The 108,251-nt window shown below is 63.1% G+C and carries 118 protein-coding genes (2 of these 118 only partly in view); 69 read left to right on the top strand and 49 right to left on the bottom strand.

Annotation, left to right across the window (positions count from 1 at the left end; genetic code table 11):
- On the bottom strand, positions 1-395 hold the beginning of the coding sequence (locus tag ACGYK4_RS03025; RefSeq protein WP_394442742.1) for a DMT family transporter. The gene continues 586 nt to the left of window position 1, outside the view; 395 of the gene's 981 nt are visible here — the first part of the coding sequence; the start codon lies at positions 393-395; its stop codon lies beyond the left edge, outside the window.
- 103 nt (positions 396-498) lie between these two features.
- Here ACGYK4_RS03025 and ACGYK4_RS03020 point away from each other — a divergent pair, with 103 nt between their 5' ends.
- From ACGYK4_RS03020 to ACGYK4_RS02975, 10 genes are all read left to right on the top strand, one after another.
- Positions 499-1,020, top strand: coding sequence for a CoxG family protein (locus ACGYK4_RS03020; RefSeq protein WP_394455037.1), 522 nt, complete (start codon positions 499-501; stop codon positions 1,018-1,020).
- A gap of 63 nt (positions 1,021-1,083) precedes the next feature.
- Positions 1,084-2,013 carry an ABC transporter ATP-binding protein gene (locus ACGYK4_RS03015; RefSeq protein WP_394455035.1) on the top strand — a complete coding sequence of 310 codons (930 nt, stop codon included), beginning with the start codon at positions 1,084-1,086 and terminating at the stop codon, positions 2,011-2,013.
- Entirely contained in the window at positions 2,010-2,771 is a 762-nt protein-coding gene (locus tag ACGYK4_RS03010) for an ABC transporter permease (RefSeq protein ID WP_067265544.1), read from the top strand. Before ACGYK4_RS03015 ends, ACGYK4_RS03010 begins: the two co-directional genes overlap by 4 nt.
- Before the next feature lie 59 nt (positions 2,772-2,830).
- A complete protein-coding gene (locus ACGYK4_RS03005) occupies positions 2,831-3,628 on the top strand; it encodes a S49 family peptidase (RefSeq protein WP_394455112.1) in 798 nt (265 codons plus the stop codon).
- Positions 3,629-3,795: 167 nt separating this feature from the next.
- Positions 3,796-4,755: a calcium/sodium antiporter gene (locus ACGYK4_RS03000; RefSeq protein ID WP_394455034.1), complete on the top strand. Its 960-nt coding sequence runs from the start codon at positions 3,796-3,798 to the stop codon at positions 4,753-4,755.
- 12 nt (positions 4,756-4,767) lie between these two features.
- Positions 4,768-5,547 carry an SDR family oxidoreductase gene (locus ACGYK4_RS02995; protein ID WP_394455032.1) on the top strand — a complete coding sequence of 260 codons (780 nt, stop codon included), beginning with the start codon at positions 4,768-4,770 and terminating at the stop codon, positions 5,545-5,547.
- Between the two features lie 285 nt (positions 5,548-5,832).
- Positions 5,833-7,701, top strand: coding sequence for an excinuclease ABC subunit UvrC (gene uvrC / locus ACGYK4_RS02990; RefSeq protein ID WP_394455031.1), 1,869 nt, complete (start codon positions 5,833-5,835; stop codon positions 7,699-7,701).
- An 84-nt stretch (positions 7,702-7,785) separates the two neighbouring features.
- A complete protein-coding gene (gene pgsA / locus ACGYK4_RS02985; RefSeq protein ID WP_067265553.1) occupies positions 7,786-8,451 on the top strand; it encodes a CDP-diacylglycerol--glycerol-3-phosphate 3-phosphatidyltransferase in 666 nt (221 codons plus the stop codon).
- A complete protein-coding gene (moaD, locus tag ACGYK4_RS02980) occupies positions 8,451-8,696 on the top strand; it encodes a molybdopterin converting factor subunit 1 (RefSeq protein ID WP_209218317.1) in 246 nt (81 codons plus the stop codon). Before pgsA ends, moaD begins: the two co-directional genes overlap by 1 nt.
- A 3-nt stretch (positions 8,697-8,699) precedes the next feature.
- Positions 8,700-9,143, top strand: a complete 444-nt coding sequence (locus ACGYK4_RS02975; protein WP_394416986.1) for a molybdenum cofactor biosynthesis protein MoaE — start codon at positions 8,700-8,702, stop codon at positions 9,141-9,143.
- Between the two features lie 9 nt (positions 9,144-9,152).
- Here the strand turns inward: ACGYK4_RS02975 and ACGYK4_RS02970 are convergent, their stop codons facing one another.
- The 4 genes from ACGYK4_RS02970 to ubiA are packed head-to-tail and all read right to left on the bottom strand — an operon-like array spanning position 9,153 to position 12,841.
- On the bottom strand, positions 9,153-9,548 hold the full coding sequence (locus ACGYK4_RS02970; protein WP_394455030.1) for a VOC family protein: 396 nt from the start codon (positions 9,546-9,548) through the stop codon (positions 9,153-9,155).
- A gap of 23 nt (positions 9,549-9,571) precedes the next feature.
- Positions 9,572-9,895: a hypothetical protein gene (locus ACGYK4_RS02965; RefSeq protein WP_007118939.1), complete on the bottom strand. Its 324-nt coding sequence runs from the start codon at positions 9,893-9,895 to the stop codon at positions 9,572-9,574.
- A complete protein-coding gene (locus ACGYK4_RS02960; protein WP_394455029.1) occupies positions 9,882-11,807 on the bottom strand; it encodes an OmpA family protein in 1,926 nt (641 codons plus the stop codon). The genes ACGYK4_RS02965 and ACGYK4_RS02960 overlap by 14 nt, the downstream gene beginning before the upstream one ends.
- 59 nt (positions 11,808-11,866) lie before the next feature.
- Positions 11,867-12,841 carry a 4-hydroxybenzoate octaprenyltransferase gene (gene ubiA, locus ACGYK4_RS02955; protein ID WP_394455028.1) on the bottom strand — a complete coding sequence of 325 codons (975 nt, stop codon included), beginning with the start codon at positions 12,839-12,841 and terminating at the stop codon, positions 11,867-11,869.
- Between the two features lie 12 nt (positions 12,842-12,853).
- On the opposite strand from ubiA, the gene ACGYK4_RS02950 reads away from it, so the two are divergent.
- The 3 genes from ACGYK4_RS02950 (at position 12,854) to ACGYK4_RS02940 (ending at position 15,587) form a co-directional block, all read left to right on the top strand.
- The gene (locus ACGYK4_RS02950; RefSeq protein WP_394455027.1) at positions 12,854-13,573 is read left to right on the top strand and encodes a 16S rRNA (uracil(1498)-N(3))-methyltransferase; all 720 of its coding nucleotides are present in this window, start codon (positions 12,854-12,856) and stop codon (positions 13,571-13,573) included.
- 16 nt (positions 13,574-13,589) lie between these two features.
- Complete coding sequence (locus ACGYK4_RS02945; protein WP_067265571.1) at positions 13,590-14,120, top strand: hypothetical protein; 531 nt, start codon at positions 13,590-13,592, stop codon at positions 14,118-14,120.
- A 96-nt stretch (positions 14,121-14,216) separates the two neighbouring features.
- A complete protein-coding gene (locus tag ACGYK4_RS02940; RefSeq protein WP_394455026.1) occupies positions 14,217-15,587 on the top strand; it encodes a glutamate--cysteine ligase in 1,371 nt (456 codons plus the stop codon).
- A gap of 34 nt (positions 15,588-15,621) precedes the next feature.
- Here ACGYK4_RS02940 and plsY read toward each other — a convergent pair whose 3' ends face one another.
- From plsY to ACGYK4_RS02920, 4 genes are all read right to left on the bottom strand, one after another.
- The gene (plsY, locus tag ACGYK4_RS02935; protein WP_394455024.1) at positions 15,622-16,230 is read right to left on the bottom strand and encodes a glycerol-3-phosphate 1-O-acyltransferase PlsY; all 609 of its coding nucleotides are present in this window, start codon (positions 16,228-16,230) and stop codon (positions 15,622-15,624) included.
- Entirely contained in the window at positions 16,230-17,510 is a 1,281-nt protein-coding gene (gene pyrC / locus ACGYK4_RS02930) for a dihydroorotase (RefSeq protein ID WP_394455022.1), read from the bottom strand. The genes plsY and pyrC overlap by 1 nt, the downstream gene beginning before the upstream one ends.
- Before the next feature lie 252 nt (positions 17,511-17,762).
- Positions 17,763-18,296, bottom strand: coding sequence for a hypothetical protein (locus ACGYK4_RS02925; protein ID WP_394455020.1), 534 nt, complete (start codon positions 18,294-18,296; stop codon positions 17,763-17,765).
- 56 nt (positions 18,297-18,352) lie between these two features.
- Positions 18,353-19,300 carry an aspartate carbamoyltransferase catalytic subunit gene (locus ACGYK4_RS02920; RefSeq protein ID WP_067265620.1) on the bottom strand — a complete coding sequence of 316 codons (948 nt, stop codon included), beginning with the start codon at positions 19,298-19,300 and terminating at the stop codon, positions 18,353-18,355.
- 109 nt (positions 19,301-19,409) lie between these two features.
- Here ACGYK4_RS02920 and ACGYK4_RS02915 point away from each other — a divergent pair, with 109 nt between their 5' ends.
- The 3 genes from ACGYK4_RS02915 to moaB are packed head-to-tail and all read left to right on the top strand — an operon-like array spanning position 19,410 to position 21,320.
- Positions 19,410-20,174 carry a uracil-DNA glycosylase family protein gene (locus ACGYK4_RS02915; RefSeq protein WP_394455019.1) on the top strand — a complete coding sequence of 255 codons (765 nt, stop codon included), beginning with the start codon at positions 19,410-19,412 and terminating at the stop codon, positions 20,172-20,174.
- On the top strand, positions 20,167-20,781 hold the full coding sequence (locus ACGYK4_RS02910; protein WP_394455017.1) for a LysE family translocator: 615 nt from the start codon (positions 20,167-20,169) through the stop codon (positions 20,779-20,781). The genes ACGYK4_RS02915 and ACGYK4_RS02910 overlap by 8 nt, the downstream gene beginning before the upstream one ends.
- Positions 20,778-21,320 (top strand): molybdenum cofactor biosynthesis protein B, encoded by a 543-nt coding sequence (moaB, locus tag ACGYK4_RS02905; RefSeq protein WP_394455016.1) that lies wholly within the window; start codon positions 20,778-20,780, stop codon positions 21,318-21,320. Before ACGYK4_RS02910 ends, moaB begins: the two co-directional genes overlap by 4 nt.
- 9 nt (positions 21,321-21,329) lie before the next feature.
- Here moaB and ACGYK4_RS02900 read toward each other — a convergent pair whose 3' ends face one another.
- Complete coding sequence (locus ACGYK4_RS02900) at positions 21,330-22,142, bottom strand: protein-disulfide reductase DsbD domain-containing protein (protein ID WP_394455014.1); 813 nt, start codon at positions 22,140-22,142, stop codon at positions 21,330-21,332.
- Between the two features lie 164 nt (positions 22,143-22,306).
- On the opposite strand from ACGYK4_RS02900, the gene ACGYK4_RS02895 reads away from it, so the two are divergent.
- The gene (locus ACGYK4_RS02895; RefSeq protein ID WP_067265595.1) at positions 22,307-22,861 is read left to right on the top strand and encodes a YqgE/AlgH family protein; all 555 of its coding nucleotides are present in this window, start codon (positions 22,307-22,309) and stop codon (positions 22,859-22,861) included.
- Here ACGYK4_RS02895 and ACGYK4_RS02890 read toward each other — a convergent pair.
- Positions 22,858-23,799 (bottom strand): L-threonylcarbamoyladenylate synthase, encoded by a 942-nt coding sequence (locus tag ACGYK4_RS02890; protein ID WP_394455012.1) that lies wholly within the window; start codon positions 23,797-23,799, stop codon positions 22,858-22,860. The genes ACGYK4_RS02895 and ACGYK4_RS02890 overlap by 4 nt on opposite strands.
- A gap of 158 nt (positions 23,800-23,957) precedes the next feature.
- Here ACGYK4_RS02890 and ACGYK4_RS02885 point away from each other — a divergent pair, with 158 nt between their 5' ends.
- The 5 genes from ACGYK4_RS02885 (at position 23,958) to ACGYK4_RS02865 (ending at position 28,156) form a co-directional block, all read left to right on the top strand.
- On the top strand, positions 23,958-25,685 hold the full coding sequence (locus ACGYK4_RS02885) for an acyl-CoA dehydrogenase (RefSeq protein ID WP_394455010.1): 1,728 nt from the start codon (positions 23,958-23,960) through the stop codon (positions 25,683-25,685).
- Entirely contained in the window at positions 25,685-26,761 is a 1,077-nt protein-coding gene (locus ACGYK4_RS02880) for an MBL fold metallo-hydrolase (RefSeq protein WP_394455009.1), read from the top strand. The genes ACGYK4_RS02885 and ACGYK4_RS02880 overlap by 1 nt, the downstream gene beginning before the upstream one ends.
- Positions 26,762-26,764: 3 nt before the next feature.
- Complete coding sequence (locus ACGYK4_RS02875) at positions 26,765-27,229, top strand: DUF6173 family protein (RefSeq protein WP_394455007.1); 465 nt, start codon at positions 26,765-26,767, stop codon at positions 27,227-27,229.
- 150 nt (positions 27,230-27,379) lie between these two features.
- The gene (locus ACGYK4_RS02870; RefSeq protein WP_067265607.1) at positions 27,380-27,514 is read left to right on the top strand and encodes an aa3-type cytochrome c oxidase subunit IV; all 135 of its coding nucleotides are present in this window, start codon (positions 27,380-27,382) and stop codon (positions 27,512-27,514) included.
- Positions 27,515-27,547: 33 nt separating this feature from the next.
- Positions 27,548-28,156, top strand: coding sequence for a hypothetical protein (locus ACGYK4_RS02865; RefSeq protein ID WP_394455006.1), 609 nt, complete (start codon positions 27,548-27,550; stop codon positions 28,154-28,156).
- Positions 28,157-28,165: 9 nt separating this feature from the next.
- On the opposite strand, the gene ACGYK4_RS02860 is transcribed toward ACGYK4_RS02865, so the two are convergent.
- On the bottom strand, positions 28,166-28,492 hold the full coding sequence (locus ACGYK4_RS02860) for an AzlD domain-containing protein (protein ID WP_067265610.1): 327 nt from the start codon (positions 28,490-28,492) through the stop codon (positions 28,166-28,168).
- Positions 28,489-29,214 (bottom strand): AzlC family ABC transporter permease, encoded by a 726-nt coding sequence (locus tag ACGYK4_RS02855; RefSeq protein ID WP_394432421.1) that lies wholly within the window; start codon positions 29,212-29,214, stop codon positions 28,489-28,491. Before ACGYK4_RS02855 ends, ACGYK4_RS02860 begins: the two co-directional genes overlap by 4 nt.
- A 49-nt stretch (positions 29,215-29,263) precedes the next feature.
- On the opposite strand from ACGYK4_RS02855, the gene ACGYK4_RS02850 reads away from it, so the two are divergent.
- Genes ACGYK4_RS02850 through ACGYK4_RS02840 form a run of 3 tightly spaced genes read left to right on the top strand, consistent with a single transcriptional unit; the run spans position 29,264 to position 32,521 of the window.
- Positions 29,264-30,154 carry a formate dehydrogenase accessory sulfurtransferase FdhD gene (locus tag ACGYK4_RS02850; protein ID WP_394401943.1) on the top strand — a complete coding sequence of 297 codons (891 nt, stop codon included), beginning with the start codon at positions 29,264-29,266 and terminating at the stop codon, positions 30,152-30,154.
- 4 nt (positions 30,155-30,158) lie between these two features.
- Positions 30,159-30,761, top strand: a complete 603-nt coding sequence (gene mobA / locus ACGYK4_RS02845; protein WP_394455005.1) for a molybdenum cofactor guanylyltransferase MobA — start codon at positions 30,159-30,161, stop codon at positions 30,759-30,761.
- Positions 30,758-32,521: a bifunctional molybdopterin-guanine dinucleotide biosynthesis adaptor protein MobB/molybdopterin molybdotransferase MoeA gene (locus ACGYK4_RS02840; protein ID WP_394455003.1), complete on the top strand. Its 1,764-nt coding sequence runs from the start codon at positions 30,758-30,760 to the stop codon at positions 32,519-32,521. The genes mobA and ACGYK4_RS02840 overlap by 4 nt, the downstream gene beginning before the upstream one ends.
- A 9-nt stretch (positions 32,522-32,530) precedes the next feature.
- On the opposite strand, the gene ACGYK4_RS02835 is transcribed toward ACGYK4_RS02840, so the two are convergent.
- Positions 32,531-33,598, bottom strand: a complete 1,068-nt coding sequence (locus tag ACGYK4_RS02835; protein WP_394455001.1) for a hypothetical protein — start codon at positions 33,596-33,598, stop codon at positions 32,531-32,533.
- Positions 33,599-33,612: 14 nt separating this feature from the next.
- Entirely contained in the window at positions 33,613-34,083 is a 471-nt protein-coding gene (gene greA, locus ACGYK4_RS02830; protein ID WP_067268537.1) for a transcription elongation factor GreA, read from the bottom strand.
- Positions 34,084-34,448: 365 nt separating this feature from the next.
- On the opposite strand from greA, the gene ACGYK4_RS02825 reads away from it, so the two are divergent.
- The 3 genes from ACGYK4_RS02825 to ACGYK4_RS02815 all read left to right on the top strand — a co-directional run bounded on the left by ACGYK4_RS02825 (position 34,449) and on the right by ACGYK4_RS02815 (position 38,842).
- Positions 34,449-36,101 (top strand): 4Fe-4S dicluster domain-containing protein, encoded by a 1,653-nt coding sequence (locus tag ACGYK4_RS02825; protein ID WP_394454999.1) that lies wholly within the window; start codon positions 34,449-34,451, stop codon positions 36,099-36,101.
- 162 nt (positions 36,102-36,263) lie between these two features.
- A complete protein-coding gene (locus tag ACGYK4_RS02820) occupies positions 36,264-37,973 on the top strand; it encodes a tetratricopeptide repeat protein (RefSeq protein ID WP_394454997.1) in 1,710 nt (569 codons plus the stop codon).
- On the top strand, positions 37,970-38,842 hold the full coding sequence (locus tag ACGYK4_RS02815) for a 4-(cytidine 5'-diphospho)-2-C-methyl-D-erythritol kinase (RefSeq protein WP_394454996.1): 873 nt from the start codon (positions 37,970-37,972) through the stop codon (positions 38,840-38,842). Before ACGYK4_RS02820 ends, ACGYK4_RS02815 begins: the two co-directional genes overlap by 4 nt.
- Here ACGYK4_RS02815 and ACGYK4_RS02810 read toward each other — a convergent pair.
- Positions 38,839-39,837, bottom strand: coding sequence for a polyprenyl synthetase family protein (locus ACGYK4_RS02810; protein ID WP_394454995.1), 999 nt, complete (start codon positions 39,835-39,837; stop codon positions 38,839-38,841). The genes ACGYK4_RS02815 and ACGYK4_RS02810 overlap by 4 nt on opposite strands.
- Positions 39,838-39,892: 55 nt before the next feature.
- Between ACGYK4_RS02810 and ACGYK4_RS02805 the strand changes: the two genes are divergently transcribed.
- The 3 genes from ACGYK4_RS02805 (at position 39,893) to ACGYK4_RS02795 (ending at position 41,137) form a co-directional block, all read left to right on the top strand.
- Positions 39,893-40,108, top strand: a complete 216-nt coding sequence (locus ACGYK4_RS02805; protein WP_394455110.1) for a DUF2007 domain-containing protein — start codon at positions 39,893-39,895, stop codon at positions 40,106-40,108.
- The gene (locus ACGYK4_RS02800; protein ID WP_394454993.1) at positions 40,105-40,872 is read left to right on the top strand and encodes a tRNA1(Val) (adenine(37)-N6)-methyltransferase; all 768 of its coding nucleotides are present in this window, start codon (positions 40,105-40,107) and stop codon (positions 40,870-40,872) included. The genes ACGYK4_RS02805 and ACGYK4_RS02800 overlap by 4 nt, the downstream gene beginning before the upstream one ends.
- Positions 40,873-40,972: 100 nt before the next feature.
- Positions 40,973-41,137 carry a YdcH family protein gene (locus ACGYK4_RS02795; protein ID WP_082852182.1) on the top strand — a complete coding sequence of 55 codons (165 nt, stop codon included), beginning with the start codon at positions 40,973-40,975 and terminating at the stop codon, positions 41,135-41,137.
- A gap of 160 nt (positions 41,138-41,297) precedes the next feature.
- On the opposite strand, the gene phbB is transcribed toward ACGYK4_RS02795, so the two are convergent.
- The 3 genes from phbB to ACGYK4_RS02780 form a co-directional block, all read right to left on the bottom strand.
- On the bottom strand, positions 41,298-42,020 hold the full coding sequence (gene phbB, locus ACGYK4_RS02790) for an acetoacetyl-CoA reductase (RefSeq protein WP_209218289.1): 723 nt from the start codon (positions 42,018-42,020) through the stop codon (positions 41,298-41,300).
- A gap of 75 nt (positions 42,021-42,095) precedes the next feature.
- The gene (locus tag ACGYK4_RS02785; RefSeq protein ID WP_394454992.1) at positions 42,096-43,271 is read right to left on the bottom strand and encodes an acetyl-CoA C-acetyltransferase; all 1,176 of its coding nucleotides are present in this window, start codon (positions 43,269-43,271) and stop codon (positions 42,096-42,098) included.
- Between the two features lie 163 nt (positions 43,272-43,434).
- A complete protein-coding gene (locus tag ACGYK4_RS02780; RefSeq protein WP_394454990.1) occupies positions 43,435-44,277 on the bottom strand; it encodes an EAL domain-containing protein in 843 nt (280 codons plus the stop codon).
- A gap of 105 nt (positions 44,278-44,382) precedes the next feature.
- Here ACGYK4_RS02780 and ACGYK4_RS02775 point away from each other — a divergent pair, with 105 nt between their 5' ends.
- The 5 genes from ACGYK4_RS02775 to ACGYK4_RS02755 all read left to right on the top strand — a co-directional run bounded on the left by ACGYK4_RS02775 (position 44,383) and on the right by ACGYK4_RS02755 (position 48,718).
- Positions 44,383-44,952 carry a DNA-3-methyladenine glycosylase I gene (locus ACGYK4_RS02775; protein WP_394454988.1) on the top strand — a complete coding sequence of 190 codons (570 nt, stop codon included), beginning with the start codon at positions 44,383-44,385 and terminating at the stop codon, positions 44,950-44,952.
- 169 nt (positions 44,953-45,121) lie between these two features.
- Positions 45,122-45,742: a 30S ribosomal protein S4 gene (rpsD, locus tag ACGYK4_RS02770; RefSeq protein ID WP_271693051.1), complete on the top strand. Its 621-nt coding sequence runs from the start codon at positions 45,122-45,124 to the stop codon at positions 45,740-45,742.
- A gap of 182 nt (positions 45,743-45,924) precedes the next feature.
- The gene (gene hisC, locus ACGYK4_RS02765; RefSeq protein ID WP_394454986.1) at positions 45,925-47,007 is read left to right on the top strand and encodes a histidinol-phosphate transaminase; all 1,083 of its coding nucleotides are present in this window, start codon (positions 45,925-45,927) and stop codon (positions 47,005-47,007) included.
- A complete protein-coding gene (locus ACGYK4_RS02760) occupies positions 47,007-47,927 on the top strand; it encodes a prephenate/arogenate dehydrogenase family protein (protein ID WP_394454985.1) in 921 nt (306 codons plus the stop codon). The genes hisC and ACGYK4_RS02760 overlap by 1 nt, the downstream gene beginning before the upstream one ends.
- Positions 47,924-48,718, top strand: a complete 795-nt coding sequence (locus tag ACGYK4_RS02755) for an extensin family protein (protein ID WP_394454984.1) — start codon at positions 47,924-47,926, stop codon at positions 48,716-48,718. Before ACGYK4_RS02760 ends, ACGYK4_RS02755 begins: the two co-directional genes overlap by 4 nt.
- 7 nt (positions 48,719-48,725) lie before the next feature.
- On the opposite strand, the gene ACGYK4_RS02750 is transcribed toward ACGYK4_RS02755, so the two are convergent.
- Positions 48,726-49,733 carry a DUF2125 domain-containing protein gene (locus tag ACGYK4_RS02750; RefSeq protein ID WP_394454982.1) on the bottom strand — a complete coding sequence of 336 codons (1,008 nt, stop codon included), beginning with the start codon at positions 49,731-49,733 and terminating at the stop codon, positions 48,726-48,728.
- Positions 49,734-49,799: 66 nt separating this feature from the next.
- Between ACGYK4_RS02750 and ACGYK4_RS02745 the strand changes: the two genes are divergently transcribed.
- The 3 genes from ACGYK4_RS02745 to ACGYK4_RS02735 all read left to right on the top strand — a co-directional run bounded on the left by ACGYK4_RS02745 (position 49,800) and on the right by ACGYK4_RS02735 (position 53,538).
- Positions 49,800-50,330 carry a gamma-glutamylcyclotransferase gene (locus tag ACGYK4_RS02745; protein ID WP_394454980.1) on the top strand — a complete coding sequence of 177 codons (531 nt, stop codon included), beginning with the start codon at positions 49,800-49,802 and terminating at the stop codon, positions 50,328-50,330.
- A gap of 71 nt (positions 50,331-50,401) precedes the next feature.
- The gene (locus ACGYK4_RS02740) at positions 50,402-51,601 is read left to right on the top strand and encodes a biopolymer transporter ExbB (RefSeq protein WP_394432451.1); all 1,200 of its coding nucleotides are present in this window, start codon (positions 50,402-50,404) and stop codon (positions 51,599-51,601) included.
- Complete coding sequence (locus ACGYK4_RS02735; protein WP_394432453.1) at positions 51,601-53,538, top strand: peptidoglycan -binding protein; 1,938 nt, start codon at positions 51,601-51,603, stop codon at positions 53,536-53,538. The genes ACGYK4_RS02740 and ACGYK4_RS02735 overlap by 1 nt, the downstream gene beginning before the upstream one ends.
- A 15-nt stretch (positions 53,539-53,553) precedes the next feature.
- Here ACGYK4_RS02735 and ACGYK4_RS02730 read toward each other — a convergent pair whose 3' ends face one another.
- From ACGYK4_RS02730 to gloB, 3 genes are all read right to left on the bottom strand, one after another.
- Positions 53,554-54,507 (bottom strand): M23 family metallopeptidase, encoded by a 954-nt coding sequence (locus ACGYK4_RS02730; RefSeq protein WP_394432455.1) that lies wholly within the window; start codon positions 54,505-54,507, stop codon positions 53,554-53,556.
- The gene (clpA, locus tag ACGYK4_RS02725; protein WP_394432457.1) at positions 54,504-56,825 is read right to left on the bottom strand and encodes an ATP-dependent Clp protease ATP-binding subunit ClpA; all 2,322 of its coding nucleotides are present in this window, start codon (positions 56,823-56,825) and stop codon (positions 54,504-54,506) included. The genes ACGYK4_RS02730 and clpA overlap by 4 nt, the downstream gene beginning before the upstream one ends.
- A 175-nt stretch (positions 56,826-57,000) precedes the next feature.
- Positions 57,001-57,768 carry a hydroxyacylglutathione hydrolase gene (gene gloB / locus ACGYK4_RS02720; RefSeq protein WP_394454978.1) on the bottom strand — a complete coding sequence of 256 codons (768 nt, stop codon included), beginning with the start codon at positions 57,766-57,768 and terminating at the stop codon, positions 57,001-57,003.
- 63 nt (positions 57,769-57,831) lie between these two features.
- Between gloB and ACGYK4_RS02715 the strand changes: the two genes are divergently transcribed.
- From ACGYK4_RS02715 to ACGYK4_RS02685, 7 genes are all read left to right on the top strand, one after another.
- The gene (locus tag ACGYK4_RS02715) at positions 57,832-58,578 is read left to right on the top strand and encodes a class I SAM-dependent methyltransferase (RefSeq protein ID WP_067262215.1); all 747 of its coding nucleotides are present in this window, start codon (positions 57,832-57,834) and stop codon (positions 58,576-58,578) included.
- A gap of 294 nt (positions 58,579-58,872) precedes the next feature.
- A complete protein-coding gene (locus ACGYK4_RS02710; RefSeq protein ID WP_067262214.1) occupies positions 58,873-59,433 on the top strand; it encodes a F0F1 ATP synthase subunit delta in 561 nt (186 codons plus the stop codon).
- Positions 59,434-60,972: a F0F1 ATP synthase subunit alpha gene (gene atpA, locus ACGYK4_RS02705; RefSeq protein WP_209218275.1), complete on the top strand. Its 1,539-nt coding sequence runs from the start codon at positions 59,434-59,436 to the stop codon at positions 60,970-60,972.
- A 15-nt stretch (positions 60,973-60,987) separates the two neighbouring features.
- The gene (locus tag ACGYK4_RS02700; RefSeq protein WP_136720392.1) at positions 60,988-61,869 is read left to right on the top strand and encodes a F0F1 ATP synthase subunit gamma; all 882 of its coding nucleotides are present in this window, start codon (positions 60,988-60,990) and stop codon (positions 61,867-61,869) included.
- 18 nt (positions 61,870-61,887) lie between these two features.
- Complete coding sequence (gene atpD, locus ACGYK4_RS02695) at positions 61,888-63,312, top strand: F0F1 ATP synthase subunit beta (RefSeq protein ID WP_209218274.1); 1,425 nt, start codon at positions 61,888-61,890, stop codon at positions 63,310-63,312.
- 12 nt (positions 63,313-63,324) lie between these two features.
- Positions 63,325-63,765, top strand: a complete 441-nt coding sequence (locus tag ACGYK4_RS02690) for a F0F1 ATP synthase subunit epsilon (RefSeq protein WP_394410464.1) — start codon at positions 63,325-63,327, stop codon at positions 63,763-63,765.
- A 110-nt stretch (positions 63,766-63,875) separates the two neighbouring features.
- The gene (locus ACGYK4_RS02685; protein WP_394454976.1) at positions 63,876-64,226 is read left to right on the top strand and encodes an H-type lectin domain-containing protein; all 351 of its coding nucleotides are present in this window, start codon (positions 63,876-63,878) and stop codon (positions 64,224-64,226) included.
- Positions 64,227-64,302: 76 nt separating this feature from the next.
- Here ACGYK4_RS02685 and ACGYK4_RS02680 read toward each other — a convergent pair whose 3' ends face one another.
- A complete protein-coding gene (locus ACGYK4_RS02680; RefSeq protein ID WP_067262737.1) occupies positions 64,303-65,322 on the bottom strand; it encodes a ribose-phosphate pyrophosphokinase in 1,020 nt (339 codons plus the stop codon).
- A gap of 102 nt (positions 65,323-65,424) precedes the next feature.
- Between ACGYK4_RS02680 and ACGYK4_RS02675 the strand changes: the two genes are divergently transcribed.
- A complete protein-coding gene (locus ACGYK4_RS02675; RefSeq protein WP_394432468.1) occupies positions 65,425-66,021 on the top strand; it encodes a 2-hydroxychromene-2-carboxylate isomerase in 597 nt (198 codons plus the stop codon).
- Complete coding sequence (locus ACGYK4_RS02670) at positions 66,018-66,815, top strand: alpha/beta fold hydrolase (RefSeq protein WP_394454975.1); 798 nt, start codon at positions 66,018-66,020, stop codon at positions 66,813-66,815. The genes ACGYK4_RS02675 and ACGYK4_RS02670 overlap by 4 nt, the downstream gene beginning before the upstream one ends.
- A gap of 4 nt (positions 66,816-66,819) precedes the next feature.
- Here ACGYK4_RS02670 and ACGYK4_RS02665 read toward each other — a convergent pair whose 3' ends face one another.
- The 6 genes from ACGYK4_RS02665 to ACGYK4_RS02640 form a co-directional block, all read right to left on the bottom strand.
- Positions 66,820-67,854: a threonine aldolase family protein gene (locus ACGYK4_RS02665; RefSeq protein WP_394454973.1), complete on the bottom strand. Its 1,035-nt coding sequence runs from the start codon at positions 67,852-67,854 to the stop codon at positions 66,820-66,822.
- Complete coding sequence (locus tag ACGYK4_RS02660) at positions 67,854-68,324, bottom strand: YcgN family cysteine cluster protein (protein WP_394432474.1); 471 nt, start codon at positions 68,322-68,324, stop codon at positions 67,854-67,856. Before ACGYK4_RS02660 ends, ACGYK4_RS02665 begins: the two co-directional genes overlap by 1 nt.
- A complete protein-coding gene (locus ACGYK4_RS02655) occupies positions 68,321-69,253 on the bottom strand; it encodes a bifunctional riboflavin kinase/FAD synthetase (RefSeq protein WP_394454971.1) in 933 nt (310 codons plus the stop codon). Before ACGYK4_RS02655 ends, ACGYK4_RS02660 begins: the two co-directional genes overlap by 4 nt.
- Before the next feature lie 62 nt (positions 69,254-69,315).
- Positions 69,316-69,759, bottom strand: coding sequence for a MaoC family dehydratase (locus tag ACGYK4_RS02650; protein ID WP_067267345.1), 444 nt, complete (start codon positions 69,757-69,759; stop codon positions 69,316-69,318).
- Between the two features lie 89 nt (positions 69,760-69,848).
- The gene (locus ACGYK4_RS02645) at positions 69,849-70,721 is read right to left on the bottom strand and encodes a TIGR01459 family HAD-type hydrolase (RefSeq protein ID WP_394454970.1); all 873 of its coding nucleotides are present in this window, start codon (positions 70,719-70,721) and stop codon (positions 69,849-69,851) included.
- A 50-nt stretch (positions 70,722-70,771) separates the two neighbouring features.
- Positions 70,772-71,692 (bottom strand): manganese-dependent inorganic pyrophosphatase, encoded by a 921-nt coding sequence (locus ACGYK4_RS02640; RefSeq protein WP_394454969.1) that lies wholly within the window; start codon positions 71,690-71,692, stop codon positions 70,772-70,774.
- Positions 71,693-71,843: 151 nt separating this feature from the next.
- Between ACGYK4_RS02640 and ACGYK4_RS02635 the strand changes: the two genes are divergently transcribed.
- The 3 genes from ACGYK4_RS02635 to groL all read left to right on the top strand — a co-directional run bounded on the left by ACGYK4_RS02635 (position 71,844) and on the right by groL (position 74,686).
- On the top strand, positions 71,844-72,524 hold the full coding sequence (locus ACGYK4_RS02635) for a DUF2161 domain-containing phosphodiesterase (RefSeq protein WP_394454968.1): 681 nt from the start codon (positions 71,844-71,846) through the stop codon (positions 72,522-72,524).
- Between the two features lie 166 nt (positions 72,525-72,690).
- The gene (gene groES, locus ACGYK4_RS02630; RefSeq protein ID WP_067267338.1) at positions 72,691-72,978 is read left to right on the top strand and encodes a co-chaperone GroES; all 288 of its coding nucleotides are present in this window, start codon (positions 72,691-72,693) and stop codon (positions 72,976-72,978) included.
- 64 nt (positions 72,979-73,042) lie between these two features.
- Positions 73,043-74,686 carry a chaperonin GroEL gene (groL, locus tag ACGYK4_RS02625; RefSeq protein ID WP_067267336.1) on the top strand — a complete coding sequence of 548 codons (1,644 nt, stop codon included), beginning with the start codon at positions 73,043-73,045 and terminating at the stop codon, positions 74,684-74,686.
- 99 nt (positions 74,687-74,785) lie between these two features.
- Here the strand turns inward: groL and ACGYK4_RS02620 are convergent, their stop codons facing one another.
- Both ACGYK4_RS02620 and ACGYK4_RS02615 read right to left on the bottom strand, forming a co-directional pair.
- Complete coding sequence (locus ACGYK4_RS02620; RefSeq protein WP_067267334.1) at positions 74,786-75,214, bottom strand: response regulator; 429 nt, start codon at positions 75,212-75,214, stop codon at positions 74,786-74,788.
- 23 nt (positions 75,215-75,237) lie between these two features.
- Entirely contained in the window at positions 75,238-77,301 is a 2,064-nt protein-coding gene (locus tag ACGYK4_RS02615; RefSeq protein ID WP_394454966.1) for an ATP-binding protein, read from the bottom strand.
- Positions 77,302-77,327: 26 nt separating this feature from the next.
- Between ACGYK4_RS02615 and ACGYK4_RS02610 the strand changes: the two genes are divergently transcribed.
- The 3 genes from ACGYK4_RS02610 to ACGYK4_RS02600 all read left to right on the top strand — a co-directional run bounded on the left by ACGYK4_RS02610 (position 77,328) and on the right by ACGYK4_RS02600 (position 80,630).
- Positions 77,328-78,776 (top strand): ABC transporter substrate-binding protein, encoded by a 1,449-nt coding sequence (locus ACGYK4_RS02610; protein ID WP_394454964.1) that lies wholly within the window; start codon positions 77,328-77,330, stop codon positions 78,774-78,776.
- A gap of 70 nt (positions 78,777-78,846) precedes the next feature.
- Positions 78,847-79,596 carry an ATP-binding protein gene (locus tag ACGYK4_RS02605; protein ID WP_394432488.1) on the top strand — a complete coding sequence of 250 codons (750 nt, stop codon included), beginning with the start codon at positions 78,847-78,849 and terminating at the stop codon, positions 79,594-79,596.
- Between the two features lie 185 nt (positions 79,597-79,781).
- Positions 79,782-80,630: a DMT family transporter gene (locus ACGYK4_RS02600; RefSeq protein WP_394454962.1), complete on the top strand. Its 849-nt coding sequence runs from the start codon at positions 79,782-79,784 to the stop codon at positions 80,628-80,630.
- On the opposite strand, the gene ACGYK4_RS02595 is transcribed toward ACGYK4_RS02600, so the two are convergent.
- Positions 80,596-81,060 (bottom strand): NUDIX domain-containing protein, encoded by a 465-nt coding sequence (locus ACGYK4_RS02595; protein WP_271693074.1) that lies wholly within the window; start codon positions 81,058-81,060, stop codon positions 80,596-80,598. The genes ACGYK4_RS02600 and ACGYK4_RS02595 overlap by 35 nt on opposite strands.
- A 66-nt stretch (positions 81,061-81,126) precedes the next feature.
- On the opposite strand from ACGYK4_RS02595, the gene ACGYK4_RS02590 reads away from it, so the two are divergent.
- Together ACGYK4_RS02590 and ACGYK4_RS02585 are read left to right on the top strand one after the other, a co-directional pair.
- Positions 81,127-81,924: an esterase/lipase family protein gene (locus ACGYK4_RS02590; protein WP_394454961.1), complete on the top strand. Its 798-nt coding sequence runs from the start codon at positions 81,127-81,129 to the stop codon at positions 81,922-81,924.
- The gene (locus ACGYK4_RS02585; RefSeq protein ID WP_394454960.1) at positions 81,911-83,053 is read left to right on the top strand and encodes an alpha-D-ribose 1-methylphosphonate 5-triphosphate diphosphatase; all 1,143 of its coding nucleotides are present in this window, start codon (positions 81,911-81,913) and stop codon (positions 83,051-83,053) included. Before ACGYK4_RS02590 ends, ACGYK4_RS02585 begins: the two co-directional genes overlap by 14 nt.
- 2 nt (positions 83,054-83,055) lie before the next feature.
- Here the strand turns inward: ACGYK4_RS02585 and ACGYK4_RS02580 are convergent, their stop codons facing one another.
- The 3 genes from ACGYK4_RS02580 to ACGYK4_RS02570 form a co-directional block, all read right to left on the bottom strand.
- Entirely contained in the window at positions 83,056-84,126 is a 1,071-nt protein-coding gene (locus ACGYK4_RS02580; protein WP_394454958.1) for a 5-(carboxyamino)imidazole ribonucleotide synthase, read from the bottom strand.
- The gene (gene purE / locus ACGYK4_RS02575) at positions 84,119-84,604 is read right to left on the bottom strand and encodes a 5-(carboxyamino)imidazole ribonucleotide mutase (RefSeq protein WP_209218256.1); all 486 of its coding nucleotides are present in this window, start codon (positions 84,602-84,604) and stop codon (positions 84,119-84,121) included. The genes ACGYK4_RS02580 and purE overlap by 8 nt, the downstream gene beginning before the upstream one ends.
- A gap of 95 nt (positions 84,605-84,699) precedes the next feature.
- Complete coding sequence (locus ACGYK4_RS02570) at positions 84,700-84,924, bottom strand: YdcH family protein (RefSeq protein ID WP_067267347.1); 225 nt, start codon at positions 84,922-84,924, stop codon at positions 84,700-84,702.
- Positions 84,925-85,087: 163 nt separating this feature from the next.
- Between ACGYK4_RS02570 and ACGYK4_RS02565 the strand changes: the two genes are divergently transcribed.
- The 3 genes from ACGYK4_RS02565 to ACGYK4_RS02555 all read left to right on the top strand — a co-directional run bounded on the left by ACGYK4_RS02565 (position 85,088) and on the right by ACGYK4_RS02555 (position 86,681).
- Positions 85,088-85,501, top strand: a complete 414-nt coding sequence (locus ACGYK4_RS02565) for an Hsp20 family protein (protein WP_067267324.1) — start codon at positions 85,088-85,090, stop codon at positions 85,499-85,501.
- 4 nt (positions 85,502-85,505) lie between these two features.
- On the top strand, positions 85,506-85,724 hold the full coding sequence (locus tag ACGYK4_RS02560) for a DUF1150 family protein (protein WP_007119022.1): 219 nt from the start codon (positions 85,506-85,508) through the stop codon (positions 85,722-85,724).
- 78 nt (positions 85,725-85,802) lie between these two features.
- Positions 85,803-86,681 carry a PhzF family phenazine biosynthesis protein gene (locus ACGYK4_RS02555; RefSeq protein WP_394454957.1) on the top strand — a complete coding sequence of 293 codons (879 nt, stop codon included), beginning with the start codon at positions 85,803-85,805 and terminating at the stop codon, positions 86,679-86,681.
- 59 nt (positions 86,682-86,740) lie between these two features.
- Here ACGYK4_RS02555 and ACGYK4_RS02550 read toward each other — a convergent pair whose 3' ends face one another.
- Positions 86,741-88,453, bottom strand: coding sequence for a bifunctional sulfate adenylyltransferase/adenylylsulfate kinase (locus ACGYK4_RS02550; protein ID WP_394454956.1), 1,713 nt, complete (start codon positions 88,451-88,453; stop codon positions 86,741-86,743).
- 193 nt (positions 88,454-88,646) lie between these two features.
- Positions 88,647-89,651, bottom strand: a complete 1,005-nt coding sequence (trxB, locus tag ACGYK4_RS02545; RefSeq protein WP_271688145.1) for a thioredoxin-disulfide reductase — start codon at positions 89,649-89,651, stop codon at positions 88,647-88,649.
- Between the two features lie 215 nt (positions 89,652-89,866).
- On the opposite strand from trxB, the gene ACGYK4_RS02540 reads away from it, so the two are divergent.
- Positions 89,867-90,367 (top strand): Lrp/AsnC family transcriptional regulator, encoded by a 501-nt coding sequence (locus tag ACGYK4_RS02540; protein WP_067267317.1) that lies wholly within the window; start codon positions 89,867-89,869, stop codon positions 90,365-90,367.
- A 2-nt stretch (positions 90,368-90,369) separates the two neighbouring features.
- Here the strand turns inward: ACGYK4_RS02540 and ACGYK4_RS02535 are convergent, their stop codons facing one another.
- From ACGYK4_RS02535 to lgt, 5 genes are all read right to left on the bottom strand, one after another.
- The gene (locus tag ACGYK4_RS02535; protein ID WP_394454955.1) at positions 90,370-91,080 is read right to left on the bottom strand and encodes a Hint domain-containing protein; all 711 of its coding nucleotides are present in this window, start codon (positions 91,078-91,080) and stop codon (positions 90,370-90,372) included.
- Positions 91,081-91,352: 272 nt separating this feature from the next.
- Complete coding sequence (locus tag ACGYK4_RS02530) at positions 91,353-91,496, bottom strand: hypothetical protein (protein WP_271693082.1); 144 nt, start codon at positions 91,494-91,496, stop codon at positions 91,353-91,355.
- Between the two features lie 271 nt (positions 91,497-91,767).
- Positions 91,768-92,523 carry a peptidoglycan editing factor PgeF gene (gene pgeF / locus ACGYK4_RS02525; RefSeq protein ID WP_394454953.1) on the bottom strand — a complete coding sequence of 252 codons (756 nt, stop codon included), beginning with the start codon at positions 92,521-92,523 and terminating at the stop codon, positions 91,768-91,770.
- The gene (locus tag ACGYK4_RS02520) at positions 92,520-93,578 is read right to left on the bottom strand and encodes a class I SAM-dependent methyltransferase (protein ID WP_394454951.1); all 1,059 of its coding nucleotides are present in this window, start codon (positions 93,576-93,578) and stop codon (positions 92,520-92,522) included. The genes pgeF and ACGYK4_RS02520 overlap by 4 nt, the downstream gene beginning before the upstream one ends.
- The gene (gene lgt / locus ACGYK4_RS02515) at positions 93,575-94,459 is read right to left on the bottom strand and encodes a prolipoprotein diacylglyceryl transferase (RefSeq protein ID WP_394454950.1); all 885 of its coding nucleotides are present in this window, start codon (positions 94,457-94,459) and stop codon (positions 93,575-93,577) included. The genes ACGYK4_RS02520 and lgt overlap by 4 nt, the downstream gene beginning before the upstream one ends.
- Positions 94,460-94,553: 94 nt before the next feature.
- On the opposite strand from lgt, the gene ACGYK4_RS02510 reads away from it, so the two are divergent.
- From ACGYK4_RS02510 to ACGYK4_RS02490, 5 genes are all read left to right on the top strand, one after another.
- Positions 94,554-94,796 (top strand): accessory factor UbiK family protein, encoded by a 243-nt coding sequence (locus ACGYK4_RS02510; RefSeq protein ID WP_067267308.1) that lies wholly within the window; start codon positions 94,554-94,556, stop codon positions 94,794-94,796.
- A gap of 301 nt (positions 94,797-95,097) precedes the next feature.
- Positions 95,098-95,598 carry a YbjN domain-containing protein gene (locus ACGYK4_RS02505; RefSeq protein WP_394454949.1) on the top strand — a complete coding sequence of 167 codons (501 nt, stop codon included), beginning with the start codon at positions 95,098-95,100 and terminating at the stop codon, positions 95,596-95,598.
- A gap of 30 nt (positions 95,599-95,628) precedes the next feature.
- Positions 95,629-96,444, top strand: a complete 816-nt coding sequence (gene proC, locus ACGYK4_RS02500; protein ID WP_394454948.1) for a pyrroline-5-carboxylate reductase — start codon at positions 95,629-95,631, stop codon at positions 96,442-96,444.
- Positions 96,437-96,775, top strand: a complete 339-nt coding sequence (locus ACGYK4_RS02495) for a tRNA-binding protein (protein WP_209218245.1) — start codon at positions 96,437-96,439, stop codon at positions 96,773-96,775. The genes proC and ACGYK4_RS02495 overlap by 8 nt, the downstream gene beginning before the upstream one ends.
- A complete protein-coding gene (locus tag ACGYK4_RS02490) occupies positions 96,772-97,722 on the top strand; it encodes a 2-hydroxyacid dehydrogenase (protein ID WP_394454947.1) in 951 nt (316 codons plus the stop codon). The genes ACGYK4_RS02495 and ACGYK4_RS02490 overlap by 4 nt, the downstream gene beginning before the upstream one ends.
- Here ACGYK4_RS02490 and ACGYK4_RS02485 read toward each other — a convergent pair.
- Both ACGYK4_RS02485 and ACGYK4_RS02480 read right to left on the bottom strand, forming a co-directional pair.
- Positions 97,719-98,300: a thymidine kinase gene (locus ACGYK4_RS02485; protein ID WP_067267300.1), complete on the bottom strand. Its 582-nt coding sequence runs from the start codon at positions 98,298-98,300 to the stop codon at positions 97,719-97,721. The genes ACGYK4_RS02490 and ACGYK4_RS02485 overlap by 4 nt on opposite strands.
- Before the next feature lie 77 nt (positions 98,301-98,377).
- Positions 98,378-99,502, bottom strand: coding sequence for a beta-ketoacyl-ACP synthase III (locus tag ACGYK4_RS02480; protein ID WP_394454946.1), 1,125 nt, complete (start codon positions 99,500-99,502; stop codon positions 98,378-98,380).
- 416 nt (positions 99,503-99,918) lie between these two features.
- Between ACGYK4_RS02480 and ACGYK4_RS02475 the strand changes: the two genes are divergently transcribed.
- Genes ACGYK4_RS02475 through ACGYK4_RS02465 form a run of 3 tightly spaced genes read left to right on the top strand, consistent with a single transcriptional unit; the run spans position 99,919 to position 102,709 of the window.
- Positions 99,919-101,622 (top strand): pilus assembly protein TadG-related protein, encoded by a 1,704-nt coding sequence (locus ACGYK4_RS02475; protein ID WP_394454945.1) that lies wholly within the window; start codon positions 99,919-99,921, stop codon positions 101,620-101,622.
- Positions 101,619-102,149: a TadE/TadG family type IV pilus assembly protein gene (locus ACGYK4_RS02470; RefSeq protein ID WP_067267295.1), complete on the top strand. Its 531-nt coding sequence runs from the start codon at positions 101,619-101,621 to the stop codon at positions 102,147-102,149. The genes ACGYK4_RS02475 and ACGYK4_RS02470 overlap by 4 nt, the downstream gene beginning before the upstream one ends.
- Positions 102,146-102,709, top strand: coding sequence for a TadE/TadG family type IV pilus assembly protein (locus tag ACGYK4_RS02465; RefSeq protein WP_394454943.1), 564 nt, complete (start codon positions 102,146-102,148; stop codon positions 102,707-102,709). The genes ACGYK4_RS02470 and ACGYK4_RS02465 overlap by 4 nt, the downstream gene beginning before the upstream one ends.
- Positions 102,710-102,764: 55 nt before the next feature.
- On the opposite strand, the gene carB is transcribed toward ACGYK4_RS02465, so the two are convergent.
- Positions 102,765-106,124, bottom strand: coding sequence for a carbamoyl-phosphate synthase large subunit (gene carB, locus ACGYK4_RS02460; RefSeq protein ID WP_394454942.1), 3,360 nt, complete (start codon positions 106,122-106,124; stop codon positions 102,765-102,767).
- 156 nt (positions 106,125-106,280) lie between these two features.
- Positions 106,281-107,066 carry an alpha/beta fold hydrolase gene (locus tag ACGYK4_RS02455; RefSeq protein WP_394454940.1) on the bottom strand — a complete coding sequence of 262 codons (786 nt, stop codon included), beginning with the start codon at positions 107,064-107,066 and terminating at the stop codon, positions 106,281-106,283.
- A gap of 53 nt (positions 107,067-107,119) precedes the next feature.
- Between ACGYK4_RS02455 and ACGYK4_RS02450 the strand changes: the two genes are divergently transcribed.
- Positions 107,120-107,494: a hypothetical protein gene (locus ACGYK4_RS02450; RefSeq protein WP_394454939.1), complete on the top strand. Its 375-nt coding sequence runs from the start codon at positions 107,120-107,122 to the stop codon at positions 107,492-107,494.
- Between the two features lie 18 nt (positions 107,495-107,512).
- Here ACGYK4_RS02450 and ACGYK4_RS02445 read toward each other — a convergent pair whose 3' ends face one another.
- Positions 107,513-107,911 (bottom strand): cupin domain-containing protein, encoded by a 399-nt coding sequence (locus ACGYK4_RS02445; protein WP_322328270.1) that lies wholly within the window; start codon positions 107,909-107,911, stop codon positions 107,513-107,515.
- A gap of 277 nt (positions 107,912-108,188) precedes the next feature.
- Positions 108,189-108,251 carry the final stretch of a serine hydroxymethyltransferase gene (gene glyA / locus ACGYK4_RS02440; RefSeq protein WP_259945921.1) on the bottom strand. It continues 1,215 nt past the right edge of the window, so only the last 63 of its 1,278 coding nucleotides appear in the window; its start codon lies beyond the right edge, outside the window; the stop codon is at positions 108,189-108,191.

Raw genomic sequence — 108,251 nt, 5'->3', positions numbered from 1 at the left:
ACCGCGCCAAGGCGCAGCGGGCCGACCTTTTCACCCAGAAGCGGGATCGACAGCACCGTGATGAAGAGGGGCGCGGCAAAGAACAGCGCCGTCGCCTCGGCCAGCGGCAGGACCGAGAGCGCCAGAAAGAACGACATGTTCGAGATCACGATGAGCAGCCCGCGCAGCAGATGCAGCCCCGGTTGCCGCGTCTTGAGCAGGTGAAACCCGCCCTCCAGCTTGACCAGCACTAACCCCAGCAGAATCCCGATGGCCGAGCGGGTAAAGACGATCTGATGCAGCGGATAGCCGCCCGACAGACGTTTGATCAGCATGTCATTGACCGAAATCGCGGCGACGCCGAGAAGGATCAGCCCGATCGCCAGTCCGGCGCGGTTATGGGAGTTACTTGTCATGGCAAAGACCTATCAGCCCGGCCCGTAAGGTCCAGCGCTTTGACATTGGTTTGCGCAGAATTACCCGCTAGACTGCTGCGATACGCCAAAGGGAGAGCCAGCCATGCAGATGTCCGACACCCGCCAGATCGCCGCCACCCCCGCTGAGGTTTACGCGGCATTGCTGGACCCGGAGATGCTGCAAACCTGCGTGCCCGGCGCGCAAGAGGTCTCAGGTTCGGTCGAAGAGGGCTATGACGCGACGGTGGTGCAAAAGGTCGGCCCGGTGAAGGCGACGTTCAAGGGCCATGTCACGCTCTCCGATCTGGTGCCGAACGAAGCGCTGACCATCACCGGCGAGGGCAAGGGCGGTGCTGCCGGTTTCGCCAAAGGCGGGGCCGAGGTGCGGCTGGCCGAAAAGGACGGCGGGACCGAGCTGAGTTATGATGTCGAGGCCAAGGTCGGCGGCAAGCTGGCGCAGCTTGGCAGCCGGATCATCGACGGTTTCGCCAAGAAAATGGCGGACCAGTTCTTCGACAACCTGCAATCCTCGCTCGAAGGTCCGGCGGAGGAAGAGGCAGAGCCCGAGACCGCCGAAGAGGATGCCCCGGCCAAAAAGGGCTGGTTCGGCCGCGCCAAGACCTGAAGGCATCTGTTCACCCAAGCCAAAGCCAGTTAGGTTGCCCGCCTTACCAAAGCGGAGACGACCATGCCGACAATCGTGGATATTCAGAACCTGCGTAAATCCTACGCGGGCGGTTTCGAGGCGCTCAAAGGGGTCAACTTGCAGATCGAGAAGGGCGAGATTCTCGCGCTTCTGGGCTCGAACGGGGCGGGGAAGACCACGCTCATTTCGACCATCTGTGGCATAACCACCGCGACCAGCGGCAAGGTGACCGTCGGCGGCCATGACATTCGGGATGATTTCCGCGCGGCCCGTTCGATGATTGGACTGGTCCCGCAGGAGATCAATCTCGAACCCTTTGAGAAGGTCATCAACACCGTGCGCTTCTCGCGCGGGCTGTTTGGCCGTCCGGCGGATGAGGCGGTGTTGGAGAAAATCCTGCGGCAACTCTCGCTCTGGGATAAGAAAGACAGCCAAATCCGCGAGCTTTCGGGCGGGATGAAACGCCGCGTGCTGATCGCCAAGGCACTGGCGCATGACCCCAAGGTGCTGTTTCTGGATGAACCGACCGCAGGCGTCGATGTGGAACTGCGCAAGGACATGTGGGAGATCGTGGCGGGGCTGAAAGCCTCGGGCGTGACAATCATCTTGACCACCCATTACATCGAAGAGGCCGAGGCCATCGCCGACCGGATTGGCGTCATCGCCAAGGGCGAATTGCTGCTGGTCGAAGAGAAACACGGGCTGATGGCGCGGATGGGCAAGAAGCAACTCGAAGTCCAACTGACCGAGCCGATCACCGAAGTGCCGCTGGCGCTGCAATCGCCGGATGTGGAATTGTCCGCCGACGGGCAATCGCTGATCTACACCTATGACACCAATGCCGAGCGGACCGGCATCACCAAACTGCTCTCCAAGGTCGCGGAAAGCGGTCTGGTGCTGCAAGACGTGGCGACACGGCAAAGCAGCTTGGAAGATATCTTTGTCGACCTGCTCAAGGAGGATGCGGCATGAACTGGACCGCGATCAAAGCCATCTACGCTTTTGAAATGGCGCGTTTCTTTCGCACCATCACGCAGAGCATCATCTCCCCGGTACTCTCGACCTCGCTTTACTTCGTGGTCTTTGGCGCCGCAATCGGCAGCCGCATTGATGAGGTCGAGGGCGTGAGCTACGGCGCCTTTATCGTGCCGGGGCTGATCATGCTCAGCGTCATCACGCAGTCGATCTCCAACGCCTCTTTCGGGATTTATTTCCCGAAGTTCATCGGCACGGTTTACGAGTTGCTTTCGGCGCCGATCAACTTCTTCGAGATCGTCATCGGCTATGTCGGCGCGGCGGCGACCAAGGCGCTCTTTATCGGCACGATCATCCTGATCACGGCCTTCTTCTTTGTCGACATCACGATCCAGCACCCCATCGCCATGGTGGCCTTCCTGATCCTGACCTGCATCAGCTTTGCATTGATGGGCTTCATCATCGGCATCTGGGCGGGCAATTTCGAGCAGTTGCAACTGGTGCCGCTGTTGATCGTCACGCCGTTGGTCTTCCTTGGCGGGTCTTTCTACTCGATCTCGATGCTGCCGCCGGTCTGGCAGGTGATCTCGCATTTCAATCCGGTGGTCTACCTGATCTCGGGCTTTCGCTGGGCGTTTTTCGGCGCGGCGGATGTGCCGATCATCACCAGCCTTGCCGCCATCGCGCTGTTTACTGCGCTTTGCCTCGGCGTGATCTGGTGGATTTTCCGCACCGGCTGGCGTCTGCGGGCCTGAGCCTACGAAACTTGGGCGTCCGCCTTGTTTGCGCGGGGTGGGCGTTCTACATGAAGAGCATGAGAATTCGGCTGCCCTTCCTGAAATCCCCGCCCAGCGTTTCCGTAATCCGGCTTTCCGGCATGATCGGCGCGCAGGGCCGCGCGGTGTTGAACGATGCCACCATGGGGCCGGTCATCGAAAAGGCTTTTGCCAAGGGCAAGCCTGCCGCTGTCGCCTTGGAGATCAACTCCCCCGGCGGCAGCCCGGTGCAATCGTCGTTGATCGGCGCGCGCATCCGGCGGCTGTCTGAGGAAAAGAACATTCCCGTCATCGCCTTCGTCGAAGATGTGGCCGCCTCGGGCGGCTATTGGCTGGCGGCGGCAGCAGATGAGATCTACGCGGACCCAAGCTCGGTCGTCGGCTCTATCGGGGTGATCTCGGCCTCCTTCGGAGTGCATGAGTTCATCCGCGAGCATGGGGTCGAGCGGCGCGTTTATACGGCAGGGCAGAGCAAATCGATGCTCGACCCGTTCCGCCCGGAAAATCCTGAGGATGTCGCGCGGCTGAAGGTGCTTCTCGAAGACATCCATGAGAATTTCATCGACCATGTGAAGACCCGCCGCGCGGGCAAGCTGCCCGAGGGGCAAGACCTGTTTACCGGGGAAATCTGGCTGGCGAAACGCGCTGCCGAACTGGGGCTGATCGACGGGATCGGCCATCTGAAACCACTGCTGAAAAAGCGCTTTGGCGACAAGGTCAGGCTGCGCCGCTATGGCGTGAAACGCGGGCTGTTGTCGCGCTTTGGCGTGCAGATGATGCAGGACGCGGTACAGGGCATAGAGGAACGCGCGGCCTTCGCGCGGTTTGGACTCTAGCCCATGGTTTTCAAGATCGTTCTGCTGTTTCTGGTGGCCATGGGCCTATTGGCTTGGTTTGGAAAGATGCATTGGCTGGGGGGCAAACGTCTGTCCCGGACCAAATGCCGTGACTGCGGACGTTACCGCATTGGCAAAGGCGATTGTGCCTGTAAGGGAGGGCGTTGATGCTGATGCCATGGCTACTTTCGGGGCTTGGCCTCGTGATCCTGCTGTTTGCGGGGGATGCGCTGGTGAAAGGGGCGGTGAACCTGTCGCTGCGCCTTGGCGTGCCCGCCCTGATCGTCAGTCTGACCATCGTGGCCTTTGGCACTTCGGCGCCGGAGTTGCTGATCTCGGTCAAGGCGATCTTGGACGGGGTGCCGGGGCTGGCGCTTGGCAATGTGGTGGGGTCAAATACGGCCAATATCCTGATGGTGCTGGGCATTCCGGCGCTTTTGGCGATGATGCACACCTCGGAATGCAGCACCCGCAAGACCTATAACCAGATGATCGCGGCCTCGCTGTTGTTTATCGCGCTGGCCTTCCGCGGCGTCTTTGACTGGATCGCCGGGCTGATCCTGCTCGCCGGTCTGGCCTATATGCTTTTCGACGCTTTCCGCGATGCCAAAGACCACCGCCACGCCTGCCGCAGCGGTGCGGCAGAGGATGAGGAAGAGCCCGAAGGCGCGGACCCCGATATGGCGGGCTGGCAGATTGCGATGTTCCTGATTCTCGGCTTGATCGGCCTGCCCTTGGGGGCGAGCCTTTTGGTGGATAACGCCACGATCATCGCCCAGACCTATGGGGTCAGTGACACGGTGATCGGCCTGACGCTGGTGGCCGTGGGCACGTCGCTGCCTGAGCTTGCGACCACGGTGATGGCAGCGCTGCGCCGTCAGGCGGATGTGGCGCTTGGCAATGTGATCGGCTCCAACATGTTCAACCTGTTGGCGATCATCGGCATTGCGAGCCTTGTCGGTCCGATCTCGGTCGACGAAGCCTTCTTGCGGATTGACCTTTGGGTGATGTTGGGCGCGTCGCTCTTGCTGATCCCCTTCGTCTATCTGGGACGCGATATCACCCGGCTATGGGGCGTGGTGCTGAGCGCGCTTTACGGGCTTTATTTGTTTATCATCCTGATCTGAGGAGGGCGGCAGATGCGGCGGGCATTGGTGACCGGAGCCGGGCAACGTCTGGGCCGCGCCATGGCGCTCTACCTCGGGCAGCGCGGCTTTGATGTGGCGGTGCATTATGCCACCTCGCGTGCCGGGGCCGAGGCGACCGCCGACGAGATTGCGGCCATGGGCCGCCGCGCCGTGGCCCTGCAAGCTGACCTTCTCGACGACACCGCAGCCGCGGCGCTTTTGCCCCGCGCGGTCAAGGCGCTCGGCGGGCCGATCACCTGTCTTGTGAACAACGCTTCGATTTTCGAGCAAGACGATATCACCAGCGCCACGCGCGAAAGCTGGGACCGCCATATGGGCAGCAACCTGCGCGCGCCCTTCGTGTTGACGCAGGCGATGGCGGGGCAGGGGCTGACCCCCGATACCGACGCGGGGGGAGAACCGCGTGCCAGCGGTTTGATCGTCAATATGCTGGACCAGCGGGTGCGTAACCTCACGCCAGAGTTCACCACCTATACGATCGCCAAGATGGGCCTATGGGCGATGACACGCACCACCGCACAGGCGCTGGCCCCCGCGATCCGCGTGAACGGCATCGGGCCCGGCCCGACCCTGCAAGGCCCGCATCAAGACCCCGATGACTTTGCCGTGCAGCGCCGCGGCACGGTTCTGGGCCGCGGCGCGAATCCCGAGGATATTACGGCGGCACTGGGGTATTTCATCGATTCGCCGGGGGTCACGGGGCAGCTTATCTGCACCGATGGCGGAGAGCATTTGCAATGGGAAACAAGCCCTAAAAGCCCCCGAAACTGACGCGCATGCGGGAAGTTTTGCACGTCCTTAACCTATGTAACCAAAGTGTTACCGAAACCCTTTTGTTTTCAGAGGCTTGTTTCATGGTAAACAAAAGAATGAACGAAATCAGGATATTATGGGCGCGCCTAAAAATTAGGCAAATCAGCGAACCATGTTAAAAACAAAGAGAAATCCAAGATGCCCAGAAGTTATCGGCAGAGTTATCCACATGTTTGGTGGACATGTTAAAGCTTGCCCCCATAGCCGTCCTATTGCAGCGAAGCACGAGAATCAGCGCCTGAGATGACCACGCCCAACGACAGCCCTCCGCCGCAAGGCCGAAAGGTGATTCAAGCCTATCTGAAGTCGCTCGATTCCTCGCCGGGCGTCTACCGGATGCTCGATGCGGAAAGCCGCGTGCTTTACGTCGGCAAGGCGCGGAACCTGCGGGCGCGGGTGTCGTCCTATGCGCGGCCAACGGGGCATTCGGCGCGGATCTCGCGGATGATCGCCAATACCGCCTCGATGATGTTTCTGACCACCAAGACCGAGACCGAGGCGCTGCTGCTCGAACAGAACCTGATCAAGCAGCTCAAGCCCAAGTTCAACGTGCTGCTGCGCGACGACAAGAGCTTTCCCAATATCCTTGTCACCGCCGATCACGACTACCCTCAGATCAAGAAACACCGCGGCGCGAAAAAGGAGAAGGGCAGCTATTATGGCCCCTTCGCCAGCGCGGGCGCGGTGAACCGGACGCTGAACCAACTGCAACGGGTGTTCTTGTTGCGGGACTGTTCCAACGCGATGTTCGACAGCCGCACGCGGCCCTGTTTGCAGCATCAGATCAAACGTTGCTCCGCCCCCTGTGTCGGCAAAATCTCGGCCGAGGATTATCGCGAGACTGTGCGCGATGCGGAGCGGTTTCTAAGCGGCAAATCGACGGATATTCAGGGCCGTTTGGCGCGGGACATGGAAGAGGCGTCAGAGGCGATGGAGTTCGAACGCGCCGCCGCTCTGCGCGACCGGATCAAAGCGCTGACGCAGGTTCAGACCGCCCAAGGCATTAATCCGCAGGGGGTGAATGAAGCCGACATTATCGCGCTGCATATGGAAAGCGGTCAGGCCTGCGTGCAGGTCTTTTTCATCCGCGCCAACCAGAACTGGGGCAACCATGACTACTACCCTCGGATCGGGAGCGAGATCGACGCCGCCGAGGTGCTGGAGGCCTTCATCGGCCAGTTCTACGACACCCGCGAGCCGCCGCGGCAGTTGATCCTCAGCAATGAGATCGAGAACCCCGATCTGATGGCCGAGGCCCTGAGCGGCAAGCTGGGCCGTAAGGTCGAACTGTTGGTGCCGAAACGGGGTGAGAAGGCCGAATTGGTCGACGGGGCCCTGCGCAATGCGCGCGAAAGCCTTGCCCGCAAGATGGCCGAGACGGCGACCCAGACCAAGCTCTTGCAGGGGCTGGCCGATGCCTTTGACCTGCCCAAGCCGCCGCAGCGGATCGAGGTTTACGACAACTCGCATATCCAAGGCACCAATGCCGTCGGCGCGATGATCGTGGCGGGGCCGGAAGGCATGATGAAAAACCAGTACCGCAAGTTCAACATCCGCGGCGATGACCTGACGCCCGGCGATGACTTCGGCATGATGAAAGAGGTGCTGCACCGCCGCTTCAAACGGCTTATCAAAGAAGACCCGGACCGCGGCCGCGGCCTTTGGCCTGATCTGCTGCTGATCGACGGCGGCGCGGGGCAGGTGAGCGCCGTGGCCTCTATCATGGCGCAGCATGGGGTCGAGGATATCCCCATGGTCGGCGTCGCCAAGGGCATTGACCGGGACGCGGGCAAGGAAGAGTTCCACCGCGTCGGCAAGCGCCCCATGGCGCTGCGCCACAACGATCCGGTGCTTTATTTCGTGCAGCGCCTGCGGGATGAGGCGCACCGTTTCGCCATCGGCACTCACCGTGCCAAACGGGCCAAAGGGGTCAGCGCCACGCCGCTCGACGACGTGCCGGGCGTCGGCGCTGCGCGCAAGCGTGCGCTGCTAGCGCATTTCGGTTCGGCCAAGGCGGTAAGCCGCGCGAACCTCAGCGATCTCAAAGCGGTCGAGGGCGTATCGGATGCGCTGGCCGAGACGATCTACGGCTATTTCCATGAAAAAGGCTAGGCGGGCGGCTCCGTGGTGGCGACGGCCCGCAGGCGGGGCGGTTTCGTCCTTTCAGCCACGAACGGCGCAAGATAGGATAACGTCATGAAATGGAATTTGCCCAATATCCTGACCCTGCTCAGGCTGGTCGCGGCCCCCGGTGTGGCGGTCATGTTTCTCTATTTTACGCGCCCCTATGCCGATTGGTTCGCCTTGCTGCTCTTTGTCGGGGCAGCGGTCACGGATTGGTTCGATGGCTACCTTGCCCGCGCTTGGGCGCAGGAAACCAAACTCGGCGCCATGCTTGACCCGATTGCCGACAAGGCGATGGTGGTGATCGCGCTGATGGTGATCGTTGCCTTCTCAAGCTGGTCGCCGTGGCTGGTGCTCCCCGCCACGCTGATCCTGTTTCGCGAGGTCTTTGTCTCGGGCCTGCGGGAGTATCTGGGCGATGTCGCCGGCACGTTGAAGGTGACTCAACTGGCCAAGTGGAAGACGACATTGCAGATGATCGCCATCGCCGTGCTGTTTTCGCAAGGCGTGTTCGAGCATTACCTCGGGATGAGCGTTTTCGGCATGGACCAGCAGATGATCGAAGCGATCCTTGATGGCGAGGTCGAAGATCATCTCGGGCTGGGATGGAAACTCGCCGGGATGGAATGGGCCGGGCTGCTGGGGCTGGCGCTCTTGTGGGTCGCCGCCGTGCTGACCGCCATCACCGGCTTTGACTATCTGCGCAAGGCGCTGCCGCATCTGAAGGAGCCACGCTAATGGACGTTTTGTATTTCGCATGGGTCCGCGAACGCATCGGCCTGCCCCGCGAACGGGTCGAGAGCCAAGCCGCCACGGTGGCCGAATTGGTCGAAGAATTGCGGGGCCGGGAAGAGCGCTACGAAGTGGCCTTTTCCGACCTTTCCGCACTGCGGGTCGCCGTGGATCAGGAACTGACCGATTTCGACGCCCCGCTGCAAGGCGCGCGCGAGGTGGCATTCTTCCCTCCGATGACCGGGGGCTGAGCGATGCGCGTTTTGGTGCAGGAAGCGCCCTTTGATCTGGGTGAGGAGGCCGCGCGCTTTGCCAAGGGCGAGGGGGGCAGCGGCGCGATCGTGACCTTTACCGGCGTGGTGCGCGACAATGACGCGGGCACGCTCAGCGCGATGGAAATCGAACATTACCCCGGCATGACCGAAAAGGCCTTGCGCGAGATTGCCGAGCAGGCGATGGGACGTTTCGATCTGCAAGATGCGCTGGTGATCCACCGCTATGGGCGGCTGGTGCCGGGTGAGCAAATCATGATGGTCGCCACGGCGGCGCGGCATCGCCGCCATGCCTTTGAGGCAGCGGAGTTCCTGATGGACTACCTCAAATCCCGCGCGCCGTTCTGGAAGCGCGAGATCACGGCAGAGGGTGATGCATGGGTCGCCGCAAAGGACGAAGACGAGGCCGCGCTGGAACGCTGGTAAGCTTCGGCCTCAGGCGAAACGCCCACCTTTTTCGATGACTTCGATCTGATAGCCATCGGGGTCTGCCACGAAAAAGAACTTCGCCACGGTCTCTCCGGCGGGGCGGAAGTCAACGATCTCGCGTGGGATAGCACCGGCCTTGATCGCGGTCTCGCGCGCCGCTTCGAGGTCGTCGACCACGAAGGCCAGATGGCCATAGCCGTCGCCCAGATCGTAAGCGGTCTCGCGGTCCTTGTTGACGGTCAATTCCAGCTCGAAGGCGCCCGTGGCATCGCGCAGGTAGATCAGGGTGAAGCTGTCGAAATCCAGACGGTCCGCGATTTTCAGCCCGAACACGTCTTCGTAGAACTTTACCGATGCCGCCTCATGAAAGACGCGGATCATGGAATGGGCGAGTTTGGCCATGGCAGGGCTCCGAAGGTCTGGGGTTAGGCTTTCTGACGTTCGATATAGGCGCGCATTTCCTCGGCCTCATGGCGGGCGTCGCGCAGCCCGTCCATCGCGGCGCGCAGCTCGGCCTCGGTCTGGGCCAGTTGGTTGGTCAACTCGGCCTCGCGCTGTTGCAGATAGGTGATCGCCTGATCGCGGGTTTCCTCGGCCTCATGCAGCTCTTGGCTCATCCGGTCCAGCTGGGCCACGTCATCGGCGGCCACGCGGGTAAAGCGGTTCAGCAGCCAATTGGCGAACCATCCCATGCAGAAGGCCACGAAAAGAATGATGGCTGTTGCCAGGACAAACTCAGTTCTGCTCATCACCGCTGCCTTCTTCGGTTTCGTCGGATTCCCCGATCTCTTCTGCCGTGGTATCGCCCGTTTCTTCAGCAGATTCCAGCGCTGTTTCGTCCTCGGGGGTCTCGGCCTCGGGCTGGATCAGGCGGAATTCGATGCGGCGGTTGGCTTCGCGGCCCTCTTCGGTCTTGTTGTCTGCGATGGGGTTTTCCTCGCCATAGCCCTTGGCCACGAAGGAGGAGGTCAGCACCCGGCGGGCGCGCAATTCGTTCAGCACCGATTCCGCGCGGCTTTGCGAGAGTGACAGGTTCATCGATTCGCGGCCCTGACTGTCGGTGTAGCCCTGAATCTCCAGCCGGATGTCGCCGCAGTTTTTCAGCACCTCGGCGATATCGTCCATCGTCCCGAGCGCGGAGGCGTCGATCGTGGCGCTGCCCGGCTCAAAGGTGATCTTGCCAATTTTCAGGATCTCGCGAATTTCGGCTTCGCATTCTTCGGGCGTTGGCAGGCCCGCGATGGGGTCGAGCTTTTCTTGATAGGTGATGTCGATGCTGTAATCGGCGCCTTCGCCCAGCTTGTCCGCCAACAGCGAGGCGACGGTGGTATTGGCGTCTTTGTTGCCGGTGTTGCCCATCACCTCAAGCCGGTCGGGCGTGACTTTGACAGAGCCGTTGGCGAGGGAGGCCATCGCCTCCAGCCCGGTCAGAACGCGGGTGGCCCAATCGCCGGGCAGGGTCTCGTCCAGCCGCGCGGCGGTATAGACGTTGGCCGAGCCGAAATGCGATTTCGCGTAGCTGTCGGCCAGATCGCGCAGCCCCTCTGTCGAGAGCCGCCCGCGCAGTTGCACCTGCCCCTCGGGCGAGAGGGTCGCGGTGAACTCGGGCGGGCCTGCGTCAGGGTCTTCGACCTCGGGCAGTTTCGCGGTCAGGGCAAAGACATCGGGAAGCGCGTTTTCCAATTCGCCCACCACGCGGTCAAATGTGGTGGACTCGGTGCCCGGTGCGGCCAGCAAGGTGATGTCCGCATCGGCGAAAGAGATGCTGCCTTGGCCCAGGCGGCGCAGCGCGTCGATGGTCAGCGCCACGGCGCGGCCCCAGTTCGGGCTGGGCACGCCCAGACCGATCGTGCAATCGGCATTCTCAGGCGCGCCGGCGGTGATGCCCGCTTTCAAGATACGGTCGGCGGCGGCTTCAGTATCGGCAGAGCAGGCATCGAAACGCGCGCCTTCCGCGTCGATCTCAAACCGCAGTGTGAAGGGAGTGATCACCGGGCGCGGGGCCGCGATGTCCAGTCGCAGCCGCAGGCTGGGCGGGGCGGCGCGTTGCAGTTTACGTTCCATCTGCGCCTTGGCGGCGGCGCTGTCGGCGATGGCGGTGATGGTCACCCGCCCCGCATCGACCGAGGCTTTGGCCCGGGGCAGGTCGGCCATCGCCTGTACGGCAAAGCTCAGCGCGTCTTCCCAGCCTTCGGGCGCAGGATAATCCGCGGATTCCAGAAGATCGGTGACCGAGGCGTCGCCCGCCATGTCGCCAAAGGCATCGATCACCGCCTCGCGGTCGGTGCTGGTGGGGATCAGGCCGATGATCGAGATGCCCGCGTCATTGCGCAGCACCTCGGCAGAGAAACGCGGCGGGGCGATGCCGGATTGGGCCTCGACCTCCATCTCGTCGATGACGCGGGCGGCGTCGACCACGGTGCCTGCGGTCGACAGGGCGCGAAAGCGCACGGCCTCGGTCGGCGCGATCCCGGCGAGGGTGACCTGCAAGCCATCGGCCTGCACTTCGGCCCATGTCATGCCCTGCGCGTCCAGCGCGTCACGTACGCCGATTTCCGAGGTGTCTTCGATCAGTTGCACCGAAAAGCTCGCCGCCACCAGAGAGACCACCGCTGCGGCTGCAAAGGTCAGGGCGATCGTGAAAATGGCGGAGAGGCGCATGGGCGGACTTCTGATTGTTAAGCTTGCGACTTGATACGCGCGTCCTGTCGGGGGTGCAATCAGGCCAGCAAGCTTGCCGCGAAAAACAACAGCGGGATCATGCCGGTATCGCGGTTGGCCCGGAAGAGCTGCAAGAGCTTGGCATTGTCCTTGGTATCCAGCCCGCGCAGCTGCCATGCCATATGCCATCCCATTGCCCAGGGCCCGCCAAGGGCCAGCGCCAGCGCCAGTACCGAGGCTTGGGGCAGCCCGGCATAGATCACGGCAATCCCCATCAGCCCCACCGTGGCCATCAGAAAGCGCCGCAGCCATTTGCCGGAATTCTCACCAAAGAGGCGGGCGGTGGATTTCACGCCGATCAGCGCGTCATCCTCGGCATCCTGATGGGCATAGATCGTGTCGTAAAACAGCGTCCAGGCGATGCCGGCGAGGTAGAGCACGATGGCGGGTGCATGCAGCGTGCCCGCATGCGCCGTCCAGGCCAGCATGGCACCCCAGTTGAAGGCCAGCCCCAGAAAGACCTGCGGCCACCAAGTGAAGCGTTTGGCAAAGGGGTAGACCGCCACCGGCAAGAGCGCCAGCACGCCCATGGCGATGGCCGCTTGGTTGAAGGACAGCAGGATCAGCAGTGCCAGCAGCATCTGCCCCACCATCCACGCCAGCGCCTGTTTCACCGATACCGCGCCCGAGGGGATGGGCCGCAGCCGGGTGCGGGCGACCTTGCCGTCGATATGCCGGTCGGTGATATCGTTCCATGTGCAACCCGCGCCGCGCATCAGGAAAGCACCGATGCCGCAGCCTGCGAAGATCCACAGATCCTCCCACCGCGGCGACTGGTCGAAGAGGATCGCAAGGCTCAGCCCCCACCAGCAGGGCAGCAGCAGCAGCCATGTGCCAATGGGCCGATCCGCGCGGCTCAGCCGCAGGTAGGGGCGCAGCCCCGCCGGGGCGTGACGGTCGACCCAATTGTCGGCCACCGCATCGGCAACAGGCGCATCGGGCGTAGCATCTGGCGAAGGCGGCTGGTTGTGCATATATCTGGCCCTATGAACGCGAAAATCAGATTGTATGTAGATCAGCCCTTGGGGCAGGGGCAAACGGTTCCTTTGGCGCGCGAGCAGGCGCATTACCTCTTTGGGGTGATGCGGCTCACGGTCGGGGCCGGGGTGCTTTTGTTCAACGGGCGCGATGGCGAATGGCTGGCCGAGGTCGCCGAGGCGGGCAAGCGCGGCGGGGTGCTGACCTGTGTCGAACAGACCCGGCATTTGCAAATGCCGCCGGATCTATGGCTGCTCTTTGCCCCGATCAAAAAGACCCGCACCGACTTCATCGTCGAAAAAGCGGCTGAGATGGGGGCCTCGCGCATCGTGCCGGTGATGACCAAATTTACCAATGCAGGCCGCGTGCAGCAGCCGCGCCTTCAGGCCCATGCGGTCGAGGCGGCAGAGCAATGCGGCGGCACCTATGTGCCGGAAGTGGCCGAGGCCGAGAAGCTGGGGCGGTTGTTGGACCAGTGGGACAGCAGCCGTCAGATCATGTTCTGCGATGAAGCTTTGGCCGGGGAAAGCGGTGCGCTGCCGCCGGATGCGCAGGGGCCATGGGCCATTCTGATCGGCCCCGAAGGCGGTTTTTCCGAGGACGAGCGCAAACGGCTGCACAGTTTCGATCACGCCCATGCGGTCACGCTCGGCCCGCGCATCCTGCGGGCCGATACGGCGGCCGTGGCGGCGATGACCATGTGGCAGCAGGCTTTGGGAGATTGGTGATGCGAAGGGTGGCCCGATGAGTTTCCTGCGCCAAGGCGCCCGCGACCAGCTTTGGCGCTGGCGCGAAGCGATTGTCGGCGGCGGGCTGATGGGCCTTGGCCTTTGGCTGGTGGCGGGGCCGGGGTTCCTGCTGGCGGTGCCGGGCTATGCGGCGCTGGCGGGCGGTGCCGCGCTGATCTGGCTTGGTGTGCAACGCGCGCGCTTTCGCGGGCAGGGCGATGGCGCGGGCGCGGTTCAGGTCGTCGAAGGGCAGATCACCTACTTTGGCCCGCTGACCGGCGGCACGGTCGCTCTGCGCGAGTTGCAGCGGCTCAGCCTCGACCGGCAGATGTTTCCGGCCCATTGGCGGCTTGAGCCGCGCGACGATGAGACGCCCCTGTTGATCCCGGTGAACGCCGCAGGCTCCGAGGCGCTGTTTGATGCTTTCGCCGCCCTGCCGGGCCTGCGCACCGAGAGGATGCTCTTTGAGCTACGCAAGACCCGCCATGACGCCGTTGTGATCTGGGAGCGCGCGCCGCTGCGCCCGGCGCATGTCTTGCTGCATTGACAGCCCCGGCAAATCCGCCCATCCCTGCTAGACGCGACGCCACGTCGACAACTTAGAAGACACCCAAGACGATCCTTCAAAACGGAGCCCTCGCATATGTCCATTCCTCAATCCGGCGGCGGCCCGATCGAACATCACGACCAGATGGCGCAGTATCTGGCGGACGGCTGCAAGCCGCGCGAGCAGTGGCGCATCGGCACCGAGCATGAGAAGTTCGGCTATTGCAAGGACACGCTCAAACCGCTCCCCTATGAGGGGGAACGCTCGATCCGGGTGATGCTGGAAGGGCTGCGCGACCGCCACAATTGGTCCCCTGTCGAAGAGGGTGGCAAGCTGATCGGGCTTGAGAAAGACGGAGCCAACATCAGCCTTGAGCCGGGCGGCCAGTTGGAACTCTCGGGCGCCCCGGTCGAGACCATTCACGAGACCTGCGACGAGGTGAATACCCACCTTCGCGAAGTGAAAGACGTGGCCGATGAGATCGGCGTCGGTTTCATCGGTCTGGGGGCCGCGCCTGAGTGGTCGCATGAGCAGATGGATCTGATGCCCAAAGGCCGCTACAAGCTGATGGACGGCTATATGCAAAAGGTCGGCACCATGGGCACCACCATGATGCGCCGCACCTGTACCGTTCAGGTCAACCTCGACTTCGCGAGCGAGTCCGACATGGTGCAGAAGATGCGCGTCGCCGTGGCGATGCAGCCCATCGCCAATGCGCTTTTCGCCAATTCGCCCTTCCTTGACGGCAAGCCCAATGGTGTGAAGTCGACCCGCGGGCTGGTCTGGCGCAATCTGGACGATGCGCGCACCGGCATGATCCCCTTCGTCTTTGACGATAGCTTTGGCTTCGAGTCTTGGGTGCAATACGCGCTCGATGTGCCGATGTATTTCGTCTACCGCGACGGCAAATATATCGACGCGCTTGGCCAGTCCTTCCGTGATTTCCTGAAAGGCGAGTTGCCCGCGCTGCCCGGCGAGAAGCCGACGCTGAGCGATTGGGCCGACCACCTGACCACCCTCTTCCCCGAGGCGCGGGTGAAGAAGTTCATCGAGATGCGCGGCGCTGATGGCGGCCCGTGGCGGCGGCTCTGTGCCCTGCCGGCCTTCTGGGTCGGGTTGATGTATGACCAAAGCGCGCTGGATGGCGCGTGGGATCTGGTCAAAGGCTGGGATGCCGAGACACGGGAAGAATTGCGCATCGCCGCCTCCACCCACGGCCTTCAGGCCGAGGTGGGCGGGCTCAAGATGCATGATCTGGCGCGCGAGGCCGTGGCCCTGTCAGAGGCGGGGCTGAAAGCCCGCGCCCGTCCCGGTGCCGGTGGGCTGGTGCCGGATGAGACGCATTTCCTCAACGCCCTGCGCGACAGTATCGAGACGGGCCGCGTGCCTGCTGACGATCTCTTGGCGGATTACCACGGGCCATGGAACGGCGATCTGAGCCGTATCTACGCGGAATATTCCTACTGAACGGGAAAGAGGCTGATGCCGCCCTCGGGCGGTGTCAGCCTTTCTGGCCGATGCGCGATTCCGTGCCTGCGCGGATCCGGCGGATATTGTCACGGTGCCGCCAAAAGATCAGCAATGTTAGAGCAATGCCCAAAAGCAGCATTTCCCCGTAGCCAAGGAAGACCAGCAGGAAGGTCGAGCTTGCTGCCGCCGCCAGTGCGGAAAGCGACGAGATGCGCGAGAGTGCCGCCGTCGCCAGCCAGACCACACAGCAGGCCAGCCCGACAGGCCAAGCCAGCGCCAGCATGAGGCCCAGAAAGGTCGCCACACCCTTGCCGCCGCGAAAGCCCAGCCAGACCGGGTAGCAATGGCCGATCATCGCACCAAGCGCCGCCGCCTGCGCCGCATCTTCGCCCGCGAAGGCGCGGGCCAGCAGCACCGCCACGGCCCCCTTGGCCCCGTCCAGCAACAGCGTCAGCGCCGCCGCCTTCTTGTTGCCGGTGCGCAGCACGTTGGTTGCGCCGATGTTGCCCGATCCGATGCTGCGCAGGTTGCCCAGCCCCATCAGCCGCGCCAGCAGCATGCCAAAGGCGATAGAGCCGATGACATAGCCTGCCAGCGCCCAGAAAAGGATCAATTCAACGGAAGTCTCGATAGGGGGCATTAATTCGCCTCGTAAACGCAGGAACCTGCTACATAAGTTGCCACGACCTTACCCTGCATCCGCATCCCGTCAAAGGGCGTGTTGCGGGATTTCGACCGCAGCGTCGCGCGGTCCAGCACGAAGGGCGCATCGGGATTGAACAGCACCATATCCGCAGGCGCCCCCACGGCAATCCGCCCGCCGGGCAGGCCGAGGCGTTTGGCCGGGTTCAGCGACAGCGCGCGCCAGAGCGTGGGCAGGTCCATCATCTCGGCATGGACCAGACGCATCGCGGCGGGCAGCAGCGTCTCCAGCCCCACCGCGCCGCTGGCGGCCTCCTCGAACGGCAGGCGTTTGCTTTCTTCGTCCTGCGGGGTGTGCATGGAGCAGATGATGTCGATCAGACCGCTGGCCACGGCTTCTACCACGGCAAGGCGGTCTTCCTCATCGCGCAGCGGCGGCTTCACCTTGAAGAAGGTGCGGTAGTCGGCGACGTCGAGGGCGTTCAGCGTCAGGTGGTGAATGCCGACACCGGCGGTGATGTCGAGCCCGTTGCGCTTGGCACGCTCCAGCGCGGGCAGGGCGCGGGCGGTGGTGATCTGATCCGCGTGGTAGCGCGCGCCGGTCATCTCAATGAGGGCGATGTCGCGGTCCAACCCCATCCGCTCGGCCATGGGCGAGACGGCAGGCAAGCCGCGCAATGAGGCGAATTTGCCCGAGGTGACGGTCGCCCCCTTGCTCAGCCCCGGATCCTGCGGGTGGGCGATGACCAACGCGCCGAGGCTGCGGGCGTAAGTGAGCGCGCGGGAGAAAACCTTGGTATCCGTCACAACGCGGTCGCAATCGGTGAAGGCAGCGGCACCTGCGTCCATCAGAAAGCCGATTTCGGTCATCTCGCGCCCCTCGCGGCCCTTGGTCAGCGCGGCCATGGGCACGACGTTCACCGGTGCTGCCTCATTGGCGCGGCGGGTGACGAATTCCAGCGTCTCGGGGCTGTCGATGGCGGGATCGGTGTCGGGGCGCGTGACCATGGTGGTTACCCCGCCCGCCGCCGCGGCAAGGCCCGCAGAGCGGTAGCTTTCCTTGTGCCGCTCGCCCGGTTCGCAAACTTTGACGCCGATGTCGACGATACCGGGGGCGAGGATATGGCCGCCGCAATCGACCAGTTCCGCGCCCTCGGGCGCTGTGGCCCCATCGGCCAGCACCTCGGCAATCACCCCGTTGCGGACCAGAACCGCAGCAGGCTCAAGCGTGCCAGCCTGAGGGTTGAGAAGGCGCAGATTGGTGAAGAACTGGGTCATGGGCGGGCCTTTGGTGCGATAGCGGATGCGCCGCTGTCATGCCCCAAATCGCCCCCCAAACCAAGCGGTCTTTTGGGCGCGGGCGCGGCGCACGCGCCGCTAGCCGCCAATCCAAATCATCAGCCCGACCACGCCAAAGGCCACCAAAAGGGCGACCATGGCGATACGGCCAGACATTTTCGGATCGTGTTCAGGTTCTTGCATGGGCCAGATGTAGCCCGCTGGCCCCAAGGGCGCCAGCGGTTTTCGCGCTTAGACCAGCAGCCACCAGATGATCAGCAGGATCAACACGGCCACGGCGACGATCACCATGGTCTTGCCGCCGCCACCTTTGGCGGGCTCGGACGGGGCGACGCGGGGGATGCCGGTGTAGGGCTGCGCGGCCTCGGCCTCCATCGCCTGCACGGGCGTATCGGGGCCGCCTTCGGTATAGGTGCCGATATGGGTCAGCGCCGGGATCGGGGCCAGTTGCAGCGATTGCCCGGCGAAGGCGCGGGAGTAGACGATCATCACCCAACCATCGAGCGCGGCAAGCTTGCTGCGGTCCGTCTCGATCTGCTCGGGGTTCACGCCATTGCCATCGCGCAGATAGCCCGCAAGCCCCAGTTGATCGAGGTCGGCCACCCGGAAGACCTCTGTATAGGCCGCGTCGATCCGATCGACCCCGAGGGCCGCGGCCTGTGCTGTCTCATCATCGCGCATCGCCCGCGCCTCGGCATCCGAGAGCGAGAGGGCATAGACGCGGACCTTGCCAGCTTCTTGGGGGGCGACTTCTGTATGGGGCATGACGGCTTCCTTTGGCTGTTCTCAGGAAAACGCCGCTTGGCCCGTCGGAGTTCCGGTCAGGCCGCGCCGGGTTGGGCGGCGATGTGATTGCGCGCGAGCAGGTCCATCGCGGCCATGCGCACGGCGACGCCCATCTCGACCTGGTCTTGAATGACGGAACGGTTGATGTCGTCGGCCAAGGTGCCGTCAATCTCCACCCCGCGGTTCATCGGGCCGGGGTGCATGACGATGGCGTCGGGGCTGGCATGGGCGAGCTTTTCGGCATCCAGCCCATAGCGGTGGTAATACTCACGCTCCGACGGGATAAAGCCGCCGTCCATCCGCTCTTTCTGAAGCCGCAGCATCATCACCACATCGACACCTTCAAGCCCCTTTTTCATATCGTCGAAGACCTCGACCCCAAACTGGTCGATCTGGCTGGGCATCAGGGTCGGCGGGCCGACAAGGCGGATGCGGTTTTCCATCTTGCCCAAAAGCAGGATGTTCGACCGGGCCACGCGGCTGTGCGCGATGTCGCCGCAGATCGCGATGCTGAGGCGATGCAGCCTCCCCTTGGCGCGGCGGATCGTCAGCGCGTCCAAAAGCGCCTGCGTGGGATGCTCATGCCGCCCGTCGCCCGCGTTCAGCACCGCGCAGTTCACCTTTTGGGCCAGCAGGTCCACCGCGCCGGATTGGGGGTGGCGCACGACCAGCAGATCGGGGTGCATGGCATTCAGCGTCATCGCCGTGTCGATCAGTGTCTCACCCTTTTTGATCGAACTGGCCTGCATCGCCATATTCATCACATCCGCGCCAAGGCGTTTGCCTGCGATCTCGAAACTCGCCTGCGTGCGGGTGGAGTTCTCGAAAAACATATTGATCTGGGTCAGCCCGCGCAGCGCGTCGGAATGTTTGTTCGGCTGGCGGTTGCGGTCGGCATAGGTGTCGGCCAAATCCAGCAGGGTGGTGATGTCGGATTGCGAAAGCTGCTCGATGCCAAGCAGGTGGCGATGGGCGAATGACATGGTAGCGATCCCTTCTGCTGTTGCCGCCTTATAGGCGCGGGCGGCTTGGCGCGTAAAGCGCAGCGATAGGGCATTTCGCCCCCCGGCCACAGGGCGTAAGCTGCGGGTCATGGAATCATTCGATTATCATCAGGCGGCAGAGATGCTGGCGTGGCAGGTCGAACTTGGCGCGACCGAGGCGATTTGCGACGCGCCGGTCAACCGTTATGAGGTGCCCACAAGCCCGCCCAAGGCCAGCGCCAAGGCGACCAAGGGGCCGCAGCCCCTGCAAGCCTCTGAGCAACCCGACCCGGTGGCGCTGGCCCGCCGCGCCGCGCAGGGTGCTCAGAGCTTGGAAGAGCTTCGCGCCGCGATCCAAGGGTTCGAGCATTGCGAGCTGCACAAGGGCGCGCGCAATCTGGTTTTCGCCGATGGGGTGCCCGGCGCGCCGCTGATGATCTTGGGCGAATCCCCCGACCGGGACGAAGACCGCGCGGGCAAGCCCTTCGTGGGGCGGGCGGGTCAGATGCTCGATCGGATGCTGGCGGCGATCGACATGGGGCGCGACCGCAATGTCTATCTGTCGAACATCCTGCCGTGGCGCACGCCGCAGGGGCGCGACCCAAAGCCAGATGAGATCGCGATGATGCGCCCCTTTGTGCAGCGTCATATCGAATTGGCCAAACCCAAGGTTCTGGTGCTCTTTGGCAATTGGTCTTGTCAGTCGCTTTTGGAAAAACGCAGCATCATGCGGCTGCGCGGCAATTGGACCAAGGCCGCCGATCTTTCTTGCATGCCGATGGTGCATCCCGGCTACCTGCTGCGCAATCCCGAGGCCAAGCGCGAGGCTTGGGCCGATTTGCTTAGCGTTCAGGCCAAGCTGCGCGATGGTTGATGCGCTGACCCTTCTGGCCTTCGTGCCCGCCGCCTTGGCGCTGAACCTCACGCCGGGGGCGGATATGATGTTCTGCCTTGGGCAGGGGCTGCGTTCGGGCCCGCGCGCCGCATTGGCGGCGAGCGCGGGGATTTCGGCGGGCGTGCTGGTGCATGTGGCTTTGGCCGGGTTGGGGCTGGGCGCGGTCGTCGCGGCGCTGCCTTGGGCGCTGGACATGATCCGCTGGCTCGGCGTGGCCTATCTGCTCTGGCTTGCGGTGCAAACGCTGCGGCAGGCTGGAAAGCCGCGCGATACGACGCCCGGCATGGGCGGTTGGCGCGCTTTCAACACCGGTTTCGCCGTCAATCTGACGAACCCCAAAGTGATCCTTTTCGTGCTGGCCTTCCTGCCGCAATTCGTTGTGCCCGAGGCCGGGCCGGTCTTGGTGCAGTTCCTGACCTTTGGTGCGGTGCTGGCACTGGGCGGTTTCGTCATCAACGGCGCGGTGGGGGTCTTTGCCGCCGGGATCGGACGGCGTTTGGCGGGTGGCGGGCGGCTGCTGGGCTGGATCAGCAGTGGTATTTTCGTGGCTTTGGCCGCGCGTTTGGCAATGATGGAGCGGACATGAGCAGGATCGATGACAGCCGGGAGTTCATCCCCGTAAGAATCGCTGTGCTGACCGTTTCGGACAGCCGCAGCTTGGCCGAAGACCGCTCGGGCGATGTATTGGTCGCGCGGATTGAAGCGGCGGGCCATGTGCTGGCCGCGCGCGAGATCGTGACCGACGACCGCCCCGCTATCGCGGCGCAACTGCGCGACTGGTGCGCGGACCCTGAGATTGACGTGGTAATCAGCACCGGCGGCACTGGCCTCACGGGGCGCGACGTGACGGTCGAGGCGCACCGCGATGTCTATGAAAAAGAGATTGACGCCTTCGGCACGGTCTTCACCATGATCTCAATGGAGAAGATCGGCACCAGCGCGGTGCAAAGCCGTGCGACGGGCGGCGTGGCGCAGGGGACATATCTATTTGCGCTGCCGGGCAGCCCGGGGGCATGTAAAGACGCATGGGATGGCATCTTGCTCAAACAGTTGGACTACCGCCACATGCCCTGCAACTTCGTTGAGATCATGCCGCGGCTGGACGAGCATCAGCGCCGCAAGTAGTGCGTGGGTTTAGCTTGAGGTGCAGCCCGTGACCTCCACCGCGTGGTTCTTGCCGATCACCGTGATCCGAATGGCGGAACGGTCGAGCGCCAGCGCGGTGCCATTCTCGGCGATCATCTCACCGCTGGCGATAAGCGTATTGCCCGACCGCTGGCTCACTGTCTCGCTCATCCACATGTTGGGATTGCCGGGTTCGATCACCACGGTCTCCTTACCCCCGGCAGAGGGCAGGGCCAGCCGGGTTTCGATCTCCAGCCCACGCGCGGTGGGGCGCAGACTACAATGGGCGCTTTTCAGACCAGCTTCGGCCCCGGAATAGGGCCGCGCGGCAAAGGCGGCGGCGATGGCCGGGGTGGGCTTGCTGTCGCGGGTGTCGAGCAGGGCGCGCAGGTGGATGGTCTGTGGCAGGCAGATGTCGCTGCAGACGCCAAGGTCGATGCTGGTGTCCAATGTCACCGGCGCACCGGGGCGGCGCGGGGTGATGGTCAGCGGCAGGATCACCTCGCGGGCATAGCCGATGGAGTTCACCCCGCCTTGGTCAAAGACCTTGGGCGCGGGCCATGTGATCTGCACGTCGCGCAGGTTGTCCGAGCCGGACCAGTCGAACTCCGGCGGAATGCCCGCGTCACCGGGGCTGCGCCAATAGGTCTTCCAGCCCGGTGCCATGCGCAGCCGGATCGCCGCCACCCGCCGCCCGTCAGACTGTTGCCAACCAGTGAGCAGATCCCCCTGCAAGGGCGTGCCGACAGCATCCTGCGCCGCGGCGGGCAGGGCGAGGGCGAGACAGGAGAGAAGGGCGGAAAAGAAGCGCGATATGGTCATACGGACTTGATGCGGTATCCTTCCGCGCCTGCCAAGTCACATTTGCATCATCCATGTTTCGCCGATGCGGCGGACGGTGGGGCGCCTCTCTTGTTTTGTGGGGCGCAAGCGGCCATGTTCAAAGAAAGGTTACCTTCAGGAGGTGGGCGTTGACGGGGCAGACGATGGAACTGACGGGCAAGCTGCTGGTCGCGATGCCGGGCATGGGCGATCCGCGTTTCGCGCATTCGGTGATCTATCTTTCCGCGCATTCCGAACAGGGGGCGATGGGGTTGATCGTCAACAAACCCGCCCCGGAACTGCGCCTGTCGGATGTGCTGGATCAGCTGGTCGAAGACACACCGCCGCAGGCCAAATCGCTGGCCGTGCATTTCGGCGGGCCGGTCGAGACGGGGCGCGGCTTTGTGTTGCATTCCGACGAATACCGCTCGGCCATTGAGACGCTGCGCGTGGGTGATGGCATTGCCCTGACCACCACCCGCGACATCCTCGAAGACATCGCCACCGGCAAGGGCCCGGCGCAGGCGCAGTTGATGCTGGGCTATGCGGGCTGGGGGCCGGGGCAGTTGGAGGGTGAGATCGCCCAGAACGGATGGCTGACCTGCGAAGCCTCGCCCGAGGTGATTTTCGACTTGCCGGATCCCGAGAAATGGGGCGCGGCGCTCAAGACGCTGGGGATCGACCCCTTGGGGCTGTCGGCCTCAGCCGGGCACGCCTAACGCGGTGCTGCGGCGCGGGCCAATCGGTCGTTGATCGCACGGCCCAGCCCGTGATCGGGGATCGGCGCCACGGCGATGGTCTGACCGGTGGCGTCCAACTGGTGTAGGTGGTCGAACAGTTTCGCCGCAGCCTCGGTCAGATCGCCGGAGGGGGAGAGGTTGAGGTCGCAGATCATCTCGCCAAAGCCAAGCAGTACTTCACCCGGTCCCGCCGTCCGCGCATTCAGCCGCACCGCCGCACCGGGCGCGTAATGCGAGGCGAGCTGCCCCGGCGCGATGATCTCGGCCCCATCGACAACCTCCAGCGTCTGGCCAAGCGCGGCCTCAATCGCCTCGCTCGGCAGACCGCCTGCGCGCAGCAGGGCGGGGCGGGGGCCGGTCAGGCCGATGATCGTGCTTTCCAACCCAACGGGGCAGGCACCGTCGTCCAGCACCGCCGCGATCTTACCGTCGAGGCCCGCCCGCACATGATCCGCCGTGGTCGCGCTGATCTTGCCCGAGGGGTTGGCCGAGGGGGCGGCAACGGGACCGCCGAGCGCCTGTAAGACCTGCCGCATTGCGGGATGGGCGGGCACCCGCACCGCAAGGCTCGGCAGCCCCGCCGTGACCAGCGACGACAGCCCGCTGTCGGGCTTCAGCGGCAGGACCAGCGTGAGCGCGCCGGGCCAGAAGGCCTGCGCCAGCCGGTCGGCCTCCTCGGTCCAGTCGACATAGCGTTTGGCGGTGTCGATATCCGGCAGATGCACGATCAGCGGGTTGAAACTGGGCCGGCCCTTGGCGGCGTAAATGCCTGCGACAGCCTCACCATTGCGGGCATCCGCGCCAAGGCCGTAAACCGTCTCCGTCGGCAGGGCGACCAGCGCGCCGTCTTGCAGCAGGCGTGCCGCGCGGGCGATGCCTTGGGGCGTGGCGGTCAGGGTCTCGGTCGGCTGGGTCATCGGGTGTTTCGGCCTGTCGGATCATGCAGCATCCCGTGACGCCGCGTTTGGGTTGCGGGGGGCGGCCGGGCATTTCATGCTGGCGGCAACATAAACCAGCCTTTATCAGGGCCATGTCAGGCTTGCCAGAACAAGCGCGCCTTTCAGGAGGATATGATATGCCGTACCGCGCCGCCGTGGATGACTACCGTTTTCTGATCGAGGACGTGTTGGATTTCGCAACGCTTCGGAGCACCGAGCGTTTCGCTGAGGCCAGTGAAGACGTCACCGGCGCGATCCTGTCAGAGGCCGGACGGCTTTGCGATGACGTGCTGGCGCCGCTGCAACGAGGCGGGGATTTGCACCCTGCCAAGCTGGAAAACGGTGTCGTGCGCACCTCTCCGGGGTTTGCCGAAGGTTTCGCCGCGATTGCCGAGGGCGGCTGGATCGGCATGTCGGCGGACCCGGAGTTTGGCGGCATGGGCCTGCCGATGACCCTGACCAGCGCGGTCAACGAGATGATGAGCGGCGCTTGCCTGTCGCTGCAACTCGCCCCCCTGATGAGCCAAGGCCAGATCGAAGCGCTGGAGCACCATGCCTCGGACGCGATCAAGGAATTGTACCTGCCCAAGCTGATCTCGGGCGAATGGACCGGCACGATGAACCTGACCGAGCCGCAGGCGGGTTCGGACGTAGGCGCGCTGAGCAGCCGGGCCGAAGACAATGGCGACGGGACTTATGCGGTCTCTGGTCAGAAGATCTACATCTCTTGGGGTGACAATGATTTTGCAGGCAATGTCTGCCATCTGGTTCTTGCGCGCCTGCCGGGTGCGCCGGCGGGGACCAAGGGGATCAGCCTTTTCCTCGTGCCGAAGTTCATCCCCGATGAGAATGGCGCGCCGGGCCAGCGCAATGGCGTGAATGTGGTCAGCCTTGAGCATAAGATGGGCCTGCATGGTTCGCCCACCGCGGTCATGCAATATGACAAGGCCACCGGCTGGCTGGTGGGCCGCGAGGGCGGCGGCATGGCGGCGATGTTCACCATGATGAACAACGCGCGCCTTGGTGTCGGCGAACAGGGCATCGGTGCAGCCGAAGGGGCCTATCAACTGGCGCTGGACTACGCGCTGGAGCGCAAGCAGGGCCGTTCCCCCGTCGAAGGCGGCACCGGCACCATCGTGGATCACGCCGATGTGCGCCGGATGCTTTTGAGCATGAAGGCCGATATCTTTGCCTCCCGCGCGATTGCGCTGAGCTGTGCCTATGCCAGCGATATGGCGCGCGCCGGGCAGGGGGATGAATGGGCCGCCCGGGCCGCGTTCCTCACGCCGATCACCAAGGCATTCGGCACCGATGTGGGCATCAGCGTCGCCGAGATGGGCGTGCAGGTGCATGGCGGAATGGGCTTTATCGAAGAAACCGGCGCGGCGCAGTTCAGCCGCGATGTGCGCGTGACCGCGATCTACGAGGGCACCAACGGCATTCAGGCGATGGACCTTGTGGGCCGCAAGATGATGGACGGCGGCGAGGCGGCGAACCGGCTCTTGGATGAGATCGAAGCCCATGCCGAATCCGCACGCGGCCCTTTCCCGCGCATGGCCGATGCGGTCTGGCAGGCGAGCGAGACCCTGCGCGAGGCGACCGAGTGGATGACCGCGCAACAGGACATGAACGTCCGTTTCGCCGGTGCCGTCCCCTATCTGCGCGCCTTCGCCCGCGTGATGGGCGGGCATCTGCATCTGCAAGCCGCCATGGCCGAGAAGGCCGCCGGCGCAGGCGATGCGCGGGCCAAGCTGGCGCGGTTCTATATCCAACGTCTCTTGCCCGAGCATCAGGGCCTGCTGGCCCATGCGCAGGCCGGGGCAGAAGACCTCTATGCGCTTGATGTCGAAGATCTGAGAAGCTGATGACAGAGCAGGCCACCCTCTCCACCGCTTCGCCAAAAACCCCCAAGGGGCTGCGCTATCCTTGGGAGGTGCCGCCCGCCGAGGGGGAGGCGATTGAGGTGGCGCCGGGGGTGCTTTGGTTCCGCCTGCCGCTGCCGATGAAGCTGGATCACGTCAACGTCTATGCCTTGGACGAGGGCGATAGCTGGACGGTGATCGACACGGGCTTTGCCTCGCGCCGGGCCAAGGAAATTTGGCGCGGGTTGATGGCGGGGCCGCTTGGCGGCAAGCCGATCTCGCGCGTGGTCGTCACCCATCACCACCCCGATCACATCGGCCTGGCCGGATGGTTGCAGAGCGAGTTCGGGGCGGAACTGGTCACCACGCGCACCGCATGGTTGACTGCGCGGATGCTGACGCTGGATGTCCAAGAGGTGCCGGTCGCCGAAGCCCTTGCGTTCTACCGCAAAGCTGGGATGGCCGCGGCGCTCTATGACAAACGCGCCAGCGAGCGGCCTTTCAATTTCGCCGATGTGGTGGCCCCGCTGCCGCTGGGGTTCACGCGGATCCGGCAGGGCGATGTGATCTGCATCGGCGGGCGCGATTGGGAGGTGCATATCGGCAATGGCCACGCCCCCGAACATGCGACCTTTTGGAGCCGCGACGACAATCTGGTGATCGCGGGGGATCAGATTCTGCCCTCCATCAGCCCCAACATCGGCGTTTACCCGACCGAGCCGATGGCCGACCCCATCGGCGAATGGCTGGAGGCTTGCGAGCGTTTCGTGCCCTTGGCGCAGGAGGATCATCTGGTGCTTGGCGGCCACAAACTGCCCTTCACCGGCCTGCCGACGCGGCTGAAGCAACTGATTGAGAACCACCACAGCGCCCTGCGCAGACTGCTGGCCTATATCGACACGCCGAAATCGGCCTCGGAATGTTTCGCGCCGCTATTCAAACGCAACATCGGTGAGGCGGAATATGGCCTCGCGCTGGTTGAAGCCGTCGCCCATCTGAGCCACCTTTACCAAGCCGGAGAGGCCACGCGAGAGTTGCGCGCGGCGGATGGCGCATGGGTGTATCAGCGCAAGGGGTGAGCGATGGGCGATGAGGTGAAAACGGCGGCCGAGGCCTATGAGGCTGCGGCAATACCGCGCATGCATGAGGTGCACACCGGCGCGGATCAGCCCAAGTCTGGCGATCAACCCCTGCCCAAATCCGTCACCGACAAGCCGGTGAAGCAGAAATCCCCCGCCCAATGGGCTTATGAGCGGGTGGTGCTCTACCTCAAGAATTTCGAGGAAAAGCTCGACAACGATCACGAGGCGGCGATTGGCTTTGCCGGGGGCGACGCCGGGGTGCTGCGGATCGAAGGTATGGGGTATTTCGACCCCGATATCATCACCTTTTACGGCGTCGATCCCGCAGGGGCGCGGGCGCAATTGGTGCAGCATGTGGGGCAGTTGAACGTGATGCTGCGGGCCTTGCCAAAAAAGGTGCCCGATGCCGCCCCGCAACGGATCGGCTTTCGACTGGTTGCCGATCTGGAAGACGACGAAACCTGAAAGAGTCTATAACGTGCGGGGGAGTGTAAGATTCCCCTATAGCGCGTAGTTCTGCGCAAAGCTAGTATGGTTTTCTGCGCATCATCCCCCCGTGACAGGGTGATGCGAATAGGTTAATCAGCGCCAACAAATTGTCTTAGGGAGACGAAAATGGCTGAACATGAACACGGCAGCATGAATTACGAAGAGCAGCAAAAGACCTTTGACGGATTCATGTCCTTCGTGACACGCGGCACCGTCGTCATCCTCGTGATTCTTGTTCTGCTGGCGATCTTTGCCGGTTGATCACGTCCTATCCCTAGGCGCGAGGCTAACGGTTTGAGAACTCTCTTAGCGTCGATTGCACTTGTTGGCGTTCTGGCTGGCTGTTCGGTGGATCAAAGCCCCGATAGCCCGCCCGACGTTGTGGCGCGTGCAGCCTACCGCGCGCCCGAGCCGCCGTCCCTCACATTGATGACCATGGTGAACAACCGCACCGGCAGCGGCGGCCATAGCGCGCTGATGGTGAACGGCTCACAACGGGTGATCTTTGACCCCGCGGGATCCTTTCGGGACGCGCGGATGGCCGAGCGGGGCGATGTGCTCTACGGGGTGACGCCTGCGTGGTTGCAGGCCTATAAATCGGCCCATGCGCGAAGCACCTTTCATGTGGTCAGTCAGGAAATCCCGGTCAGCCCCGAGGTGGCCGAACGCGCGCTCGAACTGGTGACCGCCAATGGCGCGGTGCCCGGTGCCTTTTGCGCCAATGCCACCAGCGGCATTCTCAGCCAGTTGCCGGGGTTTCAAAGCGTCGGGTCGACCTACTATCCCTTCAAGCTGCAAGAGCGGTTCGAGGCCCTGCCGGGTGTCACCACGACGAAATATTACGAAGACGATGAGGGCGATGTGATTGACGCCCTGCGCGCGGCGCAACTGGCACAGCAATAGCGCCCGCGCTTACCCCACCAGATAGAGCATCCCATAAAGCGCCGCGGCCCCCGACAGGATCGCGGCGAGGACGTTCTTGGTCACCAGCCCCACGCCCAATGTCACCGCCGCCGCGGTAACGCGCGGCAGATCGAATTGCCCCCCGGTGGCCGAGGGCCAGATCACCTGCGGGGCCACCAGCGCGGGCAGAATCGCCACGGCGGTATAGCGCAGATGCCGCAACAGCCACGCGGGCATCTGTTTGTTGCCGACCAATCCGGTAAAGACAAAGCGCAGGAAAAAGCTGCCCAGCCCGAGGCCGATGATCACGACCCAGAGTGCGGTTCTATCGATCATCGTGCCATGCTCCCCGGTTTGCGCCGTTCCATCCATGCCTCGACCTGCGCACCGGTGATCATGCCCGCGAGCCCTGCGATGATCAGCCCAAGCGCATAGGGCACCTCAACGGCGAAAAGGCTCACGACCACCGCCACGACCGCCGCTGCCACATGGGCCAGCGTGCGGAACATCGGCGCGATCATGGCAAGGAAGGTGATCGGAATGGCGAAGTCCAGCGCCCAGCTTTCGGGCACGCTGGAGCCGACCATCGCGCCGATCAGCGTGAAGACATACCAAAGCGGCACCACCGGCGTCACGGTCCCAAAGAAATAGGCCATGCGCTGCGGCACCGTCATCTCAGGGTCGCGCTCATATTGCGTCATCGCCGCCACATAGGATTGATCGACCGTCATATAGGCCGCCAGCGCTCGCTGCCACAGCGGCGCGCCGCCGATCCACGGGGTGAGAGAGGCCGAATACATCGCCATGCGCAGGTTCACCGCCAGAGCAGAGGCGAGGATGATCGCCGTGGGCACGTCTTCTTGCAGCAGTTGCAGCGCCGTGAACTGCGCGGCCCCGGCGATCACCACGATAGAAAAGGTCAGCGTTTCGAACACGTTCAACCCGGCCTCGGTCGCCAATAGGCCAAAGAGCGAGGCAAAGGGGATGATCACCAGCACAAAGGGCAGCGCGTCAACGATCCCTTTGCGATAGGCGGATTTGGTGGTGGTGATGGCCATGGCGAACTCTTAAATATAATGTCAAAGGCTTAGACCTAACCGCAGGGGGATACAATTGGCCCGAGACAATGAACTTAGCAATTATCTGATCGCCCCGGATCCGACTGCTGTTCGGCTGACGCGCAGCGTCTCTGGCGTGGATCACACCGGGGCCGAAGTGGCGATCAATGTGGTCGAAGAGCGCCCCCTGACGATATTCCTCAACCGGCAAGAGATCGTGACCGCCATGACCATTGGCGACTATCCGGCCTATCTGGCGCTTGGGTTCCTGCGCAATCAGGGGATGCTGCGACCGGACGAAGAGATCACTGGCGTCGACTATGACGAAGAGCTTGAGACTGTCGTCGTCCGGACCAAACGGGCCACCGATTACGAAGACAAGATGCAGCGCAAGACCCGTACCAGCGGTTGCGCCGTGGGCACCGTCTTTGGCGATATGATGGAGGGGCTGGCGGAGGTGAGCCTGCCCGAGACGCCGGTGCGCACATCCGACCTCTATGCGCTGGCGGCCAAGATCAACCGCACGCCGAGCCTCTATCTGGAGGCTGGGGCGATCCATGGCACAGTGCTTTGCCAAGGCGATCGGCCATTGGTCTATATGGAGGATGTGGGCCGCCACAACGCGGTCGACAAGATCGCGGGTTGGATGCTTTCCGAAGGGGTCGGGGCCGAGGATAAGGTGCTTTATACCACCGGGCGGCTGACCTCTGAGATGGTGATCAAGACGGCGATGATGGGCATTCCGGTGCTGGCGTCCCGCTCGGGCTTTACCGCTTGGGGGGTGGAGATCGCCCAGCAGGTGAACCTGACCCTGATTGGGCGGATGCGCGGGCAGCGCTTTACCTGTCTGGCCGGGGAGGGGCGGCTCATCCGCGATGCGGATCCGGCCAGCGTGGCCGAGGAGCCGCGCAAAAGCGGGCGCAAGGGCGCGAAGGATTGACCACATGAAACAACCACTTGGCGTCATTCTGGCGGGCGGGCAGGCGACCCGTATGGGCGGCGGCGACAAGGGCCTGCTGCCGCTGGGGCAGGGCACGCTCCTGTCCTCGGTGATCGACCGGCTGGAGCCGCAGGTCGCGGGGCTGGCGCTCAACGCCAATGGCGATGCGGCGCGGTTTGCCGACCTCGGCCTGTCGGTGCTGGCCGATAGTATCGATGGCTTCGCCGGGCCGCTGGCGGGGGTGCTTGCTGGGCTCGACTGGGCCGCCGAACAGGGGGCCGATAGCATCGTGACCGCTGCCGCCGATACGCCTTTCTTCCCCTGCGATTTGGTGCCGCGTCTGCTGCTGGCCGCAGATGGTATGGACAACCCGCTGGCCTTGGCCGCCACGCCGGACGCCAAACGCGGCACGGCGCGGCATCCGACCTTTGGCCTTTGGCCGGTGGCGCTGCGCGACGATCTGCGCAGCGCTTTGGTGGGGGGGCTGCGCAAGGTGGTGCTCTGGACGGAGCGCCACGACGGGCGCGAGGCACTCTTCCCCGATGAGGCGGCCTTCTTCAACGTGAACACGCCCGAAGATCTGGCGAAAGCAGAGGCGATGGTATGAAGGTTTACGGCGTCGTCGGTTGGAAAAACGCAGGCAAGACCGGGCTGATGGAGCGGCTGGTGGCCGAGATCACGGGCCGTGGGTTCACCGTCTCCACCGTCAAACACGCGCATCACACATTCGACGTGGACCACCCCGGCAAAGATAGCCACCGCCACCGCATCGCGGGCGCGCGGGAGGTGCTCTTGGCCTCGGGCGCGCGTTTCGCCCTGATGCATGAGTTGCGCGGGGCAGATGAGCCGCCGCTAGAGGCGCATCTGGCGCGGCTCTCGCCCGTCGATCTGGTGCTGATCGAAGGCTACAAACGCGACGGCCATCCGAAGGTCGAAGCCCATCGGGCCGAGACCGGAAACCCGTTGATCGTGCCTGATGATCCGACGGTGCGGGCACTGGCCAGCGATGTGCCGCTTGAGGTGGATCGGCCCGTTTTCGATCTGAACGACACCGCCGCCATTGCCGATTTCATCCTGCGCGAGGTGGGGCTGATCGCCACTCCGGCGGCCGCCGCCACGCCCGCGCCGCCGCCCTTGCGCAATGACTGTTTCGCCTTGCCGCCCGGCGTGCATTGGACCCCGGTGAATGAGGCGCTGGACCTGCTGCGCGCGCGGCTTCACGCGGTGACAGAGGCCGAGACACGGCCCGCCGCCGATGCCGGGGGACGCATCTTGGCCGAAGATGTGACCGCCATCCGCGCCAACCCGCCACTGCCCAACACGGCAGTCGATGGCTATGGCTTTGCCGGGGGGCGGGGCGAGGGGCTGCATGAGATGCCGCTGGTGCCGGGCCGCGCGGCGGCGGGCGACCGCCCCGGTGCCGTGCCAGCGGGGCAAGCGATCCGCGTGCTGACCGGCGCGTCGCTGCCCGAAGGCGTCGATACCGTTATCTTGCAAGAGGATGTGACCGCCGAGGGGGGCGTGCTGCGCTTTCACGGGCCGGTCAAACAGGGGGTCAACACCCGCAAGGCAGGGGAGGATGTGCAGACGGGCGAAGTGATCCTCGCCGCAGGCACCCCCATTGGCCCGGCGGAACTGGCGCTTCTGGCCGCCGCCGGTGTGGCGGAGGTGTCTTTGCGCAAAAGGCTCAAGGTCGGCGTGATCTCAACCGGCGATGAATTGGTCGAAATGGGCGATACGGCCCGCGACGGGCAGATTTACGACGCCAACCGCCCGATGCTGCTGCAACTCGCCACCGATTTTGGCCACGAAGCGGTGGATCTGGGCCGCGTGGCCGACGACCGCGCCGCGCTGCGCGCGCGGCTTGACGCGGCGGCGGGGCAGGTCGATGTGATCCTCACCAGTGGCGGCGCATCGGCGGGGGATGAAGACCACGTCTCGGCCCTGTTGACCGAAGCGGGGGCGATGCAGCTTTGGCGGATCGCAGTGAAACCGGGGCGGCCCTTGGCGCTTGGGATGTGGCAGGGGGTGCCGGTCTTTGGCCTGCCGGGCAATCCGGTGGCGGCGATGGTCTGTTCGCTGATCTTCGCCCGGCCCGCCATGGCGCTTTTGGCCGGGGGCGGCTGGCAAGAGCCGCAGGGTTTCGATGTGCCTGCCGCCTTCGAGAAGCGCAAAAAGGCCGGGCGGCGGGAATACCTGCGCGCGCGGATGCGCGATGGCCGGGCCGAGGTCTTTGCCTCCGAAGGGTCGGGGCGCATCAGCGGGCTCAGTTGGGCCGAAGGGCTGGTCGAATTGGACGAGGCCGCCCGCGACATCACGCCGGGCGATACCGTCCGTTTCATCCCCTACGGCAGTTTTACCGGCTAGGCCCGCACGTCAATCGAAGGTGCCCGCGCAGCGGCCCAGCAGCATAAAGGCGCGGGCGGTGCGGGTGTCGGCCAGCATCGAGATTTCCTCATCCGTGGCCTGTTTCTCGAACTCGGCAAAGGTCCGGTCAAAGCGGCGCAGGAAGTGATGCGCGGCGTCGCGAAAAATCGGGTCTTGCCGCATCCGGGCATTGGCCAGCGCCAGCGAGGAGCGATCCCGAATGCCTCCCAAAGGCGCGATGGTCCGGCCCCGCGCACCGCTGGCGAATTGCCGCCAGACTTCGGGGCGGGCGCGGTCGGGGCGCAGGTCGTCCATGTAGATGCCGTCTTGGCTCAGCAGGGTCAGCACATCCTGCGCGGCCTGTACAAGCTGCGCGGCGGACCGGTCTTTCAACGCGCGGCGCAGGGCGTCGAAACCGGCCTGATCCTCCGCCGTTTCGGGGAAGTTGAGGGCGCGGGTGAAATCCTCGGCAGAGAGCGGCTGTGCGCTGTCGCCCGCCTGCGTGCCAAGGGCCAGCGTCGGCTGCTCTTCTGCGGCGGGCGGTGTCGGCGCGGGGGCCGGATCGACGGGGCGCGATGGTGCATCGCGGCCCTGAAGTCCGGCCAGCGCAATCTCGGTCTTGCGGACGCTGGCGGCGAGTTCATCAAGCTTGCGTGCAATGCTGCCCTCGCCCGCCGGTTTGTTGCCCTGCTGTTGCGAGATATAGGAATGCCGGATCGCGTCGATCGCGGCTTGCAGACGTTGGCTTTCCTCACGCATGACCCGCCCGGCGCGGGCGGCGGTGGCCCCAACCCAGATCATCGCGACGGGCATGATCACCACCAACAGGATCAACAGCCCGCGTAACCCGCTGTCGGGCGCCCCCTCGGGCACCTCGGCGGCGATAAAGGTGAAATAGATCGCCGTGCCAAGCAGCCAAAGCGCCGAAAGCGCGCCTGCGATGATCTCGATCTCGGTGATGCTATTGGCCTTGGGCCGGTCGTAGATGCCCATCGGCGTGGGCCGTGCCGCGCCGGTCCCGCCGCGCGGGGCGCGGGGGGCTTGCTCTGGGGATGCGGAAGCGTCGGGCTCTGCCATGTCAGCCTTCCCGTTCAAGCGTAGACGATCTTGAGAACCTCATAGGATTTCTGCCCGCCGGGGGTGCGCACCTCGACGGAATCACCCTCTTCCTTGCCGATCAGCGCGCGCGCGATGGGGGATTTGATGTTCAAAAGACCTTTTTCGATATTGGCCTCATATTCGCCAACGATCTGATAGGTTTTCTCTTCGTCCGTGTCCTCATCGACCAGCGTCACCGTGGCACCGAATTTGATCGAGCCCGACAGTTTCTTGGGGTCGATCACATCGGCGAGTGAGATCACGCCCTCAAGCTCTTTGATGCGGCCTTCGATGAAAGACTGCTTTTCCTTGGCCGAGTGATATTCGGCGTTTTCCGACAGGTCACCATGTTCGCGCGCCTCGGCGATGGCCTTGATGATGGCGGGGCGTTCAACCGTTTTAAGCTGCTTGAGTTCGACTTCGAGCGCGGTGTGACCATCGCGGGTCATCGGAATTTTTTCCATGGCGGTGTGCCTACATAATGAGGGCCGCACCCGGGTTTTCGCCGGGGGGCGGCCAATTGCGTGTTAACTTGGCAGATACCTGACCCAAACTGCCGGCCAATTGCAAGGGGCTAACGGCGCCGGGATCGGCGGTTGACTGCCGTCAATCCGGTCCCGTTTTCGCCGGGCGGGCCGCAGCGCTTGGGTGGTGAAACCGGGCGCGATAGCACTACCTCAAGGGGGAAGAGCCGGCGATCCGCAAGGTCACGCGTCATGTTATGTCGTGGAGCCCACGTTTTGCGCAATAAACGCAGGGTCGCGATTGCATTGCGCGCGGCGGTGGTTTAGCCAAATCCAAACCGAATTTGCCGTGAGGGAGCACCAAAATGGCCGAGATTGAACGCGAAGCGATGGAATATGACGTTGTGATCGTCGGCGCCGGGCCTGCTGGCCTGTCGGCTGCGATCCGGCTCAAGCAGTTGGATGCCGATTGCAATGTCGTGGTGCTGGAAAAGGGCTCCGAAGTCGGCGCGCATATCCTGTCGGGCGCGGTGCTCGACCCCTGCGGGCTGGATGCGCTGATCCCGGATTGGAAGGAAAAAGGCGCGCCGCTGAATGTGCCGGTGAAGGAAGACAACTTTTACCTGCTGGGCGAGGCGGGCAAGCTGCGTGTTCCGGAATTCCCCATGCCGCCGCTGATGAAAAACCACGGTAATTACATCGTTTCCATGGGCAATGTCTGCCGTTGGATGGCCGAACAGGCCGAGGAACTGGGCGTCGAAGTCTTCCCCGGCATGGCCTGTTCTGAGTTGGTCTTTGGCGAGAATGGCGAAGTCAAAGGCGTCGTCGCCGGTGAGATGGGCAAGAACGCCGATGGCACCCCTGGCCCCAGCTATGAGCCGGGCATGGAGCTTCACGGCAAATATGTCTTCCTCTCCGAAGGCGTGCGCGGCAGCCTCAGCAAGCAGGTCATCGCGAAATACGGGCTGGATGAGGGCAAAGATCCGCAGAAATACGGCCTTGGCATGAAAGAGATCTGGGAGATCGACCCCGCCAAGCACAAAGAAGGCACCGTAACCCATACAATGGGCTGGCCGCTGAACAGCAATGCGGGCGGCGGGTCCTTCATCTATCACCTTGAGAACAATCAGGTTTACGTCGGCTTCGTTGTTCACCTCGGCTACAAGAACCCGCATGTCTTCCCATACATGGAATTCCAGCGGTTCAAGCATCACCCGATGGTGGCCGAACTGCTCAAAGGCGGCAAACGCGTGGCCTATGGCGCGCGGGCGATCACCGAGGGCGGCTATCAGTCGATGCCCAAGATGGTGGCCCCCGGCGTGGCGCTGCTGGGCTGTTCGGTGGGCATGGTCAACGTGCCGCGCATCAAGGGCAACCACAACGCCATGCTCTCGGGCAAGGCAGCGGCTGAGGCCGCCTATGCGGCGATCCAAGCGGGCCGTGGCGGCGATGAGTTGACCGATTACGAGACCGATGTGCGCGAAGGGCCGATCGCGACGGACCTTAAGAAGGTGCGCAACGTGAAACCGCTGTGGTCGAAATACGGGCTCACCGCGTCGCTGGCGCTTGGTGGCTTTGACATGTGGACCAACACGCTCGGCTTCTCGCTCTTGGGCACGCTGAGCCACGGCAAATCGGATGCCGAGGCGACCGAGCCTGCGGATAAGCACAAGAAGATCGACTACCCCAAACCCGATGGCAAACTCAGCTTTGACCGTCTGACCAACGTGGCCTTCTCCTTTACCAATCACGAGGAGAGCCAGCCTGCGCATCTCAAGCTGAAAGACCCGAGCATTCCGGTCGAGGTGAACCTGCCGAAATACGCTGGCCCCTCGGCCCGCTATTGCCCGGCGGGGGTTTACGAGTTCGTCGAGGATGACAAAACCGGCGAGACGCGGTTCCAGATCAACTTTCAGAACTGCGTGCATTGCAAGACCTGCGACATCAAGGACCCGACACAGAACATCGTCTGGACCACCCCGCAGGGCGGCGACGGGCCGAACTACCCGAATATGTGAGCCATCGCCAAAGGCGCAATTAAAGGACCGGCACGCGCAGGCGTGTCGGTCTTTTCGTCTTTTCGGCGAAAACCTGTCGGCCACGGGCGACATCACCGCCCCGCCATTGCGCCCCGGCACGAAGATGATAGCCTGCGTGCAAAGCGATATGAGGCGGTTTGCATGTTTCGGAATGTCCTAGGTTTCACCAGCGTTGCGGCGCTTTGCATCGGCCTGTCGGCGCCGCTGATGGCGCAATCGGTCGCAGGCCCCTATCTGGCGGGGCGTCATGCCGCCGTGAACAGCGACTACCCCGAGGCCGCGCGTTACTATACCGAGGCGCTGGCGCGGGACCCGAAGAACATCGAATTGATGGAAAGCGCGGTGCTGTCCTATCTCTCGCTCGGACGGGTGGACAAGGCGCTGCCGCTGGCACGCAATATGATCACCCTCGGCACCAAGAGCCAAGTGGCCGAGATGACCCTTGTCGCCGCCTTGGCGAAAGAGGGCGATTACAAGGCCCTGCTTGAACGCGATACCTCGGCCATCGGCCCTTGGGTCGGCGGGCTGGTGCAGGCATGGGCGCATATGGGGGCGGGCGATGTCACCGCCGCGCTAAAGGCTTTCGACAGCCTGAGCGAAGAGGCCGGGATGCAGGGCTTCGTGATGTATCACAAGGCCCTCGCGCTGGCGAGCGTCGGCGATTTCGAAGGGGCGGAGGCGATCTTTGCCAGTGGTGAGGCAGGGGCCGCAGGTCAGACCCGGCGCGGCGTGATGGCCCATGCCGAGATCCTTGGCCAATTGGGGCGCAGCGAGGATGCGCTGGCGGTGCTCTCTGACGGTTTTGGCGCGGATAGCGACCCCGAAATCGCGCGGCTGATCGAAGGTTTGCAGCAGGAAACGCCCGCGCCCTTCAGCCATATGCCCGACGCCCAAGCGGGCATGGCTGAGGTGTTTTTCACCTTCGCCGCCGTGCTGCGCAATGAGGCGGCTGGGGACTATTACGTTTTGCTCTATTCCCGCATCGCCCGCTATCTTCGCCCGGACCATGTTGATGCGCTTTTGCTGACGGCAAGCCTGTTGGAGAACCTTGGCGAGCATGATCTGGCGATCGCCGAATATAAATCCCTGCCTGCCGACAGCCCGGCCTATCACGCCGCCGAACTGGGCCGCGCCGATGCGCTGCGTCGCTCGGGCAAGACCGCGCAGGCGATCGAAGTGCTGGAGCAATTGGCGCGTAGCCACGGCGATCTGCCGGTCGTGCATTCCACGCTGGGCGACATGCTGCGCGCCGAAGAGGAATACGAGGCGGCCATCGACTCCTACGACGCGGCGCTGGAGCGCACGCCCGAGGGCGCCCGCGCCCGCTGGGTGCTGTTCTACGCCCGCGCCATCGCCAAGGAACGCAGCGGCGATTGGGAAGGCTCCGAAGCCGATTTCCGCGCCGCACTTGAGTTGAACCCCGAACAGCCACAGGTGCTGAACTACCTCGGCTACTCGCTGGTCGAACAGCAGCGCAACTTGGACGAGGCGCTGGATATGATCGAACGCGCCGTCGCGGCCAGCCCCGACAGCGGCTATATCGTCGATTCGCTGGGTTGGGTGTTCTACCGGCTGGACCGCTACGAAGAAGCGGTGGAGCAGATGGAACGGGCGGTCGAGTTGGAGCCGGTTGATCCGGTGGTGAACGATCACCTCGGGGATGTTTATTGGGCCGTGGGCCGCAAGCGCGAGGCCGAATTCCAATGGCGTCGGGCGCTCTCTTTCGTTGACCTGACGGATGCGGATTCGGAGGCCGACCCCGAGCGGATGCGCCGCAAGCTGGAAGTCGGACTCGATGCCGTGCTGGCCGAAGAGGGCGCGGCCCCGCTCAAGGTTGCTGCGGACGAATGAGCCTTTCAAAGGATGGGGCGCCCGCCGACCCCGGCGCTGCGGCGTCGCGGATGGCTTGGGCCAAGGTGAACCTGACCCTGCATTGCACCGGCCAGCGGGCCGACGGCTATCACCTGCTGGATTCGCTGGTGGTGCGGGCTGGCGTGGGTGATCGGCTGGATGTGGCTGCCGCGGATGATCTGACCCTGACGGTCAGCGGCCCGCGGGCCGAAGGGGTGCCGACCGATGCGCGCAACCTTGTCCTGCGCGCGGCAGAGATGCTGGACGCAGGCGCGGGCCGTGGCGCAGCAATGCATCTTGAGAAACACCTGCCCGCAGCGGCGGGAATCGGGGGCGGCTCTGCCGATGCGGCGGCGGCCTTGGATTTGCTCGCGGCGCATTGGAGCGTTCCGCTTCCCGCAGCCCCCGCGCAGCTCGGGGCGGATGTGCCGGTCTGTCTGACACGCGGCCCGCAGCGGATGCAGGGGGTGGGGGAGATCCTCACGCCGCTTTCCGCGCTGCCGCCTTGCCATATGGTGCTGGTGAACCCCGGCGTCGATGTGCCGACGCCTGCTGTCTTCTCGGCGCTCAGTGACAAGAGCCAGCCACCGATGCCGGAGGTGATCCCGAGTTTCGCGGGCTTTTCCGACTTCATCGATTTTCTGAGCGCACAGCGCAACGACCTTGCCGCGCCCGCCATCGCGCGGGAGCCGGTCATCGGGGTCTGTCTGGAGGCGCTGAGCGATGCGGCGCTGGCGCGGATGTCCGGCTCGGGCGCGACCTGTTTCGGCCTCTACGCCACGGCGGCGCAGGCCGAGGCCGCGGCCCATCGCATCGCCAGCGCGGCGCCGCGATGGTGGGTCGCCGCCGCGCCGATCTTGGCCGCTTAGCTGATCCGGGCGACGACGTAGTCGGCCAGATCAATCAACATGTCTTTCAACTCATGGTCGGGCAGGGGGGCAAGCGCCGCTTTGGCCTTCTCCGCCCAGTCACAGGCATCGCGCTGCGTCGCGGTGAGCGTGTCGTGTTTGTCCAAAAGCATCAGCGCATGGTCGAGGTCGCCCTCTTCCTGTTTGCCCTTCTCAATGGTGCGGGTCCAAAAGGCGCGCTCTTCCTCGTCGGCCTTGGCCACGGCTTTGATCACCGGCAGGGTCAGCTTGCGCTCGCGGAAATCGTCGCCGACGTTCTTGCCCGTGGCCCCTGTATCGCCCTGATAATCCAGCAGATCGTCGACGATCTGAAAGGCGATGCCAAGGGCGTCACCATAGTCATAGAGCGCCGTGACCTGATCCTCCGGCGCATCGGCGATCACGCCGCCCACCTCGGTCGCGGCTGAGAAGAGCGCCGCTGTTTTGCCGCGCACGACCTGCAGATAGACCTGTTCATCCGTGGCCAGATTCTTCGCGGCGGTCAGTTGCAGCACCTCGCCCTCCGCGATGGTCGCGGCGGCGTTCGACAGGATGCGCATGACGGGCATCGAGCCCGGCTCGGTCATCAACTGGAAGCTGCGGGCGAAGAGGTAGTCCCCCACCAGCACCGACGACTGGTTGTCCCACAAAAGGTTCGCCGTAGGCCGCCCGCGCCGCTGCGCGCTTTCGTCCACCACATCGTCGTGCAGCAGGGTCGCGGTGTGAATGAACTCAACCGTGGCGGCCAGATGGACGTGATAGGGCCCGTCATAGCCGCACATCCGGGCCGCGGCCAGCGTCAGCATCGGGCGCAGGCGCTTGCCGCCCGCCTCAACCAGATGGGCGGTGACCTCGGGGATGCGGGGCGCGTGTTTCGACGCCATCCGCTCGCGGATCAGGGCGCTGACCGCCGCCATATCATCGCTTAGATAGGCCGCCATGCGGTCGTGCGGTTTGCCCGTTGCATCACTTTTCATCATCATTTCCCGCGTCCCGCTCGACATGCCGGTGATCCGGCTCTACATCTTTGATATGAAGGAACTTTTGCGCAGCACCGACATGACCATCATCGCCTTTGCCACCGCCCTTCTCAGGGGGGAGGATATAGACTGCTTTGAAATGGACGTAAACATGAGCGTGCTCGAAGGAGGCATTGGGATTTTCCCGCGCCGCCTGATGGTGCATCCTGATGATCATGACGCCGCCCTGCGGGTGATGCGCGAGAATGAGATTCCGCTGGGGCTGTGACCCGTTTCACCGAAGACGACCTGACCTGCGACGCTTTTCTCGGCGGCAAGCTGCACCTCTGGCAGCCGCGCCGGGGGCGGGGCTATCGCGCCGGGGTGGACCCGGTTTTGCTGGCCGCGAGCATCGAGGCCGAGGCAGGGCAAAGCGTGCTGGAGCTTGGCTGCGGGGCTGGTGCGGCGGTGCTTTGTCTGGGGGCGCGGGTGCCGGGGCTGACGCTAACGGGCTGTGAGCTGCAACCCGCCTATGCCGAATTGGCGCGGCGCAATGGCGGCGCGGCGCTGGAGGTGGTGGAGGCCGATCTGACCGAGATGCCCCTGCATCTGCGCCAGCGACAATTTGACCACGTTCTTGCCAATCCGCCCTATTTCGACCGGGCCGCCTCGGTCCAGTCCCGCGATCCCGGGCGCGAGACGGCCTTGGGTGAGGCGACGCCCCTGCGACAATGGGTCCGCACCGCCGCGCGGCGGCTAAAGCCCAAGGGGCAGGCGCATTTTATCCATCGCGCGGAACGTTTGCCCGAGATTTTGGCGGCGCTGCCGCATGAGATGGGATCGGTCGAAGTGCTGCCGCTCGCCTCGCGCGCGGGAAGGATGCCGGAGTTGATTCTCTTGCGTGCGCGCAAGAACGGACGCGGTGCTTTTCGGCTTTATCACAGCTTTGTCATGCACCTCGGCGCGCGGCACGAGGGGGATGGCGATAGCTATGTGCCGGAAATCGAAGCGGTCCTGCGCCGGGGGGCGCCGCTGGTCTATCCTACTTCTTAAGCGTTTCTTTACCAACTTCACCCCTATGCTGCGGTGCCGCGTGACTTGTGGGTCGCGCTGTGGTCCACTGAAATTCCACACACCAATCATGGAGGATTGTATGGCTTTGAACGCACATCTGGACACCCTGAAGCGCAAGCATCAGGCGATGAGTGAGGCGGTGGAAACCGCGCAACGCGCCCCCGGTATGGACGATTTGAAAGTGGCTTCCATGAAAAAGGAAAAACTGCGTTTGAAAGAGGAGATTAGCCGCCTGTCGAGCTGACCCTTACCGCGCAATGCGGCGTTTTTGATCGCTGTCGTTCCGCTTTGGCGGGGCGGCAGGCTGGATGGCTAGTGAGTGCCGCATTCGGGTTTCGTTTTCTCATTAAAAAGGCCAGTCTTCGGAAAAGACTGGCCCATTAAATTTCTAGAACATCTGCCCGTCAGACGACGAATTGCGCCCCATTGGCCGAGATCGTCGAGCCATTGATGAAACCCGCATCGTCGGAAACGAGAAAGGCCACCGCACGGGCGATTTCTTCGGGCTCTCCCAGCCGCCCGGCGGGGATCTGCGCGATGATGCTTTCACGGACCTTTTCGGGCACCGCCATGACCATATCCGTCGCAATATAGCCGGGGCAGATGGCATTGGCGGTGATGCCCGCGCGCGCGCCTTCTTGGGCCAATGACTTCACGATGCCCAGATCGCCCGCCTTGGTCGCGGCATAGTTTACTTGCGCGAACTGACCCTTTTGCCCGTTGATCGAAGAGATCACGACGACGCGCCCGAATTTGCGTTCGCGCATGCCGGGCCAGACCGGGTGGATCGTGTTGAAGACGCCGGTCAGATTGGTGGCGATGACCTCATTCCACTGGTCGGGGGTCATCTTGTGAAAGGGCGCGTCGCGGGTGATGCCCGCATTGGCGACCACCACCTCGATGGGTCCAAGCTCGGCTTCGACTTGTTCGATCCCCGCTTTGGAGGCGTCGTAATCTGCCACGTTCCATTTATAGGTCTTGATGCCGGTCTCTTCGGTGAATTTCGCGGCGGCTTCGTCATTGCCGGCATAGGTGGCGGCGACGGTATAGCCTTTGTCCTTCAGCGTGGTCGAAATGGCCGCGCCAATCCCGCGACTTCCCCCGGTGACCAAAGCGATGCGTGACATGTAATCCCTCCCTCAAGGTAATGTTCTTGCAAATGCATGTTTCGGCGCGCAAGAAAGTTGCGCGCCGATTTAGTCTTAGGGGCGCTCTAGGCACATGGCAACACCCATACCGCCGCCGATACACAGCGTCGCCAAACCTTTCTTGGCGTCACGGCGCTGCATTTCGAACAGCAGGGTGTTGAGCACCCGCGCGCCCGAGGCACCAATGGGGTGGCCGATGGCGATGGCGCCGCCGTTGACGTTCACGATTTCCGGATCCCAGCCCATTTCCTTGTTCACGGCGCAGGCCTGTGCGGCGAAGGCTTCGTTGGCTTCCACCAGATCGAGGTCTTCGGGCGACCAACCGGCTTTCTCCAGCGCCTTGCGCGACGCATAGACGGGGCCGACGCCCATGATCGACGGGTCGAGACCGGCGGTGGCATAGGAGGCGATGCGTGCCAGCGGTTGGATGCCGCGCTTTTCGGCTTCATCCGCGCTCATCAGCAGCGCACCCGCCGCACCGTCGTTGATGCCCGAGGCATTGGCCGCGGTGACGGAGCCGTCTTTGGTGAAGGCCGGGCGCAGCTTCTGCATCGCTTCGATATTGGCGCCATGGCGGATGTATTCGTCCTGATCGACAACCGTCTCGCCCTTGCGGGTCTTGATGGTGAAGGGAACGATCTCATCGGCGAATTTGCCAGCTTTCTGCGCGGCTTCGGCCTTGTTTTGCGAGGCGACGGCGAATTCGTCCTGCTGGTCGCGGCTGATCTGCCATTTCTCGGCCACGTTCTCGGCGGTTTGGCCCATGTGGTAGCCGTTGAACGCATCCCAGAGGCCGTCGCGGATCATCGTGTCGATGAACTGCAAATCGCCCATTTTCTGGCCCGCGCGGAGGTTTTGCGCATGGGGGCTGAGGGTCATGTTCTCTTGCCCGCCAGCGGCCACGATGTTCGCGTCACCAAGTTGGATATGCTGGGCCGCCAGCGCCACGGCGCGCAGGCCCGAGCCGCAGACCTGGTTGATGCCCCAAGCTGCGCTCTCTTTCGGCAGCCCTGCGTTGATATGCGCCTGACGCGCCGGGTTCTGACCTTGGGCGGCGGTCAGCACCTGCCCCAGAATGGTCTCGGAGACTTCGGACGGGTCCACCCCGGCGCGGGCCACCAGTTCTTTCAGAACGGTGGCACCAAGGTCATGGGCGGGCGTATTGGCGAACGCCCCGCCGAAACTGCCCACGGCGGTCCGGGCGGCGGATGCGATGACGACATTGGTCATGATGTGACTTTCCTCTACCTTGTTGGGCGGGGGCACACCGACACGCGCCATCGTCGGGCGTGGGCGCTCCCGTCCCTCTGAGGTAGTGATAGCGGATGCGCTGCAATGCGGCAACTGAGCAGGCAGCCCGCCGCCGCAGCCCCGGCGGCCTGCCCGCGCGGGCCTAGCCGGTGGCGCGCACCCGGTCGAATTTCAGCCATGGGGGCCGGGTGGTTGGCGCGGCGAAGTGGTAGCCTTGCAGGCAGTCGACGCCCATCTCGACCAGCACCGCCGCATCAGCGGCGTTCTCCACGCATTCGGCCACGGTCAACATGTCGAAATGCGTGGCGATGGACATTAGCGCGGCGGTCAGGGCGCGGTTGTCGGGGTTGGTGGCGATGCCGCGGATGAACTGCCCATCGAGTTTCAGGACATCAAAGTAGAAATCCTTGAAATAGCGGATCGCCGTTTGCCCCGCCCCGAAATCATCCATGGCAAAGCAGATGCCGTGGGGCTGCAACTGGTTCATGAAGCTCGTCACAAGTTCCGGCACCATCATGGCCGAGCTTTCCGTGATCTCAAGGATCAGCCGTTCGCCCAAGGTGGCATCGCGGGCCAGCCAGTGGTGCAAGACGCGGGTCCATTCCTGATACCCGATGGAGCGGGCGGACATATTGATCGACAGCCGCAGGCCGGGATGGTGGTGCAGCGCGTTCAGCCCCAGACGCAGGGCCAGAACATCCACCTGCCGCCCGGTATCCGTGTCCTCGATCGCGGGCATGAAATCCTTGGCCGGAATCACGCGGCCCGTGGGATCAAGCAGGCGGATCAGCCCCTCGTGAAAGGCGACATTTGTCGGATTGCTGGCCAGCATGACAGGTTGGAACGCCAGCAGCGTTTGGCGATGGGCCACGGCCTCGCGCACCATTTCAAGCGTCGCGGCATCGCGCTGCATCACCGCATGGTTCAGCGGGCTGTCCCCACCGGGGGGAACGTCGGCGAAAGGGCGTTGGAATCGACGGGGCACGGCGGTACTCTCTTGCTGTCCTGCGATGGGTATGGGCGCAAAGGTGATAATACGGTCTTAATCGGCGGCGATTTCCGCGGTGGATCGCGCAGGGGAGAGCCGAAGATGCAGCGCTGTGACTGGGCCGGGGATGACCCGATTTACCAAGCTTACCATGACACCGAATGGGGGGTGCCCGAATACGACAGCCGTGCCCTTTGGGAGAAACTGATCCTCGACGGGTTTCAGGCAGGGCTCAGCTGGATCACGATCCTTAAAAAGCGGGATAACTTCCGTACGGCCTTTGCCGGGTTCGACCCGCATCAGATCGCCGAATGGGGCGAGGCGGATGTGCTGCGCCTGCTGGGTGATCCGGGCATCATCCGCCACAGGGGCAAGATCGAGGCCGCCATCACCAACGCGCGGGCCTGGCAGGAGGTGGAGGCGCGCGAGGGGTTCGACGCCTTTATTTGGCGCTATGTCGATGGCAAACCGCTGCAAAACCGCTTTGCCACACAGGCCGAGGTGCCGCCGAAGACCGCCTTGTCCGAGCAGGTGAGCAAAGACTTGAAGAAAGCCGGTTTCAAGTTCTGCGGGCCGACGATCACCTATGCCTGGATGGAGGCCTGCGGGCTGGTGAATGATCATATCCTGACCTGTCACCGCCACGCGCCCTGCGCTGCGATGGCACGTTAGGGGCGGGTCTATCAAATTCGCCGAAAATCCCCCGTTGACTCCCTGTCATGGCCCCGTATAAGCGCCCCTTCATTGGTGTTGGTGGACCCCGCAAGGGGAAGCCTGTCGGGCTTCGGCCAAAGGACAACGCCCTTTACCGCCCCTCGGGGCCTTATAAAGGAGATCAGCCGTGACAAAACGCACAGCTGCCAAGCACAAACTAGACCGCCGTATGGGCGAAAACATCTGGGGCCGTCCGAAGTCCCCGGTGAACCGTCGTGAATACGGCCCCGGCCAGCACGGCCAGCGCCGCAAGGGCAAGATGTCGGACTTCGGCATCCAGCTGCGCGCCAAGCAGAAGCTCAAGGGCTACTATGGCGACCTGACCGAAAAGCAGTTCCGTCGCATCTACGGCGAAGCTGAGCGTGTTAAAGGCGACACCGGTGAGAACCTGATCGGCCTGCTCGAGCGCCGTTTGGACGCCGTCGTGTACCGCGCCAAATTCGTGCCGACCGTTTTCGCCGCACGCCAGTTCGTGAACCACGGCCACGTCAAAGTGAACGGCCGCAAGGTCAACATCCCCTCCTACCGCGTGAAAGAGGGTGACGTGATCGAAGTGCGTGACCGTTCCAAGCAGCTGACCTCGGTTCTCGAAGCCGTGCAACTGCCCGAGCGTGACGTGCCGGACTACCTGGAGTGTGACCACTCCAAAATGACCGCGACTTTCGTGCGCACACCGAGCCTCGGCGACGTGCCGTACCCGGTTGTGATGGAGCCGAACCTCGTCGTGGAATTCTACGCGAAGAACTAAGCTTCTTCGCCTGTCGAATACCAAAGGCCGCGTGGTGCGAACCGCGCGGCCTTTTCTTTTTGCGCAGGGCGGCGGGCAGCAGGGCAACAGCCTGTCCGCTGGCGCCGCGGATGCAGAATGATTCTGGCATCACCGCGACACCCCCGATAGAAGGGCGGCAGTAGCGTGAGGATGAGAGCGAGATGACACAGATCGCACCGCAACCGGGCATTATGGAGATCGACCTTTACCAAGGGGGTGCGGCGCATGTCGCGGGCCTTGAGAATGTGGTCAAGCTTAGCTCGAATGAGAACCCGCTGGGGCCCAGCCCCGCCGCCGTCGAAGCCTATCGCCGCGCGGCCTATGACCTGCATCGCTACCCATCCTCCGACCATAGCGCCCTGCGCGCCGCCATTGCCGAGGTTCTGGACCTCGATGCCGAGCGGATCATCTGCGGCGCGGGCTCGGATGAGATCATTGCCTTCCTCTGCCAAGCCTATGCCGGACCGGGCACCGAGGTGGTGCACACCGAACACGGCTTTGCCATGTACCGCATCTCGGCCCTCGCCGCCGGAGCGACGCCCGTTGAGGTGCCCGAGCGTGAACGGGTGACGGATGTCGATGCCATCCTCGCCGCCTGCACCGACGCGACGCGGCTGGTCTTCATCGCCAACCCAAACAACCCCACCGGCACGATGATCGGTCTGGCCGAGATCGAGCGTCTGGCCGAAGGGCTGCCGCCGCAGGCGCTTTTGGTGCTCGACGGGGCCTATGCCGAATATGTCGAGGGCTACGACGGCGGGGCCGCGCTGGTCGACCGGCGCGACAACGTAGTGATGACGCGCACTTTCTCCAAGCTCTACGGTTTGGGCGGGCTGCGCATCGGCTGGGGCTATGGGCCGGGCCATGTGATCGACGTGCTGAACCGGGTGCGGGGGCCGTTCAACCTGTCGCAGGCCGCGCTCAACGCCGCCGAGGCGGCGATGCGCGACCGCGCCTATACCGACCATTGCCGGGCCGAGAACGCCCGCTGGCGCACGTGGCTGGCCGATGCGCTGGCCGAGATCGGCGTGCCCTCGGACGTCTCGCTCGCCAATTTCGTGCTGGCCCGCTTCGCCAATCAGGCCGAGGCCGAGGCTTGTGACGACTACCTCAAGACCCAAGGGCTGATCGTGCGCCGGGTGGCGGGCTACAACCTGCCCAACTGTCTGCGCATCACCGTGGGCGATGAAAGCGCCTGCCGCCGCGTCGTCCATGCCGTGCGGCAGTTCAAAGGGGGCAACTGATGGCGCAGGTCTATGACAGGGTCGCCCTCATTGGGCTGGGGCTGATTGCCTCCTCGCTTTTCTGGGCGATGAAGCGCGGCGGTCTGGCGGGCGAAGTCACCGGCTATGCCCGCAGCGACGAGACCCGCGCCACGGCGCGTGAAATCGGGCTTTGCGACCGGGTCTGCGACAGCGCCGCCGAGGCCGTCGCGGGCGCCGATCTGGTGGTGCTCTGCGTGCCGGTGGGCGTCATGGGCGCCGTGGCCGCAGAAATCGCGCCGCATCTCGCACCCGGTGCCACGGTGACGGACGTAGGCTCGGTCAAGGCCGACGTCATCGCGCAGGTGGGGCCGCATCTGCCCGACGGTGTGCATTTCATCCCCGCGCACCCGCTGGCGGGGACCGAGCATTCCGGCCCGCGCAGCGGCTTTGCCGAGCTCTTCGACAACCGCTGGTGCCTGCTGGTCCCCGTGGAAGGCACCGACAAGGACGCCATCGCGCGGCTGCGCGCGCTCTGGGAAGGCGCGGGCGCCAATGTTGAGGAAATGGACGCCGAGCATCACGATCTGGTGCTGGCCGTCACCTCCCATGCGCCGCACCTCATCGCCTATACGATGGTGGGCGTGGCCGACGATCTGCGCCGGGTGACCGACAGCGAGGTGATCAAGTATTCCGCCGCCGGTTTCCGCGACTTCACCCGGATCGCGGCGAGTGATCCCACGATGTGGCGCGATGTCTTTCTGACCAACAAGGACGCGACGCTGGAAATCCTTGGCCGCTTCACCGAAGAGCTTTTCGCCCTGCAACGCGCCATTCGGACCGGCGACGGCGATCATCTGCACGCCTATTTCACCCGTACCCGCGCGATCCGGCGCGGCATTATCGAGGCGGGGCAGGATACCGACGCGCCCGATTTTGGCCGGGGCGCGCCCAAGGCATGAGGGTCTGGGCTGTCCTGCCGCTGATCATGCTGGGGCAAATCGCCTTGGCTGCGGGGCCGGACAGTTCTGAGCGCCCCGTGGCGCGTCAGCAGGGGGATAGCTTGCCGGTCAGCGTCGCCCCCGGCGGCGCGATCGCCCCGCCCGAACGTGACCCCGCCGCCCGTGCTGCCGCCGAGGGCGGGCAGGGGATGAAAGCTTCGCTCCGTCCCACCCTGCGCAGCGCCAAGGTCGAACAGGCCGCCCGTGCGCGGCAGCGGATGTTGGCCAAGGGCGCGGTCTGCGGCGATCTGGCGATACAGGGCACGCCGGTGGGCCGGGTGCCGGGCCGGATCAGCGGTTGCGGGGTTGAGAATGCGGTCAAGATACGCTCGGTCTCGGGCATCCGGCTCAGCACCGCGGCGGTGATGGATTGCACCACGGCCAAGGCGCTGAACACATGGGTGCGGCAATCGGCGGTGCCTGCTTTGGCGGGGCAGAGCGGCGGGTTGAAGGAGCTCAAGGTCGCCGCGCATTACGCCTGCCGGACGCGGAACAACCGCAAGGGGGGCAAGATCTCCGAACATGGCAAGGGCCGCGCGATCGACATTTCCGGGTTTGAACTGGCGGACGGCAGCACGATCAGCCTGTTGAAGGGCTGGCGCGCGCGGCGCAGCAGCGCGGCTTTGCGCCGGATGCACCGGGGCGCCTGCGGGCCGTTTGGCACGGTGCTGGGGCCAGAGGCGGACCGCTTTCACCAAGACCATTTTCACTTCGACACGGCGCGCTATCGCAGCGGCAGCTACTGCCGCTAAGCGGCGGTCAGGGCTGGATCAACCGCGGTGCGGGGCCAAGTGGGATCCCCGCCAGCATCATCTGACCATCCGTAAAGATCAGGTCGAGGTCCAATCCGCCCGGCGTGCCGCCCCGCGCTTCCAACAGCCGCAGCATGGTGTCGACCTGCCCGCGCATCGACGGCGGCAGAAAGCCCGCACGTTCGCCCGCGTCGAGCAGTTTGGACCAATTGGTGACCCGCAGGCTCAGCACCCCATCGGGAATGCCCGCGACGTCAAAGGTGAGCGCCCCCTCGGCGCCCAGAGCCACCTCGCCCCAAGCGGCATCCACATTCTCAACCGTCAGCGCGTCGATCTGCGGCAGGGTGCCTGCCATCGCGCTGTGCCGGTCCAGCGGGCGGGCAAAGGTCACGGCCATCCGCGCCGAGAGGATCGGCTGCCCGCCGGGCTGGCCCGCGCCATCGCCCAAGACCTTGCGCAGCAAGGGGCCGGGGGTGATGCCGCCGGGCAGCAGCGTGATGTCATAGTCCCGCGCCGCACTGCCCGATTGCGCGATCCGCATCCGCGGCTCTTCCGCCTCCAGCAGCAGCCCGTCGGGGCCGTCGACCTCAAGATGCGTGCTGCGAAGCTCCATCGCCTCCAGTTGAAGCGAGGTGCCGGGGTGCAGTTCCAGATCGGCGCGCAGGTCGCGCATCTTCAGCGTCAGGGGCAATGCGCCTGCGGGTAGGTCGCCCGCCGCAACGGGCGCGCGGGCCGAGAGATCACCGGGCCACCAGACCGGGGCGGAGAGATCAAGCTGCGGGGCCTCGAATGCCAGACCGCGGGCCGGGTCTGCCACGGCAAACCCGCTCAGCCGGTTTTGCAAGGACAGGGGAAAGCCCGCTTTGTCGATGTCTTTGAGCGTCACCTCCCAACCCGCCGCGCGGCGGGTGTCGAGCAGGCGGGTCAGGGTGCTTTGCATCTGCGTCGTGGCGGCGGCCCACCACGCGCCCCAAAGTGCGGCGATCACAATCAGCAGCCAAACCAATTTCCGCATTTCGATAGCCCTTCAAATCGTGCTTCAGATGCGGTTTACCGAAGGCCAGCAGAAAGGACCAGCAGGATGACAATGTGGGTATTTGGCTATGGCAGCCTCTTGTGGAACCCCGGTTTCGAGGTGGCGGAAAGCGTGATCGCCACGCTGCCGGGCTATGCGCGGTCGTTCTGCATGCGCTCGATCCATCACCGGGGCACGGTCGAACAGCCAGGGCTGGTGCTGGCGCTTGACGAATCCGTTCGCTCGGCCTGCGAAGGGATGGCGATGCGGGTGACTGGGGGGCAGGAGGTGCAGACGTTGGACTATCTGCGCGAGCGTGAGCTGATCTCTTCGGCCTATGTCGAGAAGAACCTTACCGTGCATCTGACCGATGGCCGCGACGTGGAGGCGGTGACCTATGTGATCGACGCGGCGCATGAGCAATATTGCGGCGGGCTGCCCTTGGAAGAACAAGCGCAGATCATTGCCCGCGCCGTAGGCGGACGCGGACCAAATACCGAGTATTTGATCAACACCGCCGTGCATCTGTCCGAAGTGGGCTTGCATGACCCCGCGTTGGAGTGGTTGCATGATCGGGTGAAGGCTTTGACCTCATAAAAACTTGGCAACTCTTTGCCGTTTCAGTGTAAGCTGCGGCAAGAGCAGAACAAAGGGTCAGGAAAGGCCGCATGGCACAGCCAGACCGCAAGGCAAAACCGCAGTTTTCACAGCCGGTGCGTCAGATTTCTCTGATGCTGATCGCGCTCGGCCTCACGGGGGCCGGGGTCTTTCTGGCGCTGCCCCGGGTGCTGCCGATCTTTGCCGCGAACCCATGGCTGAATGGGGTCATCATCTTTGTCTTCATCGTCGGTGTGCTGGCCTGTTTCTATCAGGTGATGCAGCTTATCGGCTCGGTCCGCTGGATCGAGGATTTCGCCGCTGGCAATGCCGAACCCGATGCCAAACCGCCGCAATTGCTGGCACCCTTGGCGTCGCTTCTGCGCCAACGCGGCGCGCGGATGCAGGTCAGCACGACCTCCACCCGGTCGATCCTCGATTCCGTCGCCTCGCGCATCGACGAAGTGCGCGAGATTACGCGCTATATCGTCAATATGTTGATTTTCCTCGGCCTTCTGGGGACGTTTTATGGGCTGGCCACGACCGTTCCGGCGGTGGTCGACACGATCCGTTCCCTCGCCCCCAGTGAGGGTGAAGCGGGCGTCGATGTCTTTGGCCGTCTGATGACCGGGCTTGAGGCGCAGTTGGGCGGCATGGGCGTGGCCTTCGGCTCTTCGCTTCTGGGGCTTGCGGGCTCTCTCGTCGTGGGGTTGTTGGAGCTTTTCGCAGGCCACGGGCAGAACCGCTTCTATCAAGAGCTGGAAGATTGGCTGAGTTCCATCACGCGGGTCGGGCTGACCTCAGGCGATGATGTGAGCGATCAGAACATTATGGCCAGCGTGATGGATCAGATGGTCGAACAGATGGCCGAGATGCAGCAGATGTTCACCCAATCCGACGTCAGCCGCGCCATGGTCGACGACAAGCTGGGCAAGCTGGCCGATGCCGTGGACCGGATGACCACGCGGATGGAGCATGACACGACCACCAACAGCGCGCTGGAGCGGGTGGCCGATGGGCAAGACCGGTTGATCGCCACGCTCGAAGGTCAGGTCGCGGGCGAAGGGATCGACGCGGAAAGCCGGATGCGCTTGCGCTCCATCGACGTGCAGATGCTGCGTATCTTGGAAGAGATTTCTGCCGGGCGGCAGGAAACCATGGCCGAATTGCGCAAAGATATCTCTCTGCTGGCCAAGGCGCTTTCCGGACAACGCGCCCCTGAGGCCCGCCGCCTGCGGGCGGGCGATACCTCCGGTGGCGGGGACCAGTAATGGCACTTTCCCGGCGGACAGGCGCACGGTTTCAGGGCTCCATCTGGCCGGGGTTCGTCGATGCGATGACCGGGCTTTTGCTGGTTCTGATGTTTGTACTGACCATCTTCATGGTGGTGCAATTCGTCCTGACAGAGCGGATTAGCGGGCAGGAAAGCGAGCTTAACGAATTGGCCGGAGAGGTCGCGGCCCTTGCCCAAGCGCTTGGCGTCGAAGAACGCACCACCGCGCGTTTGGAGGCTCGGCTCGGCGCGCTGAATGCCTCACTGAACGACGCGCGTGATGAGGTGTCGCGGCAAGAGGCAGTGATCGCCGGGCTGACTTCTGAACGCGACGCGCAAGCGGCTGCCTTGCAGGCGGCGGAGGCCGAGATCACCGGCTTTGAGGCACGGGTGGCCGCGCTCTTGGCGTCGCAGGCGGAAGATCAGGCGCGCATCGGTGACTTGGAAGACCGCGAAGCCGCGCTGTTGGATGAGCAAGAGGCGCTGAACCTCGCGCTCAGCACCGCGCGGGAGGAGATCGACGCGCAGGCGGAAACGGCCCGGCTTGCCGCCGCGAAACGCGAGGCGTTGGATGCGCTGGTGGCCGATCTGCGGGCGCAAAACGCCGAAGCCGAGGCCGAAGTCGCCGCCCTCAATGCCGAGGTGGCGGAGGCCGAAGAGGCGCTCAGCGCCGAGGAAGCCGCCCGTCTGGCCGAAGCCGCAGCGGCGCAGGCGCTGCGCGACCGGCTGGAGGATGCGGATGCGGAATTGACGGCCATGACCCTTTCGCTTGAGGCGCAGCGCAAGAAGGCCGAAGAGACGCTGACCCTTTTGGCCGCTGCCCGCGCGGCGCGCAGCGACCTCGACAGTGAGCTTGCCGCAGCGCTGCTGCGGATGGAGCGGCTGGAGGAGAGCGGCGCGGGGCTGGAGGCCGAGCGCGCCGCGCTCACCGAAGAGTTGGAAGCCGCGGAAGGCACCGAAGAGGACCTGCGCGCGCGGTTGGCGCAGGCCGAGGCGACCGAGCAGACGTTGAACGCCCGTCTGGCCGAGGCGCTGGCCCGTGTGCAGCGCCTAGAGGAAGAGGGAGAGGCGCTGAGCGGCACGCAGTCGGATCTGCGCGAACGTTTGGCGCAGGCGCTGGCGGCAAAACTCGCGGCGGAGACTTTGGCCGAGGATAAGACCACTGCCGCCGAACGCCGTGCTGCCCTTTTGGCGCAGGCCGAAGAGACGCTGGCCGAGGAGAAAGCCGTGAGCGCCGCGGCGCAGCGGCAGACCGAGTTGCTGAACCAACAGGTCGCGGAACTGCGCGCGCAACTGGGCAACCTACAGGCGTTGCTCGATGACGCCGTGGCGCGGGATGCGGCGAAATCGGTGGAATTGCAATCGCTTGGCTCCGAGTTGAACACCGCGTTGGCGCGGGTCGCGGCGGAGGAACGCCGCCGCGCCGAATTGGAGGCGGCAGAGCGCAAGCGGCTTGAGGAAGAGAGCAAGAACCTTGCCCAGTACCGCTCAGAATTCTTTGGGCGGTTGCGTGATCTGCTGGGCAACCAGGAGGGTGTGCGGATCGAAGGCGACCGTTTTGTCTTCTCCTCCGAGGTGCTTTTCGCGCCGGGCAGTGCGGTGCTGAGCCAAGACGGGCAGGGTGAGATTGCCAAGGTGGCGGGCATTCTGCGCAGCGTTGTGGATGACATCCCGCCCGAGATCGATTGGGTGATCCGCGTCGATGGTCATACCGACAATGTGCCGCTTTCCGGCTTTGGGGAGTTTGCGGACAACTGGGAACTCAGCCAAGCGCGGGCGCTGTCGGTGGTCAAATATATGGTCAATTTCCTCGGCATTGCGCCGGATCGTTTGGCCGCCAATGGCTTTGGCCAGTATCAGCCCGTGGCCGAGGGCAATACCGAGGCTGCGCGGGCGCAGAACAGGCGGATCGAGTTGAAGTTTACCGAGAAGTAGGCAGGCAGCCCCGGCCTATCGCAGGGTCAGAACGCCGGTCTTTTCGTCGATCACACGGCCCTCGCGCAGCAGGGTGACCCTGCCCGTATAGCGCCCGGCGGCCCATGGCGCAGAAGCCGCGCGTTTGCCGATGGCCCGAAAGGCTTGCGCCTGCGGCTTCTCCATCACCACATCCCTTTCGATGACCGTGCCTTTTGGCCCGGCGAGGCTGAGGCGCATCACGTCATCCTTTTGCGTGCCATAGCTGTAGCCATAGATGACCAAGGCAGGGGCCTCTTTGGGCAGGCTGTCGCGATGGGCTTCGCCCGCCTTGATCTCATCATAGCTGGGCACGCGGTCGGCAAAGCCAAGCGCAATCAGCCCGCCGGGGCGGTAGGGCGGGGTGTCTTGCCAGAGGGTTTTGCGCAGTTCGACGTCACAACTATGGCCTTCGGGGGCGAATGGATCGACGGGCTGGCCGTGATGGCGCAGCGACAGGTGCAGATGCGGAAAGGCAGCTTTGCCGGACTGGCCAACGAGCCCGAAAGCGTCGCCAACCGCCACCTCCTGCCCTTCCTGCACGCGGAGCGAGCCGTGTTTCAGGTGGCAGTATTGCGTCTCCCATCCCTGGCCGAGGTCGATCACCACGCCATTGCCGCATTCGCGCCCTTGGACCTCCGAGAGCGGTGCGCCATCTGGCATCCCGTCCCGCAGTCCTTTGACTACCCCCGCCGCCGCCGCGCGCACGGTCACGCCCGCGGCCATCGCCGCGCGGTCGGGCAGGGCGAAATCCGTGCCCTTGTGGCCGTCATAGGTTAGGCCGGAACAGCGGTAGTCCTCTGCGCCGCCGCTCGGGTCGCGGTCCATATATTGTTGGATGTGGCAGTCCTGCCCAAGGGTGCAATCCAGCGGGAAGGCCAATTGCAAATCCTCCGCCAGCGCAGGGCTGGCGGAGGAGAGGATCAGGGCCAGTGCGGCCCGATAGATCATTCCGCGGTGAGCAGCGGGGGGCGATCACCGGAAAGACGCTTGCTTTCGCTGCCCAAGACTTTGAGCGTCAACTCATCATCTTTGACGCCAACCTTGACGACACCGCCTTTGGCCAGCTTGCCAAAGAGCAACTCCTCGGCCAGCGGCTTCTTGATGTGCTCTTGGATCACACGGCCCAAGGGACGCGCGCCCATCTTGTCGTCATAGCCCTTGTCGGCAAGCCATTCGGCGGCCTTCTTGGAGAGCTCGATGGTCACGTTGCGGTCCATCAGCTGCGCTTCGAGTTGCAGCACGAACTTCTCGACCACCCGCAGGATCACCGACTTCGGCAGCGGCGCGAAGGAGATCACGGCGTCCAGACGATTGCGGAACTCCGGCGTGAAGGTCCGCTCGATCGCGGCGGTATCCTCGCCCTCGCGGCGGTCGCGGCCAAAGCCCACAGCCGCTTTGGCCTGTTCGGAGGCGCCCGCGTTGGAGGTCATGATCAGCACCACATTGCGGAAATCCACCGTGCGGCCATTGTGATCGGTCAGTTTGCCGTGGTCCATCACCTGCAACAGGATGTTGTAGACGTCCGGGTGCGCCTTCTCCATCTCGTCGAGCAGCAGCACGCAATGCGGATGCTGGTCCACGCCATCGGTGAGCATGCCGCCTTGGTCAAAGCCGACATAGCCCGGAGGCGCGCCGATCAGACGGCTGACCGCGTGTTTCTCCATATATTCCGACATGTCGAAACGCAGCAGTTCCACGCCAAGGGTGTCGGCCAATTGCTTGGCCACCTCGGTTTTACCCACGCCAGTGGGGCCAGCGAAGAGGTAGTTGCCGATGGGCTTGTCCGGCTCGCGCAGGCCCGCACGGGACAGTTTAATCGCCGAAGACAGCGCCACGATGGCGTCATCCTGCCCGAAGACCACCCGTTTGAGAGAGCTTTCCAGATCCTTCAGCACCACCACATCGTCTTTGGAGACATTCTTCGGCGGGATGCGGGCGATCTTGGCCACCACGGCCTCGACCTCCTTGGTGCCGATGGTCTTGCGGCGCTTGGAAGCGGCGACGAGGTGCTGGGCGGCACCGGCTTCGTCGATCACGTCAATCGCGCTGTCCGGCAGCTTGCGGTCGTTGATGTAGCGATGCGCCAGTTCCACGGAGGTCTTGATCGCGTCGGAGGTGTATTTGACGCTGTGATGCTCCTCGAAATAGGGTTTCAGCCCCTTGAGGATCTTGGTGGCGTCTTCGACCGAAGGCTCGCTCACGTCGATCTTTTGGAACCGGCGGCTCAGCGCGCGGTCCTTCTCGAAGTGCTGGCGGAACTCCTTGTAGGTGGTGGAGCCCATGGTGCGCAGTTTGCCGCCCTGAAGTGCGGGCTTCAGCAGGTTGGAGGCATCCATTGCGCCGCCCGAAGTGGCACCGGCACCGATCACAGTGTGGATCTCGTCGATGAAAAGCACCGCGTCCTTGTGATCCTCAAGCTCGGTCACCACGGCCTTGAGCCGCTCCTCGAAGTCACCGCGGTAGCGGGTGCCGGCCAAGAGCGCGCCCATGTCGAGCGAGTAGATCGTGGTATTAGCCAGCACCTCAGGCGTTTCACCGGCGACGATCTTGCGCGCCAGACCTTCGGCGATGGCGGTCTTGCCCACGCCCGGATCACCCACCAGCAGCGGGTTGTTCTTGCGGCGGCGGCAGAGCACTTGAATGCAGCGCTCAACCTCGCCCTCGCGGCCGATCAGCGGGTCGATGTCGCCTTCGCGGGATTTGGCGTTGAGGTCCACGCAGTATTTCGCCAGCGCGGATTCCTTCTTGTCGCCATCGGTGACGCTTTGGGCCTCTTCCTCGGTCTCGGGCGCGCCTGTGACGGGGCGGGATTCACCATAGGCCGGGTCTTTGGCGACACCATGGGCGATGAAGTTCACCGCGTCATAGCGGGTCATGTCCTGCTCTTGCAGGAAATAGGCGGCGTTGCTCTCACGCTCGGCAAAGATGGCGACCAGCACGTTGGCGCCCGTCACCTCGGTCCGACCCGAGGATTGCACATGGATTGCGGCGCGTTGGATTACGCGCTGGAAAGCCGCCGTTGGCACCGCTTCGGAACCGTCGATGTCGGTGATCAGATTGCTGAGATCATCGTCGACGAATTCCACCAGCGTATCGCGCAGGTCAGAGACATCGACGGAACAGGCTTTCATGACCTGCACGGCATCGGGTTCATCGAGCAAGGCCAGCAACAGATGTTCAAGCGTTGCGAATTCGTGGCGGCGGGCATTGGCCAGCGCGAGGGCCGCGTGGATTGCCTGCTCAAGTGTAGTCGAGAATGAAGGCACGGGCGTGCTCCTTTTCGATCGGGGTCGGTGAGGTGCTGAGATGTCTCAGGCCCCGGTCCGACCATGGCCTCATAGTATTAGAGTTTGGTTGATCATCGCCCATCTTCAAGAAGATTCTGGTCCGAATCGGTCACATTTGCCGTGAGCGAGGACTTTGAGCCATGATTGCGGGCGCTCAGAACTGGTCTTTTCGCCTGCGGATTTCGGTGAACACTTCCGTGTCGGTGGCGTCTGGCATCCCCAAGGTCGCGCGGATGGCCAGGTCGGCGGGGCGCAGAAAGGGATTGGTTTCTAGTTCCAGTGAAAGCGACGAGGGGACGGTCGGCTGCCCCTTGGCACGGGCGCTGTCGATGTCCTTGGCCCTTGATATAAGGGCGGGATTGTCCGGATCAACGGTCAGGGCGAATTTTGCGTTGGCGGCGGTATATTCATGGCCCGAGCAGATCGTCGTGCCCTGTGGCAGGGCGGCCAGCTTTTGCAGGCTTTCCCACATCTGCGCGGGGGTGCCTTCAAAGAGGCGACCGCAGCCAAGCGCCATGAGGCTGTCGGCGGTGAAGGCCGCCCTGGCTTTAGGCACATGGAAGGCGATGTGGCCCACGGTGTGGCCAGATACGTCGAGCACTTGGGCCTCAAGCGCGCCCAGCTTGATGGTGTCACCCTCGGCCACTGCGCGCTCGAGCGGGGGCAGGCGGTGGGTGTCGCCCTTGGCGCCGATCACCTCGGCGGGGAAACGGGTCAGGACCTCGGCCAGCCCTTGGACGTGGTCGGGGTGGTGGTGGGTCAACCAGACTTGGCTCAGCGTCCAGCCGCGGCGGTCAAGCTCTGCCATGATCGGCGCAGCCTCGGGCACGTCGATCAGCGCCACCGCGCCGCTGTCATGGTCACGCAGCAGAAAAGCGTAGTTGTCCGACAGACAGGGAATCGTGACCAGATCAAAGGCCATGGCGTCTTACCTCGCTGTGTTGTTATGGTCCGGTAAGAGTGACACTCACCAAGGCGGGCTGCAATGCATCTTGATGTACAGGATCTGCGCAATTTCTATTATCGCAGCGCGTTGGGACGTGCGGCGCAGAAATCCCTGCGCGGGCGGTTGTTGGAGCTTTGGCCCGAGGCGAAGGGCCAGACCGTTGTCGGCTTTGGCTTTGCTGCACCCCTGCTGCGCCCCTATCTGGCGGATGCGCGGCGGGTGATGGTCTTGATGCCCGGCCCGCAGGGGGTGATGCCTTGGCCGGCGGGGATGCCCAACACCTCGGTCCTGACGGAAGAGACGCTTTGGCCGGTCGAGACGGGGGCAGTGGATAAACTGGTGCTGATGCACGGGCTCGAAACCTCCGAACGGCCCAGCGAGCTGCTGGACGAATGCTGGCGTGTGCTGGGGCCGGGGGGCAAGGCGCTGTTTATCGTGCCAAGCCGCGCGGGCATGTGGGCGCGGCGCGACCGCACGCCTTTCGGCTATGGGCGGCCCTATTCGCCGGGGCAGCTAGAGACGCAGTTGCGCAAGCATCAGTTCCTGCCGGAACGGCACCTTGGCGCGCTTTATCAGTTCCCTTCGCAACAGCGAATCTGGATGAAATCGGCGCCTTTGTTCGAGAAAATCGGACGTCAGATGCCGACGATGATGGGCGGCGGCGCGATCTTGGTGGAGGCCACGAAACTGGTTTACCCGCCGCGAGGCCGCCCGCAACGCAGCACCGCAAGGCGTGCCATCGGGGTGTTGGAGGGGATGGCAGAGCCGCAGGCCAAACCGGTCTAAACGTCTCAGCGCCTTGTAGACTTAGCACATGCAGTGCGCGAGGGGGCTGGATTAGTGGGCCTGCTCCAGCTGTGGTCGGGGTGGCATTTTTCTGCGGCAAAGAGCCGCGATAGGCCGCAGCCCTTGCAATATTGCAGCACGCCGCGACATTACCTGCCTATACTGTGTTGCCGGGCGTGAACCTGTCTGCTACATCGCCCCTGATTTAGACGTCTTGGGTAACTTCAAGCCGCGCCAACTGCTGGTGACGCGACATCTTCGCATATCCGGCGCTTATTGAACGAGAGGATGGACGTGTCCGAACCTGCTTCCATTTCCACCGGTATCGCGGAACGTTATGCGACAGCCGTGTACGATCTGGCCCGCGAGGCCAATCAGGTCGATGCCATCGAGGGCGATCTTACCGCGCTTGAAGCGGCATTGAACGACAGCGACGATTTTCGCCGCCTGACCACTTCGCCGCTCTATACCCGCGAAGAGCAGGAACAGGCGATCAAGGTGCTGGCCGAAAAGATGGGCCTGACCAAGACCATGGCGAACACGCTGCAACTGATGGCGCAAAAGCGCCGCCTGTTCGCGCTGCCCGCGCTGGTCAAAGCGCTGCGCGAGACCATTGCCGAAGCCAAAGGCGAAATCACTGCCGAGGTCACCACGGCCAAAGCACTGACGAAGACACAGTCGGACAAGCTGGCGAAATCGCTGACCGCTTCCACCGGCAAAAAAGTATCACTTCATGCGACCGTTGATGAAAGCCTCATCGGCGGTCTTGTCGTCAAAGTGGGCTCGAAGATGATCGACACCTCGATCCGCTCCAAGCTCAATTCCCTCCAGAATGTAATGAAAGAGGTCGGATAAATGGGTATCCAAGCAGCAGAGATTTCTGCGATCCTGAAGGACCAGATCAAGGATTTCGGTCAGGAAACCGAAGTGGCCGAAGTGGGTCGCGTTCTCTCCGTCGGTGACGGTATCGCCCGCGTCTATGGTCTGGACAACGTTCAGGCCGGTGAAATGGTCGAATTCCCCGGCGGCATTCAGGGCATGGCCCTGAACCTCGAAGCCGACAACGTGGGTGTCGTTATCTTCGGCTCCGACCGTGACATTACCGAAGGCGACACCGTCAAGCGCACCAACTCCATCGTGGACGTGCCAATCGGTGACGAACTGCTGGGCCGCGTTGTTGACGGTCTGGGCAACCCCATCGACGGCAAAGGCCCCATCGGCGCGACCAAGCGCGGCATCGCCGACGTGAAGGCACCGGGCATCATCCCGCGTAAATCCGTGCACGAGCCCATGGCCACTGGCCTCAAGTCCGTTGACGCGATGATCCCGATTGGCCGTGGCCAGCGTGAGCTGATCATTGGCGACCGCCAGACCGGCAAGACCGCCGTCGCGCTCGACGCCATGCTGAACCAAGCTCAGGTCAACGAAGCCGCTGGCGACGACGAGAGCAAGAAGATGTACTGCGTCTACGTCGCGATCGGCCAGAAGCGCTCGACCGTGGCGCAGCTGGTGAAAAAGCTCGAAGAGACCGGCGCCATCGACTACTCCATCGTTGTGGCTGCGACTGCTTCCGAGCCCGCGCCGATGCAGTTCCTCGCGCCCTATGCCGCCACCGCGATGGCCGAGCATTTCCGCGACAACGGCCGCCACGCGCTGATCATCTACGATGACCTTTCCAAACAGGCCGTGTCCTACCGCCAGATGTCCCTGCTGCTGCGCCGCCCGCCGGGCCGCGAAGCCTACCCGGGCGACGTTTTCTACCTCCACTCCCGCCTGCTCGAGCGTTCGGCGAAGCTGGGTGACGAAGCTGGCAACGGCTCGCTGACGGCGCTGCCGATCATTGAGACCCAGGGTGGCGACGTGTCCGCGTTTATTCCGACCAACGTGATCTCGATCACCGACGGCCAGATTTTCCTTGAGACCGAATTGTTCTACCAGGGCATCCGTCCCGCCGTGAACACCGGTCTGTCGGTGTCCCGCGTTGGCTCCTCGGCCCAGACCAAGGCGATGTCCTCGGTGGCCGGTCCGGTGAAACTGTCGCTGGCCCAGTACCGCGAAATGGCGGCCTTCGCCCAGTTCGGTTCCGACCTCGACGCCGCGACCCAGCAGCTGCTGAACCGTGGTGCGCGTCTGACCGAGCTGATGAAGCAGCCGCAGTACGCGCCGCTGACCAACTCCGAAATCGTCTGCGTGATCTACGCCGGTACCCACGGCTATCTCGACAAGGTGGACATCTCGGACGTTGGCCGCTTCGAAGCGGGTCTGCTGGCGCATCTGCGCAGCAAGCATGACGACCTTCTCAAGGACATCACCAACAACGACCGCAAGGTCAAAGGCGAGTTGGAAGAGAAGATCAAAGCCGCCATCGACGGTTTCGCCGCCGACTTCGCTTAAACGGGAGATAAGGCAATGCCAAATCTCAAGGACCTGAAGAACAGGATCTCGTCGGTCAAATCGACCCGCAAGATCACCAAGGCCATGCAAATGGTTGCCGCGGCGAAACTTCGCCGCGCGCAGGAGGCTGCCGAGGCTTCGCGTCCCTATTCTGAGCGGTTCAATGCCGTGATGGCAGGGCTCGCGGCCAGCGTCGGCGGTTCCGACAGCGCGCCCAAGCTGCTCAGCGGCACGGGTGAAGACAAGGTGCATCTGCTGGTGGTCATGACCGCCGAACGCGGGCTGTGCGGCGGCTTCAACAGCAACATCGCGAAGAAGGCCAAGGCCCATGCGCGCGATCTGCTGGCCCAGGGCAAAGAGGTGAAAATCCTCACCGTTGGTAAGAAGGGCCGCGACGCGCTGCGCCGCGATCTGGGCGATCATCTGGTGGGCCATGTTGACCTCAGCGAAGTCAAAAAGATCGGCTACGGCGACGCGCAGAACATCGCGCAGGACGTGCTGAACCGCTTTGACGCGGGCGAATTTGACGTGGCGACGATCTTCTACGCGAAGTTCGTCAACGTGGTCATGCAGACGCCGACGGCGCAGCAGATCATCCCCGCCAAATTCGACGGCGAAGAAGGCGACGACAGCGCAGCGTCCACATTGTTCGACTATGAACCCAGCGAAGAGGCGGTCTTGGCCGACCTTCTGCCGCGCGGGGTCGCCACGGCGATCTTCTCGGCTCTGCTGGAGAACGGTGCATCCGAACAGGGTGCCCGGATGTCGGCGATGGACAACGCCACACGCAACGCGGGTGAGATGATCGACAAGCTGACCATCGAGTACAACCGCTCGCGTCAGGCTGTCATCACCAACGAGCTGATCGAAATCATTTCCGGCGCGGAAGCGCTGTAAGCAAATCGGAGACACGACATGGCAAAAGCTGTCGGTAAAATTACACAGGTCATCGGCGCTGTCGTTGACGTTCAATTCGAGGGCGACCTGCCCGAGATTCTCAACGCGCTCCACACCGAGAACCAAGGCAAGACGCTGGTTCTCGAAGTGGCGCAGCACCTTGGCGAAAACACCGTGCGTGCCATTGCGATGGACGCCACCGAAGGTCTGGTCCGCGGTCAAGACGTGACCGACACCGGCGACCAGATCCGCGTGCCCGTCGGCAACGCGACCCTGGGCCGCATCATGAACGTCACCGGCGAAGCCGTGGACGAGCAGGGCCCGGTCAACGCGGACAACTCCCGCGCCATTCACGGCGAAGCGCCCGAGTTCGCGGCCCAGTCGACCGAGACCGAAATCCTCGTCACCGGCATCAAGGTCATCGACCTGCTGGCCCCCTACACCAAGGGTGGTAAAATTGGCCTCTTCGGTGGTGCCGGCGTGGGCAAGACCGTTCTCATCATGGAACTGATCAACAACATCGCCAAAGTGCACTCGGGTCTCTCCGTGTTCGCGGGCGTGGGCGAGCGGACCCGTGAGGGCAACGACCTCTACCACGAGATGATTGAATCCGGCGTTATCGTTCCCGACAACCTCGTGGATTCGAAAATTGCGCTGGTCTACGGCCAGATGAACGAGCCTCCGGGCGCGCGTATGCGGATCGCCCTGACCGGCCTGACACTGGCCGAGCAGTTCCGCGACGAATCCGGTTCCGACGTTCTGTTCTTCGTCGACAACATCTTCCGCTTCACGCAGGCCGGTTCCGAAGTGTCCGCCCTTCTGGGTCGTATTCCTTCCGCTGTGGGCTACCAGCCGACACTGGCGACCGACATGGGCGTCATGCAGGAGCGTATTGCTTCGACCAAGAATGGCTCGATCACCTCGGTTCAGGCCGTCTACGTTCCCGCGGACGACCTTACCGACCCCGCGCCGGCGACCTCCTTTGCGCACCTCGACGCGACAACGGTTCTCGACCGTTCGATCTCGGAAAAGGGCATCTACCCTGCGGTTGACCCGCTCGGCTCCACCTCGCGTCTGCTTGACCCGCTGATCATCGGCGACGAGCACTACAAGGTGGCGACAGACGTGCAGCAGGTGCTTCAGCGCTACAAATCGCTTCAGGACATCATCGCCATTCTCGGCATGGACGAGTTAAGCGAAGAGGACAAGCTGACCGTGGCCCGCGCCCGTAAGATCGAGCGTTTCCTCAGCCAGCCCTTCGACGTGGCGAAAGTCTTCACCGGGTCCGACGGCGTTCAGGTGCCGCTGGAAGAAACCATTGCCTCCTTCAAGGCGGTGGTTGCGGGTGAGTATGACCACCTGCCCGAAGGTGCCTTCTACATGGTTGGCGGCATCGACGAAGTGAAGGCGAAAGCCGAGAAAATGGCGGCAGACGCCGCTTAAGGAGCGCTGACAATGGCAGACACAATGCAATTCGACCTCGTTTCGCCGGAACGGCGGCTGGCATCGATGCAGGTGACGGCCGTGCAGATTCCGGGCACCGAGGGTGACATGACGGCCATGGCCGATCATGCGCCCACCATCACCACCCTGCGTCCGGGCCTTCTGCGCGTGGAAGGGCCGGAGGGCACGACCGAATATGTCGTGACAGGCGGCTTCGCCGAAATCGGCGGTCAGGGCGGCGTGTCTGTGCTGGCGGAACGTGCCGTGGCGCGTGCCGACATGACGCAGGAGCAGATGGACAGCATGGTGGCAGAGGCGCATGCCCTCTACACCCGCGCCAAGGACAACTGGGAGAATGAGCCCGGTCCCGTGGATGACGCTGCCAAGCTGCTCTCCGATATGGTTGCCGTTGGTGATCACATCGGGTTGTCGAGCAAGCAGCCCAACCTGTAATGCGTTGAAAATTCGTGAAAAGCCCCGCTTCGGCGGGGCTTTTTGCTTTTCTGCCTCTCGCTGCTGCGGCATCATTGTGCAGTGAACAAAAAAGCGGGCAGGCTAGGGATATGAAACGACTGCGCAGCCATACCATCGGCGTGGACAACGGCGATGTCATGCTGTTTTCCGAGTTCGAAGACGGCGGTTCGATGTGGACGGGCCATGGCCAGCGTGAACGCCGCCGCCGGATCAATTTTTCCGAACCCTTCCGAGAGCCGCCGCATGTTCAGGTCACGATGTCGCTTTGGGACATTGATGCCAGCACCGTCACCCGCGCCGACATCTGCGCCGAGGCGGTGACCGAGGCGGGCTTTGACATGGTGTTCCGCACATGGGGAGACACCCGCGTCGCACGGGCGCGGCTGGCTTGGACGGCGATTGGATCACTGGGGGAGGAGGATGACTGGGTCATCAGCTAGGCCCGTCGCTTCGGCGGGAGGGGCCTAGAAGGCGCGGGCGGCCCGTTGGGGCCAACCCTAGATCACCGCACAAGGCTTAGCTCGCGGCATACATTCCGTCATAGATCGGGCCCAGCGTTTCCGCTTCGAACAGCGAGGAGACGGAGGTGCCGTTCCAGATGTTCAGGATCGCTTGGGCAAACATCGGCGCGGTGGGCACGATGCGGATGTTCGGCGCTTTCTTGACCGCGGGGGTCGGCGCGATGCTGTCGGTGATGACCAGCGATTTCATGACCGAATTGGCCACACGTTCGACCGCCGGGCCGGACATGACGCCGTGGGTGATATAGGAGTGTACCTCCTTGGCGCCGTTCTCCAACAGCACTTCGGCGGCTTTGCAGAGCGTGCCCGCGGTGTCGCAGATGTCGTCCACGATCAGGCAGGTCTTGCCCTTCACATCGCCGATCACGGTCATCTCGGCCACTTCGCCCGCTTTCTCGCGGCGTTTGTCGACGATCGACAGGGGGGAGTTGATCCGCTTGGCCAGTTCGCGTGCGCGGGCCACGCCGCCAACGTCGGGGCTGACGACCATCAGCTCATCCATACGGTCTTTGAAAGCGTCCTTGATATCCAGCGCAAAGATCGGGGAGGCGTAGAGGTTGTCGACCGGAATGTCGAAGAAACCTTGGATCTGCGCGGCGTGCAGGTCCATGGTCAGGATCCGCTCGATCCCGCTGCCGGTCAGCATGTTGGCGACCATTTTGGCGGTGATCGGCGTGCGCGCCTTGGTGCGGCGGTCCTGACGGGCGTAGCCGAAGTAGGGCAGCACCGCAGTGACCCGCGCGGCCGAGGACCGGCGCAGCGCGTCGGCCATGATCATCAGTTCCATCAGGTTGTCGTTCGCGGGGTTCGACGTGGGCTGGATAATGAACATATCCTCGCCGCGCACGTTTTCATAAACCTCGACGAAAATCTCGCCGTCGTTGAACCGCTCGACCCGTGCATCGACAAGGCCGACATTGACGCCGCGGTGCAGCGACATGCGCCGCGCGATGGCCTTGGCAAGCGGCATATTGGCATTGCCTGAGATCAGTTTAGGTTCTGAAGTGCGTGGCATAGGGGCTCCGGGGCAGCGGTAGGTTGCAGATTCGTGACGTTGACACCGCTTAGCATGCGCTTACGGTCGGGCAAAGCTGCACCGCCCCCGAAGGAGAGCCAAATGGCCCGGATCGACTATTTTTTCGCAACGCTGTCACCCTATTGCTACCTCGCCGGGAATCGGCTTGAGGCGATTGCCGAAAAGCACGGGGCCGAGATCGTTTACAAACCTTTCGACATCGTTGCTGCGTTCCCGCGTACCGGCGGGCTGCCCCCGGCAGAGCGTCACCCCAGCCGGAATGAATACCGCGCCCAAGACCTGCCGCGGCAGGCGCGCAAGCTGGGCCTGCCGTTCAACCTTAAGCCCGCGCATTGGCCGACGAATGGCGCGCCTGCGGCCTATGCGGTGATCGCGGCGCAGAATGCGGGCGGGGGCGATTTGGGCAAGCTGACCCATGCCATCACCCGCGCGGTCTGGGCCGAGGAAAAGGACATCGGCCATGACGATGTGGTCCGCGCCTGTCTGAGTGAGGCGGGGTTCGATCCCGCACTGGCCGACAGCGGCTTGTTGCAGGGGGCGGAGACCTATGCCGCGAACCTTGAAGACGCTGTCGTGCAGGGTGTCTTTGGTGCACCGTTCTATATCGTCGGGGATCAGAAGTTCTGGGGGCAGGACCGTTTAGAAGACCTCGATCTGCACCTCGGGGGCAAGCTGTGACCCCAGAAATTAACGCGCGCCGGTTCGGTCACGGCCCGCGCCCGGCCCTGGCGATCCATTGCTCGCTGGCGCATTCCGGCGCGTGGCGGGGGATCGGGGCGGCGCTGTCGGATGAGCTGACCCTGCGCGCCTTCGATCTGCCGATGCACGGGCGCTCGGGCGATTGGGACGGGCAGGGCAATATCCACGACGTGGCGACCGAGATGGCGCTGAGCTTGCTCGAAGCGCCGATGGACCTGATCGGCCATTCCTTTGGCGCGACGGTGGCGATGCGGTTGGCGATCGAGCATCCTGAGTTGGTGCGCAGCATCACGCTGATCGAGCCTGTCTATTTCGCCGCCGCCAAACAGGATGACCCTGAGGCGATGGCCGAATACAACGAACAGAACACCGCCTTTGAGGCGGCTTTGGCCGAGGGCGACGCGGAAACCGCCGCGCGGCTCTTCAATCGGGTCTGGGGCGATGGCACGAAATGGGACCAAATCCCCGAACCGACCCGCGCCTATATGGTCGACCGCATCGGCTTCATCCCCGCTTCTTCGCCCTTCTTAGGCGAGGACAGCGCTGGCTTGCTTGCGCCGGGCATGTTCGAGCGCGCGTCGATGCCCGCGCTATTGGTTGAGGGCAGCGCTTCGCCCAAAGCGGCCCATGCGATTAACACGTCGCTGATGCGCCGGTTGCCGGATGCGCGGCGCGTCTCGGTCGATGGGGCAGGGCATATGGTGCCCATCACCCATGCAGCCGAGGTCGCCGAAGCGATCCGTGATTTCCTGAACGACGTGCCGTTGGCGTGAACGTTTAAAAGTGGCTCAGGAACTGGTCGATCCGCTCGCGGCTGATCGACCAGTCGCAAACCATCCGCGCCGCGATCATCTCGTCATCGTCACCTTCCAACGTGCCGTCCCACAGGTAATAGCGCGCGCCTGCATCATGCAGCTTGCGGTGGATGGCGCGGGGGAAACGGGCGAAGATCATGTTCGCCGCAGGCTCATGCAGGAATTCCGCCCCCGCCGCGCGCAGCCCTTGGGCAAGATGGGCGGCATTGGCGTTGGCCGCCTTGGCTGTTTCCAACCATGTGCCATCTGCAAGGTAGCCCGCCATCTGAGCCGAGAGATACCGATGTTTGGAGAAGAGATGCGCCCCGCGCTTGCGGCGCAACTCGAACTCCCATGCCTTCTTGGGGTCGAAGAAGACCACAGCTTCGACACCCATGCAGCCGTTCTTGGTGCCGCCAAAGCTCACCACATCGACGCCCGATTTCCACGTCATCTCAGCCGGGGTGCAGTCCAGTGCCACCAGCGCATTGGCAAAACGCGCGCCGTCCATATGGACGGGCAGGTCGTATTCCTTGGCCACCGCGGTCAGCGCGCGTAGCCCTTCAAGGCTGTGCACCCCGCCGCGTTCTGTGACTTGCGTGATCGACACCGGGCCGCGTTGCGGCGTGTGCACGTCGCCCGCCACCCGCGCGACGATGGCGCGGCGCAGCGCCTCGGGGGTCATCTTGTCTTCGGTCTCCACCAGCGTCAGCTTGGCCGCACCTGCGTAGAACTCGGGCGCGTTGCACTCATCCTCTTCGATATGCGCGACCTTAGCGCAAAAGATCGTCTGCCACGGCTGGGTGTAGCAGGCCAGCGCCAGCGCATTGGCCGCGGTGCCGGTGGCAACGAGGTAGACCTCGGCTTCAGGTGCCTCGAACTGCTGCCGGATCTGGTCGCGGACCTCATCCATGATCGGGTCTTTGCCGTAGGGCATCGCGTAGTCCGTATTGGCGGCGATCACGCGCTCCATCACCTTGGGGTGGACGGGGCCGGCGTTGTCAGAGGCGAAAAACATTAGGTGGGCTCCTCGATAATATGGTCTTCCCATTCCTCGAACGGGGTATCAAATTCGGACACGGTATCAAATTGCACGCTGACCCCGGCGTCATGCACGCTGTCGGGCGTGCCGGTCTTAAGCGGGTGCCATTCAGGCAGCGGTTTGCCCTCCCACAGCAGGCGGTACGCGCAGGTTTGCGGCATCCAATAGGCGTGGGTATCAAGGTTGTCGGGGCGCAGCACGATGCAGTCGGGCACGAATTCATGCCGGTTCTCGTAATGCACGCACCGGCAGCTGCTGTCGTCGAGCAGGCGACAGGCGACGCGGGTCAGGGCCACTTCGCCGCTGTCTTCGTCTTCCAGCTTGTTGAGGCAGCATTTGCCGCAACCGTCGCAGAGCGCTTCCCATTCGGTCTGGGACATCTCCGTCAGGGCTTTCTTCTCCCAGAACTTCGGAGTCAGGCCCTTGCGGGGGATCGGATCGCTCATAACGCCGCCAGAATGGTCCGGGCGCGGTCGCAGTCCTGCCCCATCTGGGTGATCAGCGCATCGAGGCTGTCAAACTTCTCTTCGCCGCGCAGATGTTCGACCAGCCCGACCGAGAGCGGCGCGCCATAAAGGTCGCCTTTGAAGTCAAAGACATAGGTCTCGATATTGGCTTTGTTCTCACCGAACATCGGGCGGGTGCCGATGCTGGCCGCACCGTGATAGCTGCCCTTATGTGGCCCCTCCAACACGTCGACCAGCACGGCGTAGACGCCGAAGGCGGGCGGGTGCAGGCCGTCGATGGACATATTCGCGGTGGGAAAGCCTAGCTCGCGGCCACGCTGCTCGCCCGAGATCACCGGCCCGTCAATACGGTGCCAATGGCCCAGCATGGCGGCGGCCTCACGCGGCGCGGCGCGGGTCAGTGCTTCGCGGATGGCGGTCGACGACACGGTCAGCTCATCGCGGGCCATCAGCGGGGCGATGGTGACGCCAAAGCCATATTGCGCGCCGAAACGAACCAGATCCTCAGCGGTGCCTTCGCGGCCCTTGCCAAAGCAGAAGTCAGCGCCGACGACCACATGGGCCAGCCCCAGCCCTTCGTGCAGCACGTCGCGGGCAAAAGCCTCGGGCGAGAGGCCCGCCAGAGTGCTGTTGAAGGCCAGTTCATAGAGCCGTTTGACGCCTATTTTTTCAAGCCGATGCGCGCGGGCCTCGCGCCCCATCAGGCGAAAGGGCGGGGCGTCGGGAGCGAAATATTCGCGGGGATGCGGCTCAAAGGTGACGACGCCGAGCGGCGCGTCGGGGGCCGCCTGCTGCGCCAGTTCGATCACCGACCGGTGGCCAAGGTGGACGCCATCGAAATTGCCGATCGCGGCGGTGGCACCGCGATCTGGCAGGTCGACGAATTGATAATCTCGGATGATCCGCATGCGCCTTGCCTAGCCGTGCAGCGGGGCAAGAGCAAGATGCACAGGCGGCGAAAACCGCCCGCTCAGTCGAGCTTGGCCGAGGGTGCGAGCACCGTGGCCTCTCCGGCCAGCACGGGTTTGCCGTCGACCGTACAGCGACAGTCCATTTTCACGCGGCGTTTGGCGATGTCCATGTCGGTCACGGTGACTTCGGCCAGCACCATATCGCCGGGGCGCACGGGGCCGAGGAATTTTAGCGATTGCCCAAGGTAGATCGTGCCATGGCCGGGAAGCTGTTCCCCGATCACCGCCGAGATCAGCCCGGCGGTCAGCATCCCATGGGCGATGCGCCCCTCGAATATCGTCTCGCGGGCATAGTCGTCATCCAGATGCACCGGGTTGCGGTCGGTCGAGACCTGCGCGAAAAGTTCGATATCCATATCGGTCACGACCTTGCGCAGATGGCGCGACATGCCGATTTCGATATCTTCGATGCAGATCGTCCCGCGTGGCATATTGTCCAACATGACGGCTCCTTGGTAACAAAGTGACGCTAGGCTGCGTCGAGTTGCAACTTTATTACTTCGCAGGCGCAGAAAATCAAGCCCTTTCTTGGTTAGCGCAGGAATCCGATGGCATAGGTCGGGGCTGATGCTTCGCGGTCGAGATAGGCGCGGAGTTTGGCTTCGTCTGGCTGCTCGGTCGTGGCGGTTTCCGCGGCGGCCAGCCCCCCGGTGATGAAGAGCGAATCGATCCCTTCGTCCATCGCGCCTTTGACATCCGTCAGGATGCCGTCGCCGATGGCGAGGATGCGGTTGTCGGGGATGTCGACCTCAAGCGCGGCAAGACGGCGGCGGGCGAGGTCATAGATCGGGGCGTGGGGCTTGCCGAAATAGAGGCTTTCGCCCCCCATTTCCGTATAGAGCGCAGCCAGCGCCCCGGCGCACCATTCGCGCACCTCGCCCCGGTCGACCACGATATCGGGGTTGGCGCAGAGCAGCTTCAGCCCGCGGGCGATGGCCTGCTCGAACTCGGGGCGCATGACTTCCGGGTCGGCCATGGCATCGACGGGGCCGGTGCAGACGATGCCCTCGGCCTGCGCCAGCGGGACGGTCTCAATCTCGACCGGGTCTTTCAGGATGGTCAGCGGCTCGAAAAACTTGCGCTCTCCGGGATGGCCGATGAACCAGACCTTTTCGCCCACGGCCCCCCGGAACATCGCTGACCGCGCGGAATCGCCGGAGGTGGCGATGCTGTCCCATGCGTCTTGCGGCACGCCAAATTGCTGCAACTGTTTCTCCACGCCATCACGGGGGCGGGGGGAGTTGGTGACCAAGACGACCTTGCCGCCGGTCTTGCGATAGGCCTGCAAGGCCGCCACCGCCGCGGGCAGCGCTTTGCGCCCGTCATGCACGCAGCCCCAAAGATCGACGAAAAGCGCGTCATACCGATCGGATACGTCGGGCAGAGCAGAGATAATGCGGGTCATGGGGCGGCCTTTCAAAAAGTGAGGGCGGGCACTTGGCCCGCCCGATTGGCTTACATCTTGAGGTTCGGGATGATCTGCTTTTTACGGCTCATCACACCGGGCAGCACGACCTTGTCGCCGGAGACCTCAGCGCCGAAGCTCTGCTCGGCGATGTGTTTGACCATGTCGTTGGGAACCAAGAGGGTCGCCTCTTCTTTCAGAATGTCGACGATGAACAAAAGCACCTGCGCGGCACCGTCGGCTTCGGCCACTTTGGGCATTTCGGCCATCAGCGCGTCCTTACGCTCGAGCAGCGGCGCGGGGGAGGTGGTTTCCAACACGCTCACGCGCAGGTTGGTGCCGTCAAGGTCAAAGCCCTTGCTGTCCATGCGCAGCAGTTCCGCTTCGCTGAAGGCAGAGACATCGGATTTCGCGGCGAACATTTCGGCCGCGTAATCCGTGATATCGACGCCGAGATCCTGCGCGATGTCATGGGCGATGGCGCGGTCTTCTTGGGTGGTGGTGGGGCTGCGGAACTCAAGCGTGTCCGACAGGATGCAGGACAGGGCCGCGGCCTTCACACCGCGCGGGGCCTGCGCCCAATCCTTGCCGATCATCTTGTACATGATCGTCGCGGTGCAGGCGAGCGGCTGGATGTTGATCTCGATCGGGCCGCGCGTCTCAAGCCCCGCCACCAGACGGTGGTGGTCGATGATGCCGGTGATATCGGCGTCATTGATGTTGTCGGGCAGTTCGGCGGGGTTATTGGTGTCGACGATGACAACCTTGGTGTCGGCCTCAAGCTCGGTCAGGATTTCGGGCTTTTCGAGGTCCCATTTGTCGAGCATGAAGAGCGCTTCGGTATTCGGCTCGCCCAGCAGGACGGGTTTGGCGGGGATGCCTTTGATCTCATTGAGATACCACGCCCAAACGATCGGGCTGCCGGTGCTGTCGGTGTCGGGGGATTTATGGCCAAAAACAAGCGTTGTCATGGGGCGGTCCTGTCTGTTCGGGTGGATTTGCGCGCCTTATAGCAGGTTGAATAGGCTTGTCACCTGCGCGCGCTGCAATGCGGCATTGCGCGGCACCTTGAGGCGCCGCCGCCCTTTGCATAGCGCCGCGCGATGGGGCAAGTTGCGCGCCATGAGCAATCCGCGCGAAACCGATCTTTACCCGCCGATCAAAGCCTTCCTTGAGGATCAGGGCTATGTGGTGAAGGCCGAGGTCGGCGCGGCGGATGTGGTGGCCGTGCGCGGGGCAGAGCCGCCGGTGGTGGTGGAATTGAAGCTCGGCTTTTCGCTGGCGCTGTTTCATCAATGTCTGGCGCGGTTGAAAGTGGTGGATGATGTCTACCTTGCCGTGGCGCGCCAACCGGGCAAGCGCTTTGCCAAGGCGGTGAAGGACAACGTCACGCTGGCCCGGCGGTTGGGGCTGGGGCTGATCACCGTGCGGCTGTCGGATGGGCTGGTCGAGGTGCATTGCGATCCCGGCCCCTATGCGCCGCGCAAGAATGCCAAACGGGCGGCGCTGCTCTTGCGGGAATTCGCCCGGCGGCAGGGCGATCCGAACGACGGCGGCCAGACCCGGGCGGGGTTGGTGACGGCTTACCGACAGGATGCGCTGAAGCTCGCGGTTTATCTGTTCGAAGCGGGCGCCAGCAAAGGCGCGGATGTGGCCCGCGCGACTGGCGTCTCGGCGGCGACCCGCATGATGCGGGACGATCACTATGGTTGGTTTGAAAAGGTCGACAAAGGCATATACGGGCTGACCCCAAAGGGGGCCGAGGCCGTTGCGACTGCGGGGCGTGTTTTAGGGGCCGACTAATGGTTCCAATGCGCTCAAAATTTTTCAACGCCGTTGTTGACAGGCCGCGGGCCGCTCCTTAGCTATGCATCGTTATCACTCACATGGGTCGAGTGCTAACGGCTGCACCCCTCGCCCGGAGGGGGTGGCTTGGAAGAGTAACTTTGAGCCTTAAGGAGCTGCAAAGATGGCATTGAAACCGCTTCATGACCGTGTGCTGGTCAAGCGCACAGAAAGCGAAGAGAAAACCGCCGGCGGGCTGATCATCCCCGATTCCGCCAAGGAAAAGCCTTCCGAAGGTGAAGTCGTGGCTGTCGGCACCGGCGCCCGCAAAGACAACGGCGAGCTGATCGAAATGGCCGTCGCACCCGGCGACAAAATCCTGTTCGGCAAGTGGTCCGGCACAGAGGTCACCGTCGACGGCGAAGAAATGCTGATGATGAAAGAAAGCGACATCATGGGGATCATCGCGTAAGCCACCCGGCTTGCCGACCCTTTGAAGACGCTGACATCAATCCAAGATTTTAGGAGAAGACAACATGGCTGCTAAGGACGTCAAATTTGACACCGATGCCCGCAACCGGATGCTCAAGGGTGTGAACATCCTTGCCGATGCGGTGAAAGTCACACTCGGCCCCAAAGGCCGGAACGTGGTTCTGGACAAATCCTTCGGCGCACCGCGCATCACCAAAGACGGTGTATCCGTGGCGAAGGAAATCGAACTGGAAGACAAGTTCGAGAACATGGGCGCGCAGATGGTCAAGGAAGTCGCTTCCCGGACCAACGACGAAGCCGGTGACGGCACCACCACCGCGACCGTTCTGGCCCAAGCCATCGTGCGCGAAGGCATGAAATCGGTTGCCGCTGGCATGAACCCGATGGACCTCAAGCGCGGCATCGATCTGGCGACTGCCAAGGTCGTCGACGCGATCAAAGCCGCTGCCCGTGACGTGTCCGACAGCGACGAAGTCGCGCAGGTGGGCACCATCTCCGCCAACGGCGAGCGTGAAATCGGCCGCCAGATCGCGGACGCGATGCAGAAAGTCGGCAACGAAGGCGTGATCACCGTCGAAGAGAACAAAGGTCTGGAAACCGAGACCGATGTCGTCGAAGGCATGCAGTTCGACCGTGGCTACCTGAGCCCCTATTTCGTTACCAACTCCGACAAGATGACTGTCGAGCTGGAAGACGCGATCATCCTGCTGCACGAGAAGAAACTGTCGAGCCTTCAGCCGATGGTGCCGCTGCTCGAGCAGGTCATCCAGTCCCAGAAGCCGCTTCTGATCATTGCCGAAGACGTCGAGGGCGAAGCCCTGGCGACGCTCGTCGTGAACAAGCTGCGTGGTGGTCTGAAAATTGCTGCTGTGAAGGCGCCGGGCTTCGGTGACCGCCGCAAAGCGATGCTGCAAGACCTCGCGATCCTGACCGGTGGTCAAGTGATCTCCGAAGACCTTGGCATGAAGCTCGAGTCCGTGACCATGGACATGCTGGGTTCGGCCAAGAAAGTGTCGATCACCAAAGACGAGACCACTGTTGTTGACGGCGCTGGAGAGAAGGCCGAGATCGAAGCCCGCGTGGCTCAGATCCGTAACCAGATCGAAGAGACCACCTCCGACTACGACCGTGAGAAGCTGCAAGAGCGCGTTGCCAAACTGGCAGGCGGTGTTGCCGTGATCCGCGTTGGCGGCATGACCGAAGTCGAAGTGAAAGAGCGCAAGGACCGCGTCGATGACGCCCTGAACGCGACACGTGCCGCTGTTCAAGAAGGCATCGTCGTTGGCGGTGGTGTGGCTCTGGTTCAAGGCGCCAAGAAGCTGGAAGGCCTCACAGGCGACAACAATGACCAGAACGTCGGTATCTCCATCGTCCGCAAGGCGCTGGAAGCACCGCTGCGTCAGATCGCTGAGAACGCTGGTGTGGACGGTTCGGTTGTGGCCGGCAAAATCCGCGAAAGCGACGACCTGAAGTTCGGCTTCAACGCACAAACTGAAGAATATGGCGACATGTTCTCCTTCGGCGTCATCGACCCGGCGAAAGTGGTGCGCACCGCACTGCAAGACGCAGCTTCGATCGCAGGTCTGCTGATCACTACCGAAGCGATGGTTGCCGACAAGCCCGCCAAAGAGGGCGCAGCCCCCGCAGGCGGCATGCCCGACATGGGCGGCATGGGCGGCATGATGTAAGCCAGCCCTTTCGGCTAAGGTTCCGGAGGCGCGCCAGCAATGGCGCGCCTCTTTTCGTTTTGGGGGGCTTTGACTGGCGGTTAACCGGTTCTCATCGGGCTAACTGGGCAGCTCGACGATCCGCGCGTAGGTGTTAAGCATGTCGAGCGCATTGGCAAAGGTCTCTGACGGGTTCTCCTTCACGATATAGCCCGCGACATTCTTGCTATAGGCCGATTGCACATCCGTGGGCATATCGGAGGTGGTGAAGACAAAGACCACCATACGCTCCAAGGCGGGATCGGCCCGAACGACCTCCAAGAACTCAAGCCCGCCCATGCGCGGCATATTGAGGTCGAGTGTGATGATATAGGGCGGCAATCGCCCGTGCCGCTTCACCTCCTCCGCCAGAAACTCAAGCGCCTGCTGGCCGTCATGGCAAACCGCCGTCTCATTGACGATCTTCAACTTGCGCATTGCCCGTTGCATGGCCATCACGCTGACTTTGTCGTCATCGACGATAAGAAATTTCGCGGGCGTCGTTTTCATCCGATATTCCTTTCCGACTGCTGTCACGCCGCGGCCGCCACGGGCAGGGATTGATGTGCTTGTGGTGCCAGTGGAAGCTCAACCACAAAGGTCGCGCCGCGCCCTTTGTCAGGGTCGGAAAATAGCGTGACCTTGCCTTTTTGGTGGGCCGCAAGCTTGCTTACGATGGCGAGTCCCAAGCCGCTCCCCTCAACCTCATCGCGGGGTTTAAGGGTTTGAAAGAGTTCAAATATCTTTTGCTGATGTCGAAGCTCTATACCCGGCCCGTCATCGCGGACGGTCAAGACAAGGTGGTCCTGCCGACGCTGCGCACTGATATGGATCGTCCCATGAGCCCGGTCATGGTGTTTGATCGCATTCGAGATGAGATTGCCCAGGATTTGCTGCAAGGCTGTGAGCTGCGCGTCGACGACCTGCTCCGCCCCGGTAAAGGTGATCTTAAAACGGCCTTCGGTATCGATGTAGCGGGCGAGCTCCGTCACCAAGCGGCCAAGATGGACAGGCTCCGGCGCAGGCTGGTCCTGCCCGGCGCGGGCATAATCCAAAAGATCGGCCAAAAGACGGTTTAGCCGGTCAATCCGTTGTTGAGACATCAGCAAATAGCTTCGGCTTTCGGCACTTAGCGCGTTGTCTTCATCCTCCAGCACCCAAAGGCTCAATTCATGCACCGCCCGGAGGGGCGACCGCAGGTCGTGCGCAGCGACATAGGCGAATTTCTCCAACTCGATATTCGAGCGCCGAAGCTCCTCCGCCGTGGTGCGGAAGACGGTCAATGCGCGCGCCATCTCTCCAAGCTCGTCGCGCCCTCTCACGGTAATCGGATGGTCGAGATCCCCCCGAGCGATCGCGGTCACGGAATCGGTCAAGCGTCTGATGCGGCGGTTAAACTGCCGTTCGATAACCAAGCCGTTGGTCATTGCAATCACGAGAAAGGCGCAGGCCATGGTGAGGCCCACGGTCCAAATGACCTGGTTGATGGTATCACGCAGGGCCTGCGTCGCAGCATCCACCCGCTCTAGGGTGTTTTGGGTCAGATCGGAGGAGATATCGGAAATTTCCACGATCATGGGGAGATGTTCGGCTTGCAGCCTTTCGAAGCTATTATGGAACCGCAGGCGGGCCGTTGTATGGGCAAAGAACCCTGTTTCGGCACGAAGCAGCAGGTCGCGCAACGCGTCAATTTGGCGTGCAAGTGACCGCCTGCTTGCTGTCTCGTGAATGCGCGGTAAGCGGGTTATGGCATCCTGAAAATGTTCTTCGACAAGCAGTTTCGCGCGCGCGAGTTGAAGGGGGTGGTTCTGTAGCCCTTGCGACATGACGATATTGATGAGCGTGTCGAGACTGAGCTGAATGTCATTCAAATTGACCGCACTTAACAGCAATTCGGGAAAGCGGGACGTAGGATTTTGAAGCTGGCCGGAACTCGTAGCCCCAAAGGGTTCGCCCAGAACAGCTTCGGTCTGCCTGGAAAGCCGGTAGGCCAGGTCGTCGATAATGAGGTGACTTTGCTCTTGGATTTGCTCGACAAGATCGAGGGTAGAGACGATTTTGGCCTCTGCGCGCCGCATCTCCAGAAGGCCGACTACTGCCGCATCCGTCGCACGCCGTGCCATCTGCAAACGCTGTTCCAGCCGGGCGGCCAAGGGCGGCGCGATCTCGGATGTCGACAGATCATCTAAAAGTTTGGAGATTTCGCTGATCTTTGTCCCAATTTCCTGCCCAAGGACTGATGGCGAAGCGGTGGTATCTCGCTGATTTAACTCCTCAATCGAAAGAAATACACCATTCAAAGACCGCTCGATCTGCTGGGAGACGCCCAACATCGGTAGCGCCGATTGGCTTAGATGAGCATGACTGGCCAAAACAGCGCGCATTTGCCCCGTAGCAACCCACCCCGCTAGGCCGATGATGCCCGCAACGAGCAGAAAAGCGGCCCGGAGACGGGTGCTGATGCGGCTGCCGAAAAGCTGCAGGAGGCGCCAAAGGGGGGGCATCGTTTTCATGCCTTGTGAATAGCCGGGATCGATTAACGCAATGTTAATCGCCGTCGCCCTAAAACCAGCGCCATGACAGCGGGAGGGGTTCATACCCTGGCGTATCGAAGGATCGAATCGTGTTAGACGGCCGCGGATTGACAAGGCGAACGGTTTCAATCGGATTGGGCGCCGGTCTGAGCACGCTGATCGCCGCTCCGGCATTCGGTGAGGCGATCGATATAAAGGTGGCCGCGCAGGCCCGCGAATTGGGGGGAAACGCCAAGACGCTTTCGGTGCTGTTGCCTGAAGGGTCGCGGGCCAATCTCGCGCCGGTTGCAAAAGCCTTTACAGAACGGACCGGGGTCGCGGTTGACCTACAAGAAGTGCGCGTAGATCAGATCAACGCGGAACTGATGCTCAATAGTGTACTCGGTGACGCGCGATATGACGTCGCTTTGCCCGCGACTTTTGGTGTCGCAGATCTGGTGGCCGCGGGGGCGGTCCATGCTTTGGATGGCCTCGCCGCATGCTATGAACCGCCGGGGTTTCGCGACCCTATGCTTTATCAAGAAGGGGATAGGTTCGACGGTAAAACTTATGGATTTCAAACGGATGGCGACGCCTATTTGATGTTCTACCATCGCGAGATGCTGCGCGATCCGCATGACCAAGCGCGCTACGCCGATCGTTTCGGCTATCCACTTGTTCAGCCAGAAACTTGGCAGGAACTGGACCGGCAAATCCGGTTCTTTCATGCACCAGAGGCCGGTCGATATGGCGGACTGTTGTTCCGCACGCCGGGGTATCTCGCATGGGAATGGTGGGTGCGGTTTCACGCCAAGGGCTATTGGCCTTTGTCCCCTGATATGACGCCGCAAATTGCAGATGACCCGGGTGTCGCGGCGCTGGAAGAGTTGATCGCGATCACGGACTGCCTTGCCCCCGAAACTTCGAGCCTGGGGCTGTTTGGAAATTGGGCGCGATACGCGAAGGGTGATGTCTATTGCAACATCGGCTGGGGCGGAACGCAGAAATACCTTAACTCTCCTCGATCATCGATGCGCGGACGGATGGTTTATGGGCCAACCCCCGGGGGGCAGGTGGGGGAGGAACTGCTCGAAATGCCCTATTTCAATTGGGGATGGAGCTTTGTGATCAGCGCGGCATCGATGCAGAAAGAACTCGCCTATCTATTCGCCCTCTTCGCGGTCTCTCCGGCAATGTCGACGCTCGCCGTTCGGCAGCCGGATGGTTTTTTCGATCCCTTCCGCCGTGAGCACTACAGTGACCGGGGCGTGGAAGCGGCCTATTCAAAGTCTTTTCTTGAGGTGCATCGCGCGGCGCTTAAAGGGGCGATTCCCGATTTCTATTTGAAAGGGCAATCAGAGTATTTCCAAACATTGGGAAGGGGATTGGATAAGGCGCTTCAGGGTGAGCTTTCGCCGAAAATGGCCCTGACCCGGGTTGCACAGCAATGGCAGTTAATCACAAGCCGGGTTGGACGCGAAAGGCAAATACAAAGGTGGGCGCGCCTGCGTGCGAAATACCCCCCCAATGCGCGTCGATTGCTACGGGATAAAGCTTGATGGAACCTTTGGTCCTAATTCGGGCTAGCAGGGCGATTTGCTCGTGTGCTGTTCGCAGGGAGGTCGCGATATGCTGCAGCGGCTGTTAAAGTTACCTGCCGACCATGAGCTACCTTCGCGCGAAGAGCCGCAGCCTCTCGGGCCTGATGCAGAGGAGTTTATCCATCTGGTAAGTCACGATCTGCGCGGCTCCATTCGCGCGTTGTTGGAACTGCCTGAATGGATCGCCGAGGATATTGAGGAGGCGGGACTGGAGGTAAGCGCTTCGGTCCACAGTTCCATCGCCTTGATGAAGCGGCACACGCGGCGGTTGGATCGGATGTTAGTCGACCTGCTTCAATACTCGCGCGCCGGAAGGAGGCGCAATGCGACCGTGCTTGAGCTTCGTCAGGCCTTTGATGCCGCAGTAGAGGAAGTCGGGCCGCCCAGTGGTTTCCGGGTTGATCATTACTTCGGGTGCGACTCTTTCGTCGTTGACGATCAGGACCTGCACTCGCTTTTCGTGGCGTTGATTGGAAACGCGATCAAGCATCATGATCGGTTTTCCGGGCGGGTCGAGGTAGTGGTAAAAAACGAAGGGGAGGCCATGATGCTGACCGTTTCCGATGATGGGCCGGGAATACCGCCGCGTTATCATGAGCGTGTCTTCCAGCCGATGACCACTTTGCGGTCGCGCGATGAGGTTGAAGGGTCGGGCTTGGGGTTGGCCTTGGTTCGCAAAATCGCGGCGGCCTATGGGGGCCATGCCTGTTTGGTATCCACCTGTAATGAGCGTGGTACGACTGTATCCGTGCGTTTCGAGGGCGTGGCTATGACATAGCATAGGTGAAACCCCAGAGAGCCATGGAACCCCTCTGGCACCACTATCGAATTGCAGCGCGCGTACCGCCTTATCTTATCACAGCATTCACTGCGAAGGAGGGGATCATCACGTCACAGTTAGAACCTTGTGCAAAAAGCATTCCGCGCTTGGCGCGGCTGGAGAGTGAGGCTAAGCGAGAGGTCATGCAGCTTTTCCTTCTTTCCGCCCTCACCATGTGCGCCTTTGCGGCGAACTCAATTTTGACCCGGATGGCTGTAGACGGCGGGCATATCGATCCGGCGGGCTTTGCCCTTGTGCGGGTCGGTGCGGGGGCATTGGTTTTGGCCATCTTGGTTGCGCTGCGGGGTGGACGGCTGTCGCTTTTGCGGCGCAACAGGATCGGCGGGGCCGTGAGCCTGGCTGTCTATATGATCGGGTTCAGTCTGGCGTATCTGACGTTGGATGCGGGGCTCGGGGCGCTCATCCTTTTTGGCGTGGTGCAGATTACCATGTTCACCTACGCCGCTTTGGCCGGCGCGGCGCCCACCGCGCGGCAGATTACAGGGGCTGCGGCGGCTTTTGCGGGATTGGTTTTGGTCCTCTGGCCAGATGGGCAGGGTTCCACGGATCCAATCGGCGTCGGGCTGATGGTTCTGGCGGGGATCGGCTGGGCCGCCTATACGATCATCGGTCGCACATCGGGCGATCCGCTGGCGGCAACTTCGGCGAACTTTTTGCTCTGTTTGCCGTTCATGCTCATCCTGCCCGCTTTTGCGGGGGCGCATTTCAGCCTGACGGGGCTTTTATTGGGCGCGCTTTGCGGCGGGCTGACCTCGGGCCTTGGCTATGCCCTGTGGTATGGGCTGCTGACGCGGATCGACGGGGGCACGGCGGCGGTGGCGCAGCTGAGCGTGCCGATCATCGCGATCCTCGCCGGGGCGCTGCTCTTGGGTGAGCCGCTGAGCTTGACGCTGGTCCTCGCGACGGCCTTGGTTTTGGGCGGGATCGCTTGGGCGATTAGCGCAAAATCGGCTCCAAAGGATCGTAGGTGATCGCCGCCTCCGTCGGGCCAAAGGCAACTGTGCCGAGGCTATCGGGCTTGTGGGGGACTTGTGCCAGTTCCGCTTGGGTGACCCATCGATGCCGCGTGACGATGGCCTCTCGGTCTTGCCAATCGGGGGCGATTTGGGCGGATCCGAGGATGTGGCATCTGAAATAGATATCCACCTGATGGAACTCGCCGCCGGGGTCGTGGAACTCATTGACCAAACAGGGCGCGCCGACAGAGATCGTGAGGCCCGTTTCCTCAAAGACCTCGCGGCGCAGGTTGTCGGGAAGGGAGGCGCCGGCCTCCACCCCACCGCCGGGGGCGCACATCAGGCCCAGCCGATCATCGGCATAGGCGTTGACCAGCAGCAGCCGGCCTTCGTGCAGCAGCACGGCGCGGGCGGCCAATCGAGGGCAGGGTCGGGGCATCGGCATACTTTCGTCAGGTAACGCGCCAAGACCATTTCACAGTCGGGGCAATCAGTCTATCTGGAGGGCATGATGAGATTTTTCACCCTGCTGATTGCCGCGATTTCCTTGGCGATCCCCCTGCCTGCCGCGGCCGAGAACGCGGCGGGGCGCTGTGTGGTTCTGCTCCATGGGCTGGCTAGGACCGAGATGTCTTTTGCCGTGATGGAAGCGGCCTTGGCCGCCGAAGGCTACCGCGTGGTGCGCCCGGGCTACCCTTCGACTGAGGCCAATATCGCGGAATTGGCGAAACAGACCCTGCCGCGCGCAATTGAGGCTTGCGGCACTGCACAGATCGATTTCGTGACTCATTCCATGGGCGGTATTTTGGTGCGCAAATGGGTGGCCGAGGCCGGTGCCGACCGGGTCGGGCGCGTGGTGATGCTGGGGCCGCCCAATCACGGCAGCGAGGTGGTGGACGAACTGGTCGAGAACCCTGCGTTCGAATGGTTGAACGGGCCCGCCGGGGCCGAGATCGGCACCGATGATGCGGCCTTGCCGAACCAATTGCCGCCGGTCCCTTTCGAGCTGGGCGTGATTGCCGGCTCACAGTCGCTCAACCCCTATTTTTCGAGCCTTTTGCCGGGGCCGGATGACGGGAAGGTCTCGGTCGCCTCGACCCGTGTGGCGGGGATGAAAGATCATATCGTCTTGCCGGTGACCCATACCTTCATGATGAACAACCCGCGCGTCATCGCCCAAACTATGGCCTTTCTGAAAACCGGCAGTTTTGATCGGTCGATGACCTTCATCGACGGGGTCCTGAATGCGATCGGCTGCCCGGAAGCAGGCTGCCTGCCGGGGGTGGGAGGGGACGATGCCAAACCTTAATCTCGTCAATGCGGAGGTGCTTCACCCCGAGGGGCTGAGCCGCGCGCCGCTCTCATTTGCCGACGGGGTGATTGCCGATGCCCCGGTCGGGCGGCCTGTCGATCTGACCGGCTTTCAAGTCTTGCCGGGGATCGTCGATCTGCATGGCGACGCGTTCGAGCGGCATCTGGCACCGCGTCGCGGGGCGATGAAACAACTGTCCGAAGGGTTGGTCGCAGCGGAGGCAGAGCTCGCGGCGAATGGCATGACCACCGCGGTTTTGGCGCAATTCGTCAGCTGGGAAGGCGGTCTGCGGGGGCTGGCGTTCGCCGATCAGGTCTTTAGCGGCATCCGCGACACCGCGCCGGATTTGGTCACCGACATCCGCCCGCAGCTTCGGTTCGAGACCCATATGCTCGACCTCTACGACAGCCTGCCGCAGCGCATGTCGGATTGGGGCGTGGGCTATGTGGTGTTCAACGATCACCTGCCGCATGATCGTTTGGCGGCGGGCAAAACTCCAAAACGGCTGGTCGGGCAGGCGCTGAAAGCCGGGCGCAGCCCGGAGAGCCATTTGGCACAGATGCAGGAGATGCACGCGCGGCGCGATGAGGTGCCCGCGGCGCTGGACGGGCTTTGCGCGGAACTGGCGCAGCGTGGCGTTAAAATGGGCAGCCATGATGACCAGACCGCCGAGGGCCGCGCCCTTTGGCGGGCGCGGGGCGTGACGCTGGCGGAATTCCCCGAGACGCAGGAGGCCGCCGAGGCCGCGCATGGGGCGGGGGATGCGGTCATCATGGGCGCGCCCAATGTGGTGCGCGGCGGGTCGCATAATGGCAACCTTTCAGCGCTGGACCTGATCACCATGGGGCTTTGTCACGCGTTGGCGTCGGATTACCATTACCCTTCGCCGCGCCGCGCCGCCTTGATGCTGGCGCAGAGCGGATTGCTGGACCTTGCTGGCGCTTGGGCGTTGGTCTCATCCGGGCCGGCGCAGGTCTTGGGGCTTACGGATCGCGGCACGCTCGCGCCGGGCAAACGCGCCGATATCGTCGTCTTGGACAAGGCCACGGGCCGGGTCGCCGCCACTTTCGCGGCGGGGCGGGTGAGCTTCATGTCCGGCGCGGTGGCGGATCGGTTCTTCGGCTGACCTCAGCCGCGGGTGATCTGGTTTACATGACCCATCTTGCGGCCCGGTTTGACCTCGGCCTTGCCGTAGAGATGCAGCGCCGTCTCGCGGGCGCGGGCCAGTTCGGGCACGCGGTCCATGTCATCGCCGATGAGGTTGGTCATCACCACATCGGCATAGCGCTGCCCATCGCCCAAGGGCCATCCGGCCACGGCGCGGATATGCTGCTCGAATTGGTCGATGGTGCAGCCGTTCTGGGTCCAATGGCCAGAGTTATGCACACGCGGAGCGATCTCATTCACGATCAGCCCCTGCGGCGTGACGAAAAGCTCGACCCCCATGACGCCCACGTAATCCAGTGCGTTCAGCACGCGACCGGCAAGCAGCACTGCGTCGGTGCGCTGTGCATTGCTGATCTTGGCGGGCACGGTGGTGGTGTGCAGGATGCCATCGCGGTGGACATTCTCACCAGGGTCGAAACAGGCAACCTCGCCCGTGGCACTGCGCGCGGCGATGACAGAGATTTCGGCGCTGAAGTTCACGAAACCTTCGAGCACGGAAGGCGCGCCGTTCATCTCGGCCCAAGCGGCGTCGAGGTCGGAATCGTCTTTCAGCCGCGCTTGGCCCTTTCCGTCATAGCCGAAACGGCGGGTTTTGAGGATCGCAGGCGTGCCGATCTGGGCCACGGCGGCCTTCAGGCTGGCGATGTCGGTCACATCGGCGAAAGGGGCCACGCGCAGGCCAAGATCGCCGAGGAAGGTTTTCTCGGTCAGCCGGTCTTGGGAAATGCGCAGCGCCTCGCGGCCCGGGCGCAGCGGGGTGATCGCCTCGACCACGTCGAGCGCCTCGGTGGGGATGTTCTCAAACTCGAAGGTGACGATGTCACAGGCGCGGGCGAAAGCCTCCAGCGCCTTGTGGTCGTCATAGGGGGCGGTGGTCACCGCATGGGCCACATCGGCGGCGGGCGGGTTGGTGCCCGGCTCGAATATATGGGTGCGAAAGCCAAGCCGTGCTGCGGCGACAGAAAGCATGCGGCCCAATTGGCCGCCGCCCAGAATGCCGATGGTGGCGCCGGTTTGCAGGGGTTCAGTCATGCGGCACCTCGGGGATCGAAGCGCTGAGCGCATCGCGCCAATCGTCCAGCCGCTTGGCCAGTTCCGGGTCTTGCAGCGCAAGGATGCCCGCCGCCATCAGGGCGGCATTGGCCGCGCCTGCAGCACCAATGGCCATGGTCGCGACCGGGAAACCGCGCGGCATTTGCAGGATGGAATAAAGCGAATCCACACCCGACAGCGCCTTGGTCTGCACCGGCACGCCGATCACCGGCACCCGGGTTTTGGAGGCCATCATGCCCGGCAAATGCGCCGCCCCGCCTGCGCCCGCGATGATGACTTGCAAACCCCGGTCCACCGCCGTCTTGCCATAGTCCCAGAGCCGGTCCGGCGTGCGATGGGCCGATACGATGCGCGCCTCGAAGGGGATGTTAAGCTCGTCCAGCAGGGTTGCTGCTTCGCGCATGGTGGCCCAGTCGGACTGGGACCCCATGATGATGCCAACCGGGGGCGTGGTCATTGCTGCGGGCCTTCTCTTGGTGGATCAGAGCGCGCACTATACCCATTATGGCCCATCTGGCAACGCCGATTGCCGCGGGTCATGGGGATAATGGGTCAGGCGATGATATCGGGCGTCAGCCGGTCTTCGATCTGGGCGATCAAATCCTTGAGACGCAGTTTGCGTTTCTTGAGCCGTTGCAGGGTCAGTTGATCCCCGGTGCCGCGTTCGACCAGCGCATGGATGGCGTCATCCAGATCGCGATGTTCCCGTCGAAAGACCTCAAGCTCGACACGCAGCACTTCGTCCGTTTTCATCGACAGATCGGTAGGGGCATTCATGGGCAGGTGATTCCGTTGGGCATCTGAACCTTGAATATAAGCGGTTGAGATCATTTGGCATAGCCCTTGCGCCCTTGCCCAAGCCCCCCCATATTCAATGCAACGGGCTGCCGGTTGCGGGGCCTGTGAAACACTGTCGCTTGACCTGATAAGGACGTGTCGCATGACGAAATTAACGCTTGCCTCTTACCCGCATATGCTTGGGTTTGAACAATTGGAACGGGTGCTTGAACGCAGCGCCAAGGCCGGAAACGAAGGTTATCCGCCGTTCAACATCGAACAAACCTCGGACTACAGCTATCGCATCACGCTGGCGGTGGCGGGTTTTTCGGAACAGGATCTGTCGATAACCGTTGAGGATAGACAGCTCGTGATCCGTGGGCGTCAGTCCGACGATGGCGAAGACCGGGTGTTTCTGCACCGTGGAATCGCTGCGCGTCAATTCCAACGCTCGTTCGTACTGGCCGATGGGGTCGATGTGGGCGAGGCGGTTATGGAGAATGGTCTGCTGCATGTCGACCTGACCCGCGCCAAGCCTGAAACGGTGGTTCAAACCATCAAGATCAAGAAGGGGTAACATCATGCAAGACGCAATCACCCACGGAAACGACCGTATGGTCTATGTCAAAACCATCGCTGTCGCCGATCTGCCGCGCGAGGTGCGCGATCAGGCCGAGGGGCTTGAGCTTCTCTATGCCGTTCACGATGCCGAAGGGCAGCAGCTTGCGCTGGTCGGCGACCAGAAACTCGCCTTCTCATTGGCGCGAGAGCATGACTACCGGCCAGTGATGGTGCATTGACGCCGCGCGGCACGACGATACGCTAAGCCCGATGCAAGGCCGCAGTCCACTGCGGCCTTTTTTATTGGGAGCGGCCTTATGGATTTCGATTTCGACTGGGTAGACGCCTTCACCGACCAAGTCTTTGGCGGCAATGGCTGCGCCGTGGTGCATGGCGGGGCAGGGCTGCCGGATGAGCTATGCATGGTCTATGTGCGCGAAACATCCCTCGTGGAATGCACCTTTACCGGCCCGTCGGAGGTCGCGGATTTCAGGGTGAAATACTACCTCGCCAGTCGAGAGATACCCTTTGCGGGCCACCCCACCATCGCCACCGTCGCAGCGCTGCGCCATCGCGGGTTGATCGGCGAAGGGCCACTGCGGTTGGAGACTGGCGCGGGGATCGTTGAGGTCGAGGTGCGCGGCTCCCAAATCGCCATGACCCAGATCGCGCCGGTCTTCGGGGAAGAAGTGCCTGCCGATCTCGTCGCCAAGGTGGGCGGCGTGGCACCCGAGGATATCATCGCGCCGCCGCAGGTAGTTTCTACCGGACTGCCGTTCTGTATCACCGTTCTGCGCAGTCGCGCCGCATTGGAAGGGCTGAAGCTTAACCCCGAGGCGCTCGCGGCCTATAATGCCCATCTGGGGCAGGGCAGCGATATGATGGAGCCTTTTTGGGTCACCCTCGAAGGCGCGACCGCTGTGGGCGATACCTATGCGCGGCTGCTGCTGGCCCCGCCCAGCCCCGCCGAAGACCCTTTCACCGGATCGGCGACGGGTGCCATGGCGGCCTACCTCTGGGCGCGCGGATTGATCGAGAGCCCGGCCTTCGTGGCCGAGCAGGGGCACCTCATGGGCCGCCCCGGACGGGCGGAGGTCGAGGTGCTTGGCCCCCGCGATGCGACCACCGGTGTCCGCGTGGCGGGGCAGGGGCGCGTGGTAATGTCGGGCCAAGTTTTCATGCCCGAGGTGGCCTGACCCCAAACGCGAAACGCAGCCCCGAGGGGCTGCGTTGTTCTTGGCAAAAACTGATCGGTTTACTCCGCGATCAGCCCCATGTTTTCGAGCTTCAGCAACACCTGATGCGCGCAGTTGTCGACCTCGACATTCTCGGTCTCCAGCACCAGTTCGGCGTTCTGCGGCACATCGTAGGGGTCGGAAATGCCGGTGAATTCCTTGATCTTGCCCTCTCGCGCCAGCTTGTAGAGCCCCTTGCGGTCGCGGCGTTCGCACTCTTCGATGGAGGTTGCGACGTGCACCTCGACGAAGGCGCCGAAGTTCTCGACATCCTCACGCACCGCGCGGCGGGTGGCGGCATAGGGCGCAATCGGTGCGCAGATGGCGATGCCGCCGTTCTTGGTGATCTCTGATGCGACATAGCCGATGCGGCGGATGTTCAGATCGCGGTGCTCTTTCGAGAAGCCCAACTCAGAACTGAGGTTCTTGCGCACGATGTCACCGTCCAGCAGCGTCACCGGGCGGCCGCCCATCTCCATCAGCTTGACCATCAGCGCGTTGGCGATGGTGGATTTGCCAGAGCCGGAGAAACCGGTGAAGAAGACGGTGAACCCCTGTTTGGACCGCGGCGGGGAGGTGCGGCGCAGCTCCTTGACGACCTCGGGGAAGGAGAACCACTCAGGGATCTCCAGACCTTCCCTCAGGCGGCGGCGCAGCTCGGTGCCCGAGATGTTCAGGATGGTGACGCTGTCCTTGTCCTCGATCTCATCCATGGCCTCATATTGGGCACGTTCCTGCACCCAAACCATATGTTTGAAATCGACCATTTCGATGCCCATCTCCTCCTGATGTACGCGGAACAATTCCTGCGCATCATAGGGGCCATAGAAATCCTCACCGGCGGAGTTCTTGCCGGGGCCAGCATGGTCGCGGCCCACGATGAAATGGGTGCAGCCGTGGTTTTTGCGGATCAGCCCGTGCCAGACGGCCTCGCGCGGGCCAGCCATGCGCATGGCGAGGTTCAAGAGCGACATGGAGGTGGTGGCGGCAGGATACTTGTCGAGCACCGCTTCATAGCAGCGCACGCGGGTGAAGTGATCCACGTCGCCGGGTTTGGTCATGCCGACGACCGGATGAATCAGCAGGTTGGCCTGCGCCTCACGCGCGGCGCGGAATGTAAGCTCCTGATGCGCGCGGTGCAGCGGGTTGCGGGTCTGGAAGGCCACGACGCGACGCCAGCCCAGCTTACGGAAATAGGCGCGCAACTCGTTCGGCGTATCGCGACGGGCGCGGAAATCATAGTGCACCGGCTGCTGGATGCCGGTTACCGGACCGCCCAGATAGACGTTGCCCGCTTGGTTGTACAGGTAATTCACCGCCGGATGCGCCTCGTCATCGGCGCCAAAGACCTTCTCGGCCTCGCGCGATTTGTTCGGGGTCCAGCGGTCGGTCACGGTCATGGTCGCAAGGATCACGCCCTCTTGGTCGCGCAGGGCGATGTCCTGCCCTACTTCCAGCTTCTCGGCGAAAGCCTCGGTCACGTCGAGGGTGATCGGCATCGGCCAGAGGGAGCCATCCGCCAGACGCATATTCTCGACCACGCTGTCGTAGTCCTCTTCGCCCAAGAACCCTTTCAGCGGGTTGAAGCCGCCGTTCATCAAGAGTTCCAGATCGCAGATCTGGCGCGGGGTGAGGTCGAGGCTCACCAGATTGCCCGCCTCCACCTTCAGCTTTTGCGAAGACTCGTAAGAGACGTAGAGTTCGGGGATCGGCGTGAGGTTGCTGGGCATCATGACTATCACTTTTCTTCAGGGAACAGGCGGCTTTGGTCCCGGCTGCCATAGCTGCAAAAGATGGGAAAAGTCTATAGAACTAAGGGGTGTCGCCCCGTTAAAGGCCGAAATCCCATGATCCGAGGGTGGCCTGCAATTCGGGTGCTGAGGGGCGGCGGAAACCGGAATTATCTCCGCCGCGCCTTCGTCTGACTTAAACGTCTTCCTTCACCTCGGCCCCGTAGCCGAGCGGGAGGGAGGTATCTTTGCCGTCATCGTCGCCCACTTCGGCAAGGAAGCGCTCGGCTTCGAGTGCTGCCATGCAGCCCATGCCGGCGCTGGTCACCGCTTGGCGGTACTTGTGGTCGGTCAAATCGCCTGCGGCAAAGACGCCGGGGATGGAGGTTTCGGTGCTGTCGGGTTTGGTCACGACGTAGCCGCCCATGTGGGTTTCCAGCGTATCTTTGACCAACTCGTTGGCGGGCGCATGGCCGATGGCGACAAAGACGCCCTTGGCGGGGATGTCGGTGATCTCGCCGGTCTTGGTGTGTTTGACCTTCACGCCCTCGACGCCGAGCGGGTTGTCGGTGCCGTAGACCTCGTGCAGCTCATGGAACCACAGCGGCTCGATCTTGGGGTTCTTCATCAACCGGTCGATCAGGATCTTCTCGGCGCGCAGCTCGTCGCGGCGGTGGATCAGCGTGACCTTGGAAGCGAAGTTGGTGAGGAACAGCGCCTCTTCCACGGCAGTGTTGCCGCCGCCGATGACCACGATCTCCTGACCACGATAGAAGAACCCATCGCAGGTAGCGCAGGCCGAGACGCCGAAGCCCTTGAACTTCTCTTCGCTCTCCAGCCCCAGCCACTTCGCGCGGGCGCCGGTGGCGAGGATCACGGAATCGGCGACGTAAGTCGTGCCGCTGTCGCCCTTGGCGTGGAACGGGCGGCTCGACAGGTCGAGGTCGGTGATGATGTCGCCGATGATCTCAGTCCCCATGGCCTTGGCGTGGTCCTGCATGCGGATCATCAGGTCGGGGCCCTGCACCTCGCTGTCGCCGGGCCAGTTCTCGACCTCGGTGGTGGTGGTCAGCTGGCCGCCCGGCTCGATCCCCTGCACGAGGATCGGCTCCAGCATGGCGCGGCTTGCGTAGACCCCGGCGGTATAGCCCGCAGGGCCGGAGCCGATGATCAGTACCTTGGTTTTACGTGTCTCGGCCATCTGGCGCCCCCGGGCTGTCATTGATATTGCCCGCCTCATATAGCGATAGCCGCGAAGCCGTTAAACCCCTGCCGTCACCGCCCCGTCATTACGCTTGCGTGAACGGACGGGCGGCTGGCCTCAAGGGCTGCGATAAAGAATATTGCGCTTATGTGAAACTTTATTGCGCGCACCACGCAGGCTGCTATAAGAATCGAAAATTCACTGAGGATGTTATGGCGGGTACACGACTTGATCCGATAGACCGGATGATCTTGGCCGAGTTGCAATCTGATGGCCGGATGACGAATGTCGAACTGGCCAAACGTGTCGGCATCTCTGCACCGCCCTGTTTGCGCCGCGTGCGCACCTTGGAAGAACAGGGCTATATCAAAGGCTATCATGCGGATGTCGATGCGCGCGAACTGGGCTTTGAGGTGCAGGTCTTCGCCATGGTCGGGCTGGCCAGTCAGGCCGAGGCTGACCTGAGCGCGTTTGAAGAGAAATGCCGTGGTTGGCCGCTGGTGCGTGAGTGCCATATGCTCAACGGGGAAGTCGATTTCATCCTGAAATGCGTGGCACCGGATCTGTCGAGCTTTCAAAGTTTCCTGACCGGGCAATTGCTGACCACGCCCAATGTGGAAAGCGTGAAGACCAGCCTCGTGATCCGCGGGGCCAAGGATGAGCCCGGCGTGCCCTTCGACGTGTTGGAAGCGCGGCTGTCGACCGCGCCTTGAGATCAGCTGTCGGCGCGGTCTTCCGCCGCCGCGGGCGCGCGGGGGTGGGCGAGGGGGCCGAAATCCCGCCCATGCGCGATCTGCGGAAACATGGATAGAAAGCGATCCCGCAGGCCGGGTGTTGCGTCACGCAGCGCTTGAGCGCCGGGGTGAAAGGTCTCCATCTCTAGCCCGCCTGCCTTGATCACCGCATGGCGCGACAGACAGATATGAAACAGGCGTACCGGGGTTGGCGGGGTGACCTCGATCACATTAACTCCATCCACGAATTCGCACAGCGGGGTGAGCAGGCGGCTGCCCTCCGCCTCGGCCCGCAGGTGCGACGTCTGGAGCACCCGTGCGGCGGGGCCGAGGGTGAGGAACGAACTCGGGCGCCCCTCGCCGAAACTGTCGGGCATGATGCGGATGAGGGGCAGCCGCCCACTGTCCGCCGGGATGAAACGGCTCGACCCGATCCAGATCAATTGCGCCGGGTCTCCGGCACTAGTGTTGATCATGTCGCCGGGCTGGAGATCTTCGATGGCGATGTCACCCTGTACCGTTTGGATCGGCGTCCCGCGGGCGAAGGCCGCGAAAGCGGCTTCGAAAAGTGGCGCGGTGGGGGCGGTGTCTTGCCCGATATAGAGCGACCCGTCGGCGCGGAGCGCGGCGACTTCATAGCTGCGCATCGGCGCGGGCGGCGGGCCTTCGGCTTTGGTGGCGGTCTCAGTCATGCAAAACCCTTTGTCGGCCCGGCACAGCGCTGCCGAGGGCGGCATGCACCGGCGCGGGCTGACGGATACTGCGCCATGTTCTGCGGGATTTGTCAAAATATCCGGCATGAGCGCTGCGCTTTGCGCGCCAATCTCGGCTGAATGCGGGGGGCTGTTTCCGGGCCGGGTGCGTGATCGCCATATTCGCATGAAAACGCCCCTCGCAACGAATCAACGTCACGAGGGGCGGTCTGCTATACCGGGCGCGTGGCACCGGTACCGGGGGAAACCTTTCAGGCGGTCTTGCGGACCGGGGCGTTGCCGGAGCGTTTGGCGATGAATGCGGCGCGGCGCACACCGCGGGCCCATGGCATGACGGTGTCGGTCTTGGCCGCTGTCTCGACAACGGATTTGATGAAGCGCGGGTTCTTTTTCATGGCTTTGTTCCTCTTCGGGTCACGCGGGCATTGTTGCATCCACTATCGCAGTGCAATCGGGCCGGTTTTTGACCGTGGGCGAGAAACTTGTGGGATTTTGGCGGGTTCGAAGGGCGCTTTGGGGCGCCCTTGCCATACTTCAAAAAACGTTAATTTCCGGTGGTTTGCGGGGTTCTCAGGAAACAATGGCGCTGTTTCAGGCGGATCGGCTCAAATTTGGCAACAGCAATGCGGCGCGAAACGGGCAGGCTTTGCCGCAATCTCGCCCCGTTCAGAGGGTGATCGCCGAGAGCAAGCGGCCATAGTCCGCTTCTTTGGCATGGGTCGTGCGCCGGTAGGAATAGAATCGCGCGGCATCGGCGTAGGTGCAATGCCGCGTCCATTCCGCATGGCCCACGCCTGCCGCGCGCAGCCGGTTCAGGCCAAAGCCGGGCAGGTCGAAATGCAGCCGGTCGCCTTCGCCTTGGGCAAAGTAGCGGGCAAACTCGGGGTCGGCATTCATGAAGTTGTCCATAAACTCCGGCCCGACCTCATAGGCGCGCTGGCTGATCGATGGGCCGATCACTGCGGTGATCTTCTCGCGACTGGCGCCGAGATCGACCATCGCATCGACGGTCGCTTCGAGTATCCCGTCAAGCGCGCCGCGCCAGCCCGCATGGGCCGCGCCCACCACTCCGGCCTGCGCATCGGCGAAGAGCACGGGCTGGCAATCGGCGGTCAGGATCGACAGGGCGATGCCGGGGGTTTTGGTGACCAAGGCATCGGCGCGGGGTTTGTCGTCGTGCGGCTCCGTCACTGTGACGACAGTGGCGGAATGCACCTGATGCACGCCGACAAGATGGTCGGCAGGCAGGCCCATCGCCTCGGCGGCGCGGGCGCGGTTGATGCGCACGATTTCGGACTGGTCCGAGCTGCCGCTGCCGCAGTTCAGCCCGGAAAACACCCCCGAAGACGCGCCGCCACGGCGGGTGAAAAACCCGTGCCGCAAAGGCGCAAGCGCATCGGATGTCAGAATTTCGAGCGTCATACTTCTGTCCCCGGGGGCGGGGTCTGACCTTTTTGGTAAAGCCCCATCACTTTGAACAGGTTTCCCATTTCCGCCGGGTGCGTCAACCGTCGATGTGCGGCAATATGGTTGCTGAGCGCGTCACCGGTCAGCGCCTCGGCCAGTTTCTGCGCGCGGGGGGTGATGCCCAATCGCTCCAGAAAAACGCCTTGGGTGACCACGCGGCTATGGGGGCAGGGGCAGGCGCGGGCCAGCGCCTCGAAATCGACATGGGCGGTCAGATCGGCGCGCCCGGGATTGGCGAGGGGATCGGCAGGGCTGTGGTTCTCCAGCGCTTGCAGCGTGTCACCCAAGGCGCGCCAATCGCCATAGTCGATGATCAGCCCCGCCCCGCCATGGGCCGCGATGCGTTTGCCGATCTCTTGCATGATCTCCGCCGCCGGGGCGCAAAGCTCAACAAGGTCGCCGTCTTTCGTATCCTCCAGCCGATGGGCAAGGGCAGGCTGTGGGGTCACGGGGCCGAGGCCAAAGGTCAGCGCCCCCTCTGCCGCGCCCACCCGGCGCTCGGCCCAGCCTGCGCCTTGGCGGATGAATTGCCGGATTGGCAGGGCATCGAAAAACTCATTGGCGATCAGGAACAGCGGCGCATCTGGGAGGTCAGCGGCACTCTCGGCCCAAGTGACCTCGGCCCCTCGCAACGTCTCGCGCTGCACGTCGCGTAAAGAAGGAGAGGCTTCGACCAGCGTGACCTGCGCCGCGTCCTGAAACCCCGGCACCCGCGCCGTGGCGCGCAGAATATCGGCCATCAATGTCCCCCGGCCCGGCCCAAGCTCGGCCAGTGTGAAGGGGGAGGGCGCGCCCTGATCCAGCCAGCTTTGCGCCAGCGACAGGCCGATCAATTCGCCAAACATCTGGCTGATCTCGGGGGCGGTGATGAAATCCCCCTCCGGGCCGAAAGGCGCGCGGGTGGTGTAGTACCCCCAGTCGGGATGCAGCAGGCAGGACTGCATATAGGCGTCCAGCCGCATCGGCCCTTCCAGCGCGATCCGGGTGAGCAGATGGTCCTTCAGGCTCATGCCTGCCGCCGCGCTCGGGTGATGAGGAAGACGCCCACGGCGATCATCGGCAGCGACAGGATTTGCCCCATGGTCAGCCCCCAGCCGCCGATATGCCAAGCCAGCCCCAGCGGGTTGCCGGGGGTGACGAATTGCGCGTCGGGCTGGCGCAGGAACTCCACCGCGAACCGTGCCGCGCCATAGCCCGCAAGGAAGGTGCCACCGATTAGCCCCGGCATCTTGAGCGCCCCGCGTTTCCACGCCATCCAGATCAGCACACCGCCCAAGAGCAGCCCCTCCAGCAGCGCTTCATAGAGCTGCGAGGGGTGGCGCGCACAGATGCCCGCCACGTCTGGGCAGAACTGCGCCGCCTCACCGGGGAAGGCGACGCCCCAAGGCAGATCGGTTGGCCGGCCCCAAAGCTCGGCATTGATGAAATTCGCCAGACGCCCCAGAAACAGCCCCGGTGCCAGCCCCAGACAGACCATATCCCCGGTCGAGATCACCGGGATGCGGTGCCGCCATGTATAGAAAAGCCCGGCCAAAATGACCCCGAGCGCCCCGCCATGAAAGGACATGCCGCCCTCCCAAAGCTGCAAGATGGCCGCAGGGTTCGACAGGTAATAGGCCGGCTGATAGAACAGGACATAGCCCAGCCGCCCGCCAAGGATCACACCCAGAATGACCCAAAACAGCAGGTCTTCGACCTGACCGGGCTTCATCACCGGCGTGTCGTTCTTCCACAGTTGGGGACGTTTGACCGCCGCGGTGGCGATGCGCCAGCCCAGCAGAATGCCCACGATATAGGCCAGTGCATACCAGCGCAGCGCGAAGGTGGAACCAAACAGGGTCACCGAAAAGATTTCCGGCGCGATATCGGGGAAGGGGAGCATGGCTATCATGCTGCTGATTGAGCAAGGCCGCGCGGGGAAGTCAACCTTGCGAGCAAGGGCTGCGCGCCCCATATAGAGGCTAACAAACCTCCGGAGGCCAGACATGCAGACCCGCAATAAGTTTTTCGACGATGTTTCACAGATGATGACAAACGCGATGGGCGTCGCTCAGGGCGCCAAGGATGAGGCCGAGACCGCCTTCAAGGGAATGCTCGACCGCTGGCTCGCCGATCGTGATTTCGTCACCCGTGAGGAGTTCGACGCGGTGCGTGCCATGGCGCAGAAGGCCCGCGAAGAGAACGAAGCGCTGAAAGCGCGGCTCGACAAGCTCGAAGCCAAAGACTGAACCCGATAGAATTCGATCAGCCGCCCCAGGCCGGGGCGGCGATCCCCCGCGTGGACAGAGGCCGTTTGCGGCCCGTCGCGCCCTCTCCCTCCAATTTATAGACGATTTCCGCGATTTACCCACAAGTTATTGCGGTTATCCCCTATCAATTGTGGTTATCCCCAAGAAAAAACTTGCCAGACTGTTCCGCTGCAAGCACCATATATTGTATAGGTGATGTGAACCTACACGCCTATTTGTGCAGGCTTCCATGCATGGTGGGCCAAGTCCCGCCCCGTGGAACAGATTGAGAGGTGGCGAAATGGCCCTGTCCGAGCATTACCTTGAAGAAGAAATCCACCCCATTGATATCGTTGAAAATCTCGCGGCCCATCACGATTGGGAATTCGACCGCGTGGCGGATGACCAGATCGCCATGGCGGTCGAGGGGCAGTGGCGGACCTATTCGATCACGCTGGCATGGTCAGCTTACGACGAAACGCTGCGGCTGATCTGCACCTTCGAGATGGAGCCTCCGGCTGAAAAACTGCCGGAACTTTACGAATTGTTAAACCTCGTCAACGATCAATGCTGGGCGGGGGTCTTCAGCTTTTGGGCCGATCAGCAGTTGATGGTCTACCGCTACGGGCTGGTTTTGGCGGGCGGACAGGTCGCGGGGCCAGAGCAGATCGACACGATGATCGGTGCCGCCGTCATGAGCGCGGAACGCTACTATCCTGCGCTGCAATTGCTCGTTTGGGGCGATCAATCCCCAAAGGCCGCGATGGACGTCGCCATTGCAGAGGCTTACGGCCGGGCGTAACAAAGTCCCCGAACAACTTCGGGGGATAGGATGAAAGACGGGAGAGTGGCACGCGACGGTCTGGTTTTGCTGGGCTGTGGCAAAATGGGATCGGCCATGTTGGAAGGCTGGCTGGCGCAGGGGCTGCCGGCAAGCTCGGTTTGGGTCGTGGACCCGAAACCGTCCGATTGGCTGCAAGGCACCGGCGTAAACCTGAACGCCGATCTGCCTGCCGCGCCGGCAGTGGTGCTGGTGGCGGTCAAACCGCAGATGATGTCGGATGCGCTGCCGACGCTTCAGGCGATGGGCAATGGTGAGACGCTGTTCGTCAGCGTCGCGGCGGGCACGACCATCGGCTATTTCGAAAGCGTCCTCGGCGGCGACACGCCCATTGTGCGGGCCATGCCCAACACGCCTGCTGCCATCTCCAGAGGGATCACCGCCATCGTCGGCAACGCCAAGGCGGGCAGCCGGTCTTTGGATGAAGCCGAAACGCTATTAAGCGCGGTGGGTGAGGTCGTCCGCCTGACCGAAGAGGCGCAGATCGACGCGGTTACTGGGGTCAGCGGCTCGGGCCCGGCCTATGTCTTTCACATGATCGAATGCATGGCCGCCGCCGGTGTGGCCCAAGGCCTGCCCGAGGAATTGGCGATGCAATTGGCCAAGGCGACGGTCGCCGGGGCAGGGGCGCTGGCGATGCAGGCTGAAGAGGACCCGGCCCAGCTGCGCGTCAACGTCACCAGCCCCAATGGCACGACCCAAGCGGCGCTTGAGGTTTTGATGGATGAGGCCGACGGTTTCCCGTTCTTGCTGAAACGCGCGGTTGCCGCCGCGGCGGACAGATCGCGGGAGCTGGCCAATGGCTGAGATCACTTTCGACGATTTCCTGAAGGTCGATATTCGCGTCGGCACCGTGACCCGGGCCGAAGCCTTCCCCGAAGCGCGGAAACCGGCGATCAAACTCTGGGTAGATTTCGGCGAGGAGATCGGCGAGCGTAAGACCTCGGCCCAGATCACCGCGCATTATACGCCGGAGACGCTGGTGGGGCGGCAGGTCGTGGCCGTGGTTAACTTCCCCGCGCGCCAGATCGGGCCTTTCATGTCCGAGGTGCTGGTGCTCGGCCTGCCCGACAAGGACGGAGAGATCGTGCTTTTGTCGCCCGATCAAAAAGTGCCCGAAGGAGGGCGGATGCATTGAAAAAGATATTGATTGCCAGGCCTTTGCCCAAGGAAGTCACCGAAGCGTTGAAGGGCTGCGAAGTGACGGTGCGCGAGGAAACCGCGCCGCTTTCGGGCGAAGAAATGCGCGCCGCGCTGCGCGACTATGACGGGGTGATGCCGACCCTGGGGGATGCTTTCTCGGCCGAGGTTTTTGCCGATGTGCCCGAGCCGCGCTGCAAGATCCTCGCCAATTTCGGCGTCGGTTATAACCACATCGACGCGGCAGCGGCCCGCGCGGCGGGGGTGGAGGTGACCAACACGCCCGGCGCCGTCACCGATGCCACGGCGGATGTCGCCATGACGCTCATGCTCATGTCCGCCCGCCGCGCTGCCGAAGGGGAGCGGCTGGTCCGCTCCGGCGCTTGGGCCGGTTGGCACCCGACGCAGATGCTGGGTTTGCATTTGACCGGCAAACGGGTCGGCATCGTTGGCATGGGCCGGATCGGGCAGGCCATCGCGCGGCGCTGCCATTATGGTTTCGAAATGCAGGTCAGCTATTTCAACCGCAGTGAGAAAGACCTCGATTTTCCCGCCACCCGTGTCGAAAGCCTGCCCGCGCTGGCCGAAGCCGTGGATGTGCTCGTCATCGCCGTGCCCGGCGGCGGCGAGACGCGGCATCTGATCGATGAAACCGTTCTCGGCGCGATGCAGCCCCATGCCCATCTGATCAACATCGCCCGCGGCGATGTGGTGCAGGAGGCCGCCTTGATCGAAGCCCTGCAAGCGGGGCGCATTGGCGGTGCGGGTTTGGATGTCTATGAGTTCGAGCCCAAGGTGCCGCAGGCGCTGCGTGATCTCGACAATGCTGTGCTGCTGCCGCATCTCGGCACGGCGGCGCATGAAGTCCGTGTCGATATGGGGCTGATGGCGGTGGCCAATCTGCAAGCCTTCATCGACGGAGAGACCCCGCCGAACCGGGTTTAACCGTCGCCCACAGCGGCGCGCCAGTGTTTGCGGCAGAGCGAGACATAGGTCTCGTTCCCGCCGATCTGCACCTGCGCGCCGTCCCGCATCGCTTGCCCTTCGGCGTCGCGGCGCACGACCATCGTGGCCTTCTTGCCGCAATGGCAAATGGTGCGCACTTCGCGCATCTCATCGGCCAGCGCCAGCAGGGTGGCGGAGCCGGGGAAAAGCTCACCCCGGAAATCGACGCGAAGGCCAAAACACATGATTGGCACGCCCAGATCATCCACCGCACGGGCCAGTTGCCAGACCTGCTCGACCTCCAGAAACTGCGCCTCATCGACAAAGATACAGGCGCAGGGGCCTTGCTCCAACCGGGCTTCGATCTTGGCCAAAAGGTCTTCGCCCGGGGCGAAAGTATCGGCCTCTTGCCCAATGCCGATGCGGGAGGCGATGCGCCCTTCGCCCGCGCGGTTGTCGAACTGCGCGGTGAGCAAAAAGGGCACCATGCCGCGTTCCACATAGTTATGCGCCGCTTGAAGCAGCACCGTGGATTTACCGGCGTTCATGGTGGAGTAATTGAAGTAGAGCTTTGCCATGGGCAGGGTGTTACGCCGCCCATGACAGCGGATCAAGATGCAAACCCCGCCCTGATCTTAGGGCCGGGCGCCGCGGGTTAGCCGCGCTTTTTGACGATGACGGAGCCTACGGAATAGCCCGCCCCGAAGGAGCAGATCAGTCCAGTGTCGCCGTCTTCCAGATCGTCGGAGTTCTTGGCGAAAGCGATGATCGACCCGGCGGAGGAGGTGTTGGCGTAGTCCTGAAGAATGTTGGGCTGTTCGCCCGGCTCAGGCTCCCGCCCCAGCACTTTGCGCCCGATGAAATCGTTCATCGACTTATTGGCCTGATGCAGCCAGATGCGCTTGAGGTCGGCGGACTCCAACCCGTTGTCGGCCATATGCCCGCCGATATGGTCGGCCACCATGGGTAACACTTCCTTAAACACTTTGCGCCCATTCTGCATGAACTGCATATCGCGCCGGTCGCTCAGCCCATCGGGGCGGGAGCGGCGGAGGAAGCCGTTGTTGTTGCGGATGTTGTTGGAATATTCGGTCGCGCAGCGGGTCGAGATAACGTCGAAACAGGGGCCGTCGACATCTTCGGCGCGTTCCAGCAGCGTGGCGGTGGCCACGTCACCAAAGATGAAGTGGCAATCGCGGTCACGCCATTCGAGGTGGGCTGAGCAAATCTCGGGGTTCACCACGAGGGCGGAGCGGATGGAGCCGGAGCGGATCATATCCGCCGCTGCCTGAATGCCGAAAGTGGCCGAAGAACAGGCGACGTTCATATCGAAGGCAAAGCCCTTCACGCCAAGAAGCTTCTGAATCTCGATGGCCACGGCAGGATAGGCGCGCTCGAGGTTGGAGGCGGCGCAGATCACCGCGTCCACATCCTCGGCGCTCTTTCCAGCGGCGGCGAGCGCCTTTTGCGCGGCATCAATGGCCATTTCGGCCATGAGGGAAGGTTCCTCATCCGCGCGCTGGCGCAGCAGGGGGTGCATCACATTGGGGTCCAGCACGCCGGATTTATCCATGACATAGCGCTGTTCGATGCCGCTGGCTTTGACGATGAACTCTTCCGAGGAATGCGCCTTGGCCTCTAGGGTGCCCGCTTCGATCGCCTCGGCATTTTCGGCATTGTAGAGGTCGGCATAGGCGTTGAAGGCTTCGACCAGTTCGGCGTTGGTGATGGTTTGCTGCGGCGTGAAAACGCCCGTACCGGTGATGGCGGCTTGATACATCGGTGTGATCCCTTTCTCTCCAACGGCATGGCTGGTCTGATAAAGCTGAGCAGCCCCGGGCGAATTGCAAGGGCCGTTGTCATGTCGGTGCACTTTGATGCAGGGGGCAGCAAGGTGCAGGTTCCATACTTTAGCGAAACCGCGCAGGACTTGCCACGGCTTTGACGGGGCAGACGTGTGAATGCCGCTACAGTTGCGAATTTTGATCGCCCCGGCCCCCGCGCGCTGGCTTGACTATGCAACCGGAAGCGCGCAGTGATTGAGCATTAGCAATCATTAATTGAACGAGAACAGTCAGGGTTTTTTTGAGGCAGCGGCCCCTCCGGCGCGTGATTTACAGGTCCACCATCCGCGGATGCCGCAGCCTAAAGCACAGAATTTGCTTACGGATTCAACCTCCGAAAAAGAGAGGTGTCATGAGGCGCAGTATTATCAGTCGAATGCTTTGCGAGCGGGCAAAGCGTTTTCGCAAGGACGAGGGCGGCGGCATGCTGGTCCTCATGTTGGTCGTGTTTTTCGGGATCACGATCTTTGGCGGGCTGGCCGTGGATCTGGCGAACCACGAGCGGACGCGGACCACCTTTCAGACCCATCTCGACAATGCCGTGCTGGCCGCGGCGAGCCTGTCGCAAGACCTCGACCCTGAAGAGGTCGTGCGCAGCTACCTGACATCGGCGGGGCTCGATCCTTCCGAGGTGGTGATCGACTCGAGCGAAGAAAAGATCGGCGGCATTCTGGTGGGGCGCACCGTCGAAGCCTCGCTCCCTGCCGGGCTGAACACCTATTTCTTCCGGTTTTTCGACATCGATTCACTCGGGATGACGATCAGTTCTGAGGCGACCGAACGGGTTGAGGACATCGAGATTTCGCTGGTGTTGGATGTGTCGGGGTCGATGGGGGAGAGGACCAGCGACCGGAGCGGGATCAAGTTGACCCTGCTGAAGAATGCGGCCATCGACTTTGTCGATACGATCCTAAGCGATACCGAAGAGGGACGCGTATCGATTTCGATCATTCCCTATTCGACCAAGGTAAATGCGGGAGAAGCTCTGCTGGGCCAATATTCGACAACCACCGAACATAGCTATTCCCACTGCGTGGATTTCGATGGGAATGACTATGGTTCCTTGGCGATCGACCCCCAACAACAGATGCAACGGACAGGGCACTTCCAGTTCCAGAGCATGTCGAGTTCCAACCAGGAAAGGGGCCAATGGGTTTGCCGTAAAGACGCAGGTTTTGAAATTACTCCTCTGTCAGACTCGGTCGCGGCGCTGAGATCGCAAATCCTCGCTTTGACCGCCGAAGGGTCGACGTCGATCGACGTTGGTGCGAAGTGGGGGCTGGCCTTGCTTGACCCCTCCGCACAGGGGCCGGTGAGCGGCTTGATCGACGCCGGTCTGGTCCCGCAGGAGTTTCAAGGCCGCCCGCACCCGCACGGGGCTGATAACAGCATGAAGGTTCTGGTGCTGATGACGGATGGTGAGAACTTTCCGGAATACCGTCTTGAGCCTGAGTATGCCTCTGGCGAGTCGGATGTGATCCGCACCGATTACGGGTCGGTGGTGTTCTATACAGTGGAATCTGCCGAACGCTCCAACGAATACGACGGGGATAATTCCTATCCTGAAGACTACTTTTATGCGACCCACCCTTGGGGCTCTGATCGTAGGTGGGATGATTACACGCTGCTCAACCACCCCAGTCTACGGGACTATAGGGATCAAGGGCAGGAAGAACGGCTCGACTGGCCCGAGGTTTGGGCCGAGATGTCCCCTTATTACTACGGCTATAACCTCTATGGCCGACGGCGGACGACAAGTTGGTGGGGCGGATCGCAGACTTGGAGTTCGCGCGCGAATAGTTTTTGGAACAACATGCACGACACCATCAGCGCGAACGAGAAAGACCGCCGCCTGCGTCAAATCTGCGGCGTCGCGAACACGGCTGGCGTCGTGGTCTATTCCATCGGCATGGATGTCGACAGCACCAACTCCCTCAGCCTTCTGAAAGACTGCGCCTCTTCCGAGGCCCATTACTTCGACGTTCAGGGTCTCGAAATCCAAACCGCCTTCGACATGATCGCGGCGTCCATCTCTATGTTGAGGCTGACGAAATGATCCGCTTCGTCAAAGACCGCTTTCGCCGGTCCGAGGCGGGCGGGGTCACCATCGAGTTCGTCATCCTTTTGCCGCTCGTCTTTTACTTCTTCTTCCTCGCGCTTGAGACGGGCCTGTGGAGCGCGCGTGAGATCATGCTGCGCCGGGCCACGAATTTGGCCGTGCGGGACGTGCGTTTGGCCACCGGTTCTGTGCCAGGCTATGACGCGATGAAGGCGCTGATTTGTGAGCGGTCGGTTTTCGATGCGGGCTGCATCGAGAATATCCGGATCGAGATGCGGGCCATGCCGATTGCCGACTGGGCTGATCTGAGCGGGGCTGCCCCCTGTGTTGACCGGGATGAGGATTTCGACCCGGCAAATGGCTTTCTGCCCGGTCAGCAGAACAACCTGATGATGATGCGGGTCTGTCGTTTGTTCGATCCGCTTTTGCCGGGGACAGGCTTGGGCCGGAAATTGCCCGAAGGGTCGGATGGCACATATGGCGTGCGGGTCACCACCGCTTTCGTGACGGAGCCGCGCGGATGAGGGGGGGCGTATTCAAAGGTTTCGTCCGGTCGGAAGAGGGCAGCCAGACGATTGCCTTTCTGGTTCTGCTGCCGTTGTTGGTCTGGTCGATCATGGCGATGCTGACCTTTACCGATGCCTTTCGGGTCCGCGGGATGGCGACCGATGCCACCGCCGTCATCGCCGACAGCCTGTCGCGGCAGACGACGCCGATCAACGCCGCTGATCTCTTGGGCCTGCAATCGGTGGCGGAGCAACTCACCGGTTACGAAGTCTCTCTGCGCGTCACGCAGGTGCGGTGCATTCTGAATTGCGACAGTCTGGACCGCCGGATTTTGGCGGTGGATTTCTCGCAAGGCATCGGGCTGGACAGCCTGCTCGATCTCGACTTTATCGCGGGGCTTTCGCGCGAGCGGGTGCCGCTGATGGCCAATGGTGACCGTCTGGTGCTGGTGGAGACTTCTTTCATGCACGAGCCGATTGCGCAGATCGGCTTGGAGGGCACGGAGGTCAACGTCTCGCATGCCACGCGGATGCGTTTCGCGCCTCAGCTTTGCTGGATCCGGTGCATCATCAGCTAAGCGGGCACCGATGCCCAAATGCGAAAGGGGCTGCCCGATGGGCAGCCCCTTTTTCTTATCCCTGAAGCGCTTTCACGCCGATCGCATCCTCGGCCTGCGCCTTGATCGCCAAGGCGGCGGCATGGGCGCCTGCGGCGGTGGTGAAATAGGGGATCTTGTCATAGAGCGCGATGGAGCGGATCGACTTGCTGTCTTCGACCGCCTGCGCGCCTTCGGTGGTGTTCATCACCAGATGCACCTCGCCGTTCTTCATCATATCGGTGATGTCGGGGCGCCCCTCATAGACCTTGTTCACCACATCGCAGGCATGGCCATTGGCGGTGAGCCATTCCGCCGTGCCACGGGTGCCGATGAGGGTAAAGCCTTGGTCCAGCAGAATTTTCGCCGCATCCAGCATGTTCTGGCCCTTATCCGCATCCTTGACCGACAGGAAAGCGCAGCCCTTGCGCGGCAGCGGGTTGCCCGCGCCCATCTGCGCCTTGAGGAAGGCGCGGGGGAAGTCGCGGTCCCAGCCCATGACCTCACCGGTGGAGCGCATTTCTGGCCCCAGCAGCGTGTCGACGCCGGGGAAACGGGCGAAGGGCAGCACGGCTTCTTTGACCGAGAACCACGGCATGTTGGGGTCGGCCAGCGTCATCGGGTCGCCCAAGGGCAGCGTGTCTTCATAGGCGGCCTGATCGGGGTAGGCGGGGCGCTGCGGGAAGTTCGAAAGCGGCTCACCTGCCATGATCCGCGCGGCGATCGAGGCGATGGCGCTATCGGTCGCCTTGGCCACGAAGGGCACGGTGCGCGAGGCGCGGGGGTTCACCTCGATGAGGTAAATCTCGCCGTCCTTCACCGCGAACTGGATGTTCATCAAGCCTACGACGTTGAGCGCCTTGGCCAGCGCGCGGGTCTGCTCTTCGACCTCTTCGATCACCTCACGCGGGAGGGAGTAGGGCGGCAGTGAACAGGCGCTGTCGCCGGAGTGGACGCCCGCCTCTTCGATGTGCTGCATGATGCCCGCCACATGGACATTCTCGCCGTCGCAGAGCGCGTCGACGTCAAGCTCCACCGCGCCCGACAGGTAGCTGTCGAGCAGCACCGGGCTGTCGCCCGAGACGACGACGGCGGTGGTGATGTAGCGCTCAAGGCTGGCCTGATCGCGGACGATCTCCATCGCACGGCCGCCCAGCACGTAGGAGGGGCGGATCACCAGCGGGAAGCCGATTTCCTTGGCGATCTCCATCGCCTCTGCATCGGAATGGGCGATGCCATTGCGCGGCTGTTTCAGGCCGAGGTTCAGCACAAGCTGCTGGAAACGCTCACGGTCTTCGGCCAGATCGATCATGTCGGGCGTGGTGCCGAGGATCGGGATGCCCGCTTCTTGCAAACCATTGGCAAGCTTCAAGGGGGTCTGGCCGCCGAACTGGACGATGACGCCGTGTAGCGTGCCGTTCTCCTGCTCGACGCGCAGGATTTCCATGACATGCTCAAAGGTAAGCGGCTCGAAATACAGGCGGTCCGAGGTGTCATAGTCAGTCGAAACCGTCTCGGGGTTGCAGTTGACCATGATGGTCTCATAGCCCGCATCCGTCAGCGCGTAGCAGGCGTGACAGCAGCAATAGTCGAACTCGATGCCCTGACCGATCCGGTTCGGGCCACCGCCGAGGATGACGACCTTCTTGCGGTCCGAAGGCCGCGCCTCGCATTCCGCCTCGCCCATCAGCGGGGTCTCATAGGTGGAGTACATGTAGGGTGTCTGCGCCTCGAACTCGGCGGCGCAGGTGTCGATGCGTTTGAACACGGCCTTGACGCCAAGCGCCAGCCGCGCGTCGCGGACCTGTGCCTCGCGGCTGTCGGTCAGCATGGCGAGGCGGGCGTCGGTGAAGCCCATCATTTTCAGCTCGCGGAAGGTATCGGCATCGCTTGGCAAGCCGTTTGCGCGAACGCCTTCCTCGGCCTCGATGATCTCGCGGATGCGGGCAAGGAACCACGGGTCGAACATCGTATGCGCGTGCAGATCGTCGTCGGACATGCCGTGGCGCATCGCTTGGGCGATGGTGCGCATCCGGTCGGGCGTGGGCGCCGACACGGCTTTGATGAGTGCCGCCATATTCTCGGGCGCGTCGCCGGGCAAGTCACTGTTAAGGCCAGCGATTTCGACTTCGTCAAAGCCTGTGAGGCCCGATTCCATCGACGCCAGCGCCTTTTGCAGGCTCTCGTGGATGGTGCGGCCAATGGCCATGGTCTCACCCACCGATTTCATCGCGGTGGTCAGGTTCGGCTCGGCGCCGGGGAATTTCTCGAAGGCGAATTTCGGGATCTTGGTGACCACATAGTCGATGGTCGGCTCGAAGGAGGCGGGGGTGACGCCGGTGATGTCGTTGTCGAGCTCATCCAGCGTGAAGCCCACGGCGAGCTTTGCGGCGATCTTGGCGATGGGGAAGCCCGTGGCCTTGGACGCCAGCGCGGAAGAGCGCGACACGCGCGGGTTCATCTCAATCACCACCATGCGGCCATCGGCAGGGTTCACCGCCCATTGCACGTTGGAACCACCGGTCTCCACCCCGATCTCGCGCAGCACCGCGATGGAGTGGTTGCGCATGATCTGGTATTCTTTGTCCGTGAGTGTCAGCGCCGGAGCCACGGTGATGCTGTCGCCGGTGTGCACGCCCATCGGATCAATGTTCTCGATGGAGCAGACGATGATCGCGTTGTCGGCGGTGTCGCGCACCACCTCCATCTCGTACTCCTTCCAGCCGAGCAGCGATTCATCGACGAGGATCTGGCCCATGGGCGAGGCATCCATGCCCGAACGGCAGTAGAACTCATAATCCTCGCGGTTGTAGGCCACGCCGCCGCCGGTGCCGCCCATGGTGAAGGCGGGGCGGATGATCGCGGGCAGGCCGACGTATTCAAGCGCTTCGAGCGCGAGATTCACGCCGGCGGCGAGGTCTTTCTTACCGTCTTCGCGCATGGGGGCGGTGACGATGGTGGCCTTGGGGTTTTCGATGCCCAGACGGTCCATCGCTTCGCGGAACAGCTTGCGGTCTTCGGCCATCTCGATGGCCTCGCGCTTGGCCCCGATCATCTCGACGCCGAATTTTTCTAGCACGCCCATTTCTTCGAGCGCGAGCGAGGTGTTCAGCCCGGTCTGGCCGCCCATGGTGGGCAGCAGCGCGTCAGGGCGTTCTTTTTCGATGATTTTGGCGACGATTTCGGGCGTGATGGGCTCGATATAGGTGGCGTCGGCGAGCCCGGGGTCGGTCATGATCGTGGCCGGGTTGGAGTTGACGAGGATGACGCGGTAGCCTTCCTCTTTCAGCGCTTTACAGGCTTGGGCGCCGGAATAGTCGAACTCGCAGGCTTGTCCGATGACAATCGGCCCCGCACCAATGATCATGATCGACTGGATGTCGGTACGTTTCGGCATGGCGGCCCCCTAATTTTGCAAATTGTCCTGCCTTATAGGGATGGCGGCACGGGCTGCAAGGGGGGAATGGCTTTGACGGCCCCAGAAATAAGGGCGGGGCCGCCGGTTCAACCTTTGCGGGCGCTATGCAAGGGCGATCCGCCGGGGCGGAAGCGGTCAGCCCGCGGGCGCGACCCCTTCGGCGTTTAGAAAGATGCGCAGCGTGGCTTCGAACTCGCGCGGTTTCTCTGCGTGCAGCCAATGCCCCGCGCCGGGGATTTTGGCAAAGCGCGCTTGTGGGAACAGCGCCTTGATCGCATCGCGATGTTCGGGCTGCACATAGTCCGAGGCACCGCCCGACAGAAACAGGGTCGGCCCCACGAACTGGCCGGTCACATCCTCGGGCCAGCCGATGATCTTGGGCATCTCCGCCTCAAGCGCGTCGAGGTTCAGCCGCCAGCGCTTGCCGGGCAGGTCGAGCGATTGGGTGAAAAAGCTCTGCAACGCGCGCTCCACCCCCGCCTCGGCCAATTGCGCCTCGGCGTCCGAGCGGCGCTCGACTTCGCTTAGGTCCACGCCGCGCATGGCGTCGATGAACATCTGCTGCGTGTGGCCATAGGTGACGGGCGCAATGTCGGCGACGATCACGCGACGCAGCAGGTCGGGCCGGGTCAGCGCCAGCATCATCACCGCTTTGCCGCCCATGGAGTGGCCGCAGATGTCCACCGGGCCGCCCAGATGCGTGATCACCTCGGCCAGATCCTGCGCCATTTCGGGGTAGCTGTGGGTGTCGTGATGCGGGCTGCTGCCGTGGTTGCGCATGTCGACGGTGACGACATGACGCGCGTCCGCGAGGCGTTTGGCGATCACGCCCCAGTTGCGCCCAGAGCCATAGAGGCCATGGACAATAAGCAGGGTCGGGCGGTCGGCGGCGGCTTCGCCATATTCGGTGTAGTTCAACATGCGGGCAAATTACGGGCATTGCAGCCCGGGGACCAGAGCGATTAGATGCGCCCATGATTGACCGGCAAGATTTCAACACCCGCGCCGAGGCGCTGCGCCCCCTGTTTGAGGATCGGCTGCGCATCAAAGCCCGCGATCTGCGCGAGGCGTTTCACCGCGCCGGGCCGGAACTGCCGCGCGGCATTCGTGGTGACGGGGTGTTGCTCAGCAAGACCGAGCATTTGGTCGGCAATCCCCACATTGCCCGTCAGTTGGAAGATGCCCCGGTGTGGGCCGCCTTCAACCGGGTTGCAGCGCATTTGAAAGAGATCGACCCCAAAGCCCGGCGGCGCGGCATCATCCTTGACCGTTTGGCCGGGGTGGCCTTCAACATCCTTGTGGTCATCGTGGGCTTCGTGATCTGGCTTTGGTGGCGCGGCTACGTGTAAGCCGCCGCGCCTTTGGGCTCAGGCCGGGTCGTAATCCGCGTCCGATACCTTTTCCATCCATTCGACCGCTTCACCGACCTGTGCCTCTTGCAGGGCGATATGGGTCATGGCGCTGTCGGGCGCGGCCCCGTGCCAGTGTTTCTCACCGGGGCCGAACCAGACGACATCGCCTTTGTTCAGCGTCTGCACCGGGCTGCCTTCGGTCTGGGCGCGGCCTGTGCCTTCGGTGACGATCAGGGTCTGGCCCAGAGGGTGGACATGCCATGCCGTGCGCGCGCCGGGCTGAAAGGTCACCGTCACGCCGCGCAGGCGGGCAGGGGCCGGGGCCGAGATCAGCGGGGTCATCTCGACCTCTCCGGTGAAGTAATCGTCGGGGCCGGGTTCAGAGGGGCGGCTGCCCTTGGGGTGAATGATCATGTGGTTCTCCTTTGCAGAAGAATGTGGCGCGGGGAGGGGGGATCGGCAAGGGGGGCTGTCTGGCGATGATCGCCCGGAAACAAGGCGCTTTGCGCCGCCGGGCAGCGCCCGACCGCCCCATGGGCGGGCGCTTTTGCTGCCGGGCACATCACCTTGGCCGCACATCATGATTGAGAAATAAAGCGGTAGGAACGCAGGTTGCGATGCCCACCCGCGGTCGGGCGCCGCCCGGCCGGAGGGTAAAGTGGCCCCCGCATCGCTGCGAGGGCCAGAGAGCTTACAGGTTCGGATACATCGGGAAACGCTGGCACAGCGCTTCGACCTCGGCTTTCACCTTGGC

Source organism: Sulfitobacter sp. 1A13368, from assembly GCF_043557275.1.
Classification (GTDB): Bacteria; Pseudomonadota; Alphaproteobacteria; order Rhodobacterales; family Rhodobacteraceae; genus Sulfitobacter; species Sulfitobacter faviae.
Note: the sequence above shows the minus strand (reverse complement) of the source record. Positions and strands in the feature narration are given on the sequence as shown.

Bases quoted from the DNA above. Each gene is read 5' to 3' on its own strand.
- ACGYK4_RS02700 (WP_136720392.1), top strand. From the start codon at position 60,988: ATGCCAAATCTCAAGGACCTGAAGAACAGGATCTCGTCGGTCAAATCG.
- moaB (WP_394455016.1), top strand. From the start codon at position 20,778: ATGAGCAGGATCGATGACAGCCGGGAGTTCATCCCCGTAAGAATCGCT.
- ACGYK4_RS03010 (WP_067265544.1), top strand. From the start codon at position 2,010: ATGAACTGGACCGCGATCAAAGCCATCTACGCTTTTGAAATGGCGCGT.
- ACGYK4_RS02895 (WP_067265595.1), top strand. From the start codon at position 22,307: ATGGAACTGACGGGCAAGCTGCTGGTCGCGATGCCGGGCATGGGCGAT.
- ACGYK4_RS02505 (WP_394454949.1), top strand. From the start codon at position 95,098: ATGGCCCTGTCCGAGCATTACCTTGAAGAAGAAATCCACCCCATTGAT.
- ACGYK4_RS02855 (WP_394432421.1), bottom strand. From the start codon at position 29,214: ATGGCCATCACCACCACCAAATCCGCCTATCGCAAAGGGATCGTTGAC.
- mobA (WP_394455005.1), top strand. From the start codon at position 30,159: ATGAAACAACCACTTGGCGTCATTCTGGCGGGCGGGCAGGCGACCCGT.
- ACGYK4_RS02860 (WP_067265610.1), bottom strand. From the start codon at position 28,492: ATGATCGATAGAACCGCACTCTGGGTCGTGATCATCGGCCTCGGGCTG.
- ACGYK4_RS02915 (WP_394455019.1), top strand. From the start codon at position 19,410: ATGGAATCATTCGATTATCATCAGGCGGCAGAGATGCTGGCGTGGCAG.
- ACGYK4_RS02730 (WP_394432455.1), bottom strand. From the start codon at position 54,507: ATGATCTATCGGGCCGCACTGGCCCTGATCCTCTCCTCCGCCAGCCCT.
- gloB (WP_394454978.1), bottom strand. From the start codon at position 57,768: ATGGCCTTTGATCTGGTCACGATTCCCTGTCTGTCGGACAACTACGCT.
- ACGYK4_RS03000 (WP_394455034.1), top strand. From the start codon at position 3,796: ATGCTGATGCCATGGCTACTTTCGGGGCTTGGCCTCGTGATCCTGCTG.
- ACGYK4_RS02550 (WP_394454956.1), bottom strand. From the start codon at position 88,453: ATGATGCCCAGCAACCTCACGCCGATCCCCGAACTCTACGTCTCTTAC.
- groES (WP_067267338.1), top strand. From the start codon at position 72,691: ATGGCATTGAAACCGCTTCATGACCGTGTGCTGGTCAAGCGCACAGAA.
- ACGYK4_RS02675 (WP_394432468.1), top strand. From the start codon at position 65,425: ATGGCCCGGATCGACTATTTTTTCGCAACGCTGTCACCCTATTGCTAC.
- ACGYK4_RS02795 (WP_082852182.1), top strand. From the start codon at position 40,973: ATGGCTTTGAACGCACATCTGGACACCCTGAAGCGCAAGCATCAGGCG.
- ACGYK4_RS02735 (WP_394432453.1), top strand. From the start codon at position 51,601: ATGGCACTTTCCCGGCGGACAGGCGCACGGTTTCAGGGCTCCATCTGG.
- ACGYK4_RS02880 (WP_394455009.1), top strand. From the start codon at position 25,685: ATGACAGAGCAGGCCACCCTCTCCACCGCTTCGCCAAAAACCCCCAAG.
- ACGYK4_RS02570 (WP_067267347.1), bottom strand. From the start codon at position 84,924: ATGAATGCCCCTACCGATCTGTCGATGAAAACGGACGAAGTGCTGCGT.
- ACGYK4_RS02480 (WP_394454946.1), bottom strand. From the start codon at position 99,502: ATGTATCAAGCCGCCATCACCGGTACGGGCGTTTTCACGCCGCAGCAA.
- ACGYK4_RS02680 (WP_067262737.1), bottom strand. From the start codon at position 65,322: ATGCCACGCACTTCAGAACCTAAACTGATCTCAGGCAATGCCAATATG.
- ACGYK4_RS02940 (WP_394455026.1), top strand. From the start codon at position 14,217: ATGTCCATTCCTCAATCCGGCGGCGGCCCGATCGAACATCACGACCAG.
- ACGYK4_RS02465 (WP_394454943.1), top strand. From the start codon at position 102,146: ATGAGGGGGGGCGTATTCAAAGGTTTCGTCCGGTCGGAAGAGGGCAGC.
- ACGYK4_RS02635 (WP_394454968.1), top strand. From the start codon at position 71,844: ATGAGCAATCCGCGCGAAACCGATCTTTACCCGCCGATCAAAGCCTTC.
- ubiA (WP_394455028.1), bottom strand. From the start codon at position 12,841: ATGCACAACCAGCCGCCTTCGCCAGATGCTACGCCCGATGCGCCTGTT.
- atpD (WP_209218274.1), top strand. From the start codon at position 61,888: ATGGCAAAAGCTGTCGGTAAAATTACACAGGTCATCGGCGCTGTCGTT.
- moaD (WP_209218317.1), top strand. From the start codon at position 8,451: ATGGACGTTTTGTATTTCGCATGGGTCCGCGAACGCATCGGCCTGCCC.
- ACGYK4_RS02890 (WP_394455012.1), bottom strand. From the start codon at position 23,799: ATGACCCAGCCGACCGAGACCCTGACCGCCACGCCCCAAGGCATCGCC.
- ACGYK4_RS02590 (WP_394454961.1), top strand. From the start codon at position 81,127: ATGAGATTTTTCACCCTGCTGATTGCCGCGATTTCCTTGGCGATCCCC.
- ACGYK4_RS02810 (WP_394454995.1), bottom strand. From the start codon at position 39,837: ATGAAAAGTGATGCAACGGGCAAACCGCACGACCGCATGGCGGCCTAT.
- ACGYK4_RS02945 (WP_067265571.1), top strand. From the start codon at position 13,590: ATGAGTTTCCTGCGCCAAGGCGCCCGCGACCAGCTTTGGCGCTGGCGC.
- ACGYK4_RS02655 (WP_394454971.1), bottom strand. From the start codon at position 69,253: ATGCGGATCATCCGAGATTATCAATTCGTCGACCTGCCAGATCGCGGT.
- atpA (WP_209218275.1), top strand. From the start codon at position 59,434: ATGGGTATCCAAGCAGCAGAGATTTCTGCGATCCTGAAGGACCAGATC.
- hisC (WP_394454986.1), top strand. From the start codon at position 45,925: ATGACACAGATCGCACCGCAACCGGGCATTATGGAGATCGACCTTTAC.
- ACGYK4_RS02745 (WP_394454980.1), top strand. From the start codon at position 49,800: ATGACAATGTGGGTATTTGGCTATGGCAGCCTCTTGTGGAACCCCGGT.
- ACGYK4_RS02520 (WP_394454951.1), bottom strand. From the start codon at position 93,578: ATGAGCCTGAAGGACCATCTGCTCACCCGGATCGCGCTGGAAGGGCCG.
- ACGYK4_RS02650 (WP_067267345.1), bottom strand. From the start codon at position 69,759: ATGTTGGACAATATGCCACGCGGGACGATCTGCATCGAAGATATCGAA.
- ACGYK4_RS02485 (WP_067267300.1), bottom strand. From the start codon at position 98,300: ATGGCAAAGCTCTACTTCAATTACTCCACCATGAACGCCGGTAAATCC.
- uvrC (WP_394455031.1), top strand. From the start codon at position 5,833: ATGACCACGCCCAACGACAGCCCTCCGCCGCAAGGCCGAAAGGTGATT.
- ACGYK4_RS02715 (WP_067262215.1), top strand. From the start codon at position 57,832: ATGCATCTTGATGTACAGGATCTGCGCAATTTCTATTATCGCAGCGCG.
- ACGYK4_RS02450 (WP_394454939.1), top strand. From the start codon at position 107,120: ATGATTGACCGGCAAGATTTCAACACCCGCGCCGAGGCGCTGCGCCCC.
- ACGYK4_RS02960 (WP_394455029.1), bottom strand. From the start codon at position 11,807: ATGCGCCTCTCCGCCATTTTCACGATCGCCCTGACCTTTGCAGCCGCA.
- ACGYK4_RS02750 (WP_394454982.1), bottom strand. From the start codon at position 49,733: ATGCGGAAATTGGTTTGGCTGCTGATTGTGATCGCCGCACTTTGGGGC.
- ACGYK4_RS03020 (WP_394455037.1), top strand. From the start codon at position 499: ATGCAGATGTCCGACACCCGCCAGATCGCCGCCACCCCCGCTGAGGTT.
- ACGYK4_RS02920 (WP_067265620.1), bottom strand. From the start codon at position 19,300: ATGTCATTCGCCCATCGCCACCTGCTTGGCATCGAGCAGCTTTCGCAA.
- ACGYK4_RS02965 (WP_007118939.1), bottom strand. From the start codon at position 9,895: ATGAGCAGAACTGAGTTTGTCCTGGCAACAGCCATCATTCTTTTCGTG.
- ACGYK4_RS02660 (WP_394432474.1), bottom strand. From the start codon at position 68,324: ATGAGCGATCCGATCCCCCGCAAGGGCCTGACTCCGAAGTTCTGGGAG.
- ACGYK4_RS02445 (WP_322328270.1), bottom strand. From the start codon at position 107,911: ATGATCATTCACCCCAAGGGCAGCCGCCCCTCTGAACCCGGCCCCGAC.
- ACGYK4_RS02975 (WP_394416986.1), top strand. From the start codon at position 8,700: ATGCGCGTTTTGGTGCAGGAAGCGCCCTTTGATCTGGGTGAGGAGGCC.
- ACGYK4_RS02540 (WP_067267317.1), top strand. From the start codon at position 89,867: ATGGCGGGTACACGACTTGATCCGATAGACCGGATGATCTTGGCCGAG.
- proC (WP_394454948.1), top strand. From the start codon at position 95,629: ATGAAAGACGGGAGAGTGGCACGCGACGGTCTGGTTTTGCTGGGCTGT.
- phbB (WP_209218289.1), bottom strand. From the start codon at position 42,020: ATGTCACGCATCGCTTTGGTCACCGGGGGAAGTCGCGGGATTGGCGCG.
- ACGYK4_RS02565 (WP_067267324.1), top strand. From the start codon at position 85,088: ATGACGAAATTAACGCTTGCCTCTTACCCGCATATGCTTGGGTTTGAA.
- ACGYK4_RS02580 (WP_394454958.1), bottom strand. From the start codon at position 84,126: ATGACTGAACCCCTGCAAACCGGCGCCACCATCGGCATTCTGGGCGGC.
- ACGYK4_RS02970 (WP_394455030.1), bottom strand. From the start codon at position 9,548: ATGGCCAAACTCGCCCATTCCATGATCCGCGTCTTTCATGAGGCGGCA.
- ACGYK4_RS02615 (WP_394454966.1), bottom strand. From the start codon at position 77,301: ATGAACCCCTCCCGCTGTCATGGCGCTGGTTTTAGGGCGACGGCGATT.
- ACGYK4_RS02910 (WP_394455017.1), top strand. From the start codon at position 20,167: ATGGTTGATGCGCTGACCCTTCTGGCCTTCGTGCCCGCCGCCTTGGCG.
- ACGYK4_RS02605 (WP_394432488.1), top strand. From the start codon at position 78,847: ATGCTGCAGCGGCTGTTAAAGTTACCTGCCGACCATGAGCTACCTTCG.
- pgeF (WP_394454953.1), bottom strand. From the start codon at position 92,523: ATGACGCTCGAAATTCTGACATCCGATGCGCTTGCGCCTTTGCGGCAC.
- pyrC (WP_394455022.1), bottom strand. From the start codon at position 17,510: ATGACCCAGTTCTTCACCAATCTGCGCCTTCTCAACCCTCAGGCTGGC.
- ACGYK4_RS02900 (WP_394455014.1), bottom strand. From the start codon at position 22,142: ATGACCATATCGCGCTTCTTTTCCGCCCTTCTCTCCTGTCTCGCCCTC.
- ACGYK4_RS02585 (WP_394454960.1), top strand. From the start codon at position 81,911: ATGCCAAACCTTAATCTCGTCAATGCGGAGGTGCTTCACCCCGAGGGG.
- ACGYK4_RS02640 (WP_394454969.1), bottom strand. From the start codon at position 71,692: ATGACAACGCTTGTTTTTGGCCATAAATCCCCCGACACCGACAGCACC.
- ACGYK4_RS02870 (WP_067265607.1), top strand. From the start codon at position 27,380: ATGGCTGAACATGAACACGGCAGCATGAATTACGAAGAGCAGCAAAAG.
- purE (WP_209218256.1), bottom strand. From the start codon at position 84,604: ATGACCACGCCCCCGGTTGGCATCATCATGGGGTCCCAGTCCGACTGG.
- ACGYK4_RS02685 (WP_394454976.1), top strand. From the start codon at position 63,876: ATGAAACGACTGCGCAGCCATACCATCGGCGTGGACAACGGCGATGTC.
- ACGYK4_RS02690 (WP_394410464.1), top strand. From the start codon at position 63,325: ATGGCAGACACAATGCAATTCGACCTCGTTTCGCCGGAACGGCGGCTG.
- plsY (WP_394455024.1), bottom strand. From the start codon at position 16,230: ATGCCCCCTATCGAGACTTCCGTTGAATTGATCCTTTTCTGGGCGCTG.
- ACGYK4_RS02885 (WP_394455010.1), top strand. From the start codon at position 23,958: ATGCCGTACCGCGCCGCCGTGGATGACTACCGTTTTCTGATCGAGGAC.
- ACGYK4_RS02455 (WP_394454940.1), bottom strand. From the start codon at position 107,066: ATGTTGAACTACACCGAATATGGCGAAGCCGCCGCCGACCGCCCGACC.
- ACGYK4_RS02835 (WP_394455001.1), bottom strand. From the start codon at position 33,598: ATGGCAGAGCCCGACGCTTCCGCATCCCCAGAGCAAGCCCCCCGCGCC.
- ACGYK4_RS03015 (WP_394455035.1), top strand. From the start codon at position 1,084: ATGCCGACAATCGTGGATATTCAGAACCTGCGTAAATCCTACGCGGGC.
- ACGYK4_RS02645 (WP_394454970.1), bottom strand. From the start codon at position 70,721: ATGACCCGCATTATCTCTGCTCTGCCCGACGTATCCGATCGGTATGAC.
- ACGYK4_RS02530 (WP_271693082.1), bottom strand. From the start codon at position 91,496: ATGAAAAAGAACCCGCGCTTCATCAAATCCGTTGTCGAGACAGCGGCC.
- greA (WP_067268537.1), bottom strand. From the start codon at position 34,083: ATGGAAAAAATTCCGATGACCCGCGATGGTCACACCGCGCTCGAAGTC.
- ACGYK4_RS02815 (WP_394454996.1), top strand. From the start codon at position 37,970: ATGAGCCTTTCAAAGGATGGGGCGCCCGCCGACCCCGGCGCTGCGGCG.
- ACGYK4_RS02825 (WP_394454999.1), top strand. From the start codon at position 34,449: ATGGCCGAGATTGAACGCGAAGCGATGGAATATGACGTTGTGATCGTC.
- ACGYK4_RS02510 (WP_067267308.1), top strand. From the start codon at position 94,554: ATGCAGACCCGCAATAAGTTTTTCGACGATGTTTCACAGATGATGACA.
- ACGYK4_RS02560 (WP_007119022.1), top strand. From the start codon at position 85,506: ATGCAAGACGCAATCACCCACGGAAACGACCGTATGGTCTATGTCAAA.
- ACGYK4_RS02925 (WP_394455020.1), bottom strand. From the start codon at position 18,296: ATGCCCCATACAGAAGTCGCCCCCCAAGAAGCTGGCAAGGTCCGCGTC.
- ACGYK4_RS02760 (WP_394454985.1), top strand. From the start codon at position 47,007: ATGGCGCAGGTCTATGACAGGGTCGCCCTCATTGGGCTGGGGCTGATT.
- ACGYK4_RS02665 (WP_394454973.1), bottom strand. From the start codon at position 67,854: ATGTTTTTCGCCTCTGACAACGCCGGCCCCGTCCACCCCAAGGTGATG.
- ACGYK4_RS02475 (WP_394454945.1), top strand. From the start codon at position 99,919: ATGAGGCGCAGTATTATCAGTCGAATGCTTTGCGAGCGGGCAAAGCGT.
- carB (WP_394454942.1), bottom strand. From the start codon at position 106,124: ATGCCGAAACGTACCGACATCCAGTCGATCATGATCATTGGTGCGGGG.
- ACGYK4_RS02785 (WP_394454992.1), bottom strand. From the start codon at position 43,271: ATGACCAATGTCGTCATCGCATCCGCCGCCCGGACCGCCGTGGGCAGT.
- pgsA (WP_067265553.1), top strand. From the start codon at position 7,786: ATGAAATGGAATTTGCCCAATATCCTGACCCTGCTCAGGCTGGTCGCG.
- ACGYK4_RS02620 (WP_067267334.1), bottom strand. From the start codon at position 75,214: ATGAAAACGACGCCCGCGAAATTTCTTATCGTCGATGACGACAAAGTC.
- ACGYK4_RS02595 (WP_271693074.1), bottom strand. From the start codon at position 81,060: ATGCCGATGCCCCGACCCTGCCCTCGATTGGCCGCCCGCGCCGTGCTG.
- ACGYK4_RS02470 (WP_067267295.1), top strand. From the start codon at position 101,619: ATGATCCGCTTCGTCAAAGACCGCTTTCGCCGGTCCGAGGCGGGCGGG.
- groL (WP_067267336.1), top strand. From the start codon at position 73,043: ATGGCTGCTAAGGACGTCAAATTTGACACCGATGCCCGCAACCGGATG.
- ACGYK4_RS02995 (WP_394455032.1), top strand. From the start codon at position 4,768: ATGCGGCGGGCATTGGTGACCGGAGCCGGGCAACGTCTGGGCCGCGCC.
- ACGYK4_RS02875 (WP_394455007.1), top strand. From the start codon at position 26,765: ATGGGCGATGAGGTGAAAACGGCGGCCGAGGCCTATGAGGCTGCGGCA.
- ACGYK4_RS02600 (WP_394454962.1), top strand. From the start codon at position 79,782: ATGCAGCTTTTCCTTCTTTCCGCCCTCACCATGTGCGCCTTTGCGGCG.
- ACGYK4_RS02840 (WP_394455003.1), top strand. From the start codon at position 30,758: ATGAAGGTTTACGGCGTCGTCGGTTGGAAAAACGCAGGCAAGACCGGG.
- ACGYK4_RS02740 (WP_394432451.1), top strand. From the start codon at position 50,402: ATGGCACAGCCAGACCGCAAGGCAAAACCGCAGTTTTCACAGCCGGTG.
- ACGYK4_RS02820 (WP_394454997.1), top strand. From the start codon at position 36,264: ATGTTTCGGAATGTCCTAGGTTTCACCAGCGTTGCGGCGCTTTGCATC.
- lgt (WP_394454950.1), bottom strand. From the start codon at position 94,459: ATGATAGCCATGCTCCCCTTCCCCGATATCGCGCCGGAAATCTTTTCG.
- trxB (WP_271688145.1), bottom strand. From the start codon at position 89,651: ATGGCCGAGACACGTAAAACCAAGGTACTGATCATCGGCTCCGGCCCT.
- ACGYK4_RS02555 (WP_394454957.1), top strand. From the start codon at position 85,803: ATGGATTTCGATTTCGACTGGGTAGACGCCTTCACCGACCAAGTCTTT.
- ACGYK4_RS02535 (WP_394454955.1), bottom strand. From the start codon at position 91,080: ATGACTGAGACCGCCACCAAAGCCGAAGGCCCGCCGCCCGCGCCGATG.
- ACGYK4_RS02805 (WP_394455110.1), top strand. From the start codon at position 39,893: ATGAAGGAACTTTTGCGCAGCACCGACATGACCATCATCGCCTTTGCC.
- ACGYK4_RS02775 (WP_394454988.1), top strand. From the start codon at position 44,383: ATGCAGCGCTGTGACTGGGCCGGGGATGACCCGATTTACCAAGCTTAC.
- ACGYK4_RS02755 (WP_394454984.1), top strand. From the start codon at position 47,924: ATGAGGGTCTGGGCTGTCCTGCCGCTGATCATGCTGGGGCAAATCGCC.
- ACGYK4_RS02495 (WP_209218245.1), top strand. From the start codon at position 96,437: ATGGCTGAGATCACTTTCGACGATTTCCTGAAGGTCGATATTCGCGTC.
- ACGYK4_RS03005 (WP_394455112.1), top strand. From the start codon at position 2,831: ATGAGAATTCGGCTGCCCTTCCTGAAATCCCCGCCCAGCGTTTCCGTA.
- ACGYK4_RS02950 (WP_394455027.1), top strand. From the start codon at position 12,854: ATGAACGCGAAAATCAGATTGTATGTAGATCAGCCCTTGGGGCAGGGG.